Source organism: Pseudomonas sp. lyk4-R2A-10 (assembly GCF_030209075.1).
Taxonomy (GTDB): domain Bacteria; phylum Pseudomonadota; class Gammaproteobacteria; order Pseudomonadales; family Pseudomonadaceae; genus Aquipseudomonas; species Aquipseudomonas glycinae.
In genome coordinates, this window is the sequence record NZ_JARVSR010000010.1 from 1 (window position 1) to 115,343 (window position 115,343).

The window sequence follows — 115,343 nt, forward strand, 5'->3', positions numbered from 1 at the left end:
GTTCGATCAGGCGATCTGAGCCTCCTTCGGCAACACGGCGTTCGATCAGGCGATCTGAGCCTCCTTCGGCAACACGGCGTTCGATCAGGCGATCGGAGCCACCTTCGGCGACGCGACGTTCGATCAGGCGATCGGAGCCACCTTCGGCGACGCGACGTTCGATCAGGCGATCGGAGCCACCTTCGGCGACGCGGCGTTCGATCAGTCGGTCGGATCCGCCCTCGGCAACACGACGCTCCATCAGCCGATCCGACCCCCCTTCGGCAATCTGGGTCGGCGCCTTTCTGGCCCGGTGCTGTTGCACTGATGAAGTTTCTGAATCCGGAGCACTGGTTTCCTGTCTGTTGGCAACCGGCATATCAGGCAGGCAGCTTGCCCCGAATGCATGAGTGGCAACTATCCAGGTGGCTGAAACAATGGCGACGGGTAATACCAATCCAATAGTTTTCATCGTGATCATCCTGAGTCGTAGTGGGACTTCGTTAATGAACTTCCGGTTGCAACCAGACAGGTTTGAATTCAATCGAATACTTCTAATGGGAAACTCCATGTTCCTGTGCTGCCAGGCGAATACGGTTGTACGCAATCAAGCGCATGACGTAGCCCAGCTTGATCGCGGTCGGCCCGAGGATCGTCATCCCGTGCGCGCCGACCAGCGTGGGCAGGTTCAAGTGATCATCAAACACATAAGCCAGGAAAATCCCCACCATCAACATGCCCAGGCCACCGACCAGCAACACGTGGGACAACTTCAGCACGCGGTACGAGTCTTCAAAAAAGTCATACATGTTGATCAGTCATCCCTGAGTCAATGAGTGGATCGATAAGTGTCGGCGCGCGAGGAAATCGCGAAGTCAATAACTTTGCCGGCCATCGCATTTGATGGAGGGATTTTACTGTTGGCGGTAGGGATCAACCATGTTGCATAAGTTTGGTTTTATCCTGCCAGCGTATGGAGAAGTCATACCAACGTATATAAACGACTAGTAATGTGCGCCGCATTTGGGCGTTAAATCTAATGGTTGATACCCAGACTTTCTGCCATTCGAACCAGATCGGCAAACGACTGCGCGCGCATCTTGCGCATGGCCTGGCCGCGGTGAATTTTCACGGTGATCTCGCTCAGGCCGATGGCACTGGCGATCTGCTTGTTTATCAGACCCGAGACGGCCAGCGCCATCACCGCTTGCTCTCTGACCGTGAGTGTCCCATGGCGTGTGCGCAATTCATGATGGCGGAGTTCGTACTCGCGGCGCGACCTGTCCCGCGTATGCGCGGCGACCACGGCGTCGATCATGGCCTGCTCGCGAAACGGTTTTTCCAGGAAATCGACGGCACCGGCTTTCATGGCGCGAACGGTCATGGCGATGTCGCCGTACCCGGTCATGAAAATGATCGGCAGATGGATGTTGGCGTCGGCGAGCGCCTGCTGAAAGACCAGCCCGCTGGTGCCTTGCAATCGCACATCCAGCACCAGGCAACTGGGCAGGTCAGGTCGCTGGTATTGCATGAAGTCGGCGACCGATCCGAACAGCTCGACCCGCAGGCCGATGGAGCGTAACAGGCTGCCAAGCGCCTCACGCAGAGGAGCGTCATCATCAATGATGAAAACGATGGATTCGGGGTTTCGCTCGGGTGCAGGTTCTACGTCCATACGCTGGATGGCTTCGCGGCGATCAGGTTGCGCAGGATGCGGAAAAACCCAATAGAAAACTTTGCCCGAGCCTCCGGTTTTCATTGGATTTTTCTTGGGTAAACGTCCAGAGGCCATCGACCGCTGTTCCGGTCATCGATGGCCTCGGCGAATCAGTTTCCTGCCCGGGCGACTATCGCAAAATTCCCCGGCGCCTTTTCCAACAGCCCCAGAAATCTCACGAGATCGACCTTGCTGCCATCCACCTTCAGATCATCGGAGGTGAATGCCTCCTTCAGCCCGGCGGTGCCGCCCAGCAGTTGGACGAACAGGTCCTTGGTGACACTCAGCGTTGCGTTGGCGTTCGCCGCCGTCGGGCCTTTTCGGTAGTGCAGCACGGCGTTCTCGATCCACAGCACGAACGATTCATTCGTATCGGTCAGCACCAGATTGAAGGTCCAGTTCTTGCCATCCGCCGCCGGCCCGTCGAGGCTCGCGGCCATGGCTTCGAGGAAGCGTTCGGTGGGCGTCTGCTTCATCAGTTCGATCAGGTCGGAGCGTTTGACGCCCTTGGCCGGGGGGCCGTTGCGCAGCTCCATGGCAGCGGTCAGGTAACTGTTGCGCCAGGTTGCCGATTCCGCCTGATAGCCCATCTGTTCGTACGCGCGGGCCAGCAGTTCCTTGGCGGCGGTGTCGTCGGGTTTGGCCAGCACGGCCTGATCCAGGAGCTCGGCAACCCAGCGATATTCGCCCTTGTCATAGGCCACGCGCGCGGCTTCGACCACCTTGGCGTTACCTCCCATCAATTCGACGTAGCGCTTTGCCGACTCCTTGGGCACCAGCGGATTCAAGTGCGCGGGGTTGCCGTCGTAGGCGCCCAGGTACAGCTGGTAGATCGCCTTGACGTTGTGGCGCAGGTCGCCGTAATAGCCGCGAGTGCCGAAGTACGAGGCCAGCGAATCCGGCAGCTGGATCTTGTCGGCGATCTCGTTGGGGGTGTAGCCGGCGTTCATCAGGCGCACGGTCTGGTCATGCAGGTATTTGTAGACGTCGCGGTGCTTGGTGATGAATTCGCGGATCCGCTCGTTGCCCCAGATCGGCCAGTTGTGCTGACCGAAATAGACCTCGGTGTCGCCCAGCTCATCCAGGGCGATTTGCGTGTATTCGGACCAGCGCAGCGCATCGCGCACCTTGGCGCCACGGATCGGCAGCAGGTTGTGCATGGTCTGCGCCAGCAGCTCCGCGCCGCCGTAAGCCTTGAGCGCGGGGATCGAAAAGGTCAGCTCGGCCGGGGCCTCCGCGCCGGGCATGTTGTGGAACACGAAGCTGACGCCGTCGAGCACCAGCGGCTGGATCGGCTGGTCGATGATCTGCGTTGGCGGCAGGATGCCCATGCTGCCGTACGCAACGTTCTTGCCCAGCCCGGTGTCGACGATGCCGGTGGCGCCCGGCGTCAGGTTCTTGCCGAACTGATACATCGACCGCCGTGCCATCGCCGGGCCCGCCAGGATGTTTTCGCTGGTGGCTTCCTCCATGAACCCGGCGGGCGCGACGATGGGAATGTTGCGCTGGGCCACTTCGCTGCTTGAGGTGATGCCCAGCACACCGCCGAAATGGTCGGCATGGTCGTGGGTGAAAATGATCGCGGTGACGGGCTTGTTGCCCAGATGCTCGCGGGCGAAGGCCAGCGCTGCGGCGGCGGATTCTCGGGAGGTCAGCGGGTCGACCACGATCCAGCCGGTCTGCCCGTCGATCAGCGTCATGTTGGCGATGTCGAAACCGCGCAACTGGTAAATGCTGTCGGTGACCTTGAACAGGCCGATCTGTGCGTTGAGCATCGCGTGTCGCCACAGGCTCGGGTTGACGGTGGTCGGCGCCTGGCCTTCGACGAAGCGGTACGCATCGAAATCGATCAGGACATTGCCGTCAGCGCCAAGGATCTTGCCGGTGGGCCGGGCGATGAAACCGCGCTGGGCATCTTCCATGTCACGGTTGTCGCTGAGGTCCAGGCCCTTGATCGACGCCTGGATCAGCGCGGCCGTGGCGGGCGTGGCGTCGCCGGCTGCGACGCTGGGCTTGTTGTCGCAGCCGGCGAGGGACACCAGCGTCAGGGCGAGGATCGTGTAGAGGGTCGATTTCATTCTTGTTGTTCTCCGAAGTTCGAATGCGCTCCAGCCTAGGGGCAGGGCAACGATGTATCCAATGCATTGTTTACATCCGGATAATGCGTCGCTAGCATCGGGCGAATGGACCTAAAACGACTGTCACACCTACTCGCGCTAGCTGATGAACGCCATTTCGGACGCGCCGCCGAGCGCGTGCACCTCAGCCAGCCGGCCCTGAGCCGCAGCATTCAGGCGCTGGAGAGTGAAACCGGGCAGCGCCTGTTCGATCGCGACACCGGAGACGTCCGCCCGACGCCGGCGGGGGTCTTTCTGATCGAGCGGGCGCGGCGGCTGCTGTTCGATGCCCGGTCGCTGGAGCGGGACATGGCGCTCTACAGCGATCGCCAACTGGGCAGCCTCGCGTTCGGTGTCGGCCCGTTCCCGGCCGCGATGTTGATGCATCAGGTGGTGCCGCGACTGCGTCTGGATCACCCGGCGGTCACCCTGCGCGTGGAAGTGAACAACTGGCAGATTCTCGAGGCGCGGCTGCGCGCTGAGGCGATCGAATTCTTCGTTGCCGATATCCGCAACTTCACGGCGGAATCCGATCTGCTGATCCGTTCGCTGGGCCAGGTCTCGGCAGGCTTCTTCGTGCGTCCGGAGCATCCGCTGGCCGGGCGCAAAGTGCAGATGGGCGAACTGGAAGGCTATGGCATCGCCACGACGCGCTTGCCCGAAGTCGTGAAACTCGAGACCGCCCGAACCCTCGGCATCTCCACCCGTCAGGCGCTGCCCATTGTGCTGGAGTGTGATGATGTGGCGTTGCTCAAGACCGTCGCAGGTTCAACCGACACCATCCTCGGCGTCATCCATGGCGCCGTGGCTGAAGACATTCGGGTGGGGCGTTTGATCGAGCTTCATGTTGTCGACAGGCCGGGATTTCACTCCGAAATCGGCGTGGTGAGCTTGCAGGGCAGAAGCCTGTCGCCGACGGCTTTGTGTGTGATCGAGGCGGTGGTTGCCGAGATGCAATCCGTTCACGTCGAACAATCCCCACGTCTTTAGAGATACGTCCTACAGCCACGATTTTCCTGCTTCGTTAACGTCGTGCGGCCTCTTGCGAGGGGTTGCCGATGCATGAACGAAAGGACAATCAGTGGCTGTTCAAAAGGACATTCCCCGGGTTCCCAACCCACCGGCGGGCGACGGGCATCACGTCACCTACCGCTACATGACGGCCACCGAACTGGCCGATCAGCAAGACCGACAAGACAAGTACGACGCCATGCTGGCGAGACAGGACGCCTTCGAACGCAGCCGTGAGGTCGCGGCGAACAAGCCTGAGCCGGTGCGCGCGGGCTGCGTGTTCGCCAAGTCGTGCAAGCTGCCGGACGCGATCATCGATTACTCGAATCCTTCGGGGATGGTGCCGACAGACAGTCTGAAGGATTACGGCGAGCTGATTTTGCTCGGTGGCCGTGAGGCCGATGACTGCGGTCGGGTTGAGCTCAAGAAAATCAGCCGCACGGCCATTCCTGCGGGGCTGGGCACTTTCGCCCTTGCCGGTGAGGGGTTCAAGGCATTGCCCGCGATGGCCTCTGCTGCCGTCATCAGCCCGTTGCTCGGGCTGGTGGCGATGTTCATGCCCTCGAACCTGGGCGATAGCGCGCTGTACACCGAAGACCAGTTACTCGCCCTCAAACAGGCCCGAACCCGCGTGCGCTTGCGCGTTGAACAGCAGGCCGATGGCAGCCTCAAGGGGTACGGCTTCTATACCGGCAAGAATCGCGATTGGGAGATGGTTGATGTCGTGCAGTTCACGGCACGCGATAGCCGGTTTGTTGCAGACCTCGGTGACGGTGTTGAGCTGATCTGGACGCCTGCCGTGGATGGTTCCGACATCCTCGGGATTCCTGCGCTGGAGGCTGCTCCGCAGGCGCCGCATATCTGGGTGTATCCGCCGACGAAAGCGGCGGACGGGATTCTGGTTAATCCGGTTTATCCGCCGGAGTATCGGGATTTCATTTTGGTGTTTCCGGCGGATTCCGGGGTTAAGCCGATTTATATTGTTTTAAATGTACGCGGCCATGGCACAGCCAAGGCTGGTCACACCTACCACCCGGCCCCTGAGACAGACGAAATCACAGCGTTTCCAGGATTGAGAAGAGCGAAAAAGAAAACCCCGTACTCGGGTGGTCTCCGGGATCGCTGGATAGACGCAAAAGGGAGGACGATATATGAATGGGACTTTCTTCACGGAGAGCTTGAGGCCTATCGCGCGAGCGACGGTACTCATTTGGGGTCGTACGACCATAGAACCGGTAAGCAACTAGATCCCCCTAAAGGGAAAAAGCGAAGCATCAAAAAGTATTTGTGAGGGATTTATGGGATTGAAAGCCAGACTTGAGTGGTATGACAAGGAAACCGAGCTCGGTATGGGAGAGGAATTATCGAAAGATTTCGGTGACGACGGTGCTGTAATCGAATCACTCGGCATACCAATTGAAAACAATATAAACAACGGCGGATTCGACGTGCTCTCAAACTGGGTGAGCATTCTTCAACCGAATTTCAACCATGTCATTGATCCATCTTCTTACGACTACCAAATTTCGTTCGTTTACCGTGATCAATGGTAAGCACCAAAACAATACCCCCGATCAGTCATCTGATCGGGGGCTAAAACTGCGAATGGGATTAGTCAGCCCCGCTGACCCCGCCCCGGATAATTGAGCACAAACTGCACATGCGCCTTCACCCCGGTGGCCAGTGTCGCGTCATCGGCGGTGAAGTAGGGGCTGTGGTTGTTCGGCGCCTTGCTCATGTCCTGGCCTTCCGGCGTTGCGCCGAGGAACACGAACAACCCCGGCACTTTGCGCGCGTAGTAGGAGAAGTCTTCGCTCGGCGACAGGGAGGCGGGCAGGCGCTCGACCTTGCCCGGTGCTGCCAGCTCGAGGGCCGGGATCATGGCTTCGGTCAGGGCGGGATCGTTGGTGGTCACGGGCGCATTGTTCACCAGCAGCAAATTGGCCTGGGTCTCGTAGGCGCTGGCGATGCTGTTCACCAGCGGCGGCATCTTTTTCAAGATCGTGTCGCGGATGTCGGCGTTGTTGGTGCGGATGGTCCCGGTCATTTCCACGGACTCGGGAATGATGTTGGCCGCCGAACCGCCATTGATCGTACCGACGCTGATCACGCCCATGCCTTGGGTCAGGTCGACGCGCCGACTGACCAGCGTCTGCAATCCGCTGATGATGCCCTGACTGGCGACAATCGGATCGACACCGCTCCAGGGCGCCGAACCGTGAGTCTGCTGACCCTTGACCGTGATGCGGAACGAGTCGCTGCTGTTGAGCACGGTCCCGGATTTGTAGAACAGATGCCCGGTCGGATAACCCGCCATCACATGCACCCCGAACACCGCCTCGACCTTGGGCGAATCGAGCGCGCCATCGCGAATCATCGCTTGTGCACCGATCAGGGTATCGGTCTGGAATTCATCGACATCGGCCGCACCTTCTTCAGCCGGCTGAAACAGAAACACCACCGTCCCGCGCACCTGATCGCGATGCTCGGCCAGCACCTTCGCGGCGCCCAGCAACATCGCGGTGTGGGTGTCGTGCCCGCAGGCGTGCATCACCGGCACGCTCTTGCCCAGCCGCGTGCTGGTGGCCTGACTGGCGAACGGCAGGTTCGTCATCTCCTTGACCGGCAATCCGTCCATGTCCGCGCGCAACGCCACCACCGGCCCCGGTAATCCGCCTTTCAGAACCCCCACAACACCCGTCTTGCCGACCCCGGTGCGCACTTCAATGTTCGACGCCTTCAGCCGCTCGGCCACCAGCGCGGCGGTCTTGAACTCAAGATTGCCCAACTCTGGATGCTGATGAATCGTGTGGCGCAGATCGACAACTTCCTGATTGACCGCACTCACGGCGCTATCGACCCAGGGCACATCGGCGGCATGGCTGGCAGTGGCAACGAACGAAGGCAGAACGGCGAGGCACAGCGAGGTTTTGCAGAAACGGATCAAGGCGGGACTCTCTCTTATGGTTTTTATTGGCGTCAGAGGGTATGCCGCGATGCAAGACGGAACAAACGAGTCTGGCCGGTAATCGCACGGCTTTTGGTGTTTCGCGTTTTTGCCAGAGCGCGGCTTTCAGCGGATTGTTTTCCTTCGCCTGATCCGCTTCACTGTGGCTCTTTTGCCTGAGCGGAAATCAATCATGGAGCGATGCGAAGCACTGGTCATCGGCCTCGGCGCCATGGGCGCGGCCACGGTGTATCAACTGGCGAAGGCCGGGGTCAACGTGGTCGGCATCGACCGCCACCATCCGCCGCACGCGTTCGGCTCCAGCCATGGCGATACCCGCATCACCCGGCTGTCCGTGGGCGAGGGCGCGCAATACGTGCCCATCGTGCGCAACTCCCACCGCATCTGGCGCGAGCTGGAGGCGTTGTCGGGCGAGTCCCTGTTCGAACAGACCGGCCTGCTGGTGCTGACCTCCAGCCCCGACTTTGATCCCGCCGACGAAACCGACTTCACCCTGCGCACCATCGCCCTGGCGCGGACCTACGGCATCGAACACGAAGTCCTCGACGCCGCCCAGATCCGCCAGCGCTTCCCGCAGTTTGCCCAGGTGCGCGACGACGCCATTGGCTACTTCGAGCCCGAAGGCGGTTTTGTACGGCCAGAACGCTGCATCGACGTGCAACTCAGACTGGCCGAACAACACGGCGCCACGCTGTACAAGGGCGAGACCGTGACCCACATCAGCTCGGACGAACAGGGCGTCACCGTCACCACCGACCAGCGCACCGTGCGAGCGGAAAAACTGGTGGTCACCGCCGGCAACTGGGCGGGCGGATTGCTCGGCGCGCCGTTCGACAGGCTGCTCAGCGTCTATCGACAGAAACTGTTCTGGTTCGAAACCGAGCCTGACGCGGAACTGGTCGGCCACTCACCCACGTTCATCTTCACTCACGGCCAGGACGACGATTTCTATGGGTTTCCCGCGTTGCCGGGGGAGGGCAGTTTGAAAGTGGCGACGGCGCAGTATCACAGCACGTCCACGCCTGAAACTCTGGATCGCACAGTCTCGGCCGAGGAAGAACGCGAGATGTACGAACAGCAGGTGAAGGGGCGCATTGCCGGGCTGACGGATCGGGTAGTGAAGTCAGCGGTTTGCGCCTACACCGTCACGCCGGATCGGCATTTCATCATTGATGAGCATCCACGGTTGCAGCACACGTTGGTGGTGTCGGCGTGCTCCGGGCATGGGTTCAAACACTCGGCGGCGTTGGGGGAGGCGTTTGCGCAGTGGTGTTTGCGAGGGGAGAGTGAGCTGGATCTTTCGTTGTTTTCGGTGGGGCGGTTTGAGGCATAGTGCCCACTATTCGAAAACAGATCCATTTAATGAAAATAGATTCGCCCCTTCATGGGGAGCGAACCGAAACCCCGCAAGGAACGCACATGAATTTCTTCAAGAAGCTTCTCGTTTCATTGAAACGTCCTAAAACCGAAGACGTCCAGCTCACATCACAACCCCTTGAAGTCCAGGAGCAGGATATCTACGACAGCATGACCGAGGCTGAAGCGGCAAATCTGGCTGCCCGAGAGGCCAGCGCAGCGTGCCGGGATCGTCATTGGGCATCAGTCGGCATAATCGAGCGCGATGTCCTTGCCTACATGATCAGTCCGAGCTTTTCCGGTGGCCCTTACTGGCCCTCGACTCGTCAGGCCTACCGGGTAGTTCGCCGTAACGACACAATCATCATCGCCACGGAAGGTCTGTCAGACCCATTCGATGACGCGGAAGAAATGGGCAATGGTTTCGAGATGGAGTTGTTCGTAGAAACTGCCGATATACCCGAACACGCCCGTGGCCCGGTGGGTGACGTCGATCCTTTCCAGCGCAGCTGGGCATTCGAACTGGTGGAACACGTTGCCAAAACGGTTGCGGACGCTGGAGGCTACACTCGCGGACTCGACAAGTACGGTGCGATGTCCATTGAAATTCCCGGGTTCAGCCTCTCGAATCACATGTGCGATCAATTCCCCAAACACTTTGTGACCGAAGACGACTCGACCGGTGTCTTGCTGGGCGCCCCGGAACCGGATTTCCCTACCCGGCTGGATGACATGCCGTTATCCCCTGTGAGAATGGTTCCGGTGGTACTGATCACCGCGTCGGAGCTTGAGTACATTCGTGCTGGCGGGCGGGCAGCACGCGATGACCTGGTGGTCCGATTGAAGGCTGCGGGTGTCGGGCATGTGAGCAGTTTGCAGCGTGAGAGTGTTGTTTGACGCTGCAGTGTTCTCAGGTTCCCTTGCTGGTCACGCCTGCCCAAATCGAGATTTTCGCCAAAGACTTGTCCGCCTTTTAATGACGAGGGCAACCTCAAAGGTTTGAGCCGCAAATGAGCAAATTGGGTTGCAGATGTGGGCACGTGATTGTCGATCAGACTGACAGCTTGCCCTACAAGGCGAGTTTACTTCGCGACGAAGTAGAGGATGCATTCTGGGAAGAGGTAAACCAAGAACTCAAGCCCCTGATGACTGCTGCCGAGTCGGGAGACAAGGCTGTGATCGATGGGGCGTTCGGTGAGTTTGCACCTTGGGTCAACGCGACCGACGAATTGATAAGCCGATTATCGAGCCTCCACATCCACCGGACGTTAGATGTTTATGAATGCACGAACTGTGGGCGTCTTTGGGTGCAGAAGGGCGCGGGTAATCAGTTCGTTTCATATGTTCCGGAAGAGGGTGGATATCAGGCGATTTTGTCGGCGACGTCAGGCGATTCCGAGAGCCTGGATTGCGAATAAATAGGGAACTGCTCAGTGTCTAACCGCTATGCCGCCTCCCGAGACAGGATGGCGAATGACTTGAGAAATGCGCAGCTGCTGCAGGGGCAGCGACTTGCTGAGTTATTGCATGACCAATATTACTTTAACGAGGAAAAGTGCCTGTCTGACGTAGGGCCGTTGCTCTGGCGGTGTGGCGAACATCAGAAAGTTGCGATGTACCTGCTGAGCGATGGGGAATGTGTTGGAGCTGATGAGTCCGATCTGGAACCTCCCACTCCCTTCACACTTGATGCCGCGAGCTTCTGCTCGTGGCGTAGGGAAAATCTGCTTCGCAACAGGTCTGCTCTCTTCCTCGAAGGCAAAATCATTACAGCGGTTCAAGGTGTTGTCGATAAAGTGGCAGGCGGAGAGGTTTGGCTTGTCGGCTTTCAAGTTGCCTTCGAGACAGGCGACTGCCTGATCTACCTGAATCAAGGTGACGGTGCAGTCGTTCTGATTAACGAATGGCCCAAGAGGTTGGAGGGTGTCGAAACCTGCTTGGTGACTGCGCTGGAATGAGCGTTTTGTTTAATAGCAGCTTGGGCGAAAATATATGCGTCCCCATTTTTTCGGTAGGAGCGGTCGCGGATGATATGGACGATCAGGAAGACGGTCGGCCAAATAAACAAGCATCCGCCAATCCTTGTTATATCGCGTGTAAAACGCTGATTAGTCGTTCATAAAATTTCGCAAAACTAGGCATTTCCTCTGCAAGTTTTCTGCAGTCCATTCCATTGGCTTCTAACCAAGTTAACAGACGCTCGTTAGTAGCTTCCCCTTCAAGTATGGTGCTAAGCATCTTCTTGGCAGAATTCGGGGATTTATCATTACCGGAAAGCTCCTCTAAGTCAGCGCAATGCTGATATGGATTCTCCTTCGCGGCGCATATGAACCATGATTCTGATTTTGGCCTCGGTACCATCGGAACTCCTCTAGTGAATTCGGCACGCCTAAAGCCCTCTTCAATTGAGGTTTTTTTTTGCTCCCAGATATCGCTCGGATCGCTGTTAGTACCATCGGAATCTCTGAATAGTATTGCTACTGCGACGTCGCCTTCTGCCGCTTCTAACTCTTTCGATATCTCGCCAAGCATTAAGGCGTTGAAAAAGAAAAGCCCAGTCTCCACTCCGTGTTTACGTCCTGCAAAGACGAAGCCGCGCCGCTCATTTTTCTTCGCTGCAAGCCGCTGTGTTAAGTATGCTTCGCTGTAATACCTGTAGGTGCCGAGGTGCGTCTGTAATGGGCTATACTGCATCACCTCTTCGATAATGTAGTCAATGATATATGTCAAGGGGCCTAGTTTATACATCTCATCCTGGCAAAACCCTGCGTGATTAATGCATGCCCCGAGATCGCTTACCCCTTCACCACTACATACTACGATCACATAGCACCCTTTTCCAAATTAGAGCTTTCATCCGCATCGAGCTTTGCACATTCACTAGTGAGATTAGTTAGGCTTGTGTCTACAAAAGCCTCGCCAGGGCCCATTATTGCTAGTTTTTTTTGCATTCTCGGAATGCTGAACAGCGGCCGACTCCGGGTGCCACCATCAAATGTACGATACACAAAATGTACAGATTTCTCAGCTACTTCATCGGATAAGTAATTTAAGATCATTGGACTATGTGTGGTGACGATAACTTGCTGACCTGTATTCTGTAGTAAATGAACAAGGCGCTCTACGATTTCAGGGTTAACTCCATTTTCAACTTCATCAAACAGAAGTGTTGCATTGCCCGATCCCGCTTGAGCAAGAATCGCCAATATCCTGAGTAGCCCATCGTTAACGTGCTTGGCTTCAGTTTCAATAATCTCTCCATTGAATTCTTCAATGATTGATAGTTTTTTCCAGCCGGCTCTTTCCTGCTTAACTTTAAAGTCTAGTACGGCAGGGTAGAACTCTCGCAATAGCGCTGTGAGTTTTTCTCGTTCTTTGCCTTTTATATTGTAGAGATACGGAGAAAGCTTTTCTCCACCGGTGCCAATGTCTATCGCGGCTTCTCGCGATGAGTTTCTCATTAGGTGAGGGGATAGGAGTTCTAGTGATCTAATGTTTAATATTGCATTTCTTACTTCAATTATTTCCGGGCTTAATACGTCATCCTTTAGCGCAGAAAGGATGGAGCCGACATAGTTAAACTCGATCTTAGATGGTTGTGTGTTAAGTATGGAATATCGGCCTCTCGTAAGATTGAATATATATTCGCCCTCGGCTTCAAATATTCTCTCTAGTGTGCAGGAAAGGCTGCTCCTGTTGAAGCTTCCGACCCACGAAAAAAGTTTTCCGCTTTTGACCCTTACCGTTATTCCGATGATGATGTTGGAACTATTGGACAGTTTTGAATGCAAGTCCGAAACGCTCCAGCCGCGTTTTGATAGCCAATTGGTAACGTCGCCGCGCATTAGGTGGGAGGCAAAGTCTAGAAGTTGAAGTACGCTGCTTTTTCCAGCCCCGTTTAATCCAACGAGGCAAGTAAAGTTACCCAGTCCCGTCTTTTCGTCAAGACTAAAGTTGGCTAGTGATTTGAAGCCGTTAACGCTAAAACCTACGATCATAAGATTCCCAGTCTGGCATCCCTTTGATACCTTCTCTTTTTTACAGCAATTCATCGGTTCTACGCAATTATCGCACTCAAGACGAATTGGAGGCTGAGCTCCCTCATCTCATCCGATGAGCTAGCTAAGCCCCGCTCAGCTTAGTCGATTCATGGGGGCGTTTTTGGCCTACTGCTACAATCTCCTTCAGGTCCTAGCGTCAGCTCCAACGTTACAATCACGTCGGGTCGGCTAATGGCCGATAGCTGCCATTAATTTTGGCAGCTTCGGCTGACATCGTTTTCTCCGACCCTCTACTAATCAGTCATGACAGAGGGGTCGGCTTTCAGGTCTTCACCTCAACATGATCCAGCGCCTGATTCACCGCCAACTCACTTAACATCACCAACTGCGCAATCCCGATCGCCGTCTTGCGATGGGCAGGCTCAAGAGTCGCCGCAAAGTTGTTGAGCATTTCGCTGGCCGACCCCAGTGATTCGCTGGCGTTGGCCAGGAGGGATTCGGTGTTGTAGGCCGGGTTGGCCAGGTACATGGGGTCGTGTTTGTGGTGGCTGCCCATGATGCGTTGTTGTGGGGTGAGGTAATGGTCGAGCGCGCGTTCGGCCGCTTCGTTCAAGGTCCGTGAATCCGGAAATTTGTAGGGAGAAACCGGATCGGTTTCCGGTGGGTTCGGTGTTGGTTTGAACATAGATGTAACTCCAGGGTGAGAAAGTGGAGCCATCAGCCTCGCTACCAAACGAGGGTGGTGGCCATACGGAGGTTGGTAGACCGGTCACCTGGATACCCGGCGCGTCCGAAGACGCCCTACGCATGGCCACCATAAAACAGCGGACGAAAGAGTCCCTGCAATCCGGCGTTGCGATGCGACAGGTAATCCGGGCTACCAAACCCGATCACTGTTTTTCAGTGACCCGGAAACGATAAAACCCGCACCCCAGACGCACAAGCCGGCGGATTCTGGCGTAGTCGTAGGCAATGACGCAAGACGCTGTAGCCGTGGGGAAGTAATGCCGGGCGTTTCTAAACACCATTCAAAAAACGCTTAAACACGTCGCCCTCGCCATGTCGAAATCAGACGTCCATGCCGCTCCTGAATACAAGCGGGCTCCCGTTTGCGGGATAACGCGATCACATCTATTTCAATTTTCCTGTCCGTCCCCATTCTTTCTTGGCACCTACCAACGCGTGTCGCTTTTTAAGCTTGATGAAACGTTTCAGCAGGTTTATAAAAACGACACAACTCCAAGAAAAGGCTGCTCCCATGACCCCGCTCAAACTCGTTGTTGCCCTCAGCGCACTGTCCGCTGCCTCCCACGCCATGGCCTGGGATTACGTTCTGCTCGACACCGACAAAGCCGCGCAGAACTGGCAGATCACCAGCCAGCAACTCGGCGTGAAAACCGACAAACCCTTCAGCGTCAGCCTGCGCACCTTGCATGGTGGTCGGCAGGAGGGCGTCAGCATTGTCGACATCGATAACGGCACGATGAAACTTTCGGTGGTGCCGACGCGGGGAATGAACGTCTTGCAGGCCTCGGTCGGCAATGTGCGCATGGGCTGGGATTCGCCGGTCAAGGAAGTGGTCAATCCGTCCTTCATCGAACTCAATGGCCGCGGTGGTCTGGGCTGGCTGGAGGGTTTCAATGAGCTGGTGACCCGCTGCGGATACGAATGGGTCGGCCACCCCGGCGTCGACAACGGCGAACTGCTGACCCTGCACGGTCGGGCCGCCAACATTCCAGCGAACAAAGTCACCCTGCACATCGATGAAAAGCCACCGTACGCCATCACCCTGCGCGGTGAACTGAAGGAGCAGGCGTTCAAGAAAGTCGACTTCTCCGTCGCCACCGAACTGGTCACCGAACCCGGCAGCGTAGTGTTCGCCCTCAACGACACCCTGACCAACAACGGTGACTATCCGAAGGAATACCAGGCGCTGTACCACAGTAATTTCAGCACCCCGTTCCTGGAGCAGGGCGCTCGTTTCGCCGCGCCGGTGAAACAAGTGTCGCCGTTCAACGACAAGGCCAAGGGCGATTTGGCTGAATGGCAAACCTACCGCGCACCGACCAAGGACTACGACGAAACGGTTTACAACGTGGTGCCGTATGCCGATGCCAAGGGCGATACGTTAACCGTGTTGCATAACAAGGCCGGCAGCCTGGGCGTTTCGGTTGGCTTCAATACGCAGACGTTGCCGGTGTTTTCTCTGTGGAAGAACACCGATACCCAAGGTCAGGGTTATGTCACCGGGCTGGAGCCGGGGACGAGTTTTTCCTACAACCGCCGTTATCAGCGCCCACTGAACCTGGTGCCCACCATCGGGCCGAAGGAACACAAAAACTTCCGCATCAGCTACAGCTTGTTGGCGGATAAGGCGGCGGTGGACAAGGCCTTGAAGCAGGTGAGCGACATTCAGGGCGGGCGGGAGACGGAGGTGCGGGAGGCACCGTTGGTTGATCTGACCAAGGGGTGACACCGGCTAGAGCGTTCTCGGCCGAGATTGCAGCACCTCGGTCGAATGTGCGGGCCTGATTCCGTTTACCGAAATTAATCGGTTCCCTTTTGTTATTTTCGTATAGGGCCGCCAATGGTCAGAAGCGGAAAGTCAGCAACATCAGCATTGTGATCAGGCCCGACTTCTACGAGAGGTGTCAGCACGTGAACAGTCAGCTCGCTCGTCAGGTCCGATTGCAATCTGGATATCTTCCCCACGTGCACACATACTCCCAGAGCAGCTTTCGCTCTAAGTGTTTAATGTAGGCAGTGGTGTAAGGCTGGCCCATGTCGACTGGACAGGCTGAAACCCAAAGATGCTCAAGTGGCGTGGTTTCCAGAAGTGTCAATCTAAAAGTATTGCCTCCAGAGTGTCCGGGGCGTTCGCTGAACGCTGACGTGTTGAATTGACGCAACCGGTCTGCCAGTGTCTGGCCTGTTGTCTCGCCAATGTAGATGATGAAATCGTTGTTTACCCGGTAGTTATCAGGTTTCTTTTTACTGCGCGCGATGAAGTACACACCCGGCAGATTCTTTCCTTCGAGTTCTGTCCGTTCAGACCAAGGACACCAATCACAAAACCCTACCTCGCCCACCATAGTTTGGCCCTACCCTAAAAAGTGTCTTTTTTAACATCATCAGCACAGCTAAGGACGATTTTTTTCCGCGCAAATGTGTACTTGTGACCGTTCTCTGCCGTTCATGGCCACGCAGTGTGATGGTCAAATCCGATGTAAATGATTGGTCAGGTCGAATGCAAATGGATGGGCACGTCTGTGCAATCACCCAGCAAGTTCGAACGTGTTGTTTGCTTTGGGCGAAAAAGACCTGGTCTTCTTGCTTAACTGATCTGCCCAGGCAAAAAGGGCCATCTCGATGTCAGCCACTCGCCAGCCTGTAGGGGACTTACCTCTGGGTAGGTCACAGTCGGGTCGTTGGACACTAGTTTCCTCTAGCTCCCTTAAGAGGGTTGTAAGAAGCTCTAGGAACTCAACGTAACCATCTATCATAGACGGATCGTGACCATCTGTGATTTTGCTCAACAGGCTTTCATTCAGTAGCGCCCGTCGAATCCGGCTATCTAAGCTTGCATGGATCTCTGGTCGGAGAAATCTCAAAAATTTGGATGCGTACGTGAGACCGCAACCAGGTATCTGCAGGGCGTTTTTAATCGCAACTGTGGGATTATCGATGTTGCCGACGACCAACTGCACTTGCGCGAGCAGACAAACATTCCCCAAACCCGCCTCGAACTTCATTCGAGGCCCGGCGCCATCGCCCCAATCCAGTATTTCACGAATTAAATTCGTCGGAGCCGTCTTCACCTGTGTCACCGAGGTAAGCCAAGCCCCGCGCTCCTCAAGCGTCTTTATCCAGCCGAACGATGGGAAAGTGTCGGCTGGGTAGCCGTAGACACCATGGTGCTTACCCCAGTGGTACTTCTTGAAGTATCCGGGAAGAAGTTTCACATCAATTGCGGTCAAATCGCGCTCCTTGGTACCAGGCTAATTTTGAGAAGATCCTTTCAATTTCCGGATCGAGGTGGAACCCGGGTCTATCTCGAAAATGCAAAAAAGGGGGATGATTTATTTTTTTGAAATAAGTCATTCCCCTTTTTCTAAAGCTGCCCTTGGGAAGAATTGAATACAAGTCGGCCTCAATTGTATCAGGCAAGCAAGCGAGGCCCCAATTCACTCAGCCGGCGCTGGTGTAGAACGCCTGTCTTACAGATAGAGCGCTACGAAAACATTACTCCAATCCACCTTATCAAACGGAATGTCCGAATCGTTAAGGCGATCGCGGCACCATTCTTGAAATTTCTCCTGATCCACTTCACCAGGTGAGCGATCCCAAAAGGCAACACCTCTTAGCCCCTCCATGTAGAGGGCCTCGGAACTTTGAATCCAGTCGACCACCCTATCCGTAGGTGTTCGGGTTGATTGTGCTGCTTGAGCCAAGTATGTGTACGTCGCCGCATCGATCACATTGTGGTCAGTGGAACCGAGTGCATCGACAACCTGCTGGACCGTTGCGAAGACAATATCCTCACCTTTGGTATACCGCTGGAACTCCGCTACCAAATCGGGATTCGGCAGTCGTAGATCTCCCGCCGCTTCGCTAGACCACGCAATCTCTTTGCCGTTGTCCAGGACAATCCGGGCTGGTTTGTAGCACCAATCCTCTTTCACATCATTGCTGATGAAGAGTGCCTGACCAGCTCCGATCTCTGCACAATGTTGAAGGAGTTCCTTCCAGATGATGAAATCTCCGCAGCTGTTCTGCGGCTTGCGTGCATCTTCTCCACCGGGCGACAACCGCGCGGCCGAGCGAGCATCAAACTCCACTCGTGCCTGCCGGTATAACTCATGCACGTCTGAAGACAGAGCGTGCTCTAAAAGCAAATTCTCGTAAAACTTCAAGAGCTCCATGCGATGGCCGCTGTCGTTTCGAGAAACGCTCTTGGCCACATTCACGATGAAGTTCGTGGCCTCTGCCAACCTGCGTTCCAAATCAATTTTGCTGGTACAACCAACGCTGACGGCGGCCGCGCCATCCAACGCCCGAGCACTGCTGGCCTTCAGCTCATCTAGCACAACCTGCAGCTTTCGGCTCAAGGTCTTGTAAGGCGAAAGAATCTCGGCTTTATCGGACAGTTGGTTGTACTCATGGACGACCCAAGCAGGGATGACCAATCTCCTTCGGAGCTGCCACAGCCACCTCTGCCAAACTTCTGAGGCTTGCTCGTTAAGGCCGAATCCCCATAACAAGACGTTGGTATCGAGAAAGATCGGACAGTCTCCGTGCAAAAGGGCGCCCAGGAAGCGATTTCGTTCGGCGGCCAGCCTAACCACCACCTGCTTTGGACGCAGGCGCGATACAACCGGCTCATCGACAGCAAACGGTTCGTCTGGCTGGTATGGCATGAATGTACTTCCTGAAGTTTAGGTAGATGTTAGGCAATCCAAGGATTATCTCGAAATCGATGGCTTGCTGCGATTGCCGAATGAAGATAAGCATCTGCCTGCCCCATCATCGCTCCCTCTGGTGGCTGCCCATAACCCGTTGTTGTGGTGTGAGGTAGTAATCGAGCGCGCTTCGTTAAGGGTTCGGTAATCGGGGATTTGTAGGGGGAAACCGGACCAGTTTCGGAAGGGTTCGCCGTTCGACAAAATCCGCAATCTCCCGCGCCCCACGCAAATGCACCACCGGAATCTCCGGCCCAATGGCCTGGCGCACTCCGTCGATCCCCGGCCGGTAGCCCCGGTCGAAACTCCACACAAATTTCAGAAAGGTCAAAAACGCCCGATCGATTTTTTCTCGACAACCCGCAGCAAGATCCGGGCGAGGGCGGTTCATCACGCTGCGTTTGATCACGCGGACGAGGCAGGTCAGGCGTGGAGTATCGAGCCATATGATCAGGTCGGTGCGAGGCAGGCGCAGGTCGAAGGTTCGTCGGGCGTAGTTGCCTTCACAGACCCAGGTGTCCGCCGCGACGGCCTGGCGTACGCGGGCGCGAAACTGCTCGGCGTCGGGCTCGACCCAGCCGGGTTCCCAGAACAGCTTGTCGAGATGGATCACCGGCAGTCCGAAGCGTTCGCCGAGGGCGCGGGCGAGGGTGGATTTGCCGCTGCCGGCATTGCCCAGAATGACGATCCGTTGCATGGGGACTTCCTGTCGCGAAAAAAGCCGGCGATTGTGCAGGAATCGGCTCTCTGACAGAAGTCCGAACGCCATTCACCATGTCGAAATCAGACGCCCCCATGCCGCTCCCAGGCTATTTGCGATCAACGCCGGGCACGTAAGGTGACGCATCATTTCATCGCCCTGCGTCGTTGTCCGACCGCGTTGTAACGCTGCAGCGCTTGAGGTGCGCCGCTCTGGAGCAGGGCAACAGGAAGAAATGATGATCGCCTGACACGTCGTCAGTACGCCCAAACGTCGATCACCAGAGAACAACAAAAACAATGAATAGCTTGAACTCGAAGGACTCGAACGGTCAGTTGGCGCAGGGCTTCAAACCGCGTCATGTCACCATGCTTTCCATTGCCGGCATCATCGGTGCGGGGCTGTTTGTCGGCTCCGGCCACGCCATTGCCGCCGCCGGCCCGGCAGTCTTGCTTGCTTATCTCTTCTCCGGTCTGCTGGTCGTGCTGGTCATGCGCATGCTCGGTGAAATGGCCGTGGCCCACCCGGACACGGGATCGTTTTCCACCTATGCCGATCAGGCCATCGGTCGCTGGGCGGGGTTCACCATCGGTTGGTTGTATTGGTGGTTCTGGGTGCTGGTGATTCCGATTGAAGCCCTGGCCGCCGGGCATGTGTTGAATCAGTGGTTTCCTCAGGTCGATGCGTGGTTGTTCGCGTTGCTGTCGATCATTTTGCTGGTGGTGACCAACCTGTTCAGCGTGTCCAAATACGGCGAGTTCGAGTTCTGGTTTGCGATGGCCAAGGTGGTGGCGATCATCGGGTTCATCGGGCTGGGTTTTGCGGTGTTGATGGGCTGGATTCCGGAGCGTGAGGCCAGCGGATTGAGCCGCTTGATGGAAGAGCACGGCGGGTTCGCCCCGAATGGTTTGTCGGCGGTGGTCGGGGCCTTTATCACCATCATGTTCAGTTTTATCGGGACCGAAGCGGTGACCATCGCGGCCGCCGAATCGAGCAACCCGGCGCAGAACATCGCCAAGGCCACGCGCTCGGTGATCTGGCGCATCGGCGTGTTTTATCTGCTGTCGATTTTCGTGGTGATTTCCGTGGTGCCCTGGAACGATCCACTGCTGGCGTCCGTCGGCTCATATCAGCGGGCTCTGGAGCTGATGAACATTCCCAACGCCAAATTTCTGGTCGATGTGGTCGTGCTGATCGCGGTGGCCAGTTGCATGAATTCCTCGATCTACATTTCCTCGCGGATGCTGTTCTCGCTGGGCCGACGCGGCGATGCTCCGCAACCGCTGAAAGTGACCTCCGCGGCGGGCGTGCCGAGGGCGGCGGTGATTGCCAGCACCGTGATCGGTGCCGGGGTGACGTTGTTCAGCTATTTCATGCCGGGCGGGCTGTTCCAGTTTTTGCTCGCCAGTTCCGGCGCGATTGCGTTGCTGGTGTATCTGGTGATCGCGATTTCGCAATTGCGCATGCGCCGGATGCTGCGTCGGCAGAACGTCGAGCTGACGTTTCGCATGTGGCTGTTTCCGTGGCTGACGTGGCTGGTGATCGCGTTCATCTGCGCCGCGCTGGCGGTGATGATGGTGACGCCCGAGCATCGTCTGGAAGTGACGTCGACCATCGGCCTTGCGCTGACGATTTCCTTTATCGGACTGGTGACCACGCGGCAGCATGGGCAGATGAGGGCGGTGGTTTCGGCGGGCAAGGCCTAGGGTTTTTCTGGTGCTTGAACGGTGGGGCTATCCCCGGCATGGACGCAGGGGAGGTCCGATCACCGGGCTTCGGCTCGCAGCCAACGTCTGACTTCGCCCTGTATCGCGTAGGCCGGAGCCTCGACCGCATTGAAATCCTGCGTATACCGCTGCGCAAACCCGTCGACGCCCCATTCCTGAAACTGCTGCACGTGCTTCAGTTCGTGCGCCCAGAGCGCGACGTTGTGTTCCGCGGTCTCAGCGTCGCGGAACAGAATGATGTCGATCAGCGTCACTGCACCGACATCCGGGTTTTGCAGGATGGCCGTGGCGGCGTTGTATTGGCCGTCGTTGGTGATTTTGTAGTGCACAGCATCGAGGAAACTGGGTTCATACCAGCGCAGCAGTTGCTCCCGGATGTGCGGGGGAATCGGTTTGATGTCGGTGCTGGCGGCTTCGGCGCGGGCCTGAGTCAAGCCCTGCGCCAGGACCGGTGCTGCCATCCGGAAAAGGTCTTCAGACAGGCGCACCGGATCCGGCAGGCAAATGCAGCTGTCGAGGCATACTTGTTTTTCGCCGGCAGGGCATGGGTCAGCCTGGGCTGGTGCTGCAAGCGTCAAGCAAAGGACCAAGGACAAAAAGGAGGGCGCGCCAAAGGCCTCTCGGTGTACGACCCTTTCATTTTGCGTTGCCCCATACATAGTCATTCCATCTACGGGTTGTCAGCGCGAGAGGCTCGGGGGAGGGGCATGGTGGTTTTCTCCCGCGTGGTTTCACTTAAGGCTAGATCAAGCCCGGCAGTTTCACCGACCTGTTTCGCCCCAAGGCCTTGGCACTGTACAGCGCCTGATCGGCGGCTTCGATCAAACCTTGCACAGGGGTTAGTCGGGAACCGGCGGCAGTGGCAATCCCGATGCTGACACTCACTCGTCCCAACGGGCTGGATTCGTGGGAAATGTTCGCTTGCTGCAACCGGTCGAGGATCAGTTGCGCCACGATCTGCGCACCTTCGCTGTCGGTATTGGGCATGATGACGCCCATCTCTTCACCGCCATACCGCGCCACAAGATCCGAGGGACGGCGCACGCACGTCTCCACGACGTTGCCAACGCGTTGCAGGCAATCGTCGCCGGCAACATGCCCGTAGGAATCGTTGAACAGTTTGAAGTAGTCGATATCAATCATCAGCAGTGCCAAGGACGTGCCGTCGCGCTGCGCTCGTCGCGCCTCCAGGTCCAGCGTCACATCGAAACAGCGTCGATTGGCCAGACCGGTCAAGGCGTCCTTCATCGCCAACAACTCGAGTTGCCTGTTTGACGAAAGCAACTGCTGCTGAGTGCCCATCAACTCCGCTTCTACTTGGGTTCTGCGTCGGATATCCAGTATCAAAAACCAGCCGATGAGACCGGTAAGCGCCAGCAGGCCCGTCACCACCACGGCCGATAGCAGCGCTTCCGTTCGCCACGCGGCGAGGGCTTCGCGTTTCCCGAGTGCGACGGTCGTGATCAGCGGCAGCCGGTCACTTTTGCGAAAGGCGTAGAGCCTTTCCACACCGTCCAGGCTGGAGGTGAACGAGGCGGTGCCGACAGAGTGATCCACCAGGTACTTGGCGTAGATCGGTGACTTTGAAAAGTTGCGCCCCATGTCCTGCTCGCGGAAGGGGTAGCGAACCAGCAACGTACCATCGGTATAGGACAACCCGATGGCACCCTCCTGGCCGACATCGATCTTTCCAAACAGCCGTAGAAAGTTTTCGATGCCCAAGGTCACCGCGACCACACCGGCAAACTCACCGCGAGCATCATTGAAGCGTCGACTGACGGTGATGACCCATTCCTGATTGGTGCGGCTCTGAATGGGCGGACCGATAAAGGTCTCGGGGGAGGGATCATCGCGGTGATGAATGAAATAGGCCCGATCACTGCTATTTGCCCCGGCCGGAATCGGCCGGTTGGAGGACATCAGCCAGCGTCCCTGACTGTCGTAGATGGTGATGCCGCTGAGCTGTGGCATCAGCGGCTCCTGCCGGTCGATCAGAGAACTGATCCGCTGGATCTGAACGGGGCCACTCCCTTCGGTTTCCAGGCGTTCGACGAGCCCGAGCAAAAGCGCCGAACTTTGGCGGACAATGCCTTCGGAATAGGTGACAAGCGCCTGGGTCAGGTTCAACCCGTGAACGTCCACTTCCTCCAGCGCTCGCTCTCGAGAGGCCAGCACCTTCCAGACAGTCAGTGAGGCCAGGGAACAGCCGATAACCAACAGCAAAAGCACAACCAGGTGTGTATCTCGCTTCACGTCACTACCTTATGGAAAGTCCGTTTTTCCGTTCCAGAGGCTATTGGATCAAGGCAATAACGGCAGCCGTTCGTCCTCATCGTGCGCAAGGATACAAGCAGTCAGGTGTCGCTGCAGCAATAGATGAACGGCTTACAGCACCGAGCCCCGCTGGACCTTCAACCGCGTTTCGGCAGCTTCCAGTTCGGGCGAATGAAGTGGCAGGTGTAGCCATTCGGAATGCGCTCGAGGTAATCCTGATGCTCCGGCTCCGCTTCCCAGAACGGCCCTGCCGGTTCGATTTCGGTAACCACCCGGCCTGGCCACAGGCCCGATGCATCGACATCAGCCGCAGTGTCTTCAGCGATATCGCGTTGCTGCTCGTTCAGGTAATAGATCGCCGAACGATAGCTCGGACCGAGGTCGTTGCCCTGACGGTTGGGTGTGCTCGGGTCGTGGATCTGAAAGAAAAACTCAAGGATCTGCCGATAGCTGATCACAGCAGGGTCGAAGACGATTTCGATGGCCTCGGCGTGATTGCCATGGTTACGGTAAGTGGCGTTCGGCACGTCACCGCCGGAATAACCGACCCGCGTCTGCAGCACGCCGGGGTAGCGGCGCAACAGATCCTGCATGCCCCAGAAGCAGCCGCCGGCGAGAATCGCAGTTTCGGTTTGAGTGGTCATGGCATGTCCTTCCTCTCGAATGGGTCGCAGATGTTCCTTGATATGAGGGAGTGTGGGCTGATTCCAAGGTTGAGCCGGTAAATAAATCGTGAAGCGCGGGCTCGCTCAGCGATCCGTGCGCGGCATCGCCGCAATCGGCTGGATTTGCCGGGATGCCTGCGCCGAGCACCAGCGATTCCGCCCTTGCTGCTTGGCCTGATACAGACAGGTATCGGCTGACTTGAGCAAAGTAGCCGGGGTCACCGCATCGTCCACCGGATAGCGCGTGGTAATCCCCGCACTCGCAGTGACATACCCCAGCGGATGCCCGGCATGTTCAAGCTCCAGCGAGCGAATGGTCTGCAGAATGTCTTCGGCCACCTGAATCGCCCCGGCGCTGTCGGTGTTGGGCAGGAGCACGGTGAATTCCTCGCCGCCGTAGCGCACGGCCAGGTCCGAAGGCCGCTTGACCGCTTTGCGGATGCCGTCGCCGACCGCGATCAGGCAGTCGTCGCCAGCGGCATGGCCGTACTGGTCGTTGTAGCGCTTGAAGTAGTCGACATCGAGCATGATCAATGACAGCGGAGAACCCTGACGCCGGGCCAGGCGAATCTCGTCCGTCAGCGCTGCGTCCAGGCGTCGACGGTTGCCCAGACCGGTGAGGCTGTCGGTCAGCGCCATGTCGCGCATCCTTTTGTGCGCGGAACGGATCTCCCGTTCCATCGCGATTCGCTGGCGCAACTGGCTCAGCACGATGAGCCCGAAACAGGCCAGCACCAGAATCATGAACACCAGCACGAAGCCGTTTTTCAGCAGGTCCTGGCGCCACGGCGCGATGATGGAGTCATGGGACAAACCGGCCTCGACCACCAGCGGGTAAGTGGTCAGTGCGCGATACCCGTAAAGGCGCTCAGTGTCGTCGACCACCGCCCTGATCTGGGCGATGCCCTGGTTGGAGCTGGGCAGGTAGGTCTTGAAAATCTCGCTGTTCGCCAGGCTTTTTCCGACCACCGAGGCAATGAACGGCCGGCGCACGAGGATCGTGCCGTCGCGCATCGCCAGCACCAGCGCGCCTTTGTCGTCGATACGGAAATCACCGTAGTAATCGACGAAATAACTGACCTTGACCGTCCCCAGCAGAACGCCGGCGAACGAGCCGTCGGGGTTATTCAAACGGCGCGAGATCGGAATGATCAGGTCATGGGTGGAACGGCTCTCCACCACCTGACCGATGCGCACGCGCCGGTCTTCATGGGTGCGGTGGTACTGGAAATAATCGCGGTCAGCGTTATTGGCGGTTTCGGGCGTGACCTCCTTGTCGGTCACGATCCAATGGCCGTCCGGGCCGTAGATGAACAGGCCGTGCAGCTGCGGCATGATTTTCGACTGCTGAACGAGCAGCTTGTGAATGCGTGCCACATCCAGGTTCTGCAGCCCATCGCCTTCGACACGCTCGGCCAGCCCGGCGGTCAGCACATCGACCTGGCGAATGGTGTCCTCGGCATGCTGCGCCGTGGCGCGAGCAAGGTTGGTCACCGAATCACGCGCGGAGGCAAAGACCGAACGATAGTCGCGCCACGTCCGCCAGCTCTCGACCGCCAGAAAAGCCACGACCACCATCAGCATGAAACTGACGGTCAGGCGAAAGGTCGAGCCGGCCTTCACGCCCTTGCGGGGCGCGCGCGGTGCTTGATCTGGCGTGGGCGCTTGCGTGTTGCGTCCGGGCATTAACATTTCCCTGGAGGTCGGTCTGAGCGGGTGAGCATTATGACAAGGATAGGCGCGAGGGTCGGGCCGGCTGTGTGAACTGGCTGGCAGTTTGAGTTGATTGTCCGTTTTGGGTTGACGGTGAAACGCTTTTCAGACGATTTATCGCTTTCAGGCGAGTCAGTAATCTGTGCCCATCTTGAACGCAAACGCACTTCCACAACTAAAAAGGGATTCACACATGAGCACTCCAACCTACAACCGCCTGAACAAAGACGACGCCGTGGTTCTGCTGGTCGACCACCAGACCGGTCTGATTTCTCTGGTTCAGGACTTCTCGCCAAACGAGTTCAAGAATAACGTGCTGGCGCTGGCCGATCTGGCCAAATTCTTCGAATTGCCGACCATCCTCACCACTAGCTTCGAACAAGGCCCGAACGGCCCGCTGGTGCCGGAACTCAAGGAAATGTTCCCGGACGCGCCTTACATCGCTCGCCCAGGCCAGATCAACGCCTGGGACAACGAGGACTTCGTCAAGGCGATCAAGGCCACCGGCCGCAAGCAGATCATCATTGCCGGCGTCGTGACCGATGTGTGTGTAGCGTTTCCGACCCTGTCGGCGCTGGCGGAAGGGTTTGACGTGTTCGTGGTGACCGACGCTTCCGGCACCTTCAACACCACCGTGCAGCAAGCCGCGTGGAATCGCATGACCCAGGCCGGCGCACAGATGATGAACTGGTTCTCGGTAGCCTGCGAACTGCACCGCGACTGGCGCAACGACATCGAAGGCCTGGGCAACCTGCTGTCCCAGCGCATTCCGAACTACCGCAACTTGATGAACGGCTATGCCGCACTGACGGCGCATCAGAAATAACCGGATGCCGGATGGACGAAAGCCTGCTTTGAAAAAAGCAGGCTTTCGTCGTTTCTACCGCAAACAGCAGAGCAGGGGACTCATCACCTCAAACCATGACGACAATCTTCCCGACCTGTTGATTGGCCTCAAGAAAACGGTGCGCTTCCTGAATGTCATCCAGGGCAAATGTCCTGGCAATGATCGGTTTCAGCGCACCCGAAGCCAGTCCGTCTCCGATGAAAGCCTTGGCGCGCGCCAGGATGGCCGGGTCGGAGACGATCTCCGTATAGAGGTAACCCTTGAGGGTCAGGCATTTGCCCAGCACGGTGAACAGCGGGAACGGCGTCGGTTCCGGGCTCAGGGCACCGTACTCCAGCAGGATGCCGCCGCGCGCCATGCTTTGGGTCAGCGGTTCGAACGACGGGCCGCCCACCGGATCGAACACCACCCGCGCGCCTTTGCCGTCGGTCAGCGCCATGACGGCTGCAACCATGTCTTCTTCGTCGCTGACGATCACGTGTGCGGCGCCGGCGTTGAGCAAGGCCTGTTTCTTGGCACGGGTGCGGGTGACGGCAATCGAGGTGGCGCCGACCATTTTCGCGATCTGGAAGGCTGCCAGGCCGACGCTGCTGGAGGCAGCGGTGACGATCACGAAATCGTCTTTGTGCAATTTGGCCTGTTCGACCAGCGCACCCCACGCGGTGACGTATTGCATCCAGGATGCTGCCGCTTGTTCAAACGACAGGTTCTGCGGGTGTTTGACGGTGAGGTGGGCGGGCACGTTGGCCAGCTCGCCGTAAGTGCCCCAGCGCGCGATGTCCAGCGGCGGAATCAGGCTGACGGCATCACCGATGTTGAATTCACTGACGTTGGCGCCAACCGCCACCACCACTCCGGCAGCCTCGTAGCCGAGTCGACTGGGAAACTCCGCTTCCTGCAGATAAGCGTGGTTGCGGAACATCACTTCGGCGCGATTCAGGCCAAAGGCTTTGACCTCGATCTGCACTTCGTCCGCCGCAGGTGCCGGGACGTCGACGTTTTCCAGTTTCAGGACGCTCGCGTCACCGTATTCATGAATCCTGACAATGCGTGCCATCTTTACTTCCTCGGTTATCGATGAAATTACACTGGCGTGATCCAGTGCCATGGACGCCAATTTAGGCTTTGGACTGCTTCGGATAAAGGCCTGGGATGACAGCAGCCTGTCAACGCCGCCCAGTCCGCGTACTCACATCAACCCAAACCGCCAACACCAGAATGCTGCCCTTGACGATCATCTGCCAGTAACTGTCGACGTCGAGCATGGACATGCCGTTGTCCAGGCTGGTGATGACCAGGGCGCCGAGGAGGGCGCCATAGACTGTGCCGGAACCGCCACGCATCGAGGTGCCACCGATGAAGCAGGCGGCGATGGCGTCGAGTTCGCCCATGCTGCCGGCCGAGGGGGAGCCGGCGGCCAGGCGCGCGGTGTTGACCACGCCGGCGAGGGCGCACATCACGCCCATGATCCCGAAGATCCAGAGCTTCACGGCCTGCACATTGATACCGGACAGGCGCGTCGCTTCCATGTTGCTGCCCACGGAATAGACGCGTCGGCCGAACACGGTCTGGCTGGTCACATAGCTGAATCCGCCCAGCAGGATCAGCAGGAGCAGGACCGGCACGGGAATGCCGTCATAGCTGTTGAGGGTCTGGACAAAACCGGCCAGTACCGCGCCGATCAACAACACCCGTGCCACGTCACGCGCCAGTGAATGTGCCGCGAGGCCATGAAGGGCGCGATTGCGTCGCTGTTTCCAGGTCAGGAACAACGTCAGTGCGAACAGCAGGACACCCATACCGGCACCGATCGCATGTGGCAGATAACCCTGGCCAATGTAGACGAGTTCCGGCGACACCGGAGCGATGGTGGTGCCGCCGGTGATCCCCAGCAAAATCCCCCGGAAAGCCAGCATGCCCCCCAGCCCCACGATAAATGACGGAATGCGCAGGTAGGCCGCCATGTAGCCGTTGGCGAGGCCGATGAGCAGTCCGCACACCACCACAAGGCTGAGGTTCGCCAGCAGCGGTATGTGATAGACAACATCGAGAATGGCTGCCACGCCACCGAGCAGGCCCAGCAATGAGCCGACCGACAGATCGATCTCGCCGCTGATGATCACCAGCACCATGCCGCAGGCGAGAATCCCGGTAATCGACATCTGGCGCAGCAGGTTGGAGAGGTTGCGCGGTGTCAGGAATCCGCCCTCGGTCTGCCAGCTGAAAAACAGCCAGATCAACGCCACGGCAAACACCAGTGCGAGCATCTTGTAGCGGGTGAAGAGTTGTTTGACCTGATTCATTTACGCGGATTTCCGATCTTTATTGTTATGGCTGTCAGGCTGGCTGAGTGCGGCGGCGAGTACCTGTTCCTGAGTGAGTTCATGGTTGACGAAATCGCCCTGCAACCGGCCTTCGCCGATCACCAGTACGCGGTCGGAAACGCCGAGCACTTCGGCCAGTTCCGAAGACACCATGATGATCGACACACCCTCAGCGGCCAGCATCCCCATCAACTTGTAAATCTCGTACTTGGCGCCGACATCCACCCCTCGGGTCGGCTCGTCAAGGATCAGTACTCTGGGTCTGGTCAGCAGCATCTTCGCCAACACGGCTTTTTGTTGATTGCCCCCGGACAGGCTGGTGATCGGCAGGAACGGGCTCGCAGTCTTGAGGTGCAGGCGCGAAATTTCCCGATCGATGCTGCCCAGTTCGGCTTCGGCGTCGATGCGGGTCAGTTTCGAGAAACTGTCCAGCACGGCCAGGGTGATGTTCTGGCCGACACCCAGGTCGGGAATGATCCCCTGACGCTTGCGGTCCTCGGGCACCAGGCACACGCCGGCGCGGATTGATTTGAGCGGCGTGCGGGTGTCGATGGGGTGGCCGTCCAGCCAGACTTCGCCTTCGTGGCGACCGGGGTAGGCGCCGAACAGCGCGGTCACCAGTTCGGTGCGGCCTGCACCGACCAGCCCGGCGATGCCGAGGATTTCCCCGCGTCTGAGGCTGAACGAAACGTCGTCGACCCGTTTGCGTTTGGGGTTGTCGACGTCGTAGCAGGTGATGTGGCGCGCCTCGAAAATCACCTCGCCGATGTCGTGGGGTTCGGTGGGGTAGAGGCTGCTCATTTCCCGGCCGACCATCTGGGTGATGATCTGTGGAATATCCATGTTTTCCATGGCGGTCGTGGCGATGTGTTGACCGTCGCGGATCACCGAAATGGTGTCACACACGGCGGCCACTTCATCGAGCTTGTGCGAGATGTAAACGCAGGCGACGCCCTTGGCCTTGAGGTCGCGGATGATGTCCAGCAGCACCTCGATTTCCGAACGGGTCAGGGCCGACGAAGGTTCATCGAGGATCAGCAGGCGCGCCTGTTTGTTCAGCGCCTTGGCGATTTCCACCAGTTGCTGATAACCGCCACCGTACTGCGAAACCGGCAGCGAAACGTTCATGTCCGGCACTTTCAGTTCACGCATCAGAGCTTCGGCGCGGTGGATCATCGCCGGGTAATTCATCCGCCCACCCGGCAGCGTCAGCTCATGGCCCATGAAAATGTTTTCGGCCACCGAGAGGTCGGGAACCAGCGTCAGTTCCTGGTGAATGATGACGATACCAGCGGCTTCCGTTTCGCTGATCGATTGCGCTTTGAGCGGCTGACCGTCCCAGAGGATTTCACCGTCCCAGGTGCCATGGGGATAGACCGCAGACAGGATTTTCATCAGCGTGGACTTGCCGGCGCCATTCTCGCCGCACAGCCCGACGCACTCACCCGGCCGGACCTTGAGGTCGATGCCGTTGAGCGCTTTGACACCGCCGAAGGTTTTGACGATGCCGTTCATTTGCAGCAGATAGTCGGACATGGCAAAGACTCACAAGCGGCAGATACGGGACTGAACCCGCAGGAGCAAAACGCCTGCGGGGGCATCACTCAACGAGTGTTTACTGTCCGGCGATCTGCGCCTTGGTATAGAAGCCGTCCTGTTCCAGCAGGTCGATGTTGTCCTTGGTCAACGGAGTCGGGGTGAGCAGGATGGTGTCGACTTTTTTGCTGCCGTTGTCGTATTGCGAGCTGTAGGCGGGTTTCTCGTTGCGCGCCAGTTGCACCGAGAGTTTGGCGGCTTCGGAGGCAATCAGTTTCAGCGGTTTGTACACCGTCATGGTTTGAGTGCCGGCGATGACCCGCTTGACCGCTGCCAGGTCCGCGTCCTGTCCGGAGATCGGTACTTTGCCGGCCAGTTGCTGAGCGGCCAGGGCCTGAATGGCGCCACCGGCCGTGGCGTCGTTGGAGGCGACGATGCCGTCGATTTTGTTGTCGTTGCGGGTCAAGGCGTTTTCCACAATGCTCAGCGCTTCTGTCGGGTTCCATTCCTTCACCCACTGCTGGCCGACGATCTTGATATCGCCCTTGTCGATGGCCGGCTGCAGCACCTTCATCTGACCTTCGCGCAACACTTTCGCGTTGTTGTCGGTGGGCGCGCCACCCAGCAGGAAGTAATTGCCCTTGGGCGCTGCATGCAGCACGCCGCTGGCCTGCATCTCGCCGACCTTTTCGTTATCGAAGGAAATGTAGGCGTCGATATCGGCGTTGAGGATCAGACGGTCATAGGACACGACCTTGATGCCGGCTTTCTTCGCCTCGGCCACGGCATTGGTCAGCACGGTGGCGTTGAACGGCACGATGACGATGACATCGACGCCTCGGGAAATGAGGTTTTCGATTTGCGAAATCTGCTTTTGCTCGTTGGCATCGGCCGACTGTACGAAGACCTTGGCGTCCATTTTTTCCGCTGCGGCAACGAAGTAATCCCGGTCTCGGGACCAGCGTTCCAGTCGCAGGTCATCGATGGAGAAGCCGATTTTCGGGTGGGCAGCATCGGCCATAACCGGTAACGACAATAGCGCCAGGGCGCTGGCCAGCAGCGTGCGTTTTACATTCTTCATGGTGGTGCGTCCTTTTATTTTTGTTTGAAAGACACGGCCTGACGATGAATATCGGGCTGGTGGAACTGTAGAGAATCAGTAGGCGAAACGGACTACAGATTTGTCGCGCAAATGTCACAGCGCCCGCGGTCCCCATTGGCGATCAGCGATAGATAAACCGGTTGACGACGTTTTCGAGCATTTCCTGCCGACCGCTGACGGCCTGTGGGTTCAATTCGTTGGCAAAGGCGTGCTCGGCCAGGGACTGGAGATTGAAGTCGCCTGCCAGCACCGACTGGCCGAAGGGCTGCTGCCAGCCGGCATAGCGTTGGTCCTTGAGCCGTTGCAGCTGATCGTTCTGGACCATGGCGGCGGCCCGCTCGAGCGACAGGGCGAGGACGTCCATGGCACCGACGTGACCGTGGAACAGATCGGTCTCATCGAGGCTCTGGCGGCGCACCTTGGAATCGAAGTTGAACCCGCCATTGCCGAACCCGCCGGCCTTGAGGATTTCATAAGTGACGAGGGTCATTTCCTCGACGCTGTTGGGGAATTGATCGGTGTCCCAGCCGTTTTGCGGGTCGCCCCGGTTGGCGTCGATGCTGCCGAAAATCCCCAGCGAGACGGCCGTCGCCACTTCGTGATGAAAACTATGACCGGCCAGAGTGGCGTGGTTGGCCTCGATGTTGACCTTGATTTCCTTTTCCAGACCGAACTGCTGGAGAAAACCGAACACGGTGGCGCTGTCGTAATCGTACTGGTGCTTGGTCGGTTCCTGCGGTTTGGGCTCGATCAGCAGGTCACCTTTGAAGCCGATCTTGTATTTGTGCTCGACCACCATGCGCATGAAGCGGCCCAGTTGTTCGCGCTCGCGTTTCAAGTCGGTGTTGAGCAGGGTTTCGTAGCCCTCGCGACCGCCCCACAACACATAGTTGGCGCCCTTGAGGCGTTGAGTGGCGTTCATGGCGCTGAAGACCTGGGCGGCAGCGCAGGCGAACACTTCAGGATCCGGGTTGCTGGCGGCACCGGCGGCAAAGCGCGGATTGCTGAAGCAGTTGGCGGTGCCCCACAGCAGCTTGATCCCGCTTTCTTCCTGATGGCGTTCCAGGTGATCGATCATCTGTGCGAAGTGGTTGCGGTACTCCTTCAGCGAATTGCCTTCGGGGGCGACATCCGTGTCATGAAAGCAGTAGTAATCGATACCCAGCTTGGAGAAAAACTCGAACGCGGCCTGCGCCTTGCCGATGGCCAGCTCCATCGGGTCACCGGCGTGTTGCCACGGGCGCTTGAACGTCCCGGAGCCGAACACGTCGGAGCCAGGCCAGACAAAGGTGTGCCAATAACAGGCGGCCATGCGCAGATGTTCGCGCATGGGCTTGCCGAGGATGATTTTGTCGGCGTCGTAATGACGGAAGGCGAGGGGCGAATCGCTGGCAGGACCTTCGTAGCGGATCCGGTCGACATCGGGGAAGTACGGCATTGGCAATGTCCTTGTTGTTCTTGGTTGTTGTTCTTGGGCGTGTCCCGATACTAGCAACGGCCCTGTGCCTGCCGATTGCGAAAATCACCAACACGCAGTGCGATTTTGCGTATTGAGATTCGCCCTCTGCGCGCCTAGTCTGTGCAAACCGCCTCTACGGCAAGGGGCCCGGAACAAGCCTGAAAACAATGAAAACCGTACCGCCTGTTCACCGCATCGCCCTGTTGTTCAACGGGAGCAAGATCTATGACCGCGGCATCATCAGCGGCATCGGCAACTACCTGAGCAGCACGCGCGCGTCCTGGGACCTGTTTCTGGAAGAGGATTTTCTCTGCCGCTTGAAAGGTATCGAGCGTTGGCAAGGTGACGGGATCATCGCCGACTTCGACGATCCGCTGATTGGCGAGGCGCTGGCCGATATCAAGTTGCCCGTGGTAGCGGTGGGTGGTTCTTATCAGGATGAGCGGGCCTATCCCAAAGGCATCCCGTACGTCGCGACCGACAATAACGCGCTGATCACCATGGCTTACGAGCACTTGATCGAGGCCGGGTTGCAACGGTTTGCCTGTTTCAGCCTGCCTGAGGCGCAGGCCAATCGTTGGGCTCAGGAGCGCGAAAAGGCCTTTCTACGATTGATGCAACGGGACGGCTTGCACGGCGAGGTCTATCGCGGCATGGGCACCAGCGCGCCGCTGTGGGACAGCGCCGTCGAACAGTTGATCGCCTGGCTGCAAAGCCTGCCCAAACCCATTGGCATCATTGCGGTCAGTGACGCCCGCGCCCGGCAGTTGCTGCAAGCCTGCCTGACCGCCGGCATCGCCGTTCCGGAGCAGGTGGCGTTGATCGGCATCGACAACGACCCGCTGACCCGCAGCCTGACCCGGGTCCCCCTGAGCTCAGTCATCCAGGGCACTGAAACCATGGGCCGCACCGCCGCGCAACTGCTGCACCAGATGCTGCACGGCAAACCGTCAACGGGCGCGCATGTCCTGATCCCGCCTGAAGCGATCAACGTGCAGGTGTCGAGCCTGCATCAACCCTTGGGCAACCCCTACGTGATGCAGGCGCTGCTGTTCATCCGCCAATATGCCTGTCAGGGCATCAAGACCGCGCAAGTGGCGGCCTATGTCGGTGTGTCGCGCTCCTCCCTGGAATCGCACTTTCGCGCGGTGCGTGGTTGCAGCGTGCATGACGAGATTCTGCGTTTCAAACTGGCGGCGGCCACTCGCGGGCTGGAAAAAACCGACACGCCGATTGCGGACGTTGCCCGCACGTGCGGTTTCAAATCCGCGCAGTACCTGCACACGGTGTTCCGTCGAGAGTTCGGGTGTACCCCCCGGGAATATCAGCAGGGCGCCAGATAGACGGCCATTCAAAAGCGATCCAGTCGATAGGGCTCGCTCGACGGGAGAATACGCGCCGTGTCCTGCGCCGACGGCAATACCATCCCCCCAACCATCTCCGCCGTCACCGCCGCCTGCGTCAGCCCCAGATGTTGATGCCCGAACGCAAGCAATACTTTGCCGTCACACACCCGATCGATCACCGGCAACGAATCCGGCAGCGATGGCCGAAACCCCATCCACGGTGTGGCTGCTTCGACACTCAACTCATCACGAAACAACCCCTGGCTCAACCGATGCAACTGCCAGGCGCGGGCCATGGTCGGTGGGGCTTCTAGGCCGGCGAATTCCACGGTGCCGGCCAGGCGCAGGCCTTCGGACATTGGGGTCATGATGAATTTGCGTTCCAGCGAGGTGACGGGGAAGGGCAGTCGGTTGTGTTCGTGAGGCAGCATCAGGTGATAGCCGCGCTCGGTGTCCAGCGGGACTTTTTTGCCAGTCAGTGCAGCGGTGAGTTTTGCCGAGTGGGCGCCACAGGCGATCAGTACCTGGCGAGCGGACAGGGCGCCGGTTCCGGTCATCAGATTGACGCCATGCTCGTGCAGTTGCCCGCCCTGAACGGCCTGTTTCACAAACTGCACGCCGCTGGCTTTCGCCGCCTCGACCAACTCACAAACGACGCGGTAGGGATCGATGAAATGCCCGGTGTTCGGGAAAAACAGTCCGCCCTGAATCTGTTCGCTGAGTTGCGGCGCGGTCTCGCGTACCTCCCCGGCTTGCCACCAATCTACCGGCACTTGTTGCTGTTGCATGCGTCGCTGCAATGCTTCAAGGGCCGGGCGTGAGTCGGGTCGTTCGAACACCAGCAGCGAACCTTCCATCTTCAACAGCTCGGGGCGCTGAATGTCATTCAGCAAGCGGTGCCAGGCATCCAGCGAGCTTTCATTCAGCGCGCGCAACCCGGCAACGGTGCGCTGGAACGGTGCCGAGCGCAGGTTCAGCAACAGCCGTGCGAACCAGGGCAGGGCGCGGGGCAGGTATTTCCAGTCCAGACGCAGCGGGCCCATCGGGTCCATGAGCATGGCCGGCAGGCGTTTGAGGATCGAGCTGTCGGCAATCGGAAACACCTGCTCGGTCGCCAGGTGTCCGGCGTTGCCGAACGAGGCGCCGTGGCCCGGTTCCTGCGGGTCGATCACCACCACCCGCAAACCCTGACGGGCCAGGCGCAGGGCACTCGCGACACCGATGATGCCGGCGCCGACCACGGCGATGTCGTACGGGTTATTCGGCATTTTTCGCGGTTTCCCTTTGGCCATCGAGCAAGCGACGCAGCGACAGTGGATTGGCGTGTTTGAGCGCGGACGGCAGCAGGCGGTCGGGGAAATCCTGATAGCAGACCGGGCGCAGGAAACGCAGGATCGCCGCGGTGCCCACCGAGGTGGTGCGCGAATCGGAGGTCGCCGGGAACGGCCCGCCATGCACCATCGCATCGCAGACTTCAACGCCGGTCGGCCAGCCGTTGACCAGCAGGCGTCCTGCCTTGCGCTCCAGGGTCGGCAGCAAGGCGCGGGCCTGTTCCAGGTCCTCGTCATCCAGGTGCAGCGTGGCGGTCAGTTGGCCTTCCAGCTGTTCGAGCACCTGACGGATTTCAGCGTCGCTGGCGCATTGCACGATCAAGGAGGCGGCGCCGAAGGCTTCGGCCTGCAACGAATGATCGGCGAGGAAGTCGGCGGCGTCGGTGACGAACACATGAGCCTGGCCCTGATTCGGATCCGACGCGCGCTGGCCGACGGCGGCAATACGCGCCCGGGTATTTTCCGCGAGGGCATTCACGCTGGATTCGTAGGCGTTGAAAATTCCCGGCGTGAGCATGGTCTGCGCGGGACTGCGCTGGATCAGTTCGCTGGCTGCGCCAATGAAAGCGTCCAGCGCCGGCCCCTTGCGAGCGATGACCAGACCGGGATTGGTGCAGAACTGACCGGCGCCCAATGTCAGCGAAGCCACAAAACCCTGGGCCAATGCCTCGGCGCGATTTTGCAGAGCTGCCGGAAACAGCAACACCGGATTGATCGAACTCATTTCCGCATACACCGGAATCGGCTCGGGCCGGGCTTGAGCCGCTTTGATCAGCGCGAGACCACCACTGCGCGAACCGGTGAAGCCGACAGCCTTGATCCGGGGATCGCTGGCCAGCGCAATCCCGACTTCACGGCCCAAGCCATAGAGCAACGAGAACACACCTTCCGGCAAACCACAGGCCTTGACCGCTCGCGCAATAGCGCGGCCGACCAGTTCGCTGGTGCCGGGATGGGCGCCGTGGGCCTTGACGATCACCGGGCAGCCGGCGGCCAGCGCCGACGCGGTATCGCCACCGGCCACCGAGAACGCCAGTGGAAAGTTGCTCGCGCCAAACACCGCCACCGGGCCCAGTGGAATCTGGCGCTGACGCAGATCCGAACGCGGCATTGGCTGGCGTTGCGGCTGCGCGGTGTCGACTCGCACATCCAGCCATTCACCGGCCCGCACGGTGTGGGCAAACAAGCGCAGTTGCTGACAGGTGCGGCCCCGTTCTCCCAGCAGGCGCGGGCGCGGCAGGCCGGTTTCGGCCAAGGCGCGGTCGATCAGTTCGTCGCCGAGGGCTTCGATTTCGCCCGCGATGGTTTCAATGAATTCGGCTCGTGCCTCGAGCGATGTCTCGCGATAACGGTCGAGCGCCGTCCAGGCCAGTGCGCAGGCCTGCTCGACATGCTCGGCAGAACCACCGGCGTAGGCCGGCTCCAAACGCAGGTTGGTGGCGGGATTGATCCCTTGGATGACGTCGCGGTCGCCGGTGAGGGTTTGCTGACCGATCAGCAGTTGGCCCGTCAGGGTCATGGCGCATTCCTTATCAATAAAACAGGTCACGAATAAGGCCCGCCGCCGTGGGTGGCGGCGGGCTGGAGCGCAGCGGCAGGTCAGGCGAAGTTCTGTTCCGCCGACCAGTTTTCGTACCAGTGACGGAACAGCGTGTACTGGGCTTCCGCGTAACGGCGTTGCGAGTCGCTCAAGGCATCGGTTTCGTTGAAATGCAGGGTGTATTCCTTGTCGCCGTTGAGCACCATCAGGTGTTTGTAATACAGCACCAGATCCGTGCCTTCGTCGAAGGACGACAGCACCGCCAGCGCCGATTCCAGTTCGCGGGCCTGGCGCCGGGCCTTGGCGTCACCCTTGGCGGCCTGCTTGCTCAGGGCCACCAGTTGCAGCACTTCGCGGGGCAGGGCGTTGCCGATTCCGGTGATGGCGCCGGTGGCGTTGCAGTTGACGAAGCCGTGCACCACTTGGGTGTCGACACCGACCATCAAGGTCACGTCATCATCCTTGGAGGTGATGTTTTCAGCGGCGTAGCGCAGGTCGGCGCCACCGCCGAATTCCTTGAAGCCGATCAGGTTCGGGTATTCACGGCGCAGTTCGAAGAACAGGTCGGCGCGGGTGGCGAAGCCGTAGTAGGGGCTGTTGTAGATCACCGCCGGCAGGTTCGGCGCGGCTTGCAGAATCGCCGCGAAGTGGGCTTTTTGCGCCGCCGCCGACGCGCCACGGGACAGCACTCGAGGAATCACCATCAACCCCTGCGCGCCGACCTTCGCCGCATGGGCCGCGTGGGACACCGCTTCACGGGTGTTGACCGCGCCAGTGCCGACGATGGTCGGAATCCCGGCGGCCACCAGCCGCGCCACGCCTTCCTGACGCTCGGCTTCGGTGAGAAGCGGCCAGTCGCCCATGGAGCCGCAGTACACGACGGCGCTCATGCCGATGTCGATCAGCTCGCGACCCTTGGCCACCAGCGCATCGAAGTCCGGTTTGCGCGCGGCGGTGCACGGGGTCATCAGGGCGGGCATGCAGCCGGTGAAGATGTTGTCGCTCATTATTGTTCTCCTTGGAACGGTCTTTCAGAGGGGGTTGAAAAAACAGCGCAGCGGCTCAGATGCCCCACGCGAACGGATCGGTTTCGTCGATCAGCAGCGTGCTGTCGGCGGTCATGTGGGCGCGGCCGGTGATGTACGGGCGGATGCGTTCGCCTTCCCATTCAAAGCGGCCTTCAAACTGGCTGCCGGTGATGCTCGCCTGCACCCAGCGCTCGCCGGGCGCGAGTTTTTCGTCGGCGGCCAGGCACGCCAGTTTGGCGCTGGTGCCGGTGCCGCAAGGGGAGCGGTCGTAGGCTTTGCCGGGGCACATGACGAAGTTGCGGCTGTCGGCTTCGGCGTCATCGGCGAACAGTTCGATATGGTCGATGAGCGCGCCGTCCTCGCCATGGATGCCTTGCTCTTCGAGGGCCTTGAGCATTTTCCAGGTGAGGTCGGTCAGGGTTTCGACGTTGTCCATCGTCAGGGTCTGGCCGTGTTCGGAGACCAGGAAAAACCAGTTGCCGCCGTAGGCCACGTCGCCGAGGAAACGACCGTATCCCGGCACTTCCACCGCCACCTGCTTACGAAATCGATAAGCCGGCACGTTGCCCAGAGTCACGGCACCGTCTTCATGCAACGTTGCGCTGACCGGGCCGACCGGGGTGTCGATCTTGTGCACCCCCGGCGCGATCAGCCCCAGGTGCTGCAGCGATGCGACCAGACCGATGGTGCCGTGGCCGCACATGCCGAGGTAACCGGCGTTGTTGAAGAAGATCACCCCGCAGGTGGCGTCCGGCGACACCGGCTCGCAATACAGCGCGCCCACCAGCACATCGTTGCCACGCGGTTCCAGCAGGCAGGCGCGGCGCCATTGGTCATGCTGGTTGCGCAGGGCATCGCGCTTCTCGGCCATGGTGTGGCCGGGCAGATCGGGAAAACCTTTCATCACCAGACGCGTGGGCTCGCCGCCGGTGTGGGAATCAATGACGTGTACTCGTTTCATGGACAGGTCCCGTTAAGTGATTTCAGTAAGCGCCGGCGGCGCGAGGATTGGCGGTGGAGGCGGGGGACGGCGAAGCGACTTCGCTTTCATCCTCTTCGGATTCCAGGCGCAGCAGGTGTGCCGGTACGCCGGTAGCGGCGCCCCAGTAATAAATGCCCATTGCACAGGCTGCGACGACCAGGGTGTCGAATGGATGGATGAGGATGCCCAGGCCGCCGAAGGTGCCGAGTTTCGACAGGACGATGGTCACCGCGTAGAAGGCGATCAGCCACGCTGACGAGCGCACTTGCCGGGACAGGCTGAGGTGAGAGGTCGGCACGAAGCGGCCGCAAAGCAGGTAGACGACGAACATCAGGATTTGCAGGCCGAGCAGCCAGGACACGGTGTTCCAGCCCGACCAGTAAACGATCAGCGCTGCGATGATGAACGACACCGGCCCCAGCACGCCCATGCACTTGACCCGGAACGGGCGCGGCATGTCGGGGGCATTGCGACGCAGCGCGGCGACGGTCACTGGAGCGACGGCGTAGCTCAGTACCAGCGCGGCGGACACCACGTTGATCAACGCTTCCCACGATGGGAACGGCAGGGTCCAGAACACCGACAGGGCGAAGGTCAGCCACAGTGCCGGACGCGGGATGCCGGACTTCGCGTCGATGTGGGTGAAGACCTTGAAGAAGGTGCCGGTCTGCGCCCAGCCGTAGATCACTCGAGGCGTAGCGTTCATGTAGATGTTGCCGCAGCCGCTGGGGGAGATTACCGCGTCGGCGACCACCAGATACGCCAGCCAGCCCACGCCCAGCGTCAGGGCGATGTCGCGGTACGGCAGGGCGAATTCCTTGGAAACCCCGGCCCAGCCATTGGCGAGCAGTTCGGTCGGGATGCCGCCGAGGAAGGCGGTTTGCAGCAACACGTAGATCGCAGTGGAAAGCAGCACCGACAGGATCAGCGCAATCGGGATGGTGCGTTGCGGGTTCTTCACTTCGCTGGCCACCGAGATGATCGGGGTCAGGCCGAGGTAGGCGAAGATCACGCCGCCGGCAGAGACGGCCATCTCGATGCCCGAGAGTCCGAAAGGGGCGAAGCCTTGGATCTGAAAGTTTTCCGGTTTGAAGAAGGTGAACAGCACGCCGATCACCAGCAGCGGCACGATGAATTTGAAAACGCTGACCAGATTGTTGGCCTTGGCGAAGGTCTTCACGCTGCGGTAGTTGAGCAGGAAGAACACGCACAGCAGGCCGAACTGCACCAGCCAGCCGAGCAGGGTCGGATCACCGCTGCCGGCCTTGGTCAGGCTCGGAAACCAGGCCGCCGCGTATTGGCGAGAGGCAACCACCTCAATCGCCACCAGACTGGAAAACGCGATCAGCGTGATGAAACCCATCAAGTAACCGAGCAGCGGCCCGTGGCTGTAAACCGGGTAACGCACCACGCCGCCGGCCCTTGGCAATGCCGCGCCCAGCTCGCAGTAGACGATGCCCAGCAGCAACACGGCGAACCCGCCCAGCAACCAGGAAAAAATCCCCGCCGGCCCGGCTATCGCCGACACGTGACTGGCCGCGAACAACCAGCCGGAACCGAAGATCGCCCCCAGTCCGATAAAGGTGAGGTCGATCAATGAAAGTTGTTTTTTGAACTTGCCTTGGCCTGACATGGCATCGCCTTCTTGTGAGTTATTGGATAGGCAGGTGTGAGTCACTGGAACGGCTAAACAGTGAACTCATCGGGCGTCGGGCGATTGATGTTTTGCGCAGCTGCGGATGACGAAATCGGCACAGTTGCGAAGAAAGACGGCGGCGCTCGACACGCCGCAAACGTTGCTGCAATCTGCACGCGAACGCCTCAGGGCGGGCACGTTTTCAGGCCGATCCACTCACCGGGGAAGACCTTCACATGCAGAACGCGTTTGCGATCCTGTGCCAGGGCGATGAGCGCCATCGGCCGCATACCCTCGACGCACTGCTGGCCGGCGTGGCACCGCTGTTGCCGATGCTGGACGTGATTCCGAACGCGGCGATCTTCATCAAGGATGTGCAGGCGCGGTACGTCCTGGCCAATCGCACGCTGGTGCAACGCTGCGGCCTGAAAGACTTGAAACCGCTGCTCGGGAAAACCAGTGCGCAGGTATTTCCGGCGCAACTGGGACCGGGTTATACCGAGCAGGATCGGCGGGTGCTGGAAGAGGGATTGGTGCTGGAGGATCAGCTGGAACTGCACCTGTACGGCAGTCGCGAACCGGGTTGGTGCCTGACGCACAAGCGTCCGCTGTACAACCGTGACGGCGAGATCATCGGCCTCGCGGGGATTTCGGTGGATCTGCAATCAGCCGCCGAAACACATCCAGCATTCCAGAGACTGGCGGCGGTCGATGAACACATCCGCGCGCATTTCAATCGGCGGGTGACATTGAGCGAATTGACCCGAATCGCCGGTATCTCGGTGGCGCAACTGGAACGCTATTGCAAACGGGTGTTCCACCTGACGCCGAGGCAGATGATCCAGAAGGTGCGGCTGGATCATGCCCACCGCTTGTTGCTCACCGAGCTGCCGATCACCGAGGTGGCGCTGCAATGCGGCTACACCGATCACAGCGCATTCACTCGGCAGTTCAAGGCATCGACCGGGTTCACCCCGCGCCAGTACCGGCAGGCGACGGAACGTTGAGTCGGTATCGGTCCGTCACGACTAGACTCATAGGGGCATTCCCCCCATCACATGACAGGCCTTGCGGCAGAGGAAACGCGATGAGCGCAAAGCGGCTGTGCCAATGCTCGTCATGGATCCTGCCGAGCCTGATTGCCGTCAGTCTGGTGCTGACCGCCGGCTGCTCCAGTCGGGCGGCCAAGAACCGGTATCCCGCGTCCGGGGTCGGCGACAGTTGTTATGCCAAGGCGCTGCCAACGGTAGGCGAAGGCGGGCTGGCCTGGGGTTCATCCTTGAACATCGCCCGACAGAAATCCCTGAACAACTGCATTCGTTATGCCGGCCGCTCCGGTGGCACACCCGACACTTGCCAGGTGGTGCTGGCCAAGTGCAAGAACTGAGCGGCCGGCCTACTCGTCACGTCAGCAGGTACACCGGAAAGCATTCGCACAGGTGCATCACTCGACGGCGGATGTTTTCCACCCGCGCGGTGTTGTCCGGTTGCTCCAGCAGGTCGGCGATCAGGTTGGCCACTTCGGCGCATTCGGCCTCACCGAAACCGCGAGTGGTCAGTGCCGGCGTGCCGATGCGGATGCCGCTGGTGATCGCCGGTTTCTGCGGGTCATCGGGGATCGCGTTCTTGTTCAGCGTGATGTGAGCGCTTTCCAGCAGGGCTTCGGCGTCCTTGCCGGTGATGTTCATCGCGCGCAGGTCGAGCAGGAACATGTGGCAGTCGGTGCCGCCGGACACCACGCGCAATCCGCGTCGGGTCAGCACGTCGGCCATGGTCCGGGCGTTGTTGATCACCCGTTGCTGGTAATGCTTGAACTCGTCGCCCAGAGCTTCGTTGAACGCCACAGCCTTGGCGGCGATCACGTGCATCAGCGGGCCGCCCTGATAAACCGGGAAGATCGTCTTGTCGAGCACGGCAGCGTATTCGGCCTTGGCCAGAATCAGGCCGCCGCGCGGGCCGCGCAGGGTCTTGTGCGTGGTCGAGGTGATGAAGTCGGCGATGCCCACCGGCGAAGGGTACACGCCCGCCGCGATGAGACCGGCGTAGTGGGCCATGTCGACCATCAGGTAAGCGCCGATTTCATCGCAGATTTTGCGAAAGCGCGGGAAGTCGATGACGCGCGAATAGGCTGAAGCGCCGGCGATGATCATCTTCGGCCGGTGTTCGCGGGCCAGGTCTTCCATCTGATCGTAGTCGAGGGTTTCGCTGTCCTTCTCCAGCCCATAGGTGAAGGCCTGGAAAAACTTCCCGGAGAAATTCACCGAGGCACCGTGGGTCAGGTGCCCGCCGTGGGCCAAGGACATGCCCAGTATCCTGTCGCCGGGCTCAAGCACCGCCAGGAACACCGCCTGATTGGCCTGTGAACCAGAGTGCGGCTGGACGTTGACGTACTCGCAACCGAACAGTTTGCGGGCGCGTTCGATGGCCAGGTTCTCGATCTCGTCGACGACCTTGCAGCCGCCGTAATAGCGCCGGCCCGGATAGCCTTCGGCGTACTTGTTGGTGAGCAGCGAGCCCTGGGCCTGGAGCACTTCTTCACTGACGTAGTTTTCCGAGGCGATCAGTTCCAGGTGAGTTTCCTGGCGATTGCGTTCGCGGTCGATCAGGCGGGCAATGGCGGGGTCGAAATTTTGCAGGCTCATGCGGTGATTCCTTGTGCAAGCGTTTCGGTCAGCGTGGTCGGCACGTGATGAGGGAACACACGTGACGGGCTCGCGGCCTTGTCGGAGAGAAAAATGGAGGTGTCTTTCAAGCCGCTGCCGGTGATCAGGATCACGGCGGTTTGCGCGGTGTCGGGGTGTTGTTCGGCGTACTTCAGCAGGCCGGCGAAGGCACTGGCGGCGCCGGCTTCGGGAAACACGCCGGTGCTGGCGGCAAGCTTCGATGCGGCGGCGACGATGCTCGCGTCGCTGACACACATGAATTCGCCCTCGCTGGCGGTCACCGCGCGCATGGCTTTGAGCCGGTCGCGGGGCAGCGCCACGTTGATGCTGCTGGCCAGGCTGGTGGGGGCGATGCGTTCAGTCTGCTGCATCGGTCGGTCACTGCGCCAGGCCCGGTACATGAAGTTGCTGTGCTCGGCCTGCACGCCGATCAGGCGCGGGATGCGCTCGATCCAGCCCAGTTGCAGCAGGTCGAAGAAACCCTTGTAGACCGAGCCCAGAATGCAGCCATTGCCGACGGGCACGAACACCAGATCCGGCACCTGCCAGTGCAGTTGTTCGCAGATCTCGAAGGCGACGGTTTTCTTGCCTTCGCTCATGTACGAATTGATGCCGGTGGTGCGGTTGTACCAGCCGTATCGTTCACAGGCGTTGAGGCATTGCTCGAAGGCTTCGTCGTACTGACCGTCGACCAGCACGATCTCGGCGCCGTAGCCCTGCATCTGCGCGCGCTTTTCACGGGGTGCGCTTCGGGGCAGGTAGATCACGTTGTGCAGGCCCAGACTGGCACTCATTCCGGCCAGTGCCGAAGCCGCGTTGCCGGTGCTGGCCACCGCCACGGTGCGCGCACCGGACTGCATGGCGTGAGCCACGGCCAACGCGCTGGCGCGATCCTTCAGCGACCCGGTGGGCTGGCGCGATTCATCCTTGATCAAGACCTTGATCCGCGAGCCTTTGCCGAGCAGATCGGTCGGTGCGTACAGCGGCGTATTGCCCACCAGTAGCGGCGGAATGAACTGCGTCGAGCTCAACGGCATCAGTCGGTCATAGCGCCACATGCCACGGGCCTGGTGGTGGGCCAGGCTTTCTTTGGGCCATTCACGTCTGAGCGTCGGGTAATCGTAAAGCGCGTCAAGGGCACCATCGACTTTGCAATGAGGGCAGAAATAACTGACCTCGTGCGGCTGGTAGCTGCGGTCGCACACCAGACACTGCAACACATACTCTCTGTACGAATTCTTCATGGCCATCCCCTGGAAGTACGCTGTGCGGGTGCATTCCCTGCCAACGCCGGTCCGAAAAAACGGACCGGCGGGCACTGCTGACAGACGGTGTTTCAGACCACCATGATGGCGTCGATGGCGACCAGGGTATTGCGCGCCAGGGCGCTGGCGCCGGCAGTGGTGCGGGCCGGATACGGCGGGGTGAAGTACTCCTCCATGACCCGGTTCAGGGTCGGGAACTCGCTCAGGTCAGTGATGAACGCCGTCACCTTGACCACGTTCGCCAGGCTGCCACCGGCGGCCTCGGCCATTTGCGCCAGATTGTCGAGGGTCTGGCGCAACTGGCCTTCGAAATCCTTGGCCAACACTTCGTTGTTCAGCGCCGACACGGGTGTCTGGGCCGACAGGTAGATGGTCTGCCCGTGACTGACCTTGATCCCCTGGGAATAGGTGCCCAGCGGCAGAGGCGCCTTGTCGGTGAAAATCACGTTTTCTTCGCCCAGGAATGGCTTGGCGGCGGACTGGATTTGAGCGTTGGTTTGCATGGTGACGATCCTTGTTGGGTGGGTGGTGGGTTAGTGCAAATCGGCAACCTGTTTCACGGCCAGACGGGCAAATGCCTCGTCGCGGCAGCGAGCCGGGGAAAAGTGCTGGTAATTGAGTTGCAGCGCCGCCAGATCCTTCGGCATGGCAACACCCAGCGCGGCGTGGGCGCACAGCCGGGCGATGGCCGGCGCGGCCTGAATGCCGTAGCCACCGAGAGCGGCCAGCCAGATGAAGCTTTCCTCTTCGGGATCCTGGCCAAGCACCGGCGAGCGGTCGGCGACAAACGTGCGCAGGCCGGCCCATTTATTGATGATCGAGCGTGGGCGCAGGCGTGTGGTGTTCTGCAGGCGATCCATGGTGATCGCCAGATCCAGTTCTTCCGGCAACGCATCGCAGGGCAGCGAAGGGCTTTCGTCGCAGGGAGAAACGATCAGCCGACCGGCCTCGGGCTTGATGAAAATGTCTTCGTCGACCGTGCCCAGATACGGCGTGTGGTGCACGTCGCACTGCGGATCGACTGCCAGCACGGTGCGCCGCAACGGTCGCACGCCGACCTTGGGCACGCCGCAGCGCTCGGCCAGTTCATCGGCCCAGGCGCCGGCCGCGTTGACCACGATGGCGGCTTGCAGTTGCTGGCCGTCAGCAGTATGCAAGGTCCAGTGCCCGGCGCGCCGTTCGCCGCGCAGCACTTCGCTCTCGCGTTTGACCACGCCGCCCCGGGCACGCAGGCCGCCGAGGTAGGCGCCGTGGATTCCGTGCACATCCAGATCGAAAGCGCTGGGTTCATAGATCCCGGCGCTCCAGGCGCCTTCGGCAAGGTAGGGCACCAGTTCCAGCACCTGCTTGGCATCGAGGAACTTCGCGCTTGGCACTTGCGCCAATACCGCATTGAACCGCGCCGCCAGTTTGTCCACCCGCGCGGCCTGCGCCACGATCAAGGCACCCCGAGGTGCCCACAGCGGATGCTCGGCCAGACCTTCCGGCGGGTTCTCGAAGAAGCGTCGGGACGCGCAGGTCAGCGAGCGGATCTGCTGGTTGCCGTAGCTTTCCATCGAGATCGCCGCCGAACGGCCAGTGGTGTGATAGGCCAGTTGCTGTTCCTGTTCGAGCAGGCAGACGCTGCCGTGAGCGGCCAGCTCATAAGCGGCCGAGACACCGGCGATGCCGCCGCCCACCACAATGAAATCGTAACGGGCGGTCATGGACGGCTGCCCTCGGCAATGGCGGCGGCTTTGCTTTCCCGGGTCCAGGTCAGCACGAAGTGAGCGACAAGGCCGAAGATCAAGCCCCAGAACGCGGCGGCCAGGCCGAGGAAGCTCATGCCGGAAGCCGTTACCAGGAAGGTGATCAGGGCGGCTTCGCGCTGTTTCTCGTCAGCCATGGCACCGGTCAGGCCGGCACTGATTGCGCCGAACAGGGCGAGGCCGGCGAGGGAGGCGATCAGTTCTTTGGGCAGGGCGGAAAACACCGACGCCAGGGTCGCGCCGAAGGTGCCCATCAGGATGTAGAAGACTCCGCAGGCAATCCCGGCAATGTAGCGTTTGTCGCGGTCTTCGTGGGCTTCGCGGCCGGTGCAGATCGCGGCGGTGATGGCCGCCAGGTTGAAGCCGTGGGAGGCGAACGGCGCCATCAGGACCGAACCGATTGCAGTGACCGAAATGATCGAGCGGGCCGGGGTGTTGTAGCCCGAGGTGCGCAACACCGCCATGCCCGGCACGTATTGGCCGGTCAGGGTCACCAGCGCCAGCGGCAGGCCGATGTTGATGATCGCGTGCCAGCTCCATTCAGGGGCGATGAATACCGGTTGGGCCACGGCGATGGTGATCGAGCCGCTGTTGAGAGTGCCGAACGAGGCGGCGACGGCGCAGCCGACAATCAGCACCGACAGAATGGCGTAGCGCGGCGAGACGCGTTTGAAGATCAGGTACGCCGCAATCATCGACAGCACCAGCTCTGGCTGCAGCTTGATCGAGGTGAACAGCTCGGCGCCGAAGCGAAACAGAATGCCCGCGAGCATGGCGGCGGCGATGGCTTTGGGCAGCCGGCTCATCAATTTGTCGAAGGCGCCGGACAGGCCCACGATGGCGATGATCAGCGAGGCCACTATATAAGCGCCGATGGCCTGGGGCAGGGTGACGGTCGGCAGCATCGACACCAGCAACGCCGCACCTGGGGTCGACCACGCCGTGATCACCGGGATCCGCAGGCGCCAGCTCAACAACAGACCGGTAATTCCGCTGCCAATGGAAATGGCCCAGATCCACGATGACACCACGTCATTCGGAAGGTGTGCTTCCTTGGCGGCCTGGAACACGATGATGAGCGGGCCGGCATAGGAAATGATCACGGCAATGAAGCCCGCAATGACGGCTGAGAGGGATAGGTCCTTTCTGATTGTGTCCATGATGTCTCGGCTTGGCGCGGCGGAGTCGCGCAGTGGTCAGGAGAATTGAGTCGATTGATTCGATTCGAGATGAGTGTATTTGAATGGATTGAGTTGATTCAATAGTCCGCCGGGTTGTTACGAGATGTTTTTTTGCTATCAGTTCCTGTTTTTCCGCTATTGCCAGATTAAGTATTTGATTAATAAGCCGATAAATTATTTCGCAAATATTTCAAGGCCACGACGCGTATCGATTCAATCGTGGCATCAATCGACTCAATTGATCGATTGGGTTGATTTATTAGTTGCCTAACCTCCGTGTGATATGCTCGGATATTCATCATTTCTACGATGGGCAGTGATCATTCATGTGGGTTCCCCAGCTAAGCGAGTTCAACCAGCCGATGTATTTGTCGATTGCCGATGCGTTGGCGCGCGATATCAGCAATGGCGTGTTGAACGAAGGCGATCGCCTGCCGACCCTGCGGGAGCTGGCCACCACTCTGAATGTCACGCCGGGCACGATCAGCCGGGCCTACAGCGAAGCCCATCGGCGGCGTCTGGTGCAGGGCGAGGTGGGGCGCGGGACGTATGTGCTGAGCCAGAGCCAACTGGAGCTGCCGGCGAGCAACAGCGCCGCGCCGCTGAATCTGGGGCAGTCGGAGCTGCTTGATCTGTCGATCATCAAGCCCTACAGCGAGACGCTGGAGTACTGGCTGCGCGGCGCGCTGGTGGGCATGGCCAAAAGCACGGATTTCGCCCGGGCCCTTGATTACGCCCCGGACGGCGGTCACCCGGCCCATCGCGAGGCGGGTGCGCAGTGGCTGCGTCATTCCTTGCCCGACGCGCAATGGCAGCAAGTGGTAATCACCGCCGGCGCCCAGCATGGCCTGATGGTCGCGATGAGCGCCCTGACCAATGCCGGCGACCTGGTGCTCTGCGAAGAGCTTTGTTACCCCGGCATCATTTCCCTGGCCCATGGCCTCGAGCGCCGTCTGCGTGGCGTGGCCATGGACGACGAAGGGATCATTCCCGAAGCGTTGCGCGAGCTGTGTCTGCGGGAGAAACCGGCGATGCTGGTGTGCGTGGCAACCTGTCAGAACCCGACGGCGTCGATCATGTCGCAAAAGCGCCGGGCGCAGATTGCGGCGCTGGCCGAAGAGTTCGACTTCATCATTCTCGACGATGACATCTACGGTTTTCTGGCCACCGATCCGTCGATCAAACCGCTGTCGGCGTTTGCGCCGGACCGTTCGGTGTACCTCACCAGCTTGTCCAAATCGGTCATGCCGGCGTTGCGCGTCGGCTATCTCTACAGTCCGCCGAAACTGCTGTCGCGCCTGACCTCGATGGTGCGCAGCAGCGTGTGGATGCCGTCGCCGCTGACCGCGCAACTGGCCAGCAATGTGATCACCGAAGGCCTGGACAAGAAACTGATCCGCATCCAGCGCAACGAGGCCGCCGGCCGTCAGGCGATCGCCCAGGAAATCTTCGCCGGCTTCGAACTCAAGACCCAACCGTACTCGTACCACGTCTGGCTGACGCTGCCCGAACCCTGGACCGCCGACGAATTCACCATGCTCGCCCGGGCCAACGGTGTGCTGGTGCTCAGCGGCACGCAGTTCCAGGCGGAGCGCTCAGGGATCACCCGGTGCGTGCGGCTGGTGCTGATGTCGCCGACCAGCCAGGAAGAACTGCGCTTCGCCCTGACCAAACTGGCGAGCCTCATCGACTCGGATCCACGGCGGTATTACTGAGTCCTCGCGGGCAAAACCCAAATCCCCATGTGCTCCGTTCGTCCCTTCATACGTCGCAGTTCTCACTGCCCGTTTCCGTATGTCTGGAGTGCTCTCGATGCCCGCGTTCAAAACCCTGCCCACTGCCTTGCTGGGGCTGGCCCTGGCCTGTCCGGCCCTGGCTGAAAGCCAGCGCCTGGAGTTGGGGCAGGTGCTGATCGGCGTCGAGGACCGGAGCGGGGAGGATGCGTCGGTTGAAGAGGCCGAGGCGCGGCTTGCGCAGGTGCCCGGCGGCACCAACGTGGTCGATATGCGCCGTCCGTTGCAGGGCCGGGTCGCGAGCAATCAGGACGTATTGGCGTATCAGCCCGGTGTTTATGCCCAGTCAGCGGGCAACGAAGGGACGAAAATCTCGATCCGTGGCTCGGGCATCAACCGTGCCCCCGGCGCCCACGCTTCGGGGCTGTACACGATGCTCGACGGCCTGCCGCTGACCGGCCCCGGCGGTACGCCTTACGAATTACTGGAGCCGCTGTGGCTCGACCATGTAGAAGTGCTGCGCGGTGCCAACGGATTTGAACGCGGTTCGCTGGCTCTCGGCGGGGCGGTCGATTACGTCAGCCACACCGGCTACAACGCGCCACTGCTGAATGTGCGCTATGTCATGGGCAGCCACGGTTATGCCCAGCGACAAGTCAGCTCCGGTCAGGTGCTGGGCGATTTCGATTACTACCTGTCGATGACCGATGCGCATTCCGACGGTTATCAGGATCACACCGCGAGCAAGAGCCAGGGCGTGATCGCCAACTTCGGTTATCGCTTCAATCCGAATCTGGAAACCCGCTTCTACATTCGTCACCGCGAGACCGACAATGACCTCGCCGGTCGGGTGACCAAACACTCCATCGAGCATGATCCGCGCGCGGCCAACCCGGCCTACGTGACGCGCAACGACAGCCGCGATCAGCCCGGCAGCACCTTCATCGGCAACAAGACCACGTACTACATCGATGACGATTCGAGCATTCAGACCGGTCTGGTTTATCACGACTACCCGATGGACCTGCGCGAAGGCCCCAACCGCCTGAAGGTGGCGTACACCGATGTCAGCGGCACGTTCGACTACAAGCGTCGCGACACGCTCTGGGGGATGGAGAGCAACAGCACCGTGGGCCTGCGAGTCACCAAGCACCTGCCTAACGACGGTGCCAGCGAACGGGTGCGGATTCCCACCGGCAACACCGCTGGCTATGCGCCGGGCACCCACATGCGCAACTTCACTTATCAGGGTTCGGATTCTGTCCTGCACGTGGGCAACGACCTGGAAATCGCTGACGACCTGTGGCTGACCACCGGCCTCGCCGCGATCTACACTCGCCGTGAAAGCGCGGTGACCTACCCGGAAGGCGGTGGCAAGACCAGCCTCGGCGACTGGGACTACGCGCCCCGTCTGGGCCTGCGCTATCAGGTGACGCCGGATCTGCAACTGTTCGGCAACCTCAGCCGTTCGGTCGAAGCGCCGCATCCGTGGTCGCTGATCTACAGCTCCAACGTACGCTTCCCGGCCGGTAGCGGCGCAGCGACCGGCACCCAGCGCGACCCGGTCAAACTGCAGAACCAGACCGCGACCACCCTGGAACTCGGCGGCCGCGGCGACAGCGCGTTGGGCGAGTGGAGCCTGGCCTGGTACTACGCTCAAGTGCGCCACGAATTGCTTTCGGTATTGCCGGACGCCAACACCACAACGCCATACGAACTCAATGCCAGCCCGACCGTGCACCAAGGTATTGAAGCCAGCCTGCTCAGCAACCTGTGGTCAGCAAACGATGGCGGCAAGTTGAGCCTGCGCCAGGCCTATACCTTCAGCGACTTCCACTACCGCGACGACGACCGCTTCGGCGACAACCGCTTGCCGGGCCTGCCGATGCATTACTACCAGGGCGAACTGCGCTACGACTTCCCGCAGGGGTTCTTCGCGGCGGTCAACACGCAACTGGTCTCGAAAACCGCAGTGGATTACGCCAACAGCTATTACGCCGATCCTTACGCCACCTTCGGCGCGACCCTCGGTTACAACGCACCGAAAGGCGACTGGCAGACCTGGCTGGACATGCGCAACCTGACCGACAAACACTACGCCGCTACAGTTACGCCGGGCTATGACGATAAAGGACTGGACGCCGCACGCTCCACACCGGGTGAGGGCATGGCGATGTATGTCGGGGTGTCGTGGAGTCTGCTTTGAGGGGCTGGGTTCACCTTGCAGAGCCGCATTGTCCTGCCACCTGAAAAACATTTTGGCGCTGCAAATGTATGCTCATCCCCTTATCAGCCAAAGGTTCCCATGTTCGACAGAAACGACTTTGACCAACTCACGCGACAACAGCTGCTTTTTTGGCCCTGCCACAACGATTGTCCCGGTCTTTACTACCTGACGTATCCATCGAGCGCCTTCCTCGTCCCCTGCGGTCAGGAGTACATTCGAATCACCCGCGTGAGCAAATCGCATCATACGAACGGCTTGAATGTGTGGCTGAATGCCGAGTGGCACGAACGTCAACCAGGTGGGGATCACAGCTTCCCGGAATACGTTGGCGGCGCGCAGTTTGAACCGATTTCCGAAGAGGTTTTCAACCAGTTGGTGGCAGAACGGGCGGTCGAACTGATCGTGCCGCTCAAGCAACCACTGCACGAGCCTTCCGGTTTCATCGGTGCGTTATTGATGTACTCGATGAAAACAGATTTCATCGTCTCGCTTTTCGCCGAATATGAAGACGAATTCATTCATTTCTACTGGCATACATTGGCCTGAACATATCTGCTCGATGAAACCGTTCGGTCACCGGACACCCGAACCTTCGTCCAATTGCCCGATCTTGTTCGCCGGCGTACTGTGACCGGTGATGGCGCAAACCGTGACCATCACCATAACGACAAGATCGAGTGCCTTGCCCATGGACAGCCGCCTGCTGAGCGACCGCAGCAGCGTGTTTCGCCACGCTGACCCGTATGCCGTCTCCGACTATGTGAACCAGCACGTCGGCCAGCATTTCATCGGCCTGTCCAAAACCACCCACCCGCAAGCCAGCCTCAACCACCGCAAACTCGCCGATCTCGATCTGTGCCGCATCAGCTATGGCGGCAGCGTTCGCGTGACGTCGCTGGCGCTGGAAACCGTGTATCACCTGCAAGTCCTGCTGCAAGGCAACTGCCTGTGGCGCGGGCACAAGCGCGAGCATCACCTGGTGCCGGGCGAATTGCTGTTGATCAACCCGGATGATCCGGTCGACCTGACCTATTCCGACGATTGCGAGAAATTCATCCTCAAGGTGCCGGTCAGCGTGCTGGAATCGGTGTGCGACGAACAGCGCTGGCTGCATCCTGCCGGGGGCATCCGGTTCCTGCGCAATCATTACCGGCTCGACGAACTGGAAGGTTTTACCAGCCTGCTGGGCATGATCTGCCAGGAAGCCGAAGCCAGTGACCCGTTGCTGCGGGTGCAGGAGCATTATGCGCAGATCGTCGGCAGCAAACTGATCTCGCTGATGAACACCAACGTCAGCCGTGAATGCCTGAGTTCGCCGAGCGTCAGTTTCGAGCGGATCCTCGACTATATAGAGCGCAACCTGAAGCTGGATCTGCCTGCCGAACACCTGGCGGCCCAGGCGAACATGAGCCCGCGTTCACTGTACGCGCTGTTCGAACGCCAGCTCGGCGTGACCCCGATGCAATACATCCGCCAGCGCAAGCTGGAGCGCATTCATGCCTGTCTCAGCGACCCGAGCTGCCCGGTGCGCAACCTCACCGAACTGGCGCTCGACTACGGCTTCCTGCACCTCGGGCGTTTCTCCGAAAGCTATCGCCAGCAGTTCGGCGAATTGCCGTCCGTGACCTTCAAGCGCCGCCACTGAATTCCCGCCTCGAAACAATCTGAAGCACCTGCTGCGCCGTCCTGCACAAAACGGATAGCGCTCTGCAGGATTCGGATATTGCCGCCCGCGTTGCCTCCCTAATCTGACCTGGCCTGAACAATAACAATGGAGGCCCCGGCCATGTCCCTGGGAATCGACTACCTCAATGCCATGCTTGAAGAGGACCCCGAGAAGGGGGCCTACCGCTGCAAGCGGGAGATGTTCACCGATCCGCGGCTGTTCGAACTGGAGATGGCGCACATCTTCGAAGGCAACTGGATCTACCTCGCCCATGAAAGCCAGATCCCCAACGTCAATGACTTTCTGACCACCACCATGGGCCGCCACCCCGTGTTCATTGCCCGCAACAAGGCCGGTGAACTCAATGCCTTTCTCAATGCGTGCAGCCATCGCGGCGCCATGCTTTGCCGGCACAAGTCCGGCAACCGCTCCAGCTATACCTGCCCGTTCCACGGCTGGACGTTCAACAACAGCGGCAAACTGCTCAAGGTCAAGGACCCGAGCGAGGCCGGCTACCCCGAAGGCTTCAACTGCGAAGGCTCCCATGACCTGACCAAAGTCGCGCGTTTCGAGTCCTATCGCGGCTTTCTGTTCGGCAGCCTGAACGCCGATGTGAAATCCCTCGCCGAGCACCTGGGCGAGTCGGCCAAGATCATCGACATGATCGTCGATCAGTCCCCTGAAGGCCTGGAAGTGCTGCGCGGTTCCAGCTCCTACATCTATGAAGGCAACTGGAAACTCACCGCCGAAAATGGCGCCGATGGCTATCACGTCAGCTCCGTGCACTGGAACTACGCCGCCACTCAGAACCAGCGTCAGCAGCGCGACGCTGGCGAAGAAATCAAGACCATGAGCGCCGGCAGTTGGGCGAAGAAGGGCGGCGGTTTCTACTCGTTCGACCACGGCCACTTGCTGCTCTGGACCCGCTGGGCCAACCCCGAGGACCGTCCGGCCTACGAGCGTCGCGATGAACTGGTCCGGGACTTTGGCCAGGCTCGCGCTGACTGGATGATCGAGAACTCGCGCAACCTGTGCCTGTACCCCAACGTGTATCTGATGGATCAGTTCAGCTCGCAGATCCGCATCGCCCGGCCGATCTCCGTCGACAAGACCGAGATCACCATCTATTGCATTGCCCCCAAAGGCGAGAGCGCCGAGGCCCGGGCCAAGCGCATTCGCCAATACGAAGACTTCTTCAACGTCAGCGGTATGGCCACCCCGGATGACCTCGAAGAGTTCCGCTCATGCCAGACCGGTTACGGCGCCGGGCGCGGCTGGAACGACATGTCCCGTGGTGCGACCCATTGGGTCGAAGGCGCGGACGCGGCGGCCGAGGAAATCGACCTCAAGCCCTTGCTGTCCGGCATGCGCACCGAGGACGAAGGCCTGTTCGTGCTGCAACACAAGTACTGGCAGGAAACCATGCTCAAGGCCACCGCCAGCGATAAAAACCTGATCCCCGTGGAGGCCGTGCAATGAGCAACCTCTACGACACCGTGCGCGATTTTCTCTACCGCGAAGCACGTTATCTGGACGACGGACAGTGGGATCAGTGGCTGGAGCTCTACGCTGCCGACGCCAGTTTCTGGATGCCGGCCTGGGACGACCACGACACCCTGACCGAAGACCCGCAAAGCGAAATCTCGCTGATCTGGTACGGCAACCGTGGCGGTCTCGAAGACCGGGTGTTCCGGATCAAGACCGAGCGCTCCAGTGCGACCATCCCCGACACCCGCACCTCGCACAACCTCAGCAACATCGAGATCGTCGAGCAGGGCGAAGGGCAATGTCAGGTGCGCTTCAACTGGCACACCCTGAGCTTTCGCTATCAGGTCACCGACAGTTATTTCGGCACCAGCTTCTACACCCTCGACCTGCGCGGCGAACAGCCGCTGATCAAGGCCAAGAAAGTCGTGCTGAAGAACGATTACGTCCGTCAGGTCATCGACATCTATCACATCTGATCGAGACGGCGCCGAGCCGGGCTCGACGCTGTGAGCGAGGTGCACCATGAGTTTCCAGATCGCACTGAATTTCGAAGACGGGGTCACCCGTTTCATCGAGGCCTCGGGCCACGAAACCGTTGCCGACGCGGCGTATCGCCAAGGTATCAACATCCCGCTGGACTGCCGCGACGGCGCCTGCGGCACCTGCAAGTGTTTCGCCGAAGCCGGGCGTTACGCCATGGGCGACAATTTCATCGAAGACGCCCTGAGTGACGACGAACTGGCCCAGGGTTATGTGCTGACCTGCCAGATGCGCGCTGAAAGCGACTGCGTGGTGCGGGTGCCGGTCGGCTCGCAGGTGTGCAAGACCGAACAGGCGAGTTATCAAGCGGCGATCAGCGATGTCCGGCAGCTCTCCGAAAGCACCATCGCGCTGTCGCTCAAGGGTGAATCCCTGAGCAAACTGGCGTTCCTGCCAGGGCAATACGTCAACCTGCAAGTACCGGGCAGCGAGCAATCGCGCGCCTATTCCTTCAGCTCGTTGCAGAAGAACGGCGAGGTCAGTTTCCTGATCCGCAATGTCCCCGGCGGCCTGATGAGCAGCTTCCTCACCGGGCTGGCCAAGGCCGGCGACAGCCTGAATCTCGCCGGGCCGCTGGGGAGTTTTTACCTGCGCGAGATCAAGCGGCCGCTGCTGTTGTTGGCCGGCGGCACCGGGCTGGCGCCATTCACGGCGATGCTGGAGAAGATCGCCGAGCAGGGCAGCGAACATCCGGTGCACCTGATCTACGGCGTGACCAACGATTTCGATCTGGTGGAACTCGACCGCCTCGAAGCCTTCGCCGCGCGCATCCCGAATTTCAGCTTCGGCGCCTGCGTGGCCAATCCGCAGAGCCAGCACCCGCTCAAGGGCTACGTCACTCAGCACATTGAACCGCGCCACCTCAACGAAGGCGATGTCGACGTGTACCTGTGCGGCCCGCCGCCGATGGTCGAGGCCGTCAGCCAGTACATCCGCGAGCAGGGCATCACGCCGGCGAACTTCTACTACGAGAAATTCGCGGCGGCCTGAATCTTCTTTCTGAATTGCGAGGGTGTCATGAACAACAGATTCGCCAACAAGGTCGCGCTGGTCACCGGCGCGGCGCAGGGCATCGGTCGCCGGGTGTGCGAGCGCTTCCTGGAGGAGGGCGCGCAGGTCATTGCCGTCGACCGCTCCGGACTGGTTCACGAACTGCAAGGCGAGGGCGTGCTGTCGCTGACCGCCGACCTTGAGCAATACGCCGATTGCGCCCGGGTGATGAGCGCCGCCGTCGATACGTTCGGGCGTCTGGATGTGCTGGTCAACAACGTCGGCGGCACCATTTGGGCCAAGCCGTTCGAGCACTACGAAGTCGAGCAGATCGAGGCCGAAGTGCGCCGTTCGCTGTTCCCGACGCTTTGGTGCTGCCACGCCGCATTGCCGTACATGCTCAAGCAGGATCGCGGGGCGATCGTCAATGTGTCGTCGATTGCGACCCGCAGCCTGAACCGTGTTCCCTACGGCGCGGCCAAGGGCGGGATCAATGCACTGACCGCCTGTCTGGCCTTCGAGAATGCCGAGCGCGGGATCCGGGTTAACGCCACCGCGCCCGGCGGCACCGAAGCGCCGCCTCGGCGCATCCCGCGCAACGCCGCCGAACAATCCGCGCAGGAGCAGGCCTGGTATCAGGAAATCGTCGCGCAAACCCTCGATAGCAGCCTGATGAAACGCTACGGAACCATTGACGAACAGGTCGGCGCGATCCTGTTTCTCGCCTCGGACGACGCCTCCTACATCACCGGTGTAACCCTGCCGGTCGGTGGCGGAGACCTCGGTTGATCACGCTTGAATGGACACTGAAATGAACCGGATCCTGATTGAAAACCTGTCGGCGATCATCGTCGACCTTCCGACTATCCGCCCGCACAAACTGGCGATGCACACGATGCAGAACCAGACGCTGGTGATCCTGCGCCTGCGTTGCAGCGACGGTGTCGAAGGCATCGGCGAAGCCACCACCATCGGCGGCCTGGCCTACGGCTATGAAAGCCCGGAAAGCATCAAGGCCAACATCGATGCGCACCTGGCGCCGGCGCTGATCGGCATGGACGCGGACAACATCAACGTCGCCATGCAGAAGCTCGACAAGATTGCCAAGGGCAACACCTTCGCCAAGTCCGCCATCGAGAGCGCCTTGCTCGACGCCCAAGGCAAACGCCTCGGCCTGCCGGTGAGCGAACTGCTCGGCGGTCGGGTCCGCGAAAGCCTCGAAGTGGCCTGGACCCTGGCCAGCGGCGACACCGCCCGCGACATCGCCGAGGCCGAACAAATGCTGGAAGCGCGGCGGCACCGGATCTTCAAACTGAAGATCGGCGCCAACCCGCTGGAGCAGGATCTGAAACACGTGGTGGCGATCAAGAAAGCCCTGGGCGAGCGTGCCAGTGTGCGGGTCGACGTCAACCAGTATTGGGACGAGTCCCAGGCAATTCGCGGCTGCCGGGTGCTCGGCGACAACGGTATCGACCTGATCGAGCAGCCGATCTCGCGAGTCAATCGTTCCGGTCAGATTCGTCTGAACCAGCGCAGCCTGGCACCGATCATGGCCGATGAATCCATCGAAAGCGTCGAGGACGCGTTCAGCCTCGCCGCCGACGGCGCCGCCAGCGTCTTCGCCCTGAAGATCGCCAAGAACGGCGGCCCGCGCGCCGTGTTGCGCACCGCGCAAATCGCTGAAGCCGCCGGCATCGCCCTGTACGGCGGCACCATGCTCGAAGGCTCCGTCGGCACGTCGGCCTCGGCCCATGCGTTCCTTACGCTCAGGCAATTGACCTGGGACACCGAGCTGTTTGGTCCGCTGTTGCTCACCGAAGACATTGTCACCGAGCGCCCGCAATACCGCGACTTTCACCTGCACATTCCACGCACCCCGGGCCTGGGCCTGACACTGGATGAAGAGCGTCTGGCGCGTTTTCGCCGGCACTGACCCCTAAGGAGAACGCCATGCTGTTCCACGTAAAAATGACCGTGAAATTGCCCGCCGACATGGATCAGGCCGTTGCCACAAAACTCAAGGCCGACGAAAAGGAACTCGCCCAGCGCCTGCAACGCGAAGGCCAGTGGCGCCACCTATGGCGCATCGCCGGGCACTACGCCAATTACAGCGTGTTCGACGTGCCCAGCGTCGAAGCGCTGCACGACACCCTCATGCTGCTGCCGCTGTTTCCCTACATGGAAATCGAGATCGACGGCCTCTGCCGCCATCCCTCGTCGATCCACACCGACGACCGCTGAGCCCAAAAATGAATCCACCGCTGAAACCTGTGGGAGCTGGCAAGCCAGCTCCCACAGGGAATGTGGTTGATCCGAGAGAGCCGAGTAAACACAACAACAAGATGAGGTGAACACCATGACCGTGAAGATTGCCCACACTGCCGAACTGCAAAAATTCTTCGAAGAAGCCGCCGGTTTTGCCAACGATGGCGGCAGCTCGCGCTTGAAAACCATCGTCCTGCGAGTGTTGCAGGACACCGCCCGGATCATCGAAGACCTTGAGATCAGCGAAGACGAATTCTGGAAAGCCGTCGATTACCTCAACCGTCTGGGCGGCCGCTCGGAAGCCGGGCTGCTGGTGGCCGGCCTCGGCCTCGAGCATTTCCTCGACCTGCTGCAGGACGCCAAGGACGCGCAGATCGGCTTGACCGGCGGCACGCCGCGCACCATCGAAGGCCCGTTGTACGTGGCCGGCGCGCCGCTGTACGAAGGGGAATGCCGGATGGACGACGGCAGCGAGGAGGGCATCGCCACGCTGATGTTGCTCGAAGGTCAGGTGTTCGATCCGCAAGGCCAGCCGCTCGCCGGCGCCACGGTCGACCTGTGGCACGCCAACACCAAAGGTACTTACTCGTTCTTCGACCAGAGCCAGTCCGAATACAACCTGCGCCGGCGGATCATCACCGACGCCGAAGGCCGCTATCGCGCCCGCAGCATCGTGCCGTCCGGTTACGGCTGCGACCCGCAAGGCCCGACCCAGGAATGCCTGAACCTGCTCGGCCGCCACGGCCAGCGCCCGGCTCATATTCACTTCTTCATTTCCGCACCGGGACACCGGCATCTGACGACGCAGATCAATCTGTCCGGGGACAAATATCTGTGGGATGACTTCGCGTATGCGACCCGTGAAGGGTTGGTCGGGGAGGTCGAGTTTCTGGAGGATGCAGCGGGACGCCGAGCCGAGTTGAAGTTCGACTTCCAGTTGCAGCAGGCGCCGGATGCGGCGGCGCAACAGCGCAGTCAGCGGCCACGGGCGTTGCAGGAAGCCTGATTTCGGAGTTCTGATGGGATTGGCTGAACTGCGCAAAAAGTTGCGCAGTTGCCCGTAATAAAATCACGGTGAAAGCCACGGCAAGCTCTCTATATCGGGGCTTACAGCCAAGTGCGCAAGAAGTTGCACAGCACTGCGCAACTTCTTGCGCACTTTTTCGCTGTTTCCTACAGCCAAAAACGAACTTATCCCACGCAAGCATCGTAAGTCTTTGATGGGTAAAAGCCCTGATGTGGCTGGCACGACTTTTGATATCTCCTTGGCCACCTGGGCAGGCAATCACGCCGTCCGGTCCTGTCTTTTGAGCAAGGAGCACACCCCATGGCAACACCAGCGTACATGTCGGTTACCGGCGAAAAACAAGGCCTGATCACTGCCGGCGCGTTCACCGCCGACTCCGTTGGCAACACCTACCAGGAAGGTCATGAAGACCAAGTCATGGTTCAGGCGTTCACCCACGACGTGATCATCCCGCGTGACCCGCAATCCGGTCAGCCAACCGGTCAGCGCGTGCACAAGCCAGTTGTGATCACCAAGGTCTACGACAAGGCTTCGCCGCTGCTGCAAGCGGCTCTGACTTCCGGCGAGCGCATGAGCGAAATCGTCATCCAGTGGTACCGCACCTCGGCGCAAGGCACCCAGGAGCACTACTACACCACCAAACTGGAAGACGCGATCATCGTCGCCATCAACAACAAAATGCACAACTGCCAGGACCCGGCGAACGCCCACTTCACTCATCTGGAAGAAGTGCAGTTCACCTACCGCAAAATCACCTGGACCCACGAAGTCTCCGGTACTTCGGGTTCCGATGACTGGCGTGCTCCGGTCGTTTAATCGCGACTGATGGTTGTATCGCCTCGGCCGGTTTCGCCGGTCGAGGCACCTTCACTACTCAAAGAATTTTCAGCGTCAGATCCTTATTGATCTGGCGTGCGCTGCAGCACAGCACGAGGGACAAGGGAATGTTCTCACCGGCCAACCAGGCTCATTTCAACCTGACCATCGATGGCGCGGACAGCGATTTTCAGGTGCTGTCGTTCACCGGTCGGGAAGCCCTCAACACGCCCTTCGAATTCGAGCTGGAACTGGTCAGTGAAAAGGCCTCGATCAACCTCGAAAGCCTGCTGCACAAACTGGCGTTTCTTCAGCTCTCGCCGAGCGGTACCGGTATTCACGGGCTGATCTACAGCATCGCCCAGGGCGAGGCGGGCAAGCGCCTGACCCGCTACAGGATTTCCCTGCGCCCGCAGCTTTCATACCTCGCGCACCGCTTCAACCAGCGCATCTTCCAGCAGATGACCGTGCAGCAAATCATCAGCCAGGTGCTGGAAGAACACGGCATTCTCGCCAGCGATTACCACTTCCAGCTGAGCGCGGTTTACCCCGAGCGCATCTATTGCACGCAGTACGATGAAAGTGACCTGCATTTCGTCCAGCGCCTGTGCGAAGAGGAGGGGATTCACTACCACTTTCAGCACACGTCCAGCGGCCACAAACTGACCTTCGGCGATGACCAGACGGTGTTCCCGAAACTGGCGCCGGTGGCCTATCAGCAGGACTCCGGGCTGGTGGCGGACAAACCGGTGGTCAAGCGTTTCGGCCTGCGCCTGGCCACCCGCACCAGCCGCACCACGCGGCGCGATTACGACTTCGTCAAACCGAAGATCGAGCTGGAAAGCGACGCCAAGAGCAGCGCCCAGCCGGATCTGGAAGATTACGACTACCCGGGCCGTTTCGTGGACCGCGAGCGCGGCAAGCACCTGGCCAATCGCAATCTCGAACGCCACCGCAGTGACTATCGCCTGGCCGAGGGCAACAGCGACCAGCCGGTTCTGGTTACCGGGCATTTTTTGGCCCTGACCGACCACGCCAATCCGACGTGGAACGATCTGTGGCTGCTCACCGAAATCTTCCACGAAGGCAAGCAGCCGCAAGTGCTGGAAGAGTCGGTGACCAGCGACACCACCGATCACAAGGACGATTTCCACCAGGGCTATCGCAACCGCTTCAACGCGATCCCGTGGGACGTGCCGTACCGTCCGCCGCTGGACCACCCGAAACCCAAAGTCCTCGGTTCGCAAAGCGCCGTGGTCACCGGCCCCGAAGGCGAAGAAATCTTCTGCGACCAATACGGTCGGGTGAAGGTGCAGTTCTTCTGGGACCGCGAAGGCCAGCACGACGACAAGACCACCTGCTGGATGCGCGTGGCCTCCAGTTGGGCCGCCGAGACCTTTGGTTCGATCAACATTCCGCGGGTCGGCATGGAAGTGCTGATCACCTTCCTCGAAGGCGATCCCGACCAGCCGCTGATCACCGGGTGCCTGTACCACGGCGCCAACCTGCCGCCGTACAAACTGCCGGACTTCAAGACCCTGGCCACGGTCAAGAGCAAGGAATACAAGGGCAGCCGCGCCAATGAACTGCGCATCGACGACACCACCAGCGAGATCAGCATCGCGCTGCGCAGCGATCACGGCGCGAGCGCGATCAACCTCGGTTACCTGACCCACCCGCGCCCAAGCGGCGGTCAGCCTCGGGGTGAAGGTTTTGAGTTAAGAACCGACCGCCACGGCGCCGTGCGTGCCGGAGCCGGTCTGCTGATTACCACCGAACCGCGTCCGAACGAATCGAAACACCACAAGGACCTGCCGGAAACCGCCGAACGCCTGGCCACCGCCAGCGATCAACAGGACGGTTTCGCCACGCAGGCCAAAGAGCTTCAGGCCCAGGAAGCCGGCGATCAGGACGACGTGGCCAAGGCCTTGCACGCGCAGCATCAAGGCGTGCTCGGCTCGGGACCTGCGAACCTCACCGCCAACGAATTCCCCGAATTCACCGAGCCGCATCTGGTACTCGCCAGCCCCGCCGGCATCGCCCTGACCACACCGCGCTCCAGCCACATCGCCACCGGCGAACACCTGGCGCTGAGCAGCACCGGCCACACCAGTTTTTCCATCGGCAAACGCCTGCTGGCCAGCGCCAGTCGCGGCATGCGCCTGTTCGTGCAGAGCATGGGCTGGCGGCTGGTGGCGGCGTCCGGCGACATCGACGTCAAGGCACTCAAGGACAGCATCAACCTGCTGGCCAAGCTCAACATCACCGCGAACGCCGACCGCATCACCATCACCGCCAAGACCGAACTGGTGATCCAGGGTGGCGGCAGCGCCACGACCTACAACGCCGGCGGCATCACCCACGCCACCAGCGGCCCGTACACCGCCCACGCGGCGAACTTCGCTTATACCGGGGCGAAATCCCTGGCGGGCGTTTTCCCGGAACCGCCGAAACCGGGCAAGGGCAACCTTGAATTGTTCAACCAGTACGCCGGGCGTCAGGGCATCAAGGACGGCGATTACGAAGTCATCGATGCCTTGGGCAAAAGCATCAAGGGCAAGCTCGACGCGAAGGGCTTCGCCAGCGTCGCCGGCGCCGCACCGGGGCCGGCGCGGGTGCTGTTCGGCAAGGATCCGGCGGATACCTGGAGTGAAGGCAGTTACATCGGTAAACCGGAATGGCCGTTGAATCCGCCGGGGGCCGAAGACATTCCGAGTCAGGTGCAGGCGATGGTGGCGCAGGCGCTGCCGAGCAAGAACTGGGACATGTTGGAGAAGGGCAAGGAATTGGCACAGACAGGGATGGGTGCAATGCAGACCGCACAAGGCGCGATGCAAACGGCGCAGCAGGTGAAAGGTGTGGTGCAGGGCGGGGTGGCCGGGCTGCCGAAACTGGCGAGTGCGGCGATGCCGAGTGCGTCGGGAATCCTCGGGGCGGCGAGCAAGGCGGGCAAGTTGCCGAGTCTGCCGGTGCCGACGCTTCCAAAACCTGCTTTGAATACTCCGGAATTGCTGGCGGGTGAGGTGCTGTCATGACAACTGGGGGCGGTGGTGCGAAACAGCGTGAGCCGCAAGTCGCGGTGGTACCCCTCAACACGATCGATATTCAGGATGTCGGACGCGGCGCTGCCAAATTCGATGCCTGGTTGCAGTCCATCAGCGGCGGTGTCGTCACACTCGATCGGGTCAAGAACGTCGCGGGTGCTCTTCCTGTCGTGGGCAACATCATGGCGTTGGTTGATGCCCTCGGAGACATCGTCACCCTGGCCAAAAGCAAACAGCGTCAAGTGCTGGATTGGGTCAGCCTGGGTATCAACCTGATTGGTGTATTGCCTGCGCCACCGACCATGGCTTCTGCGCGCATGACACTACGCCCGACCCTGGGGCTGGTGCGTCAGGAACTGCGTAACAGCGCCAAGATGCTGCTGGGGGACTCTCTGATTGAAGTGTTGATCGGGCATCTGAACGCGACCATCGTCGGCACCATCGATGACTTCGTCAAACAGGCACAACCCAAACTGGCGGGCATTCTCGACGACGCTGGAAAACTGGGTCAAAGCGCGGTGAACGAGATCGCCAAGGGCCTGGAAAAGGTGGTCAACGGCAAGCTCGATGCGAAGGGAGACCTCAATGCGGCCGGTTCGAAAATCACGGCGGCGCGCGGTCAGTTGTTGCATGACCCCAAGGCGGCTATCAGCAACATTTTCGGTGCCGCTTTCAGTGCCTACAAGGCTGCAGGCAAAGGCGTTGCCAACAGTGCCGCCAAGAACTTGCTGCCGGAGAAAGCCAAGGCTCTGGTACTGAGCAACACATCGATGCTTCGCACGCTGGGGGTGGAGCTGCAATCCCAGATGAAAAAGCTTGGTGACCCGGGCGTTCAGCATTCCATCGGCTGGCTGTTGCAGATGTTGGCGGGCTCTGTAGTAACTTGGCGCAAACGTCGCTCTCATGGTCAGGCCGCCAGTGTCAAACCGGGGGCCACGAGCAAGGCAGAACAACGCGCCGGCAAAGGCCAACTGGAGTTGCAGCAAAGCCAGGCTCGAGCCCGTTCTGATGCCAGTGATTGCAAGAATCGCGTCCCGACAGGCACGAAAAGAAACATCAGCTTTGCACGCGGCACGGAAACCATCACCCACACGGATTTCCGTTTGCCGGGCCCGTTTCCCGTCGTCTGGAACCGTACTTATTACTCGAATCTGGAGGCCTACGACAAAGGCAGCCTGGGTGCTCGCTGGATCAACGAGTTCACCACTTGTTTCGATTATGTGGATGACGGGTTGGTCTTTCATGCGGCCGATGGCCGAAGTCATGAGTTTGCGTTGCCCAAAGTCGGCGAAGCCCATCATGACCCGATTGAAAACCTGACTCTGATTCGCTCAGGTGAAAATCAATTGCTGCTGTGCCGCGGCGTCGAGCGAAAGGAGACCTACGTGCGTCGTGGGGCACGCTTTCTGCTCGCCGGCATCGAGCTGCGCAGCGGTGCTGGAATCATGCTGCACTATGAGCACATGCATGGTGATGAGCCGGTGCTCTCTGACCTGCTCACCTATCAGGGGGACGTTACAAAGGTTCATCTACAACTCGGAACACTGATCGATGACCACGGACGTCTGACAGGTTTGTGGGAGATCGCCGATGGCATTCCTCAGCGCCAACTGTGTGCCTATCACTATGATGCGTTGGGCGATCTGGTTCAGGCACGGGATGAAAACGGTTATGCCTGGAATTATGAATTTCGCAGCCATCTGATCACGCGATACACCGACCGGACCGGGCGGGGCATGAATTTGCAATGGCAGGGGGACGGCTCCGATGCCAAAGCGATTCGTGAATGGGCGGATGATGGAAGCTTCGATACTCGACTTGAGTGGGACGAAAACATTCGTCTGACCTACGTCACTGACGCTCACGGCAATGAGACCTGGCACTACTACGACATTCTTGGCTACACGTACCGTATCCGTCATCCGGATGAGCGTTCGGAGTGGTTGTTCCGCGATGAGGCCAAAAATGTCGTGCGACATGTCCACACCGATGGAAGCGTTGATCGGTTCAGCTACGACGAGCGTGGCAATCTTCTCGAACACATCCGTGCCGATAACACCGTAATGCATTACGCATACGATGATCTGGACCAACTGATCAAGGTTAGTGATGCAGAGGGCGGACAGTGGACCAGAGCTTATGACGACAGCGGCAATCTTGTGGAAGCTGTCGATCCTCTGGGTAACAAGACGGAGTACACCTACACATCTGCCGGTTATCCGGAGACCGTCAAGGATGCTAACGGAGCAGAGAAGAAATTCGAATACAACGATGCCGGTCAGTTGACCGGGTACACCGATTGTTCCGGCAAAACCAGTACCTGGGAGTACAACGGCCTGGGTCAGTTGATTTGCTTTACCGATGCGGCAGGGCAAAGCACCGAGTATGAGTATGTGGCAGGTCAACTGGTGTTGATCAGGCATCCGGACAAGTCTGAGGAGCGTTTCAGTCGCGATGCCGAAGGGCGACTGTTGGCCCATGTCGACGGCCTGAACCGCTGCACCACCTGGAACTACAGCGCCGCCGGCCTTATCGCCGAGCGAGTGGATGCGGCTGAGCAAACGTTGCGCTATCGCTGGGACCGTCTCGGTCGTTTGACCGCTTTGGAGAACGAAAATGAGCGTAGCGCCCATTTTCACTACGATCCGATGGGGCGGTTATTGGAGGAAACAGGTTTCGACGGCCATATTACGCGCTACCAGTACGACACTGAATCAGGTCGTTTGAGCAGCAAGCTTGATGGCGAGCGGCGAGTGGCTTTCCAATTCGACCTGATGGGCCGTCTGATAGAGCGCCGTGCGAGTCTGGGCGAACAGGTACAAAGTGAAACATTTGCCTACGATGGCAACGGCAATATGACACTGGCTGAAAATGATCACAGTCGCTTGCAGTGGTTCCACGATCCGGCGGGCAACCTGCTGCGTGAACATCAGCATTATCTGAGTCTGGAGCAGCCTCGGATCGCAGTCTGGCAACATGAATACGATGCCCTGAATCAGCGAGTAGCGACTGTGCGTCCGGATGGCCAAAGAGTCAGTTGGATGACCTACGGCAGCGGGCACTTGCTGGGATTGAAAGTGGATGACCACGAGTTGCTGGCCTGGGAGCGTGATGATCTGCATCGCGAAATCGCCCGTCATCAGGGCAACCATTTATTGCAGACGCAGAAGTGGGACCCGGCTGGGCAGTTGCAGGAGCAATTGTTGGGTCGTAGCGATGACAAGCGCACGTTGCTCAAGCGTGAATATCAATATGATCCTGCGGGCCAACTGATCCTTCTCAACGACACGCGACGCGGGCCGCTGACGTATCAGTACGATCCGGTGGGGCGCCTGATCAAGGCGGCGAGTCGACAGGGTGTGGAAACTTTCGCCTTTGATCCTGCCGGTAACTTGCTTGATGAGCCGGTTGAACAGATGCGCCGACCTCTGGATCAGGACCCGATGCGTAGCAAGCGGGTGGACAACCTGCTGCGCGAGTACTCGGGTACCCACTATGAATACGATGATCGAGGCAATCTGATACAGCGTTGGCACAACGGCAGTATCGCCAGAATGCGCTGGGATTTGTTCGACCGTTTGGTTCACTTTGATGATGCCCGACTGGAAGTCGAGTATGCCTACGATGTATTGGGACGCCGTCTTTACAAGAACTCGACTGCGCATTTCAAGCGACGGCCTGAAGCCGGATCACAGTGGAACGACAATGAGTTTGTCCGCAAGCAGCGAGAGTCGGGTTGTGGTTTCACATTGTATGGCTGGGACGGCGATACGCTGGCCTGGGAGAGCAGTCCGGCTCTGCTGGATGGTGATCCCGGACGCACGGTGCATTACATCTATGAGCCGGGTACTTACATTCCGGTTGCGCAAGCTTTGCGACACCAGCCAATCATTCTGATGGGGCAGCCTGACTTCAGCGGCGAGTATCAATTGGAGGACGACCCGCTGTGGAACCACGTACCTGTGGCACTGCCAATCGACGTGTTGAGTTGGTATCAATGCGACCGAATGGGGACGCCTCTGGAGTTGACCGACCAGAATGGCGAAATAGCCTGGAGCGCTCAGTACAAGGCATGGGGGAGCGTGTCTGAGCAGCGTTCGCCAATGGCGCAGCAACAGGGTATTGGCAACCCGATTCGCCTCCAGGGGCAATATCACGATCATGAAACGGGGCTGCATTACAATCGTTATCGTTATTACGATCCGTTGATTGGACGCTTCATCAGCAAAGATCCCATCGGTTATGACGGTGGGCTGAACCTCTTTGTATATGCGCCGAGTCCACTGGGCTGGATTGACCCGCTAGGCTTGGCAAGATGTCCGTGTGCCGATCTGAAGAAAGGCAACCCTGAAGGAACCGGGCCATTCAGAGGTGGATCTTACGGAGGCACCACGGCCTCGGGGATCGAGTCGCATCACATGCCGGCAGACAGCACCAGTCCGATTAAGAGAAGCCAGGGGCCAGCAATACAAATGGAGCCCTATGACCATAGCCAAACAATGAGTCACGGCCACCAGGGTAATCCCGGAAAAGCCTATCGAGCTCAGGTTCAGTCAAAAATCGAAGTGGGAGACATGAGAGGTGCAATGGCGATGGAGATCAGAGATGTGCGCCGTGTAGCCACTCAGGTCGGACAACCCAGAAAGTACAATGAAGCAATGCAAGAAATGCTGGCGTATGCCAAGTGCCGTAAATTTCTGGATAAGTGAGAGAAACCATGAATGATCAAGCGTTCAAAATGTGGCGAGATAAACTGGTTTCATTGGATCGCTACGAGAACCCGGAAGATGCTCGTGAGTTCTCGGCGCTCGTGAGCAGTGTCCGCGACGAACTCGATGCAAAAACCATTGATGTACTACTGTCGACCTTTTGCGATGAAGACGACTACGGTGTGCAAGAGCGCGTGGTGGGTGTTCTTGATCATGCTGAAGCGGGCGTTTTTGCTGAAAGGCTTGCGGTGAACTTCTCAACGTTGCAAAGACAGGCAAGTGGCAAGGAATGGCCTCTTATTCTGATCGGTCGTGTCGTGAACTCGGACAACGCAGAGAAGATCAAGGCGATTGTCGCGGCTGCGAAGAAGTCCCCGGATCTTGACGCCTTTATTCGAAGTGATGAGTTCCTGGATGAGTATCCCGAGATCGATAGCTACTTCCCCTGATACGACTCAAGGCCCGCCGTTTTCACGTTTGATGGATTCCACGGCGCCATTTGGCATGCCAGAAGTCAGGTCAAAGGAGAGACAACATGAAAGACGCAATCCGCCTCGGCGACTCCACCACCCACGGTGGCAAAGTCCTCGAAGCCTTCTCCCGGACCGATCTCAACGGCAAGCCGATTGCCGGGGTCGGTCACAAGGTCAGTTGCCCGTTGTGCAAAGGGATTTTTCCGATTGCCGAGGGCAGCAGCACCTACACCGTCGATGGCACACCCATTGCGCTGGACGGTATGAAAACAGCCTGTGGGGCGGCGCTGATTGCCAGCGGGCCCAAAGGGGCCGTTGTCAGCTAAATCGATATTTGTAATTGCCGTCTCCATGACGCGGCCTTTTCGGCGCGTTATTTGAACAAGACATGCTTCACCCAAAACATGCTTCACCTCAAAAAGAGCTCAAAACGCTCCAACATTTAAAGGAATAAATATGAAGACCGCTTCTTTGATTCTCGCCATGGCAGCCGCGTTTGGCACCAGCACGCTTGCCTACGCCGAAGGGCAAGACGCCGCCACTTTGAAAGGGATATACGACAACGGTCGCAACATGTCAGGCCTGATCAAAAGCTGCGTCGACAAGGGGTTTCTGAAAGCGGACAGCACCGAGAACGCCAACAAGATGGCCGCATTCGTGGGCAACATGCCTGGCGATTTCGACAAGCGTGACGGCGACAAGAACGAACAGTCTGGCCGTAAAGGCGAAGTGTTCACGGATGGGGAATACAAGAGTCTGGAAAGCAACCTGCCGCCGAACCTCACCCTCAAACAATGGTGCGAACAGGCGGATCAGGGAATGCGCGAAGGGTTGAAGCGCGTCGGTCTGTAGCCGTCAGCTGATTCAGGGCCGACGGTAACGGCAAGCCGATTGCCGTGGTCGGTCCTGAGGTCAGTCGAGCCGCTCGATAGACCGAACTAAGCTAATGCAAAAAAGATATTTGTTCGGTGTTTTTAATATCGTTTAGTTTTGTTTCATAGACGAATCAAAAGCATCAAACCGATAGACCTCCCGATTGCCATGACGGCACACGCTGAATCGATCACGGACTCTTCAGGTTTGATTCACACGGGAGTGAATCATGCCGCACACCTCAGACATCACCGCGTTACCCATCCTCGACCTCTCCCTGCTCGACGGTACACCGTCGCAACGCCAGGCCTTTCTCGATGACTTGCGCCACGCCGCCCGCGATGTGGGTTTTTTCTACCTGACCGGCCATGGCATCGACGCCGGCCTGCTCGAGCAAGTGCAGGACTACGCACGCCAGTTCTTCGCCTTGCCTGACAGCGAGAAAACCGCCGTCGGCATGATCAATTCACCGCACTTTCGCGGCTACAACCGCGCCGCTTCCGAGATCACCCGTGGCCAGCCCGATCAGCGTGAGCAATTCGATCTGGGCGCCGAGCGCGACGTCTTGCCGTTGAACGCTGACAGTCCGTTATGGGCGCGGCTGCAAGGGCCGAATCAATGGCCCGGAGCGTTGCCGCAACTCAAGCCGCTGTTGCTCGACTGGCAGCAGGCGATGACCCAAATGTCGCTGCGCCTGCTGCGCGCATTCGCTCAGGCGCTGTCCTTGCCGGAAGACGCTTTCGACCGGTTGTACGGCGACAAACCCAACGAACACATCAAGCTGATGCGCTATCCGGGGCAAGCCTCGACCGCGAGCAATCAGGGCGTCGGCGCGCACAAGGATTCGGGTTTTCTCAGCTTCCTGCTGCAAGACCAGCAGGCCGGTCTGCAAGTGGAGATCGAAGAGGGGCGCTGGATCGATGCGCTGCCTCGGGACAATACGCTGGTGGTGAACATCGGCGAGCTGCTGGAGCTGGCCACCAACGGTTACCTGCGTGCCACGGTACATCGGGTGGTGTCGCCGCCGGTGGGCAGCGAGCGATTGTCCATCGCGTTTTTCCTCGGCGCGCAACTGGATGCGGTAGTGCCGCTGTACCCCTTGCCGACGGCGCTGTTGCGTGAGGCGCGTGGCCCGGCGAGTGATCCGCTCAATCCGCTGTTTCGCGATGTCGGCTGGAATTACCTGAAGGGCCGACTGCGCTCCCATCCCGATGTCGCGCAGCGTTTTTATGCCGATGCGTCGAATACCAGCACACCGCTGCGCAAGACCGCCAACGCCTGATCCATCACTCGCAGAAGGACTCTTTCCATGTTGAAAAAAGCAGGCTTGACCCTGGCCGTCCTCGGCGCGCTGGTGACTTCGTTCAGTGCCCAGGCGCTCGAACCATTGCGCGTTGCAGCGGACCCGGTGCCACACGCGCAGATCCTGGCGTACATCCAGAAACTCGATCCGCAGCTCAACCTCAAGGTGATCGAAATCCCGCAGGGCGTGAACTCCAACGAACTTTTAGTGCACGGCGATGTGGACGCCAACTACTTCCAGCATCTGCCGTACCTGCAATCCCAGGAAAAGGCCCTTGGCGAAAAACTCGCGGTGGCCGCCACGGTGCACATCGAACCGCTGGGCATCTATTCCCATCGCCACAAAACCTTCGCCCAGGTGCCAGACAAAGGTACGGTCGCCGTGCCGAACAACGTCACCAACCTGAGCCGTGCGCTGTACCTGTTGCAGGACAACGGCCTGATCAAACTCAAGCCTGGCTTCAATGACCCGGCGGCCGATCAGGCGACGCCCAAGGACATCGCCGAAAACCCGAAACAGCTGAAGATCCTCGAAATCGAATCGCCGCAACTGCCCCGTGCGCTGGATGACGTGGACCTGGCGGTGATCAACGGCAACTACGCGCTGGAAGCCGGGCTGGTGCCGGCCAAGGATGCGCTGGGGCTGGAGAAGGCCGAGCACAACCCGTACGCCAACATTCTGGTGACCACGCCGAAACTGAAAAATGATCCGCGCATTCAGCAACTGGCCAAGGACCTGACCTCGCCGCAAGTCGCCAAATACATCGCCGAGAACTTCAAGGGTTCGGTGATCCCGGTGGCGGATGCCAAGCCATGATCGTCGTCGAGCAGTTGAGCAAGACCTATCCGTCAGCGTCGATCCCGGCGCTGGATCAGGTGTCGTTGAGCATTCCCGATGGCGCGATCTACGGGATTCTCGGGCGCAGCGGCGCGGGTAAATCAACGTTGCTGCGTTGCCTCAATCTGCTCGAACGCCCGGATGCCGGGCGGATTCTGCTGGACGGCGAAGACCTCACGGCGCTGTCCGACCGTGAGTTGCGCCGCCAGCGTCAGCGCATCGGCATGATCTTTCAGGGCTTCAACCTGCTGCATTCGCGCAACGTGTTCGACAACGTCGCGGTGCCGCTGGAAATCGCCAAGGTTGCCAAGCTACAGCGCCATGAACGGGTTCGGGAACTGCTGGATCTGGTGGGGCTGGGCGACAAGGCTGAAGCCTTTCCATCGCAACTGTCCGGCGGGCAGAAGCAGCGGGTCGGGATCGCCCGGGCCTTGGCGGCGCGGCCGGCGTATCTGCTGTCGGACGAAGCCACCAGCGCCCTCGACCCGGAAACCACCGCGTCGATTCTGGAACTGTTGCGCGACATCAACCGCCAGCTCGGTTTGACCATCGTGCTGATCACCCACGAACTGGACGTGGTCAAGTCGATCTGCGATCACGCCGCGTCCATGGCCAATGGAAAACTGGTGGAGGCGGGACCGGTGGCCCGATTGCTCGCCGATCCGCAGTCCGCCCTCGGTGCTTCACTGCGCCCCAGTTGCGGCTTGCCGCTGGGGCATGACGCGCCCGGCCTGAGTTTTCTGCGGCAATACGGCGTACGGGCGGCCCACTCATGAACCGCGTGATCGACTGGAATGAAATCCTGCAACTGGTGCTCAACGCCACCGGCGAAACCCTGTACATGGTGCTGCTCGCCGGGCTGTTCACCTTGCTGATCGGTTTGCCGCTGGGGGTGTTGCTGTTCATCAGTCGGCGTCAGGGCCTGTACCCGTTGCCGAGGCTCAATCAAGCCTTGGGCGCGATCATCAATCTGGGGCGTTCGCTGCCGTTCGTGGTGATGCTGATTGCCCTGATCCCGCTGACCCGGCTGGTGGTCGGCACCACCTTGGGCAGCACCGCCGCCGTGGTGCCGATCACCATCGGCGCCTTTCCGTTTTTTGCGCGGATCGTCGAGAACGCTTTGGACGAAGTCGAAAAGGGCCGGATCGAAGCGATCCTCGCCATGGGCGGTGACATCCGCCATGTGATTTTCAAAGTGTTGTTGCCCGAAGCGCTGCCGGCCTTGCTGGCGGGCATCACCCTGACGCTGGTGATGCTGATCGGCTTTTCTTCCATGGCCGGGGTCATCGGTGGCGGCGGACTCGGCGATCTGGCGATCCGCTACGGCTATCAACGGTTCAACAATGAAGTGATGGTCGCCACCGTCGTGGTGTTGGTCATCCTCGTCCAGGGTGTGCAAAGCCTGGGCGATCGACTGGTGCGTTCGCTGGCTCATCGACGTTAAGGAATTTTATGGGTGCGCCTGTCGCTGTGGTCTCCGAGCCACTGATTCGTGTACGTGAACTGAGCAAGACCTTTGGCTCGAACCGGGCGCTGGACCGGGTCAGCCTGGATATTTTTCCCGCCGAAGTGGTGGCGCTGCTCGGCGCCAACGGTGCGGGCAAATCGACGCTGGTGAAGATCCTCGCCGGCAGCCAGACCCACGATGGCGGCGAGATCCGGATCGATGGCCAGCACCGGCATTTCAGTTCGCCGCTGTCGGCCCGCCGTTTCGGTATTGTCGCGGTTCATCAGCAGATTAACGAAGGCATCGCGCCCGGATTGAGCGTGGCGGAAAACCTGCTGCTCGATGAACTGTGCCGCCCCGACGCCGACTTCTGGCTCAATCGCAAACGCCTGCTGGAACGCGCCGCGAGCATCGCCGCCGGGCTCGGTCTGGTGCTGCCGCTGGAGCAACCGATCGAGCACCTCGGCCAGGCCGAGCGGCAACTGGTGGTGCTGGCTCGCGCCTTCGCCCTGCAACCGCGCCTGCTGATTCTCGACGAGCCGACAGCGGCCCTGTCGGACGCCGAAGCGCAGCGCCTGTTCGGGCTGATCGACACCTTGCGCAGCCGTGGTGTGGCGATTCTGTACATCTCCCATCGCCTGTCCGATCTGCAACGAGTGGCCGACCGCGCCGTGGTGTTGCGAGACGGGCAACTGGCCGGTGAGTTCAGTGCCCGGCAATTGCCCGAGGCACTGGAAGCGATGCTTGGTCAGGCGCTGGAAGCCCACGTCTACACACCGCGAGCGGCGGGGCGCGAAGTACTGAAACTGCGGGACGTGAAAATCCTGCCGCGCACTCAGGCTTTTGATCTGTCCCTGCACGAAAACGAAGTGGTGGTGCTGACCGGCTTGCTCGGCGCTGGCAAAAGCGAGATCGCCGAAGTGCTGTTCGGGCTGTGCAAACCGGTGTCCGGCTCTCTGCAGCTGGACGGCATCGACTGGCAACCGGGCTCGCCCCGCCAGGCAATCCAGAATGGCGTGTTCTTCGCCGCCGAAGATCGCGCGAGCCAATCGCTGGTGGCGGACTTTTCATTGCGCCGAACTCTGACCTTGCCGTTCCTCGAACGCTTCACCCGTGGCGGTTTCATCCGCAACCGCGCCGAAGCGGCGGCGGTGGAGGCGCAAGTCGCAGCGCTGGGAATCAAGACCGCCGGCATCGATGTGCCGATGAGTGCATTGTCCGGCGGCAATCAGCAGAAAGTCGTGCTCGGTCGCTGGCTGCTCGGCGAGGGCCGGGTGCTGATCCTCGACGAGCCGTTTCAGGGCGTCGATGTGCGTGCCCGGCGCGAGATCGGCCAGTTGCTGCGCGACAGCGCCGCTGGCCGCGCCACGCTGGTGATCTGCTCGGACGTCGATGAAGCGCTGGAGATCGCCGACCGCATTCTGCTGGTGCGCGATCACGCGGTGGTGGCCGAGTACCCGCGTGCCGGGCTGGATCGCGCCACCCTGGTCGCCGCGCTGGCCGGCAGCGATCCGCAAAATTCTATTGTTCACGCCGCGCCAAGGAGTAGAGCGAGTGCCTGATTCGAGTTCCCTGTTGTCATCCGCCCCGGCGCCGACCGAGCGCTTCGTGCAAGCGCTGATCCGCTACGGCCTGCTGTGGGTGCTGGCGTTGATCGTGGTGTTTTTCAGTGTGGCAGAACCGGCGTTTCTGCGCGTTGGCAACCTGTTCAGCATCCTGCAGTCGGTGTCGATTGTTGCACTGCTGGCGTTGGGCGTGACGCTGACCATGGCTGTCGGCGGACTGGATCTGTCGATCGGCGCGGTGGCGGCGATGAGCCTGATGATAGCCAGTTACGTGATGGTGGTGCTCGGCTGGGGCGCGGTGCCGGCGGTGCTGATCAGCCTGGCCGGTGGCGCGCTGGTGGGGCTGCTCAACGGCTGGCTGATCGTGAAGATGCGCGTGCCGGACATTCTCGCCACGCTCGGCAGCATGTTTCTGGTGATCGGCGTGCAACTGATCCCCACGGGCGGCCGCTCGATTGCGGTGGGCATGACCCTGCCCAATGGCGACGAAGCCGAAGGATCGTTCAGTGCGCTGTTTCTGGCACTGGGTCGTGGACGGCTGTGGGACATCGTGCCGGTTCCGGTGTTGATCACGGCGGTGGTCGCGGTGGCGGTGTGGTTGTTTCTCGAACGCACGCGCATCGGCCGGTTGTTCTATGCGATTGGCGGCAACGAGCAGGCGGCGCGTCTGGCCGGTGCGCCGGTGCAGCGCTTCAAGTTGCTGGCTTACGTGCTGTCGGCGCTGCTCGCATCGCTCGGTGGTTTGCTGCTGGCGGCGCGGTTGGGGCGCGGCGATGTCAGCTCCGGCAACGGGCTGGTGCTTGATGCGCTGGGCGCTGCGCTGATCGGTTTTGCCGTACTCGGGGCGAAGAAGCCCAACGCGTTCGGCACGCTGGTCGGCGCGTTGCTGGTGGCTTCGTTGCTCAACGGCCTGACCATGCTCAACGCGCCGTATTACGCGCAGGATTTCGTCAAGGGACTGGTGCTGGTGCTGGCCCTGATGTTCACCTTCGGCCTCGCGCATCGGGCGCGCTGAGCCGTTTTATTGATGCTTCAAGGAAAGATCCATGCACGGTTCAATCAAGCAGTTCGCACGTCATTGCCTCGCCGGGGCGTTGCTCTCGGCGCTGGCCCTCAATGCGCAAGCCAAGGCCTTGCCCGGTGCACCGGCGCCGTTCGATAAAGGTCAGGTACAGATCGCGCTGGTCGGCTATCTGTTTTCCGGGGATTTCCCTGAAGCCTATCTGCGCGGCGTGGAAAAACAGACCGAAGCGCTGGGCGCCAACCTGCGGGTGTTCGACGCGCGGCAACAGGCCGCCAGTCAGGGCGAGATGATCGATCAGGCTGCCGACCTCGGTGTCGACGGGATCATCGTGCAATTGGGTCTCGCGGAAACCCTCAAAGGGCCGATTGAGCGGGCGCTGGCCAAAGGCATCAAGGTCGTCGCGTTCGACGTCGACCTGAACACGCCGCAAGTGACTCAGGTCGAGCAGGATCACCATGCGCTGGCGCGGCTGGCACTCGATCAAGCGGTCAAGGACAACGGCACCCGTTTCGATGCCGGTTACGTCTACATCAGTGGTTTCACGCCGATGGAGCGCCGCGACGAGATCTGGAGCCAGGTCAAGGCGAGCAATCCGGGGATCATCGAGAAGGCGCGCTTCGGCACGCTCAATCCGCCGATTGCCAACTCGGTGGCGGATCAGGCCAGCGCCGTGCTGCGGGCCAATCCGGGGATCAGCGTGATTTTCGCGCCGTTCGACGAGTTCGCCAAAGGTGCGAAGATCGCCGTCGATGAGGCCGGTCTCAGCCGCAAGGTGAAGATCTACAGCGCCGACATTTCCACCGCCGACATCCAGATCATGAAAGAGCCGGACAGCGCCTGGGCCGCCACCGCTGCGGTCAATCCGCAAGTGGCCGGCGCGATCAGCGTGCGCAGCCTGGCGATGCTGATCGCCGGGGAAAATCCGGGGCACAAGGTGCTGGTGCCGCCGACCCTGATCACCCGTCAGCAACTGCTGGATCTGGACGTGAAAAACGTACGGGATCTGGGGCAAAAACTGCCGGCCTTCGGTGACACCGCCAATGTCGCGCGGGCACCGTGGATTCCCGTGGCGAACTGAGGAACCGACATGCACGACAAGGCTGCGCGCCTGCGCAAGAGCCGTTCGCCGACAGCCGATGTGGCGCTGGGCGAACGGCTGCCACCGGGGCAGGTGCTCACGGAGCGCTTCCCGATCCTGCACGAGGGCGAGGTGCCGGCGTATGACCTGGCGACGTGGTCGCTGCGCCTGTTCGGCACTTTGGCCAACCCGGTCGAGCTGACCTACGCCGATCTGCAAGCGCTGCCGCAACGCCGGTTGCAATGCGACATTCATTGCGTGACACGCTGGTCGAAGTTCGACACCCGCTGGAGCGGCGTGCACCTGCAAGACCTGTTGCAGGCCCTGGACATCCGGCCGACATCGTCCTTCGTCATGGCCCACGCCGATCACGATTACCAGACCAACCTGCGCCTGGATGACCTGTTGCATCCGGACAGCCTGCTGGCCACCCATTACGACGGTCAGCCGCTGACCGCGCAACACGGCTGGCCGCTGCGGCTGGTGGTGGCGGGGCGGTACTTCTGGAAGAGCGCGAAATGGCTGCGCGGGCTCGAATTCACCGATCAGGAACAACCGGGCTTCTGGGAGCGCAACGGCTTTCATTTGCACGCCGATCCGTTCATTGAGCAGCGCTTCAGCGGCGACGCGCTGGACATTGCCGAAGATGCCTGGCGGGAAAAGGACTTCGACTGACGGCATCTAACTTCGCACCGAAAAAAACCACAGATTAATAACGCTCTCTACAACAACGTGGAGTGCGTTTTTGTGCGTGATTAGTTGTTGGTTAGTTGGGTGTTCATGTTGTTGCGCAAACACAAGTGTTGCTCAGGCAACACTCCGTTCGTCGGGCATAACCTAAGCGTTATTGGTTCTTTTGCGGCAGGCGACCGCTCGTCTAGCATCGGTAAACAGGGGGTTCTACTAACTTTGGGGTTCTTGCGCTCTAACAGCCGATAGTTGCTCAACACAGTTGGCTGCCTTTCTGAATATCAAAACTACAGCAGAAATTGCCGTGCACTGATTGCCGAGACTTCATGATTCGGCAGCGGCCGGTTATTAACTGCGATTCAAGGAGCTGTCGCATGATTCACCGTTCGCGTTCATTACTCGCCATCGCTGTTGTCAGTGCAATCTGGCAACTTCCTGCGCAAGCCGAAGAGACTTCCGCGCGCGTCGACGATGACACACGGCTGGGCACCGTGCTGGTCACCGGCACCCGGGGCACCGCACGCACGGTGCTGGATTCGCCGGTGCCGGTGGATGTGCTGACCGCCGAGGACCTGAAGACCGCCGGCGCCAGTGGCGGCGAGCTGGGCCAGGCGTTGCAGACGCTGTTGCCGTCGTTCAGTTTTCCGCGTCAGTCCAACTCCGGCGGCGCCGACCACGTGCGCGCCGCGCAGCTGCGCGGCATGAGCCCGGATCAGGTGCTGGTGCTGGTCAACGGCAAGCGCCGGCACACCTCGGCGGTGGTCAACGACTCGTCGAAAATCGGTCGCGGCACGGCGCCGGTGGACTTCAACTCGATCCCGATCAGCGCGATCAAACGCATCGAAGTGCTGCGTGACGGCGCGGGTGCGCAGTATGGCTCGGACGCGATTGCCGGGGTGATCAACATCATCCTCGACGATGCCCCCGAAGGCGGCGAAGTGTCCACCAGCTACGGCGCCTACCACACCCATCAGGACGCGATCGGCAAAACCACCACCGACGGCCAGAACAGCGTGACCACCGCCAAGATCGGCATGCGGCTGGGCGAGGAGGGCGGCTTCATTCGCGGCGGCACCGAGTTCAAGGATCGCAACCCGACCAACCGCGCCGGCTACGACGGTTTCGCCGACACCCCGGGCCAGCGCAACTACGTGATGGGCGACGGCGTGGCGCGGGACGTCAACGCCTGGTTCAACGGCGAATTGCCGCTGGCCGGCGGCAAGGCCTACAGCTTCGGCACCTACAACGAACGCCACACCACCGGCGCCGAGTTCTACCGCTACCCGTCCGAGCAGCCGCAGTTCTACCCCAACGGCTATCTGCCGCAATCGCTGGGCGACAACACCGACATCTCCGCCACCGCCGGCTACAAAGGCCTGATCGGCGACGACTGGGATTTCGACAGCAGCGTCACCCACGGTCGCAACCGCTTCGAATCGGCAACCCGTCGCACCCTCAACGTCAGCCTCGGCGCGGACTCGCCGACCCGCTTCGACACTGGCGACTATGAGTTGCGCCAGACCACCACCAACCTCGATTTCAGCCGCGAATTGCGCCTCGGTGGCCGCTCGTTCGTGCTGGCGGTGGGCGGTGAATATCGCTACGAAAACTACCTGACCTTTGCCGGGGACGAGGCTTCCTATATTGGTTCCGGGGCCGATGGCGCCAACGGCCTGCGCCCGAGTGAGGAGTCGGATCTGGATCGCAACGTGTTCGGCACCTACGCCGAATTGTCCGGTGATCTCACCGACCGTTTCTTCGTCGATGCCGCCACGCGCTGGGAACATTACGACGATGCGGGCAGCAAACTCACCGGCAAGCTCAGCGGTCGCTACAAGTTGACCGATCAATGGGCGTTGCGCGGTGCGGTGTCGAACAACTTCCGCGCGCCGTCGCTGGCCCAGAGCGGCTTCCAGAACACCACCAGCAACTTCGGCGACGGCGGCACGCTCACCGATATCCGCGTGCTGTCGGTCAACGATCCGATTGCCCGTGCCCTGGGCGCGGAAAAACTCGATCCGGAAACCTCGAAGAACTTCAGCCTCGGCCTGACGTTCCAGTTGAACGAACGCTTCGATGCGTCGCTCGACGTGTTCCGTATCGACGTCAAAGACCGCATCACCCTGTCGCAGCGAATCGGCAGCGACGCGCTGGAAAGCTACATCAATGACAACTTCGGCGTGCCGGGCGTGCACGACGTCAACTTCTTCACCAACGCTGCCGACACCAGCACCGACGGTGCCGAACTGGTGCTCAACTACCATCAGCCGTTCTACGACGGGCAACTGGGCCTGACCACCGCGTACACCTACAACCACACCAAGGTCACCAGCACCAAGGGCACGCCGTCGCAACTGACCGCCTTGGGGATCGGCAATGACGCGCTGGTCGGCGTCGAGGAACGCAACACCCTGACCGACGCCGCGCCCAAGGATCGCTTCGTGTTTTCCGCCAACTGGACCAGCGAACACTGGGGCCTGCTCGGGCGTCTGACCCGCCAGGGCGAAACTACTCGGGTGTTCGATTTCGGCGACTCGCAGCCTGAGCAAACCTACGGCGCGGTGTGGCAACTGGACGCCGAGGTGACCTACAAATTCACCCCGAAATTCAGCATCGCCCTGGGTGGCAACAACCTGACCGACAACTACCCGGAACGCTCCGGCTCGGCCATCAACTACGGCGGCAACCTGCCGTACGACGTGCTGTCGCCGATCGGCACCAACGGCGCGTATTACTACGCCACCGCGACTTACGGCTTCTGAGTCTTTTCCGCCATGGATGGCGGATCATCAGCGGGAACCTTCATGACTCAAACCAATGGCCCCAAGCGGCACCTGCCGGTGTTCCAGGCATTGCTGATCACGCTGGGCATGGTCATCACCACCGATATTCTCAAAACCGCGCCGACCGTTGCCTTGAACGTCGGGCCGGAACATTTCTATTGGGTCTGGGTGCTCGGCGCACTGGCGTCGATGGCCGGGGCCTTGTGCTTTGCCGAGATGGCCACCGCCTTCCCGCATCCGGGCGGTGACTATCATTTCCTGCGCACCGCTTACGGCGAGCGCATGGGTTTCCTGTTTGCCTGGTCGCGATTCTCGGTGATGCACACCGGGTGGATCGCGTTGTCGGCGTTCATGTTTGCCGACTACTTCAATGCTGTCGTGCCGTTGGGGCATTACGGGTCGGGGCTGTTTGCCGGCGCGATCATTGTCGCGTTGGTGCTGCTGAATCTGACGGGCAAGCACATTGGTTTCATGACGCAGACGGTATTGGTCGGGCTGCTTGCTCTCGGGTTCCTGAGTATTGCCAGCGCCGGGGTCTGGCTGGCGTGGCAAGGGATCGAACCGACGCTGCCCAGTGATCCGGTGGTGCCCGAACACACGGGCGCGGCGGAATTTTCAGCGGCGATGATCTTCGTATTTCTGGCCTTCGGCGGCTGGAGCGATGCAGCGACATTGTCCGCCGAAGTGCGCGATGGTCGACGCGGGATCTTCATCGCCATGCTCGGTGCGCTGACGGTGCTGATGGCGATCTATCTGGCGCTGAACTGGGCGTTCGTCCAAGGGCTGGGATTCGAAGGCCTGGCGGCGAGCAACGCGCCGGCGGTGGAATTGTTGAACCGCGCCTTCGGTGCTCCCGGCGTGTTGTTGATTCTGTTGATGGTTGGCATCGCGGCCATCGCCACTATCAACTCAACCTTGCTGGTCGGCGCCCGCACCACCTACGCCGCCGCCCGCGATGTGCCGCAACTGCGCCGCTTCGGTGAGTGGGATGAGCGCGATGGCGTCCCGCGCAAGGCGTTGTTGGCGGAGGGGGCGGTGGCGTTGTTGCTGGTGTTGTTTGGCAGTTTTACCCAGAGCGGTTTCAACACCATGGTTGAGTATCTGACGCCGGTGTACTGGCTGTTTCTGAGTTTGAGCAGTCTCGCGTTGATCATTCTGCGCAGGCGCTTTCCTGAGGTGCCCCGGCCGGTGAGGGTGCCGCTTTATCCGGTTTTGCCGCTGCTGTTTTTTGGGTTGTGCGTTTACATGCTGTATTCCAGCGTGACGGTGGTTGGTTTCGGCGCTTTTCTGGGGATTGGGGTATTGCTGGTGGGGGCGTTATTGCTGGCCGGGTTGAGCCGCCTGGTGTCGACACCTCGGCAGGCTCTGCAACGGAGCGTAGATTAGAAGGACACCACCGCCGGTTGGGACAAACGAAGCACCGACAAATCCCCCGTAATCCGCTTGTACGCCAAACGAATCGCCTCGATGTCACTCTCACGCTTCGGCCCGCTTTCGTGCAGGATCACAATCACCTTCGTCGCCAGCCGCTCGGGCACTTTCGCGTCATGGTCCTTCCACTGCCCATACGCATCCAACACGCTGAACCCGTCCGGGAACCGCGTCGTCACTTCCTGATCAAGAAACTCGCGCCAGCGCGCCGGGCTCACCACACCTTCCTTGCCCTCCAGCGGCCCCACCGAGAAATACAACTCGGTGCGCACCCACTGCGCCTGCGCTGGCCGCGTGGCATCGCCTTGCAGGGTCGAACTGACGGGATCCTTGGTATGCACGGAAACCGGAGGAGGGCTGGCACACCCGGCGACCGCCAGGAACAGTGCTGCCAGTAGTAAACGTTGCGGCATGGAACTTCCTTATTGTTAAGAACTGTCCCGAATTATAGAGGGGGCGGTTAATAGCAATAAAAGATTAAAAAGTGGATCGTCGCTGAACTAATGGAATAAGCAAACACAATGAAAATAATGCCCGCTGGTTAGAACGATTATTTCTTTAAGTTATTTGCTTGGTGTTTGATCGCATATCCATGGCATTTAAAAACCTGTTCCCGCATTTGCCGGATCTGTCATTGCGCCTACTCTGCTGCTGCAACGGTTCAAGTCGCACGGAACGCTGCACTTGAAGCGTTTGAACAGCAGTTTTTGATGCTCGATGGACAGCTTGTTGCGGATTTTCCAATCCTTAGAATCCGCTCCATCAACTTCTCATCCAGTTCTTAATCCTCAGGGAGCTACACCATGATGAACGCCATGCAGATGCAAATGCCGATGAACGCCAACATGCCGATGATGCCGATGACGGGCATGCCGATGATGATGGCGACCATGAGCTGCGACATGATGGACGACGGCATGATGTGCAAGATGATGCCGGCCGCTGGCATGGACATGGCCATGTTCAAGAACAGCGCTGAAATGATGCAGATGATGATGGACTGCGGCATGCCGATGATGATGCATTGCGGCAACATGAGCATGATGTGCATGTCCCCGGCGGCCATGGCCATGCCGATGATGAACATGATGATGCCGATGATGGGCATGCCGATGCCATCGATGAAGTGCGTGATGGAATGCACCATGATGGCCGACTGCATGATGTGCAAAATCATGCCGATGCCGGGCATGAACATGGACATGATGAAAAACTGCTGCGCCCTGATGATGAAGATGATGAACGACTGCAGCATGCCGATGATGATGAGCTGCAACGGCATGCCGATGATGTGCTGCACCTGCTGATTTTCGCCAGCGCATGAAAAAGCCCGACCGGGAAATTCCCGGTCGGGCTTTTTGTTGTCTGTTTGTCAGTCCAGGCGTTCGGGGTAAGTCACCACCAGATACGCCACCGCTTCACTGTCGGCGGGGTTGCGGTAACGATGGGGCTGGTCGGCGTAAAACAGAATCGAGTCGCCCGTCGACAGCAGATAGCGCTCGTCGTTGACGCTGATCTCCAGCACGCCCTGAGCCACCACCAGATTTTCCTGCACGCCGGGGCCGTGGCCTTCGGATTGATCTTCGCCCAAGGGGCTCAGACGCAGTTCGTAGAATTCCGATTGGCGCGCCACGTCAAATGGAAACAAGGCGCGACTGACAAACGCGCCGCTGGCACTCACCAGTCGCTTGCTCTGGCTCGCCGACAACACGGCCACGCCTTCAAGCGCGCGATGTTCCAGAAACGCTGCCACCGACACCTTCAAACCCTTGGCGATTTTGCACAGCACCTTGATCGACGGCACGCTGCGCCCGGATTCGATCTGCGCCAGCATCGCCCGGCTCACGCCGCACTGGCGGGCGAGGGCATCGAGCGACAGATGCCGCTTGCCGCGCAGACGTTGCAGGTTCTGCGCGACGCGTTCACAGATCGGGTCTTCTTCCAGGGATTCGAGGTTGTTCAGGTCCAGCACAGGTTCATCGGCGCTCGCCAGAAAGCGCGAGGGTTCACGCGCGTTCACGCTTGACGCGTCTCGCTGGAACGCGCGGCCTGCACCCACTGCCAAGCCTGATAACCGGCATTGCGCGCATACATTTCCCACATCAGCCGGGCCTGTTGCTGGGCGTGGCGGCGTTTGCGGTAGACGGCGATGTCGATCAGGTTGTCAGTCGGTTTCATGGCGCACTTCACTGTGTTCAATGACGGGATGAGCTGAGAGTACGCCGAGACTTTTATAACGATAAATACTGTTTTTTTATTTATTAATGCCATCAGCTTCTATGTGAGGCAAGTGACGCGCCGATGGCAGTCGGCGCGCCAAATCCTTCATTTGCTGGCGTTCAACACAATCCGGTACCGCGCCTTGCCGCTGCGCAAATGGTCGACGGCTTCATTGACCTTGCTCATCGGAAACTCCTCGACCTGCGGCAGGATCTGATGCCGCGCGCAGAATTCCAGCATGGTCGCTGCCGTGGCGGGCGAGCCGACCGGGGAGGCTGACAGGGATTTCTGTTGCGGGATCAGGTTGAACACGTGCACCGGAATCGCGTCGGGCACGATGCCGACGAAGTGCAGCCGGCCCTTGCCGCGCAGGGTGGCGAGCATGGCCGTCCAGTCGAGGTTGGCGTTGGCGGTGATCAGCAGAAAGTCGAGGGTGCCGGCAATCGCTTTCAGCGCTTCGCTGTCGGTGGAGGCGACGACCTTGTGGGCGCCGAGGCGTTTGGCTTCGTCCTGTTTGCTCAGGGAAGAGGTGAAGGCCGTGACGTCGCAACCCCAGGCATTGAGAAACCGCAGCGCCAGGTGACCGAGGCCGCCGATACCCACCACGCCGACCCGGTCGGTCGGCTTGATGTCGAATTCCACCAACGGATTGAAGACCGTGGAACCGGCGCAGAACAGCGGGCCAGCGAGGGCCGGGTCGAGATTGTCCGGGAGTTTCAGCGCCCACGCCCAGTGGGTGCGCAGCCGATCGGCGAATCCGCCATGGCTGCCGATGATCGTCGGTCTGGCGGTGGCGCAAAGGTGATGCGAACCGCCGATACAGGACGAGCAGTGCATGCAGCTGCCCTTGTACCAGCCAATACCCACGCGCTGGCCGACTTCCAGACCACGTACCTGCGGGCCTGTACGCACGATGCGGCCGACCACTTCATGGCCGGGAATGAACGGGTATTGGCTGATGCCCCAGTCGTTGTCGATCAGCGACTGGTCGGAGTGGCAGACGCCGCAGTACTCCACGGCGACTTCGACTTCTTCATCTCCCAGCGGGCCGGGGTCGTAACTGAAGCGCTCCAGCGGCGCGCCGGCCGAGGTGGCGGCCCAGCCGGTGAATGTCGTGGGTTCGGTGCTATTGCTCATGGGACACCTCCAGGTCTGGCGCTGCGGGCGCAGCCTGAAGAGTCTAGCGTGTCATCAAGCGGGCGCTAGCCAGGTGTTCAGCACGCGCCGGTCGAGCTCTTCCCAATCCGCCATGCCCAGCACTCGGGTGGTATTGAGGCCGCGCAGATAACCGCGCAACTGATTGGCCACGGCCCGCACCGACTCTGAATCGTTCGCTGACTGGCCCAGCACGGTTTCGTATTCGACCAGGTATTCGGCCACCCGGTCGCGGAATTCGGGCAGGACGGCATCGCGGATCAGATCAAAGGTTCGCACGGGTAATCCTCATCTGTTTTCGTTGTGATTGAGTGTGCAGCAGTCTGCACGCCGCGCAACTATCGGTTCAAGTAATAGTGACCATCAAGAAACGCAAGTTCTGCTTTGGCGCCGATGGGCGGAAAATCGCCTCCATCGAACACGCTGCTGAAGGAATTGCGCGATGAAGACTTTGACCCGACTGGCTGTAGTCGCCCTGCTGATGGGCGGGGTGGCCACCACCGTGGCTCCGGCTTATGCAGACGATGCCAACTCGTGCCATTTTCTGCCCGTCGCCGCCAGCAGCGCCGCGCTGCAGCACTCGCAAACCGTCGGTGTGCTGTACAGCGAAAACACTCTGGACAACCTGCAATACCTCGAGCGTTACCACGATGTGGCGGTGAACGGCGCCAGGAATGCACTCGATGCGCGGATCCGTGATGCCTTCGTCGACAGCTCCGACCCGGAGCTGGCCATCGACTGGCTGATGAGTTCGCTGCAACAGCAGTTTCTCTCGGTGACCGTCTACGACAGCCTCGATGCACTGGTGCAGGCTCATCCGGACGTGGTGGTGATGCTCGACACCCACAACCGTCTGCTGACCCAACGCAACAGCCAGGTCGAAGCGCGTTTCGCCGCACGCTTCTACGACGCCAACCTGCAATACATCGGCAAGGCCGAAGGCGCGGTGGAGAAGCAACTGCCGTCGGTGTGGGTACACAACAAGGCAGCGCCCGAAATCGCTGCCGGAATTGAACAGCAGCGCGACCTGCAACTCAGTGCCTTGAAGCAGTTCGATGACTCGCTCAAAGCCCTGGTGAGTGCAGGCTGAACACCTGAAGCAAAAACGGCAACGGCAGTGCCCGTGACACTGAACGTTGCCGAAGAACCGAACCTTTTATTTTCAGGATTTTACCCATGCGTGCCTTTTTTATCCCTGCCATGGCGTCTGCCACTTTGCTGCTGACCGCTTGCGCCTCTGCGCCGAACGATCCGACGCTGACCCTGCAGACGCACAAGACGCCTGCCCAGTACGCCGAATGCGTGGTGCCCAAGCTGCAGGGCAGCGCGCTGAACCCGACCGTGTCACAGACCCAGCGCAGCTACCGGATCGTGGTACCGAGCAAGGTGGCGGCGGACAACGTGCTGGAAGCCTACAAGGCACAGGACGGCGGCAAGGTGTTTTTGTATGAGCGCCACTTGCTGGCTTCGAGTTTCATGCCGTCGAGTTTTGAACGGGCTGCCCAGGAGTGCCTGTAACGCCTGACGGTTAACGCTTTTTGACGATGCTCCTTTGGTTGGCCGCAACCAACCAATTCCTTTGCCCCGCACCTTGCGGGGCTTTTTTTTGCCCGGCGTTTGGCGCAGTCGGCGCTACGCTGGATAGCGGAAAAGGTTTCGGGATTACAAGGATATGAAGAAGGACAGCAGCGGCGCGGCGACTGAGAATCCCTCTGTGCTGATCGACGCAAGAGTCAAGGAGCTGAACGACTGGCGCGGCCAGAAGCTGGCCGAAATCCGCGCGATCATTCATGAGGCGGACCCGGAGGTCGTCGAGGAGTGGAAGTGGCGCGGCGTTCCGGTCTGGTCACACAACGGCATCATCTGCACCGGGGAAACCTACAAGGCCGTGGTGAAAATGACCTTCGCCAAAGGCGCGGCGTTGGAGGATCCGTCAGGACTGTTCAACGCCAGTCTGGAGGGCAATACCCGGCGGGCGATTGATATTCACGAAGACGACAAGATCGATACCAAGGCTCTGAAAGCGCTGGTGCGTTCGGCTATTACGTTGAATTTGAAAAAATGATATGCCGTTGAGGCAGAGGTGAAACGGAGGAGGGTGAAACGAGGAAAAAAATGGCAGGGGCGGCTGGATTCGAACCAACGCATGGCAGGATCAAAACCTGCTGCCTTACCGCTTGGCGACGCCCCTGTAGCTATTGGTTTCAGTCCCGGGAGGACCTCTGCAACAGTGGGCGGCACTTTACCAGCGCTCTTCCATTCTGTGAACCCCTGAAACAAATAAATTTCAGGGAAAACAGCTACTTATTTCCCGGACGGCAGCGCCGGTCAGACTTTCCGGGCTTTTTCAGCGATGGCCCCGAGAATCAGAGCGACCGAAGAAGCCCGAAAGACGGGCGAACGGCACCCGCCGCCGTCTCAACTCAATGAACTCGGCACTCCCGCCAGTAAACCGGTCAGCGTCTTCATGATTGCCTGCTGCCGGGCCCGGTCGTTCAGGTGCCGGGCCTCGGCGGCGGCGACATCGGCGCGGCAGTGCGGGCAGATCGATTCGTGGGGGTGGATGTATTGCAGGCAGTCGCGGCACAGGGCCAGTTGTGTCGGCAGGCGTCCTTCCTCGGGGGACGACTGGCCCTGATTGATCCAGGCCAGTTTGATCACTTGCCCGCTGTCGCTGACGCTGCTGACTTTTTCGCCGGTGTCGATGCGTTCAGTGATCAGGTCAAAACGTCCGACCGCAAACGAGCGCTGGGCGGCGTCCTCGACTTTGACGATGCGCTCGCGCAAACCCTGTTTCTGCAATTCCAGGGTTCGGTAGTGGCAGTAAGGATTGTTGCCGGGTTTTCCCAGCAGCGAGTGCGACGTCCAGGTGCAGCCGCCCCGGCAGACGTCGTTGTAATAGCAGCTTCGGCAGTAGCCCCACAGATCATCGACCGAGCGCAGGCGGCCGAAGTGCATGCCTTCGCTGTAGTGCCAGATATCGTGCAGGCTCATGTTGCGCACGTTGCCGCCGGAAAAACCGACGGTCGCCAGTGACGGGCAACCTTTCACCGTGCCGTCCGCTTCCAGCGCCAGCACGGTCTGGCCGGCGGCGCAGCCGCTCCAGTGCACGCGCTCATCACCGAAGCCGCGCCACAGATGTTCGTAAGGGCCGTAATAACCGATGTTATTGCCGACGTTCATCAGCAATCCGCGATCCAGTCCTTCGCGATACAACCGGGCCAGCAGCGGCATCACTTCCAGCAGCTTATACGGCTGGAGCAACAGTTCCGGATGGTCGACGGCGTTGCCCATGGCCACCGTGATCTGGATCTGCCAATGGGTGGCGCCGAGCTCGATGATGGTGTCCATCAGCTCCGGCAGGTCCGGCAACGTGGCCGCGCCGATCTGTGTGTTGACGCTCACCGCCAGCCCCGACGCCTTGGCCCGGCGCAGGGTGTCCACAGCCTTGTCGAACGAACCGGACACGTTGCGCACCTTGTCGTGCAGCGGCGCGAGGCCGTCCAGGGAAATGCCGACCCCGTTGAGCCCGGCATCGACCGCTGCCTGCATCTTCGCCGGTGTGAGATTGCGCCCACCGGTCTGGATCGCGCAGTACATGCCATGGTCGTGGATGGCGCGGATCAGTTGCGTCCAGTCCTTGCGCAAATAGGCTTCGCCGCCGATCAGGGTGATCTCGCGGGTGCCGAGGGCGGCGAGGGAATCGATCACCTCGAGGCATTCGCGGGTGTTGAGTTCATTGGGACGCCGATGCCCCGCGCGGGAGCCGCAATGCAGACACTTGAGGTCGCAGGCGAGGGTGATTTCCCAGACCACGTGCACCGGCACGTAGCGTTTGAGATCGGTGTCGCTGAGGTAGCGGGCAGGGCGGTTGTCTGTCATGGGAGATCCTTGCGCACGGGCCTGTGCGCGGCACGATTGGACTGACCTCGATGGGCAGGAAGACCGGGCGCGGTCACCCAGGACCGCGCCCGGGCCGTACGACTTAGCGTGCTTCCAGTCGCGCGATTTCCGCATTCAACTGCTCAAGGGCACTGCGCAAGGCGCCCTCGTGGGCCAGCTGTTGCTCGCCTTGCTGCACGGCGACTTTCAACTGCGCCAGATCACCGCTGGCCTGTGCCGTTTGCACGGCCACGGCATACAGCGGCTGGACGTGATGCTCGGGCGGCAGTGGCTCGACACTTGGTGCCTGATGCACGGCGACGTGCCGCACGTCCTGCCACTGGCCGCTTTCGTTGTAGCGGTAATCGACAAAGCCGCTGGTCCAGTCGCCCAGAATGCCTTTGAGGTGGAAGGTCTGGGCGATCTGACTCAGCGGACCGCTCGGGCTGCCGTCGAGGGTGAGAATGATGTAATTCTCGGCCGACGGCGTCAGCCTGGCCTCGGAATAATCGCCCCAGACCCGGGCATGGAAGTTGACCGGAGGCCAGGTGCTTTGAAACACGCTCGCGGTGCCGCTGACTTTTTTGCGGACAGTATCGACCACGATATCGAGGGTCAGAACCGGTGCGCCCAGCAGTGAATTGCTGGCGATGAGGCGGGTGTGAAAAAGTCCGATCGACATGATGCTGCTCCCTTGTGAAAGAAATGGTTCCTGTAGCCGATCAGCGACTTTGCGAGCGGCTGATTTCTGTCTTGGCGGCGTCCACCGCTATGCGCAATTGCGGCAATTGCTCCAGCTGCTGTCTGGCCTGTGCGGACAGACTCTTCATCTGCGCCAGGTCACCGCTGGCGATGGCGCCCTGAATCGGCGCGGCATACAGCGGCAGGACCGGTTTGTGCGGCTCGATCACCGGGCCGGGATTGAAAGCCTGAAGAACGTTCGAAGGCACCTCCACCAGATGCGCCGGCACGTTGTTCAGTTCGTGCCAGCGCTGGCCGTCGAAGTACTCATAGTTGGCCACGCCTTCGCGCCAGTCGGTGCCGATCACCAGATGGATCTTGAAGTTGATGATGGAGTTGGAACCGGGGCCGCCATGGTTGCCCTGGGCGGTGATCAGGATCTTGCTGACACCGGGCTTCATCACCGTCATGTAGGTGTATTCGCCCCAGACGTCCGAGTCGATGTCGAGCGGCGGATTGGTCGCCTGAGTCACCGCGGCGTTGCCGGTGACCTGCTGCTGTGGCGTGGACACCAGCAGGTTCAGCGCAAGACTCTGCGCCCCCGGCTGGCCCGTACCGATCCGGTAGCTCACCGGGAACAAGCCGACATTTTGCTGAGTTGCTGACATGTTGATTGCCTCCATTGCAATGTGGGAAATGGCCTTAGGGTTTTTCCAGTCGAGAAACTTCTTTGGCCAGTTTTTCGTACGCGGTTTGTAGCTCCTTCGCTTCCGGCTTCGTTGAATCGCGCTGCTTCAACAAAGTCTTCATCTGTTGCAGATCGCCGCCGGTGATCGCGCTCTGGATGGCGACGCCGTAGGGCGGGATGTTGTGGTTTGAACCGGTCATATCGAGGCCTTCCTCGTGGGTGTGTGCCGCTCGACCCCTTGCGCAGAAGGGGCGCCTTTCCTGACAGGCAGGCGAACGACATCCGCCAGAACCACCGGCAACCGGGATTCTCGGCGACGTGACAACCTGATCCGTCGGGATCTGATCAATTCGCAAACAGGGTTCGCGCAGGGGCGACGCCGCAGCGCCGGCTCACGCGCAAGCGTCGTCAGCCAAAACCGTCGGGCCTGACCTCGGGCGTCAATGAAGGGGTTTGCCGAAAGGGCAAATGGGGAAATCTCGCCTGTACGTTGGTCATCTTTCTGTCCTTGATAGAAAGCAACGAAACACAGGGATAGGTCGTTCACTCTTCAAGAGTGCAATACCCGCGCAAGCACAAAAACCATCCCTGATTTTTCTTCCAGTGCCGCTGATGGCGCTCGTCGAGGACGTTTGCCAAGTGGCCAGCATTTTGCCAGCCACGCAACCCTAGACCCGTTTGTGCAGGGCTGCCAGAAAAAGCGCCGAACGGTCATTCTGGCCGTTGCGGTGTGCGCCACCGCAACCGCTATCACTTGGCATTCATCCAGTGTTCAGGCGAAGAAACCGAGCAACAGCGTCGCCAGAATCACCGTCGAGGCGCCGCCGATCCGGGTGGAAATCTGCGCAAAGGGCATCAGTGACATCCGGTTCGACGCCGACAGGATCGCGACGTCGCCGGTGCCGCCCAGACCGCTGTGGCAGCAGGTCACGATGGCCGATTCGATGGGGTACATCTTCATCAGGTTGCCAATGAAAAAACCGGCGACGGTCATCGACACCACCACGCTGAGGCACACCAGCACATAGCCGATCGAAAACACCTTCACCACGCTGTCGAGCGGCACATACAACATTCCAAGACCGATCATCACCGGCCAGATGAAGGCGGCGGAAACCAGTTTGTAGAAAGACTGCGCGCCTTTTTCCAGCTTCTCCGGCAGCACGCGCACGTATTTGAACAGCACCGCCGCGAGAATCATCATCACCGGCCCCGGAATCCCGACGACCTTTTCCAGCAGGCCACCGAGCAAGAAGAACGCACAGATGACCAGCACGCCAGCGCCCATGAGTCGCAGGTCGATGGCGGTGGCGGACTCATCCTTGACCTTGAATTTATCGTTTTCGGCTTTCGCCCGAATCAGCGCCCCTTCACCGTTGATGGCCGGGCGTTTCAGCGCCAGCCGTGCCAGGTAACCGGCGCAGATGATCGCTGCAATGTTGCCGACCACGGCCGCCGGGACCAGTTGCGCGACATAGATGTCCGGCGTGCCGCCGAGGATCGTCGAATAGGCCAGGGACAGCGGCAGGATGCCTTCGCCGATGCCGCCGCCGATGATCGGCACGATGATGAAAAAGAACGTGTGGTAAGCGCTGTAGCCGGCAAGCTTGCCGACGATCAGCCCGCTCGCGACGGCGGCCAGGGTGCCGGCCAGCAAGGGGATGAACATGCGGATCATGCCCTGGACCAGAATGAACCGGCTCATGCCCAGGATGCTGCCGACCACCAGGCTGGCGATCACGAAGTACAGGAAGTTGGCTTCCTTCATCAGCATTTTGGTCGCGTCGATCGTCGGCGCGCCGAAGAAGCCGTAGAACACCAGCACCGACGGCAGCATCAGGCACAGGATGGCGCCGCCACCGATTTCCCTGAGGATCGGCAGACGCGAGCCCATCTGGCCGAAGAACACGCCCATGGTCATGATCACGGCCAGTCCACCGATCATGTTCTTCGGCAGAAAGCCGAGGTGGGCCGACAGAAACACGATCACGGCGATGCCGAGGAAGATCGGCAGCGGGATGACGCCGATCTCGTAGGTGCGCAGGCGCTGGATGATGCCGTCGGCGCGCGGGCCGTCGACGTTCAGGGATTGCTCAAGGGAGTCGCTCATGACGCATGTCCTCATGTTTGTTTTTATCGAGGATTGACGGGAAACCACGGTGCACCGGGCTCGGGTGGCGAGGCGGTGATTCGATGGTATCCTTCGCAAAATGCGTGATAAACAGCGGAAGCATGCGGCCTATGAACACGAATCGTGACCAATTTCCCTTGCCCGAAGACCTCAAGGTGTTCCTTACCGTCATCCGCAAGAACAGCTTTGCCAGCGCCGCCGACGAGTTGGGCTTTTCACCGGCCTACGTCAGCAAGCGCATCTCGGTGCTGGAAACCACGCTGGCGAGCAAGCTGCTGCACCGCACCACCCGACGCATCGCGCTGACTGATGACGGCGAGCGCGTACGAATTTGGGCAGAGAAATTGCTGGGAGATTTCGATCAGTTTCTCGGCGAGATTTCCCAGGCCCGACACCAGCCGGCGGGGTCGCTGCACATTTGCAGCAGTTTCGGTTTCGGCCGCAATCATGTAGCGCCGGCGATCAGCCAGTTGTCCCGGGCGTGCCCGAAACTCGACATTCGGCTCGACGTGTTCGACCGGGTGGTCGATCTGGTGGGCGAGGGCTTCGACCTGGAAATCCTCGTCGGCGATGACCTGCCGGGCCAGCATCTGGCGCGCAAACTGGTGAGCAATCGGCGCGTGCTGTGCGCCACGCCGGAATACCTCGAACGCCGGGGTACGCCGCAATCTCTCGAAGACCTGAAAGACCACGATTGTCTGGTGCTCAAGGAGCGCAACAACGCGTTCGGCATCTGGACCCTGAGCAAGGACGGGCAAGAAGAGACGGTGCGGGTGAATGGCCCGCTGTCCTCCAACAGCGGCGAGATTGTGCTGGAGTGGGCGCTGAGCGGCGGCGGGATCCTGTTGCGCTCGATGTGGGACGTCAAACCGATGCTCGAGCAGGGCAGGCTGGTGCAGGTGCTGGACGGCTACACCCAGAGCGCCAACGTCTGGGCGGTCTATCCGACCCGGCTCAGCGAGTCGGCAAAGCTGCGGGTATGCGTGGAGTTTCTGGAAGAGTACTTCCGCGATTTGTCCGTGGAATGAAAACGGGCGGTTCAATGAACCGCCCGTTTTTTTGCCATCAACCCAACCAGGGATTGTCCGCCAGATGCCGTGCCTCAAAGGCGCGGATCTGCTCGGTGCGTTGCAGCGTGGTGCCGATGGCGTCCAGCCCGAGCAGCAACGACTGTTTGCGCAACTGATCGATCTCGAATTCGATCAGCGTACCGTCCGCCAGCTCGAGGGTCTGCTGCGCCAGGTTAACGCTGATCCGCGCGGTCGCCGGAACGCTGATCGCCTCGGCTACACGCTTGAACTGCGCGTCGTCCAGCTGAATCGCCAACACACCATTGCGCTGGCAGTTGTCGTAAAAAATCCCGGCGAAGGTGGTGCCGATCAAGGCCCGGATTCCCACTTGCTTCAAGCCCCATACCGCGTGTTCGCGGCTGGAGCCGCAACCGAAGTTGGGGCCGGTCACCAGAAACGCCGCGTCCTGCCAGGCCGGCTGGTTGAGCACGAATTCAGGGTTGGGTTCGCCGGAGGCGAGAAAGCGCAGATCGAAGAACAGCCCGCGATCCAGCCCCTGACGATCGATGCCCTTGAGAAACTGCTTGGGCATGATCACGTCGGTGTCGATGTTGGATGCAAGAAACGGCGCGGCGCTGCCGCTGACGGTGTCGAAAGGTTGCATGGTTCAAGCCTCCAGCGCGACGGTGCGCACGTCAGTCAAATGGCCGCTGATGGCGGCGGCGGCGACCATCGCCGGGCTCATCAGGTGGGTGCGCGCACCGGCGCCCTGACGGCCTTCGAAGTTGCGATTGGTGCTCGACGCACAGCGATCACCTGGCGCGAGCACGTCGTCGTTCATCGCCAGGCACATCGAGCAACCCGATTGCCGCCATTCGAAACCGGCGTCGAGAAAGATCTGCGCCAGGCCTTCGTCCTCGGCCTGATTGCGCACCAACGTCGAGCCGGGAACGATCATCGCCCGCACGTGGGCCGCCACACGCTTGCCGCGCACCACGCGGGCGACATCACGCAAGTCTTCGATCCGCGCATTGGTGCAGGAACCGATGAAGGCATGGCTGATCGTCACTTCGTCCAGCGGCATGCCGGGTGTCAGGCCCATGTAGTCGAGGGCGCGCTGCAGGCCCTGACGCAGGATCGGATCGGGCTGGGCGGCCGGGTCCGGCACGCGCCCTTTGATCGGCGCGGCCTGATCGGGGCTGGTGCCCCAGGTCACCATTGGTTCCAGCTCGGCGACATCGAGGATGACTTCGCGATCGAACACCGCGCACTCGTCGCTGTGCAGGGTTTTCCAGCGCTCGATTGCCTGCTCCCAGACCTTGCCCTTGGGCGCACGCGGCTTGTGTTGCAGGTAGGCGAACACCTTGTCATCCGGTGCCATGAACGCACCCCGGGCGCCGGCCTCGACGGCCATGTTGCAGATGGTCATGCGCGCTTCGACGCTGAGGGCGCTGATGGCCGGGCCGGTGAACTCGATGGCGTAACCGGTGGCGCCGGACGCGCCGATCTTTTCGATCAGCGCCATGATGATGTCCTTGGAGGTGACGCCTGCGCCCAGCTCACCGTTGACCGTCACCCGCAGGGTTTTCAGACGTTTGTAGACCAGCGTCTGGGTTGCCAGCAGGTGCTCGATTTCCGAGGTGCCGATGCCGAAACCGAACGCTCCCAGTGCGCCGTAAGTGGTGGTGTGGCTGTCACCGGCCGCGACCACCATGCCCGGCAAAATGAAACCCTGTTCCGGCGCTACGACGTGTTCGATGCCCTGGCGTTTATCCAGCACATCGAACAGCTCGATGCCGAAGTCACGGCAGTTCTCTTCGAAGTACGACACCTGACGCGCACCCCCGGCGTCAGGCATGGTCGCGATGCGTTTCGGTGCGGTGGGGTTCACATGATCGACCACCGCCAGCGTCGCCGCAGGCCGCCACACCGTACGCCCGGCATCGCGCAGGCCGCTGAAGGCTTGCGGGCTGGTGTATTCGTTGGCGACCTGGCGGTCGATGTAAAGCAGCACGTGGCCCTGATCATCGAGGGTGCAGACGGTGTGACTGTCGATGTGCTTCTGGTACAGCGTTCTCGGGCTGGGCATGGCTTGCGCTCTTTTCTGTCCGGGGCAAAAACAACATGAGGACAGAATATTGATCGCAGAAATGCCATCAAGAGCGCATTGGTGAAGCGGTTAAACACGAACTGTGAGTAATGGCCTCAGGCTTTTGTACGCATTCCGCGCAGCGGATCGTCCAGCAACTCGAACTGCTCGGCCATGAAGTCGATCAGCATCCGCAGCGACGGCAGCATGCCCTGACGGCTGGCAAACACCGCGTAGATCATCTCCGTACGCGGCGCCCAGTCGGGCAGCACCACCGCCAATTGGCCGCGTTCGATGAAGTCATGCACCAGCGACATTGGCATCTGCGCAACGCCGACGCTGTCGATGGCCGCGCAGCGCAGCATCGGCAGGCCTTTGGTGATCAATTGCGGGCGATGTTGTAGGGTGAACTCGGAACCGTCCTGATGGAACAGCGTCCAGCTGTAAACCTGCTGCGGGCTGCCGTGGTGAGCGCTGGGGAAGCGCGACAGGTCTTCCGGCTCGCTCGGTTCACCCAGCCGGCTCAAGAGCGCAGGGCTGGCGACCAGGCACTGCGGCCGCTGCGACAGCACCCGGCTGACCAGCTCGGAATCCTGCAAGGGCGGCGGCCGCACCCGCAACGCCAGATCGACGCCTTCGGCCACCACGTCGACCTGCCGGTCGCTGGCCTCCAGATGCATTTCGACGCGCGGGTGCATGGCCATGAAGCGCGTGATGATCCCGCCGACGCATTCTTCCAGCAGCGTCGTCGGACAGGTCACGCGCAACACGCCGCCCGGTTCGGCGCGGGTCATGGCAATCGCGGCTTCGGCGGCCTCGGCCTGTTTCAGCATCGCCCGGCAATGGTCGTAGTAGGTCTGGCCCAGCTCCGTCACCGAGAAGTGCCGGGTGTTGCGGATGATCAGGCGCACGCCCAGACGCTCCTCAAGCAAGGCAATGCGCCGGCTCAGGTTCGACTTGGGAATCCCCAGCGCCCGCGCCGTCGGCGCAAAGCCGCCGTGGTCCACCACCATCACGAAATACTGCAGGTCATTGAGGTCTAGCACGGGGCGAGATTCGCTGGAAAAGGGACGCCAACTATACAAGCCCGATTGTCCATTGTGTGGGAAGCAGCGGCCCGTTTTCGGCTCTGGTGGGCGATGCCGGGCGAGCCGTAGATTGCGCCGTCCGAACCTTGCACACACTGGATGTAGAACTTGAACAAGCTTTGCGAGATGCAATCGTTCGTCATGGTGGTCGACACCGGCAGTATCACCGAGGCAGCCCGGCAACTGGGCACCGCCAAATCCATGGTCAGCCAGCGGATTGCGCAACTGGAAAAACGACTCGGCAGCATCGTCCTCGAACGCGGGCGGCAGGCCCGGCTGACGGAGGCCGGGGAGGTGTTTTATCGGTATTGCGTGCGGATTCTGTCGGAGGTCGAAGAGGCGGAAGACGCGGTGCTGGCCTTTCAATCGAGCCTGCGCGGCAGCCTGCGGCTGGCGGCGCCGATGGCGTTCAGCATTCGTTACCTGACGCCGATCCTGTCGTCCTTCGCGGTACGCTATCCCGAGTTGCGCCTGGACATCGAATTCGACGATCGCCACGTCAACCTACACGAAGAACGCTACGACGCGGCGATCCGCATCGGTGAGTTGCCGGACTCCTCGCTGGTGGCGAAAACCATCACCGCCAATCGTCATATCATTTGCGCCAGTCCCGACTATCTGGCCACTCATGGCACGCCGCAAACCCCGCAAGAACTGTCTGAACATTTCGCCATGCTCTACGTGAACCGCGAACCCCACGGCATGTGGACGCTGCCGGTGAACAATGCGCTGGAATCGTTTCGTGTGCGCTGCCGGATGCGCACCAACAACGGCCATCAGTTGATGGAGGCGGCGAAGGCCGGTATGGGGCTGGCGATTCTGCCGACGTTTCTGGCGGCGCAAGCTATCGTGGATGGTGAACTTCAGGAGGTGTTGGCGCCTTACGCGCCCCGAGGCGGGAATATTTCGGCGGTGTACCGACGCTCCCAGCGGGCTTCACCCAAGTTGCAGGCGTTGACCGATTTTCTCTGCGAACAGATCGGCAATCCGCCGGTGTGGGAGCAATTGCTCGGGGCTCATTCGGCCGGTTAAGGCGTTCGGGAAAAGCGAAACCGCGATTCGTTTTTCCCCGGCTTATGAGCCCTCGAACCCTTCAATAAGCTCTTCCTCAACAGGCGCGCTTTGACGCCTGACAGGGAAGAAACCGATGAACGATACCCTTGTTAATTCTGCCCAGCGTGCCCCGGTCGATGCGATCGTGGTGGGCGGCGGTTCCGCCGGCGCGGTACTGGCCCGTCGCTTGAGTGAAAACGTCCGGCGCCAGGTGCTGTTGCTGGAGGCGGGTCAGAGTTTTGCCCCGGGCAAGTACCCCGAAATCGTCGCCAGTAGCGATGTGGTCGGTGCCAATGGCAATCGCCAGTTCGAGTGGGGTTACACCTCCCGGCCGGGCTATGTCGAACACCCGATCGGCGCGTTGCGCGGCAAAGTGCTGGGCGGCAGTTCGGCCATCAACGGCGCGGTGGCGATTCGCGCCCGAGCCACGGACTTCCAGCGCTGGAATCTGCCGGGCTGGAGCTTTGAGGACTTGCTGCCCTCGTTCAAAAAACTGGAAAACCACAGCGGCGGAGCCAGCGCATTGCATGGCCACGACGGGCCGCTGCCGGTGCGTCAGCTCGGCAGCGCCGACGTCACACCAATGCAGAAAGCCTTCATCTACGCCACGGTCGCCAACGGTTACCGGATGATCGACGACTTCGACGGCGCGAATGCCAACGGCGTCGGCCCGTACCCGATGAACATCGTCGACGGCGTGCGGGTCAACACCGGCATGGCTTACCTCACGGACGAGGTGCGCGCCCGCGACAATTTGCAGATTCGCGCCGACAGCCTGGTGGACAAGGTGCTGTTCGACGGCAAACGTGCGGTGGGTGTGCAACTGGCGAATGGCGAGCAATTACGCGCCAACGAAGTGATTCTTTCGGCGGGCAGTTACGGCAGCGCGGCGATCCTGTTGCGCTCCGGTATCGGCCCTGGCGACGATCTGCGCGCACTGGACATTGAGCCGGTCGCCGAATTGCCGGTCGGGCAGAACCTGGCGGATCACCCGTTCTATTACAATGCCTACGCCGCCAAACCCGACCTGATCGGTCGCCAGTCGCCGGCCATCGGCGCCAAGCTCTGGACCCACAGCCGCAGCGCCGAGCACGGCGATCTGGATATTCACATCACCGCGACCCACCTGTTCCCCCATGACCAGAGCCCGACCCAGGTGGGCTTCGTGCTCGCGGTGGCGCTGACCCGGCCGCTGTCCCGAGGCAAGGTTACGCTGGCCAGCCGCGATCCGTCGGTGGCGCCGAATATCGATCTGAATTTTCTCGCCGAGCCCATGGACCGCCAGCGCCTGCTGGACGGTATTCGTCTGGCACGGCGGATCGGTGCGACCGCGCCGCTCAAGGGTTTGATTCACTCGGAGCTGAATCCGGGGCAGGGCAACGACTCCGACGACGCCTTGCTGGCCAGCGTCAAAGCCACGCTCGACACCTATCACCACCCGACCTCGACCGCGCCGATGGGCCGGCCGGGCGATGCCATGGCCGTGGTCGACCTCGAAGCCCGAGTAATCGGCGTGCAGGGCCTGCGGGTGGTCGACGCTTCCATCTTCCCGGACGTGCCGTCCGTTGCCACCAACCTCACCGTGATCGCCACCGCCGAAAAAATCGCCGGTCTCTACGCCTGAATCCAAGGAAGCTTTCGCCATGAACAACACCAAGGTTTTGAACTGGATCGACGGCCTGTGGCTGGATTCCGGTGACTACAAAGACTCCATCGACCCAGCGACTTATGAGCTGATCGGTCGCTACGCCGAAGGCGGACTGGCCGAAGCGCAGCAAGGCATCGAAGCTGCACAACGAGCCTTCACGCAGACCCCATGGAAAGACGACAGTCAACTGCGTGCCCAAGTGCTGCTGGAACTGGCGGACGTCTTTGAACTCAACGCCGCCGAGCTGATCGACACCCTGGCGCTGGAGAACGGCAAGATCCGTCCCGAGGCCGCCTTTGAAGTCGGCATGGTGCCGTCCAAATTGCGCTATTACGCCGCGCTGGCCCGCACCGAATATGGCCGCGCCGCGCAACCCCGGCCCGGCAAGATCTCCCTGGTGATCCGCCAGGCCGTCGGTGTCGCGGGCATCATCGTGCCGTGGAATTCGCCGGTGGTGCTTATGATCCGCTCGCTGGCGCCGGCCTTGGCCGCCGGTTGCACCACGGTGATCAAGATGCCGGGGCAGACCGCGCAGACCAACGCGCTGGTGGCGCGGATCATGAGTGAAGCACCGTCGCTGCCGCGCGGCGTGATCAACCTGTTCAGCGAGCAGGGCGCGACCGGTTCGATTCATCTGGTGGAGTCGCCAAAGGTGCCGGTCATCAGCTTCACCGGCAGCACCGGCACAGGGCGGGCGATCTCGGCAGCGGGGGCGCAACACCTCAAGCGTTTCGGCCTGGAACTGGGTGGCAAAACGCCGATGCTGGTGTTCAACGACGCCGACCTCGACGCCGTGGCGCCGACGCTGGTCAAGGCGCTCACGGTGTTTTCGGGACAGTTCTGCATGACTGGTTCGCGCCTGCTGGTACAGCGCGACATCGCCCACGTATTGACTGAGCGCCTTGCCGCTCGACTTGAAGCGGTGCGGGTCGGGCCGGCGGCGGATCCGGACAGCGACATGGGACCGCTAATCGACAAACCGAACGTGCAGCGTGTCAATCAGGTGGTGGAAGAGGCGATTGCTGCCGGTGCGCAAGTCATCGTGCGCGGTGGGCCGGTGACTGAAGGGCCGCTGGCCAAGGGCGCGTTCTATCGGCCGACGCTGCTACGGGTCAGCGATCCGGAGATGGCCATCGTCCAGCGCGAAACCTTCGGCCCGGTGCTGACCCTACAGGTGTTCGATAGCGAAGCCGAGGCCATTGAACTGGCCAACAACAGCGAATTCGGTCTGGCCGCCAGCGTCTGGACCCGCGACATCGACCGCTCGCTGCGGGTCGCCCGTGAGCTGGAGGCCGGCACGGTGTGGGTCAACGACTGGGCGGTGGTCTACGACGAGTTCGAGGAGGGCGGTTTCAAACAGTCGGGGCAGGGGCGTCTGAACGGTGTGGCAGCGATGGATGATTTTGTCGAGTACAAACACATCGCGCTCAATCCCGGTCGGCGTCAGGAGTGACCGCGATGCGATTATCCCGACCGTGGATCGTCGCGCTGTTGTCGGGGGCGCTGAGTGCGTCCCCGGCCTATGCCGCTGGCGAACAACCGCTGACTTTCACAAGGACTGATCCGGTGTCTCAGGACAAACTCTACGACGCGCTGCTCGATGCGCTTTACGCTACGTTCGGCAAGCATCCGGGCTTTCGCGCGACCCATGCCAAAGGTCTGTTGGTGAACGGGACTTTCACGGCTTCACTTGCGGCGGCGAGTCTCAGCCGTGCGGCCCATTTGCAGGGGAAACCGGTGCCGGTGGTCCTGCGGTTCTCCAACTTCAGTGGCGTGCCGGCCACGGTTGACGGCGACCCGATGGCCAGCCCGCGCGGGGTCGCGGTGCGTTTCAAGCTGCCTAACGGCGAGTTCACCGACATTGTCGGCCATTCGTTCGACGGTTTTCCGGTGGCCACGCCTCTGGAATTTCTCGGCTTCCTGAAAGGCATCGCTGCAACGGTCGCCACACCGCCGGATCCGCAGCCGTTGCAGGCTTTTCTGGCAGAGCATCCGAGGGCCAGACACTTTCTGGAAACGCCGAAACCGGCGCCGTCGAGCTACACCAGCATCGAATACTTCGGCGTGAATTCGCTGGTTTTCAGCAACCATGAAAACCAGGAGCAGATCGTTCGCTATCGCATCGAACCGTTGACCGGCCAATCGCTTATCGGCGACCAGCAAGCCGCCCGCATGCCAGCCGATTATTTGCAGGATGAAATGACGGCACGACTGGCGAGGGGCCCCGCGCAGATGCGTCTGATCGCGCAACTGGCGGCGTCGGGCGACGTGGTCGAAGACGGCTCGATCCCATGGCCAAGAAACCGCCGCGAAGTCGAACTGGGCCTCTTCACCCTCGATTCGCTGGTGCCCGCCGAAGACCAGCAAGCCGCCCAGCAACGCCTCGACTTCAGCCCCGGCCGTTTGCTCGACGGCATCGCCCTGAGCCGCGACCCGATGACCCTGGCCCGCGACCGCATCTACCAGCGCGCCGTGCTGCGGCGCCAGCAACCATGACCACCGAGGCCGGCGCCCGCTGGAAGCAATGGCTGGTGTCATGGCTGATCGTGTGGCCGCTGTCGGTGTCCATGCCATGGGCACTGGCGGCGCTGCTGGAACTGGCGGATCTGCGATTGCCGGGGTGGTTGTTCAAGATGCTGGTCGCCGGGTTGATCTCGTTCAACATGGTGTATTGGCTGATGCCGCAGAGTTCGCGGTTGATGGCGCGGTGGTGGGTGCGCTAAGTGTTTCGGGCCTTACTCGGTGGTGTCAAAAGCCTCGTGGTAGCTGACGACTCCGACCGGCAATTCTCCGTCAAACGCCAACGCCTGAAAGTATTCCGCCGGAATCCCCGGCAACTCCAGGCCTGCATGAGCCTTGAGTCGCGCGAGGGCCTGATCGGCGGCGCTTTCGAGTCGTGCTGCGAGCAGCCGTTCGAGCTGAAGATGGGCGTCCGGATCCATCGCCTGCACGCCGCTTTCCCAGCGGGAAATCGTCGACTGGGTGACCTTGAACAACTCGGCGGCATGGCTCTGCTTGACGCGGTGCAGCACTCGCCAGCGACGCAGGGCGATGCCGGGCAGACTGGGCTTCAACAAGGTGTCGGACATGGCGATGGATCGCAAAAGGAATGCGGGCCGACAGTCTGAAGACTGTCGGCCCGTGCTGCAAATCGACGCGATATCAGGTCATTCCGGCAGCTTGGCAATCACCTTGATCTCGAACTGAAAGCCATACAGCCAGGTCACGCCGACCGCCGTGATGGTCGGATGCGGCGCCTCGCCCCAGAACTCGGGCACCACTTCCCAGATGGTTTCGAAGGTCGACTGCGGGTCGACCATGAACACGGTCACGTCCACCACGTCATCGAAACTGGCGCCGGCCGCGCCGAGAATGGCGTTGAGATTGGTGAAGGCCAGTCGCACCTGTTGTTTCAGGTCCGGCTCCGGTGAGCCGTCCTCAAGGCTGCCAACCTGGCCGGAGACGAATAGAAAACCGTTGGAACGAACCGCCGGGGAATAGCGGTTGCGCTCGTAAAGGGCATGGCGTCCGGGCGGGAAAACCACGTCGCGTTTTGGCTGGGCAAGGGTCATGGGGTTTCTCCTTCAATGGGTTGAAAACCGGTGATGGAGCAACTGTAGGGACTTGCCTCGGCGCGATAAACGCGCAACCTTGGCGATCACTGTTTGCAAATACCAAACAATCGAGCCCCTGTCAGAGGTGGGATATGGACCGTTTTGACGCGATGCAAGCTTTCGCCCGGGTGGTGGAGGCGGGCAGTTTCACCAAGGCCGCCGAGACCCTGCACATGAGCAAGACCACCGTGACCCAGCTTATTCAGCAACTGGAGGCGCGGCTGCGAGTGAAGTTGCTCAACCGCACCACGCGCAAGGTCAACGCCACGGCGGACGGCGCGGTTTATTACGAGCGGGTGATCAAGTTGCTGGCGGACATGGACGACGCCGAGACCAGTCTTCCCGGTGCGGCGGCGCAGCCCAAGGGACGCTTGCGGGTCGATGTGCCCAGCCCCCTGGCCAATCTGATTCTGGTGCCGGCTCTGCCCGAGTTTTGCGCGCGGTATCCGGAGATCCAGATCGACATGGGCGTCAGCGACCGAATCGTCGACATCATCGATGAGAACGTAGATTGCGTGGTGCGCGGGGGCGAGCTGCGGGATCAGTCACTGATGGCCCGGAAAGTGGCGGATCTTCAACTTGGCGTGTATGCCGCGCCGAGCTATCTGGCCCGTGCCGGCACCCCGGCGCATCCCCGAGAGCTGGAAGACAGCCATCACCGAGTAGTCGGTTTCCTCTGGGCGCGCACCGGCAAACCCGTGCCTTACGCCCTGCACAACGAACACGAAGATCTGCAGATCAAGGGCCGCCATGTGCTGGCCGTCGATGACGGTAATGCCTATCTGTCGGCGGGCCTCGCGGGGCTGGGCGTGTTGTGGCTGCCCAAGTACATGTCCAAGGCTCACGAGGCGAGCGGTAATCTGGTGCCGCTGTTCGAAGACTGGCGCCTCGATCCGATGCCGCTCTATTTCGCCTACCCGCCGAACCGCCACATCAGCCGCAAGCTGCGGGTGTTCATCGACTGGATCGCCGAGGTAATGGCCCGCCACGCACCGGTCATGGATCGCTCAGGTTCGCCAGCAGCCATTCGGTAAAACTGCGGGCCATCGGATCGTTTTCGCTGTCGCGGTGGGTCAGCAGCGCCCAGTTCGGGCCGCGAATGGTCTCGTCCACCAAGGGCTGCAACAGCCCGTCAGCCCGAGCCTTGCGGCTGAGCAACTGGCTGACCAGCGCGATGCCGAGCCCGCCGCATGCAGCGTCCAGCAGCAGGCCCGGATCAGAGAAATTCAAACCCTGATCCTGCTGGCCGACATCGATCCCTGATTCAACCGCCCAATGGCTCCAGTCCATTTCCCGCTCGCCGTGCAGCGTCGTCCGTTGCGCGCTCGGCACGCTCAGCAGGCTCGGGTGACACGCTGGATAGAGGCGGTCTGCGTGCAACACCTTGAAGCTGCATTCAGCCTGGGAGCTGATGTCGTCGCGCACCGCCAGATCGATGGTCTGGGTCGCCATGTCTGGCACCTCATCGGTGCTGAAAATCCACAGATCGACCTGCGGATGCTGTCGCCGAAAATCCCCCAGGCGCGGCAGCAGCCAGTGCCGGGCAAACGCCGGCGTGGTGTTGAGCACCAGTTGATTGGGTTTCTGGTATTGCCCCAGCCGCCGGATGCCCACCGACAGTTGCTGCAGCATGGCCTGGGTGGTGCTGAGCAGATCGTGGCCGGCGTCGGTCAGGCTGACGCTGCGTCCGCTGCGGAAAAACAGCGGTTGCTCGAGGTACGCCTCAAGGCTGCGAATCTGCTGGCTGATGGCCGACTGCGTGAGGCTCAGTTCCTCGGCGGCCTTGTGAAAACTGCCCAGCCTTGCGGCGGCTTCGAAGCCGCGCAACGAGCTGAGGGGTGGCCAGTGTTTCAGCATGATCGATAAGTTCCTCTAATCAGTTTTCCGCTAAATCCATCGTTTGTTTGCCCTTCAGGCCGCCATTAGCATGCACGTCAACGCCGCCGAGGCTGTTTTCATTGAACACAATGGCTTAACTCAAAGGGCTTTTTACCATGCAGCAGAACAAAAACAACAACAGCGGTTGGATGATGCCGGCAGAGTGGGTGACGCACGCGGCGACCTGGATGGTCTGGCCCCACAATCAATCCCTGTGGGAGTCGGGCTGGGGCGTCACGTTGCCGTTGGTGCAGGAAGATTTCGCCCGCGTCGCCAATGCCATCGCCCGGTTCGAACCGGTGAAAATGGTTGTCGATCCGTCGGCCATCGCCAGTGCCAAAGCTTTGTGCGGGCCGAACATCGAACTGATTCCGCTGGCCGTCAACGACAGCTGGTGCCGCGATTCTGGCCCGAGTTTCGTCGTTCACCCTGAGCAAGGTCTGGCGGGCGTGAGCTGGCGGTTCAACGCCTGGGGCGGCAAGTCGGCCCATGATCTGGACGAAAGCCTGGCGCGCCGCGTGCTCAATCACTTGGGCGGCGAGTGCTTCGGCACTGCGCTGAGCAACGAGGGCGGCGCGATCCACGTGGACGGCGAGGGCACGTTGATCACCACCGAATCGGTGCTGCTCAACCCCAACCGCAACCCCGGCGTGAGCAAGGCCGAGATGGAAGAGATCTTCGGTCGTCTGCTCGGCGTGAAGAAAACCATCTGGCTGCCGGGCGATCCGGATTACGTCACCGGCGACATGACCGACGGCCACGTCGATGGCGTCTGCGCCTTCGCCCGTCCCGGCGTGTTGCTGGTGGATGCGACTCATGATCGCAGCTCGGTGTACGCCGAAGTGGTGCGGGAAAACCGCCGCGCACTGGAACTGGCCACCGACGCCCAAGGCCGTACATTCGAGTTGATCGAGTTGTACGAAGCCACCGATGCGGTGGACACCGAAGCCGAAGTGTTCTGCGCCTCGTACACCAACTTCTACATTGCCAACGGCGCGATCATCATGCCGGCGTACGGCATCGAGGCCGACCATGTCGCGGCAGAAACCTTGGCCAAGGCCTTCCCGGGGCGCGAAGTGGTGCCGGTGCGGATCAATCACCTGGCCCATGGCGGAGGCGGTGTGCACTGCATCACCCAGCAACAGCCCGCCTGGCCGGTGGAGGGTTGATTGATGACACTGCTCAAAGTCGCCACCACCCAGATGCCGTGCACCTGGGACCTGAAAAGCAACCTCGACCGCGCCGAGCAGTTGGTGCGTGAAGCGGCCGCACAGGGCGCACAAGTGATCCTGTTGCAGGAGCTGTTCGCCACGCCGTATTTCTGCATCGAGCAGAGCCACCATCACATGGCGCTCGCCGAGGAGTACCGCGACAGTCAGGTGCTGTCGCGCTTCGCCGCACTGGCCCGTGAACTGGGCGTGGTGTTGCCGCTGAGCTGGTATGAGAAGGCCGGCAACGCCTACTTCAACTCGCTGAGCGTGGCGGATGCCGACGGGCGCCTGTTGGGCGTGTACCGCAAGACCCACATCCCCAACGCCATCGGCTATCAGGAGAAGGAATATTTCAGCCCCGGCGACACTGGTTTCAAAGTCTGGGACACCGCGTTCGGCCGCCTCGGCGTCGGCATCTGCTGGGATCAGTGGTTCCCGGAAACCGCCCGCTGCCTGGCCTTGATGGGCGCTGAAGTGCTGCTGTTTCCGACCGCCATCGGCTCGGAACCGGGCTGCGCGGATCTGGATTCGCGCGACCACTGGCAGATGACCATGCGTGGCCACGCGGCTGCCAATCTGCTGCCGGTGATCGCCTCCAACCGCGTTGGCCGCGAAGTGGCCGGCACCGATGCGACGCTGCAAATGAATTTCTACGGCTCGTCGTTCATCTGCAACCACAAGGGAAAAATGCTCGCCGAAGCCGACCGCGCCAGCACCGGTGTCTTGGTGCAAAGCCTGGATCTGGCAGCCATGCGTGAAGATCGCCTGAGCTGGGGCATCTACCGCGACCGTCGTCCGGAAATGTACGGCGCATTGCTGAGCCAGGACGGCCGTCACCTTAACGCCCGCTGGAATCCTCAAGGAGTCTGATATGCCTACTTCACACAAGTGGTTGCTGGGCGCTCTGGGCCTGGCGCTGGCCGGCCTGATGCCGGCCGTGCACGCCGAAGACAAGACCTTACGGCTTTACAACTGGGCTGACTATTTCGCTGAAGACACACTGAGCAAATTCACCGCCGAAACCGGGATCAAGGTGATCTACGACGTGATGGACGGCAGCGAAACCCTGGAAGCCAAGATGCTTTCCGGTGGCAGCGGCTACGACCTGATCTTCCCCGGCGACACCGTGGCCGAACGGCTAATGCGCGCCGGCAGCCTGTTGCCGTTGGATCCTTCGAAAGTCACGGCGGTGAACGACATCGAGCCCGGCCTGCAGAAACTGCGCAGCCATTACGAGCATTCGAACAAGGCCACCGTGCCCTACACCTGGGGCACCATCGGCCTGACCTACAACGCCGAGCAGATCAAGCAACGCATGGCCGACGCGCCGGTCAACAGCCTCGACATGCTGTTCAAACCGGAGCTGGCGGCCAAATTCGCCGACTGCGGGATTTCGATGATCGACTCGCCGGACGAAGTGCTGGCTGTGGTGCTCAACTATCTGGGCCGCGACCCGCGCAGCGCCAAGCCTGCGGATCTGGCGGCGGCCAGTGACTTGCTGATGAAGCTGCGGCCGTACATCCGCAAGTTCCAGTCGCAACCTGTGACCGATCTGGTCAACGGCAACCTGTGCCTGTCCCTCGGCTACAGCGGCGACATGACCCAGGCCCAACGCACTTCGGACAGCGCCGGCAAGCAGACCCGCTTCCAGTACCGCGTGCCGCGCGAAGGCAGCACGGTGTGGATGGACACCATGGCCATTCCGGTCGATGCCAAGCACCCGGAATACGCCTACGAATTCATCAACTTCGTGATGCGCCCGGAGAACATGGCCGCGATCAGCAATTTCACCGGTTACCCGACCTCCAACGCCAAGGCCCGGCCGAACGTGGATGAGGCCATGCGCAACAACCCGGACATCTACCTCGACGAAGCGACCTATGCTCGTCTGATACCGGGCAAGGATATTCCCCAGGCCGACATGCGCGCCCGCATGCGCACCTGGACCAAATTCAAGACCGCCACTGCACAGTGATTTTTCCGGGCTGCCTTGGTGGCCCCTTACCCATCAGGAACGTACACATGCCGACTCGTCGCGAGTTCATCAAACAGGTTTCAGTCGCCGCCGGCGTAGGCGCTGCCGTCATGGGCCTTGGCCTGTCCCCGGCGCGCGTGCTGGCGGCCAGTGAGGGGCGTTGGTTCATGCCCGACGAGGGCGACAAACACGAACGCGCCTACATGGCCTTCGGCGCGCAGGATGCGATCTGGGAAGACTTCACCGAAGACGTTCAGGAAGCGCTGGGCCGGATCGCCCGCGCCATCGCCCGCTACGAACCGCTCACCATCTACTGCCGCAGCAGCGAACGCAGCCTGGCCGAAGAGATTTGCGGCACGTCCAACATCACCTACCAGATCGCCAACCTCGACGACATCTGGATGCGTGACATCAGCGCCAACTTCGTCATCGATGAAAAAAACGGCCTGGGCGCGGTGGACTTCAACTTCAGCGGCTGGGGCAACAAGCAACAGCATTCGAAAGACGCGAAGATCGCCAAGCGCGTGGCGGCCGATGCGCAGGCGACCTACCAGCGCAGCGAACTGGTGGGCGAGGGCGGCGGCATCGAAGTCGACGGCCACGGCACCGCGATCATGACCGAAAGCTGCTGGATCAACGAAAACCGCAACCCCGGCTGGGGCAAGGCCGACGTCGAGGCGGAACTGAAAGCACGCCTCGGTCTGCGCAAGATCATCTGGCTGCCGGGCATCAAGGGCAAGGACATCACCGACGCGCACGTCGATTTCTATGCGCGCTTCGTCACGCCCGGCGTGGTGATCGCCAACCTCGACACCGACCCGCGCTCCTACGACAACAAGGTCACCCTGGCGCACCTGGAAATCCTGAAAAAGGCCACCGACGCCGACGGTCGCCCGCTGCAGATCCACACCGTGTCGCCACCGCTGAAACCGCGCAAGACCAAATTCAACAAGGACAACGACGATTTTGCGGCCGGTTACATCAACTATTTCGTGATCAACGGCGCCGTGATCGCCCCGGAGTTCGGCGACAAGGACGCCGACAAGAAGGCCTTCGACCTGCTGAAAAAGCTCTACCCGAACCGCGACGTGGTGCAGATCAATATCGACGCCATCGCCGCCGGCGGTGGCGGGATTCACTGCGTGACCAGTCACCAGCCGGCGTAAGGCTCAGCGTCTGCGCACCGCCACGCATTTGATTTCTACCAGCAGCCCCGGATGGGCCAGTTCGCTGACGCCGATGCAGGTCCAGGCGCAGAAGCCTTTGGGGAATACGCGGTTTTTCACTTCACGAAATACCGGCATGTGCCGGCTCATCTCGACGTGATAAGTGGTCATCTCCACCACATCGTTGAACGTGCAGCCACCGGCCTGTAGCACCTCTTCGAGGTTTTCCCAGGCGCGGATGAATTGCTGCTCGGGGTCTTCGATGACTTGCAGATCCGCGGTGCGGCCCACCTGGCCGGCGCAATAAAGTGTGTCGCCGACCAGAACCGCCGGGGCGTAGCCGGCGCGTTCGACGATGGTTTTCATGGAGTCGGGGATGATGATTTTGCGATCGGGCATCGTGTTTTCCTTCAGTGACGGATTTCAGCGACCGTGCGCGGCCGCCGCCAACTGCTCGGTATCCACCCTAACGAACACCGAATCACCCACCGCCGTCAGCACATCCCCGGCGTAGACCTCGCAGATCACTCGGGTCTTGCGTCCGACTTCTCCCTCGACTTTCGCTTTCAGCGTAAGTGGCACGCCCATTGGCGTTGGCTTGATGAACTTGATGCCGAGGTTGCCGGTGACGCAGTTGATGCGTGGCTGGCTTTCGGGTTCGCGTTGCTCGGCCCGGTAGTGATAAGCCATCGCGGTCCAGTTGGAATGGCAGTCCACCAGCATCGCGATCAGGCCGCCGTAGACCAGCTCCGGCCAGCCGCAATATTTGGCTTCGGGCACATGCTCGGCCATGACGTGCACGCCGTCTTCGTGCCAGAAACTCTTGATGTGCAAGCCGTGCGGGTTGCTGCTGCCGCAGCCGAAACAAACGCCCTCGGGGGCGGCGGTGTCTTGCAGGGAGGTGTCTTGGGTGGACATGCTGGGGTCATCCTTAAACTGTTAGCCGAACCGGGCGGATTCTAACCCCGAATAAAGGACGCAGCTCGATCAATGCGATTGTTCGCTCAAAAGGCGCGGGACTGGCCGAGCCAGGGGGGGCAGCTTTACGTCAGATCAACAATCCCGGCGTATCGGGGCGCATCAGCCACGTTGCGCCAGATTGCGTTGAAACTCTTCGAAACTGCAGGGCAGCGTCGTGGCCTTGCGTTTTTTTGACTTGTCGCGCTCGTCCGGCAGTTGATCGCTCAATTCCCAGACCTCGAGCATCTTTGCGTATTCGAAAGCATGGCGCGGGTCGATCTGAATCCACTGCTGGAACGCCTGGCGTTCGTCGGGCGTGCAGGTTTCGTCTTGCAGGCGCATGCACCAGTGCGCCGCTTGCGTCAGGATTTCATCATCTGCGTCGTTCATTGACGGGTTCCAGAAGGGGCGAAGACTGCAGTTTACGTGGGTGCTTGCAAAAAAAACGTCAAAGCACGTCGAGTATTTAAACGGTTAGTGAACGTTTGACGGACAAAAAACGCCGCCAATGGACAGATCGCGCCATGATTTCCGGGCTTCGCCGATTTGTCATATTCCGTCACATTTCAATGCAGATAGTGGGCAGCCCAACCTGTTTCCAGTGAGGCTGCCCCGTGTATCAACGTCTTGTGTGTTCGCTGTCCGTGCTGAGTCTGTCCATTGCTGCCGCCCAGGCCGCCGATCTCGATACCCCGCGCCTGGCAGGCATCGACAATTTTCGGGATATCGCAGGCACCACAACCCCCTATTCCACGGCCCATGACGGCACAATGCGCGCCGGTGTGTTCTACCGCTCCAATGCCCTGACGCCGACGGCGGCGGACCTGGCGACCCTCAACGGTCTGGGGATCAAGTCGGTGTACGACCTGCGCACGCCCAGCGAAATTGCCAGCACGCCGGACACGATGCCAAGCGGTGCGACCTACCAGAACATCGACATCATCGGCAGCACCACCTCCGGCGCGAACATCACCACCGTGTCGTTCAAAAGCGCAGCCGATGCGATTGCGATGATGCAGGAGACCAACCGCGCGTTCGTCAGCGATGCCGGTATGCGTGGTCAGTTCGGTGCGCTGTTCAATGAACTGGCCGGTGTCGACGGCGCCGCGCTGTTCCATTGCACCGCCGGCAAGGACCGCACCGGCTGGACCGCTGCCGTTCTGTTGAGCATCGCCGGCGTGGATAACGCCACGATCATGAGCAACTACCTGGCGACCAACGACTACACCGCCGCGCGGGTCGCCAAAACCCTGGCGATGATGCCGCCGAGCATGGCCGCGATCTACGCGCCGCTGCTGGGCGTCGAGGCCAGTTACCTGCAAGCGGGTCTGGATCAGGTCACCGCGCAGTACGGCAGCATGGACAACTACCTCAAGCAGGGGCTGGGTCTGTCCCAGGAAACCATTTATGTACTGCGCGGCAAAATGGTCGAGTACAACAGCCTGCCGGGTCAGGCGGGGCTGATCGGCAACGCCGCCGCCGGTGCGCAGCTGTTGCAGGAATTGCAGAACAGCAAGCTCTCGGGCACTTACAGCGCCTACAACTACTACCTGCAATCGGCCATCGACGCCGGCACCCTTAGTGGCGTCGAGTCCACGGTCGGCGGTCAGGTACATGCGGATGCGGCCAGTTATCTGCTGCGTCAGAACGCAATGATCGAACAGGCCGCCGCGCCATTCGCCAGCGGCACTGACCTCAAGGTCGGTCAATACCGCTTGTGGAGCACCGCGCTCGCCGGTTACCTGGGCACCGACGGTTCGGCCCATGCGCAAAGCAGCAACGAACACAGTCAGGGCCTGATGGTTGGCGTCACGCAGCGCTTCTCCGAACAACTCAGCGCTCGCGGCGGCATCGGTTACAGCAAAGGCTCGGTGGGCGGCGCAGGCGGCGAGGCTGACACCAATTTCACCTTCCTCGACCTTGGCGCCCGTTATGGTTTCACCAGCCTGGAACGTGGCCTGTTTGTCGATGCCAATATCAGCGCCGGTTACGTCGACTACGACAGCAAACGCGACCTCGGTGGCGGCCTCGGCTCGGCGAAGGGCGACACCCACGGCAATCTCAGCGGCGCCACGTTGGCACTCGGTTATCGGATGCCGATGAACGATGTGGTTCTGGAGCCGAGCCTTGGCGTGCGGGTCAGCCGTCTGGACCTGTCAGGCTTCCAGGAGAAGGGCAGCGAATTGGCCCTTAATGTCGATGACATTCAGGAAACCCGCCGCAGTGCGGTGGCCAATCTCGACGTCTCGTTCGCCCCGATGTCGATGGGCGCGTGGCAACTGGTGCCGGGCGTGCGGGTCGGTTACGAGCATGTGCTGGGCGATCATCAGGTCGACAGCGAAGGGCACCTGCTGGGGCTGGATATCGAGCAGCGCGCGGCGTTCGATAACCGCGATCAGTTCAGCGGGGGTGTCAACCTGATGGCCAACCTCGGTGCTCTGAGCCTTGGTGCGGAAGTCGGTGCCAGCGGTGGCGGCGACAGCCATGGTTTCAGCGGCGGGCTCAAGGCCAGTTACCAGTTCTGATCAACTGAAGGTGAAGGAAAAGGATTGCCTCAGCGCAATCCTTTTCGAACCTCGGCCGGGCTCACGCCGTAGGCATTCTGGAAATACTGGCTGAACCGGCCGACATTGCTGAAGCCCAATCGCAGCGCCACCTCAGTCACCGACGGCGAAACGCCCTGACGCAACGTTTCGTAAGCGCGCTCCAGCCGCACCTGCCGCTGATACCCGACAATCGACATCCCGGCAAACCGTCGAAACCCTTCCTGCAATGCGCGCAGGCTGACGTTGGCCAGCCGCGCCAGATCCGTGCCACTGATCTGAATCTCGGGATGCGCCTGAATGTAATCGATCGCCTGCCGCACATGCCTGGGCGCAATCAATGCCTCTGGACGGCGCAAGGCCTGGCTGAAATTGTGCGGCCAGGCTTCCAATACCGCGTCCACCAGCATCTCCCGCAGCCGTGACGGCATCAGCGAGCCAGCGTTCAACAGCAGATCGAATTCCGCACCGGTGGCCAGATCGATCAGCGCGCGAATGCCCTGAAACGCCGGGCTGTTCAGATCCACCCTCGGCTCGAAATGCAGCTTGTGCACGATCGGTTTGCCCAGCAGGGTCGACAGCCGTTCGGTGAGCGCCGCACGGCTGATCGACATGCCGTGCTGGGCATGATTGTCGATAAAACGCATCGAACGCAGGTCAGCCTTGTCGATGGCCAGCCCTACATCGCTCAGCCCCACGGAATCATGGTTGAATACGATCTTGCCGGCGGTGGGAATGACGAAGGTGATTTCATCGAACGGCTCGGGGAAGGCGACGGTGAAATCGCCCCGGTAATGCATGCGCCGGAAACTCACGCCTTCGTACCGCCCGTTAACGCCGCCAATGATGATGTCTTTGGGCGGCGGTGGTGTGTCGCCATAACGGTTGCCGAACATTCGCGAGAACAGGGCGCCGAAGTCGTCACTGGCCATGTTGTCGGATCGCAGGATGAGGGTCTGGCGCGTCGGGCTTGAGTACACCGGGAGGGTCACCTTGGTGGTCGGGGCATCGGGGCGCGACGACGTTACCAAGGGAGAATGACGCCGATGTGACAACGTTCGATGCTGTGCGTGAACGCCACGCACAGCATCGAACGGAGTTGGGTCAGGTGTGATGAATGTCCCGATCCTTGGTCTCCGGCATGAAGAAGATCCCCAGAATCGCCGTCATCACCGCAATCACGATCGGGTACCACAAGCCGTAGTAGATATCCCCGGTGGCCGCGACCATCGCAAACGCCACCGTCGGCAGGAACCCGCCGAACCAGCCGTTGCCGATGTGATACGGCAGCGACATCGAGGTGTAGCGGATGCGCGCCGGGAACAGCTCGACCAGCCACGCGGCAATCGGACCGTAGACCATGGTCACGTAGATCACCAGAACGGTCAGCAGGAGCAGCACCATCGGGTAATTGGTCTTGGCCGGGTCGGCTTTTTCCGGGTAACCGGCTTCTTTCAGCGCGGCGCCGAGGCTGGCGGTGAAAGCGTCGTTACGGGTCTTGAAGTCAGCGGCCGGCAGGGTCGTGCCTTCGAAGCTTTCGATGACTTTGTCGCCGATACGCACCTGGGCCACGGTGCCCGGTTCCGCCACCACGTTTTCGTACGGGATCGCCCGTTTCGCCAGGATGGTTTTCGCCAGATCGCACGAGCTGGTGAATTTGGCCTTGCCCACCGGATCGAACTGGAACGAGCACTGGTCGGGGTTGGCGATCACTTTGACCGGGTTCTTCTCTTGGGCGACGAATACGTCGGGATTACCGTACTGGGTCAGCGCGTGGAAGATCGGGAAGTAGGTCACCGCCGCCAGAATGCACCCGGCCATGATGATGCCCTTGCGCCCGATGCGGTCGGACAGGCTGCCGAAAATCACGAAGAACGGCGTGCCGATCAGCAGCGAACCGGCGATCAGCAGGTTGGCGGTCTGCGGGTCGATCTTCAGTGTTTGCAGCAGGAAAAACAGCGCGTAGAACTGCCCGGTGTACCAGACCACCGCTTGGCCTGCGGTGCCGCCGAGCAGGGCCATGATCACGATTTTCAGGTTGTCCCAACGGGCGAAGGACTCGGTCAGCGGGGCTTTCGACGACTTGCCTTCTTCCTTCATTTTCTTGAACACCGGCGACTCGTTCAGCTGCAACCGGATGTACACCGAGACCGCCAGCAGCAGGATCGACAGCAGGAACGGAATCCGCCAGCCCCAGGCCTCGAACGCTTCGGTGCCCAGCGCGGTACGGCAGGCGAGGATCACCAGCAACGACATAAACAGACCCAGGGTCGCGGTGGTCTGAATCCAGGAAGTGAAATAACCGCGCTTGCCCTTGGGCGCATGCTCGGCCACATACGTTGCCGCGCCGCCGTACTCGCCGCCCAGCGCCAGGCCTTGCAGCAGGCGCAGGGTAATCAGAATGATCGGCGCCGCGACTCCGATGGTCGCGTAACCGGGCAGGAAACCCACAATCGCCGTCGACACACCCATGATCACAATCGTGATCAGAAACGTGTGCTTGCGCCCGATCATGTCACCCAAGCGTCCGAAAACAATCGCCCCGAACGGCCGCACCGCAAAACCGGCGGCAAAGGCGAGCAGGGCGAAGATAAACGCCGTGGTCTCGTTCACCCCGGCAAAGAAGTGCTTGGCGATGATCGCCGCCAGGGAGCCGTAGAGATAAAA

The 115,343-nt window shown here is 60.5% G+C and carries 106 protein-coding genes, 1 tRNA gene and 1 pseudogene (1 of these 108 running past the window's edge); 56 read left to right on the forward strand and 52 right to left on the reverse strand.

All coding sequences use genetic code 11. The features are described 5' to 3' along the window. The 4 genes from QRN46_RS13355 to QRN46_RS13370 all read right to left on the reverse strand — a co-directional run. The coding region (locus tag QRN46_RS13355) for a phage infection protein (RefSeq protein WP_285355139.1) at window positions 1-451 on the reverse strand (451 nt) is incomplete at its 3' end. Between the two features lie 82 nt (window positions 452-533). Beyond that, window positions 534-788: a transmembrane sensor/regulator PpyR gene (locus QRN46_RS13360; RefSeq protein WP_285355141.1), complete on the reverse strand. Its 255-nt coding sequence runs from the start codon at window positions 786-788 to the stop codon at window positions 534-536. A gap of 227 nt (window positions 789-1,015) precedes the next feature. After that, window positions 1,016-1,654, reverse strand: coding sequence for a response regulator transcription factor (locus tag QRN46_RS13365; protein WP_221614993.1), 639 nt, complete (start codon window positions 1,652-1,654; stop codon window positions 1,016-1,018). A 152-nt stretch (window positions 1,655-1,806) separates the two neighbouring features. After that, a complete protein-coding gene (locus tag QRN46_RS13370) occupies window positions 1,807-3,774 on the reverse strand; it encodes an alkyl/aryl-sulfatase (RefSeq protein ID WP_285355143.1) in 1,968 nt (655 codons plus the stop codon). 105 nt (window positions 3,775-3,879) lie between these two features. Here QRN46_RS13370 and QRN46_RS13375 point away from each other — a divergent pair, with 105 nt between their 5' ends. The 3 genes from QRN46_RS13375 to QRN46_RS13385 all read left to right on the forward strand — a co-directional run bounded on the left by QRN46_RS13375 (window position 3,880) and on the right by QRN46_RS13385 (window position 6,377). Then, window positions 3,880-4,803, forward strand: coding sequence for a LysR family transcriptional regulator (locus QRN46_RS13375; protein WP_285355144.1), 924 nt, complete (start codon window positions 3,880-3,882; stop codon window positions 4,801-4,803). Window positions 4,804-4,894: 91 nt separating this feature from the next. After that, window positions 4,895-6,115, forward strand: coding sequence for an S-type pyocin domain-containing protein (locus tag QRN46_RS13380; RefSeq protein WP_285355146.1), 1,221 nt, complete (start codon window positions 4,895-4,897; stop codon window positions 6,113-6,115). 7 nt (window positions 6,116-6,122) lie between these two features. Next, window positions 6,123-6,377: a colicin E3-like toxin immunity protein gene (locus QRN46_RS13385; protein WP_163974841.1), complete on the forward strand. Its 255-nt coding sequence runs from the start codon at window positions 6,123-6,125 to the stop codon at window positions 6,375-6,377. A 62-nt stretch (window positions 6,378-6,439) separates the two neighbouring features. Here the strand turns inward: QRN46_RS13385 and QRN46_RS13390 are convergent, their stop codons facing one another. Next, entirely contained in the window at window positions 6,440-7,771 is a 1,332-nt protein-coding gene (locus QRN46_RS13390; RefSeq protein WP_221614939.1) for an amidohydrolase, read from the reverse strand. Window positions 7,772-7,964: 193 nt separating this feature from the next. Between QRN46_RS13390 and solA the strand changes: the two genes are divergently transcribed. The 4 genes from solA to QRN46_RS13410 all read left to right on the forward strand — a co-directional run bounded on the left by solA (window position 7,965) and on the right by QRN46_RS13410 (window position 11,106). After that, window positions 7,965-9,125: an N-methyl-L-tryptophan oxidase gene (solA, locus tag QRN46_RS13395; protein WP_285355153.1), complete on the forward strand. Its 1,161-nt coding sequence runs from the start codon at window positions 7,965-7,967 to the stop codon at window positions 9,123-9,125. Window positions 9,126-9,211: 86 nt separating this feature from the next. After that, window positions 9,212-10,045 carry a suppressor of fused domain protein gene (locus QRN46_RS13400; RefSeq protein WP_011333713.1) on the forward strand — a complete coding sequence of 278 codons (834 nt, stop codon included), beginning with the start codon at window positions 9,212-9,214 and terminating at the stop codon, window positions 10,043-10,045. Window positions 10,046-10,158: 113 nt separating this feature from the next. Next, entirely contained in the window at window positions 10,159-10,566 is a 408-nt protein-coding gene (locus QRN46_RS13405; protein WP_011333714.1) for a DUF8617 domain-containing protein, read from the forward strand. A gap of 15 nt (window positions 10,567-10,581) precedes the next feature. Continuing rightward, entirely contained in the window at window positions 10,582-11,106 is a 525-nt protein-coding gene (locus QRN46_RS13410; RefSeq protein ID WP_011333715.1) for a hypothetical protein, read from the forward strand. Between the two features lie 127 nt (window positions 11,107-11,233). On the opposite strand, the gene QRN46_RS13415 is transcribed toward QRN46_RS13410, so the two are convergent. From QRN46_RS13415 to QRN46_RS13425, 3 genes are all read right to left on the reverse strand, one after another. After that, on the reverse strand, window positions 11,234-11,974 hold the full coding sequence (locus QRN46_RS13415) for a hypothetical protein (protein ID WP_011333716.1): 741 nt from the start codon (window positions 11,972-11,974) through the stop codon (window positions 11,234-11,236). Then, a complete protein-coding gene (locus QRN46_RS13420) occupies window positions 11,971-13,146 on the reverse strand; it encodes an AAA family ATPase (protein ID WP_041475221.1) in 1,176 nt (391 codons plus the stop codon). The genes QRN46_RS13415 and QRN46_RS13420 overlap by 4 nt, the downstream gene beginning before the upstream one ends. A gap of 325 nt (window positions 13,147-13,471) precedes the next feature. Then, the gene (locus QRN46_RS13425; RefSeq protein WP_011333718.1) at window positions 13,472-13,834 is read right to left on the reverse strand and encodes a DUF6124 family protein; all 363 of its coding nucleotides are present in this window, start codon (window positions 13,832-13,834) and stop codon (window positions 13,472-13,474) included. 573 nt (window positions 13,835-14,407) lie between these two features. Between QRN46_RS13425 and QRN46_RS13430 the strand changes: the two genes are divergently transcribed. Then, window positions 14,408-15,622, forward strand: coding sequence for an aldose 1-epimerase family protein (locus QRN46_RS13430; protein WP_285355163.1), 1,215 nt, complete (start codon window positions 14,408-14,410; stop codon window positions 15,620-15,622). Between the two features lie 802 nt (window positions 15,623-16,424). On the opposite strand, the gene QRN46_RS13435 is transcribed toward QRN46_RS13430, so the two are convergent. The 3 genes from QRN46_RS13435 to QRN46_RS13445 form a co-directional block, all read right to left on the reverse strand. Continuing rightward, window positions 16,425-17,126 (reverse strand): hypothetical protein, encoded by a 702-nt coding sequence (locus QRN46_RS13435; protein WP_285355165.1) that lies wholly within the window; start codon window positions 17,124-17,126, stop codon window positions 16,425-16,427. 240 nt (window positions 17,127-17,366) lie between these two features. After that, the gene (locus QRN46_RS13440; RefSeq protein WP_221614930.1) at window positions 17,367-18,566 is read right to left on the reverse strand and encodes a PIN-like domain-containing protein; all 1,200 of its coding nucleotides are present in this window, start codon (window positions 18,564-18,566) and stop codon (window positions 17,367-17,369) included. Between the two features lie 175 nt (window positions 18,567-18,741). Further along, a complete protein-coding gene (locus QRN46_RS13445; protein ID WP_221614929.1) occupies window positions 18,742-19,305 on the reverse strand; it encodes a P-loop NTPase family protein in 564 nt (187 codons plus the stop codon). Window positions 19,306-19,607: 302 nt separating this feature from the next. Here QRN46_RS13445 and gabP point away from each other — a divergent pair, with 302 nt between their 5' ends. Beyond that, the gene (gene gabP / locus QRN46_RS13450) at window positions 19,608-21,014 is read left to right on the forward strand and encodes a GABA permease (protein ID WP_285355169.1); all 1,407 of its coding nucleotides are present in this window, start codon (window positions 19,608-19,610) and stop codon (window positions 21,012-21,014) included. A gap of 59 nt (window positions 21,015-21,073) precedes the next feature. Here the strand turns inward: gabP and QRN46_RS13455 are convergent, their stop codons facing one another. The 4 genes from QRN46_RS13455 to QRN46_RS13470 form a co-directional block, all read right to left on the reverse strand. After that, window positions 21,074-21,700, reverse strand: a complete 627-nt coding sequence (locus QRN46_RS13455; protein WP_011333721.1) for an eCIS core domain-containing protein — start codon at window positions 21,698-21,700, stop codon at window positions 21,074-21,076. Between the two features lie 76 nt (window positions 21,701-21,776). Next, window positions 21,777-23,288 (reverse strand): sensor domain-containing diguanylate cyclase, encoded by a 1,512-nt coding sequence (locus tag QRN46_RS13460; protein WP_011333722.1) that lies wholly within the window; start codon window positions 23,286-23,288, stop codon window positions 21,777-21,779. Window positions 23,289-23,446: 158 nt separating this feature from the next. Beyond that, window positions 23,447-23,953, reverse strand: a complete 507-nt coding sequence (gene msrA, locus QRN46_RS13465; protein WP_221399463.1) for a peptide-methionine (S)-S-oxide reductase MsrA — start codon at window positions 23,951-23,953, stop codon at window positions 23,447-23,449. 105 nt (window positions 23,954-24,058) lie between these two features. Continuing rightward, window positions 24,059-25,660, reverse strand: coding sequence for a sensor domain-containing diguanylate cyclase (locus QRN46_RS13470; RefSeq protein WP_221614926.1), 1,602 nt, complete (start codon window positions 25,658-25,660; stop codon window positions 24,059-24,061). A gap of 220 nt (window positions 25,661-25,880) precedes the next feature. Between QRN46_RS13470 and ycaC the strand changes: the two genes are divergently transcribed. Beyond that, window positions 25,881-26,513, forward strand: coding sequence for an isochorismate family cysteine hydrolase YcaC (gene ycaC, locus QRN46_RS13475; RefSeq protein WP_007958138.1), 633 nt, complete (start codon window positions 25,881-25,883; stop codon window positions 26,511-26,513). Between the two features lie 88 nt (window positions 26,514-26,601). On the opposite strand, the gene QRN46_RS13480 is transcribed toward ycaC, so the two are convergent. The 5 genes from QRN46_RS13480 to xylA form a co-directional block, all read right to left on the reverse strand. Then, window positions 26,602-27,591: a zinc-dependent alcohol dehydrogenase family protein gene (locus QRN46_RS13480; RefSeq protein ID WP_221614925.1), complete on the reverse strand. Its 990-nt coding sequence runs from the start codon at window positions 27,589-27,591 to the stop codon at window positions 26,602-26,604. A 109-nt stretch (window positions 27,592-27,700) separates the two neighbouring features. Next, the gene (locus QRN46_RS13485; protein ID WP_201820156.1) at window positions 27,701-28,837 is read right to left on the reverse strand and encodes a sugar ABC transporter permease; all 1,137 of its coding nucleotides are present in this window, start codon (window positions 28,835-28,837) and stop codon (window positions 27,701-27,703) included. Next, window positions 28,838-30,394 (reverse strand): D-xylose ABC transporter ATP-binding protein, encoded by a 1,557-nt coding sequence (gene xylG, locus QRN46_RS13490; protein WP_011333727.1) that lies wholly within the window; start codon window positions 30,392-30,394, stop codon window positions 28,838-28,840. Window positions 30,395-30,473: 79 nt separating this feature from the next. Further along, the gene (gene xylF, locus QRN46_RS13495) at window positions 30,474-31,475 is read right to left on the reverse strand and encodes a D-xylose ABC transporter substrate-binding protein (protein WP_169429994.1); all 1,002 of its coding nucleotides are present in this window, start codon (window positions 31,473-31,475) and stop codon (window positions 30,474-30,476) included. A gap of 142 nt (window positions 31,476-31,617) precedes the next feature. Next, on the reverse strand, window positions 31,618-32,934 hold the full coding sequence (xylA, locus tag QRN46_RS13500; RefSeq protein ID WP_285355187.1) for a xylose isomerase: 1,317 nt from the start codon (window positions 32,932-32,934) through the stop codon (window positions 31,618-31,620). Window positions 32,935-33,122: 188 nt separating this feature from the next. Between xylA and QRN46_RS13505 the strand changes: the two genes are divergently transcribed. Next, the gene (locus tag QRN46_RS13505) at window positions 33,123-34,298 is read left to right on the forward strand and encodes a XylR family transcriptional regulator (RefSeq protein WP_285355189.1); all 1,176 of its coding nucleotides are present in this window, start codon (window positions 33,123-33,125) and stop codon (window positions 34,296-34,298) included. A gap of 8 nt (window positions 34,299-34,306) precedes the next feature. On the opposite strand, the gene QRN46_RS13510 is transcribed toward QRN46_RS13505, so the two are convergent. The 5 genes from QRN46_RS13510 to QRN46_RS13530 all read right to left on the reverse strand — a co-directional run bounded on the left by QRN46_RS13510 (window position 34,307) and on the right by QRN46_RS13530 (window position 40,815). Continuing rightward, the gene (locus QRN46_RS13510; protein ID WP_201820147.1) at window positions 34,307-35,569 is read right to left on the reverse strand and encodes an NAD(P)/FAD-dependent oxidoreductase; all 1,263 of its coding nucleotides are present in this window, start codon (window positions 35,567-35,569) and stop codon (window positions 34,307-34,309) included. Continuing rightward, the gene (locus tag QRN46_RS13515) at window positions 35,559-37,151 is read right to left on the reverse strand and encodes an aldehyde dehydrogenase (NADP(+)) (RefSeq protein WP_201820144.1); all 1,593 of its coding nucleotides are present in this window, start codon (window positions 37,149-37,151) and stop codon (window positions 35,559-35,561) included. Before QRN46_RS13515 ends, QRN46_RS13510 begins: the two co-directional genes overlap by 11 nt. Before the next feature lie 80 nt (window positions 37,152-37,231). Further along, complete coding sequence (locus QRN46_RS13520) at window positions 37,232-38,179, reverse strand: dihydrodipicolinate synthase family protein (RefSeq protein ID WP_064595748.1); 948 nt, start codon at window positions 38,177-38,179, stop codon at window positions 37,232-37,234. 55 nt (window positions 38,180-38,234) lie between these two features. Next, on the reverse strand, window positions 38,235-39,161 hold the full coding sequence (locus QRN46_RS13525; RefSeq protein ID WP_011333734.1) for a 4-hydroxyproline epimerase: 927 nt from the start codon (window positions 39,159-39,161) through the stop codon (window positions 38,235-38,237). Window positions 39,162-39,183: 22 nt separating this feature from the next. Beyond that, the gene (locus QRN46_RS13530) at window positions 39,184-40,815 is read right to left on the reverse strand and encodes an APC family permease (protein ID WP_201820141.1); all 1,632 of its coding nucleotides are present in this window, start codon (window positions 40,813-40,815) and stop codon (window positions 39,184-39,186) included. 239 nt (window positions 40,816-41,054) lie between these two features. Here QRN46_RS13530 and QRN46_RS13535 point away from each other — a divergent pair, with 239 nt between their 5' ends. Further along, window positions 41,055-41,825, forward strand: coding sequence for an AraC family transcriptional regulator (locus QRN46_RS13535; RefSeq protein ID WP_011333736.1), 771 nt, complete (start codon window positions 41,055-41,057; stop codon window positions 41,823-41,825). 80 nt (window positions 41,826-41,905) lie between these two features. Then, window positions 41,906-42,205: a hypothetical protein gene (locus QRN46_RS13540; RefSeq protein ID WP_221614920.1), complete on the forward strand. Its 300-nt coding sequence runs from the start codon at window positions 41,906-41,908 to the stop codon at window positions 42,203-42,205. Between the two features lie 16 nt (window positions 42,206-42,221). On the opposite strand, the gene glyA is transcribed toward QRN46_RS13540, so the two are convergent. The 5 genes from glyA to QRN46_RS13565 all read right to left on the reverse strand — a co-directional run bounded on the left by glyA (window position 42,222) and on the right by QRN46_RS13565 (window position 47,654). Further along, window positions 42,222-43,460 carry a serine hydroxymethyltransferase gene (gene glyA, locus QRN46_RS13545; protein ID WP_011333738.1) on the reverse strand — a complete coding sequence of 413 codons (1,239 nt, stop codon included), beginning with the start codon at window positions 43,458-43,460 and terminating at the stop codon, window positions 42,222-42,224. Continuing rightward, window positions 43,457-44,725 carry a threonine synthase gene (locus tag QRN46_RS13550; protein WP_285355198.1) on the reverse strand — a complete coding sequence of 423 codons (1,269 nt, stop codon included), beginning with the start codon at window positions 44,723-44,725 and terminating at the stop codon, window positions 43,457-43,459. The genes glyA and QRN46_RS13550 overlap by 4 nt, the downstream gene beginning before the upstream one ends. A 92-nt stretch (window positions 44,726-44,817) precedes the next feature. After that, window positions 44,818-45,249 (reverse strand): Rid family detoxifying hydrolase, encoded by a 432-nt coding sequence (locus tag QRN46_RS13555; protein ID WP_007958112.1) that lies wholly within the window; start codon window positions 45,247-45,249, stop codon window positions 44,818-44,820. A 30-nt stretch (window positions 45,250-45,279) separates the two neighbouring features. After that, a complete protein-coding gene (locus QRN46_RS13560; RefSeq protein WP_011333740.1) occupies window positions 45,280-46,452 on the reverse strand; it encodes an NAD(P)/FAD-dependent oxidoreductase in 1,173 nt (390 codons plus the stop codon). Further along, on the reverse strand, window positions 46,449-47,654 hold the full coding sequence (locus QRN46_RS13565; protein ID WP_011333741.1) for a benzoate/H(+) symporter BenE family transporter: 1,206 nt from the start codon (window positions 47,652-47,654) through the stop codon (window positions 46,449-46,451). Before QRN46_RS13565 ends, QRN46_RS13560 begins: the two co-directional genes overlap by 4 nt. A 347-nt stretch (window positions 47,655-48,001) precedes the next feature. Between QRN46_RS13565 and QRN46_RS13570 the strand changes: the two genes are divergently transcribed. The 27 genes from QRN46_RS13570 to QRN46_RS13700 all read left to right on the forward strand — a co-directional run bounded on the left by QRN46_RS13570 (window position 48,002) and on the right by QRN46_RS13700 (window position 81,639). Then, on the forward strand, window positions 48,002-49,390 hold the full coding sequence (locus QRN46_RS13570; protein ID WP_201820138.1) for an aminotransferase-like domain-containing protein: 1,389 nt from the start codon (window positions 48,002-48,004) through the stop codon (window positions 49,388-49,390). A gap of 97 nt (window positions 49,391-49,487) precedes the next feature. After that, entirely contained in the window at window positions 49,488-51,614 is a 2,127-nt protein-coding gene (locus QRN46_RS13575) for a TonB-dependent receptor family protein (RefSeq protein ID WP_221614919.1), read from the forward strand. 15 nt (window positions 51,615-51,629) lie between these two features. Beyond that, window positions 51,630-52,181: a hypothetical protein gene (locus QRN46_RS13580; protein WP_236676669.1), complete on the forward strand. Its 552-nt coding sequence runs from the start codon at window positions 51,630-51,632 to the stop codon at window positions 52,179-52,181. A 142-nt stretch (window positions 52,182-52,323) separates the two neighbouring features. Next, window positions 52,324-53,280 (forward strand): AraC family transcriptional regulator, encoded by a 957-nt coding sequence (locus QRN46_RS13585; protein ID WP_285355204.1) that lies wholly within the window; start codon window positions 52,324-52,326, stop codon window positions 53,278-53,280. Between the two features lie 141 nt (window positions 53,281-53,421). Next, complete coding sequence (gene benA / locus QRN46_RS13590; RefSeq protein WP_201820133.1) at window positions 53,422-54,780, forward strand: benzoate 1,2-dioxygenase large subunit; 1,359 nt, start codon at window positions 53,422-53,424, stop codon at window positions 54,778-54,780. Then, window positions 54,777-55,265, forward strand: coding sequence for a benzoate 1,2-dioxygenase small subunit (gene benB / locus QRN46_RS13595; RefSeq protein WP_011333747.1), 489 nt, complete (start codon window positions 54,777-54,779; stop codon window positions 55,263-55,265). Before benA ends, benB begins: the two co-directional genes overlap by 4 nt. A 46-nt stretch (window positions 55,266-55,311) precedes the next feature. Further along, window positions 55,312-56,319 (forward strand): benzoate 1,2-dioxygenase electron transfer component BenC, encoded by a 1,008-nt coding sequence (benC, locus tag QRN46_RS13600; protein WP_201820129.1) that lies wholly within the window; start codon window positions 55,312-55,314, stop codon window positions 56,317-56,319. 27 nt (window positions 56,320-56,346) lie between these two features. Next, window positions 56,347-57,108 carry a 1,6-dihydroxycyclohexa-2,4-diene-1-carboxylate dehydrogenase gene (locus QRN46_RS13605; RefSeq protein ID WP_011333749.1) on the forward strand — a complete coding sequence of 254 codons (762 nt, stop codon included), beginning with the start codon at window positions 56,347-56,349 and terminating at the stop codon, window positions 57,106-57,108. 22 nt (window positions 57,109-57,130) lie between these two features. Beyond that, entirely contained in the window at window positions 57,131-58,252 is a 1,122-nt protein-coding gene (locus QRN46_RS13610) for a muconate cycloisomerase family protein (RefSeq protein WP_201820127.1), read from the forward strand. Window positions 58,253-58,269: 17 nt separating this feature from the next. Further along, window positions 58,270-58,560, forward strand: coding sequence for a muconolactone Delta-isomerase (gene catC, locus QRN46_RS13615; RefSeq protein ID WP_201820125.1), 291 nt, complete (start codon window positions 58,270-58,272; stop codon window positions 58,558-58,560). A 115-nt stretch (window positions 58,561-58,675) separates the two neighbouring features. Beyond that, entirely contained in the window at window positions 58,676-59,590 is a 915-nt protein-coding gene (gene catA / locus QRN46_RS13620) for a catechol 1,2-dioxygenase (protein ID WP_201820123.1), read from the forward strand. A gap of 321 nt (window positions 59,591-59,911) precedes the next feature. Continuing rightward, a complete protein-coding gene (locus QRN46_RS13625) occupies window positions 59,912-60,427 on the forward strand; it encodes an Hcp family type VI secretion system effector (RefSeq protein WP_169430015.1) in 516 nt (171 codons plus the stop codon). Window positions 60,428-60,555: 128 nt separating this feature from the next. After that, window positions 60,556-63,462, forward strand: a complete 2,907-nt coding sequence (locus QRN46_RS13630; RefSeq protein WP_221614915.1) for a type VI secretion system Vgr family protein — start codon at window positions 60,556-60,558, stop codon at window positions 63,460-63,462. Further along, on the forward strand, window positions 63,459-68,180 hold the full coding sequence (locus tag QRN46_RS13635; RefSeq protein ID WP_201818077.1) for an RHS repeat-associated core domain-containing protein: 4,722 nt from the start codon (window positions 63,459-63,461) through the stop codon (window positions 68,178-68,180). Before QRN46_RS13630 ends, QRN46_RS13635 begins: the two co-directional genes overlap by 4 nt. An 8-nt stretch (window positions 68,181-68,188) precedes the next feature. Beyond that, window positions 68,189-68,629: a hypothetical protein gene (locus QRN46_RS13640; protein WP_011333756.1), complete on the forward strand. Its 441-nt coding sequence runs from the start codon at window positions 68,189-68,191 to the stop codon at window positions 68,627-68,629. Between the two features lie 86 nt (window positions 68,630-68,715). Next, a complete protein-coding gene (locus QRN46_RS13645; protein ID WP_011333757.1) occupies window positions 68,716-68,979 on the forward strand; it encodes a PAAR domain-containing protein in 264 nt (87 codons plus the stop codon). A 130-nt stretch (window positions 68,980-69,109) separates the two neighbouring features. Beyond that, window positions 69,110-69,505 carry a hypothetical protein gene (locus QRN46_RS13650; protein ID WP_201818079.1) on the forward strand — a complete coding sequence of 132 codons (396 nt, stop codon included), beginning with the start codon at window positions 69,110-69,112 and terminating at the stop codon, window positions 69,503-69,505. A gap of 250 nt (window positions 69,506-69,755) precedes the next feature. Beyond that, window positions 69,756-70,808, forward strand: coding sequence for an isopenicillin N synthase family dioxygenase (locus tag QRN46_RS13655; protein ID WP_201818081.1), 1,053 nt, complete (start codon window positions 69,756-69,758; stop codon window positions 70,806-70,808). 27 nt (window positions 70,809-70,835) lie between these two features. Further along, the gene (locus tag QRN46_RS13660) at window positions 70,836-71,645 is read left to right on the forward strand and encodes a MetQ/NlpA family ABC transporter substrate-binding protein (RefSeq protein WP_201818083.1); all 810 of its coding nucleotides are present in this window, start codon (window positions 70,836-70,838) and stop codon (window positions 71,643-71,645) included. Beyond that, the gene (locus tag QRN46_RS13665) at window positions 71,642-72,442 is read left to right on the forward strand and encodes a methionine ABC transporter ATP-binding protein (RefSeq protein ID WP_201818085.1); all 801 of its coding nucleotides are present in this window, start codon (window positions 71,642-71,644) and stop codon (window positions 72,440-72,442) included. Before QRN46_RS13660 ends, QRN46_RS13665 begins: the two co-directional genes overlap by 4 nt. Beyond that, entirely contained in the window at window positions 72,439-73,110 is a 672-nt protein-coding gene (locus tag QRN46_RS13670; RefSeq protein WP_007955507.1) for a methionine ABC transporter permease, read from the forward strand. The genes QRN46_RS13665 and QRN46_RS13670 overlap by 4 nt, the downstream gene beginning before the upstream one ends. Before the next feature lie 8 nt (window positions 73,111-73,118). Then, complete coding sequence (locus tag QRN46_RS13675; RefSeq protein ID WP_285355222.1) at window positions 73,119-74,675, forward strand: sugar ABC transporter ATP-binding protein; 1,557 nt, start codon at window positions 73,119-73,121, stop codon at window positions 74,673-74,675. Continuing rightward, the gene (locus tag QRN46_RS13680) at window positions 74,668-75,693 is read left to right on the forward strand and encodes an ABC transporter permease (protein ID WP_201818092.1); all 1,026 of its coding nucleotides are present in this window, start codon (window positions 74,668-74,670) and stop codon (window positions 75,691-75,693) included. Before QRN46_RS13675 ends, QRN46_RS13680 begins: the two co-directional genes overlap by 8 nt. Window positions 75,694-75,724: 31 nt before the next feature. Further along, entirely contained in the window at window positions 75,725-76,780 is a 1,056-nt protein-coding gene (locus tag QRN46_RS13685) for a substrate-binding domain-containing protein (RefSeq protein ID WP_197871566.1), read from the forward strand. A 9-nt stretch (window positions 76,781-76,789) separates the two neighbouring features. Then, on the forward strand, window positions 76,790-77,455 hold the full coding sequence (locus tag QRN46_RS13690) for a sulfite oxidase-like oxidoreductase (protein ID WP_221614909.1): 666 nt from the start codon (window positions 76,790-76,792) through the stop codon (window positions 77,453-77,455). A 389-nt stretch (window positions 77,456-77,844) separates the two neighbouring features. Then, window positions 77,845-80,232 (forward strand): TonB-dependent receptor plug domain-containing protein, encoded by a 2,388-nt coding sequence (locus tag QRN46_RS13695; RefSeq protein ID WP_221614908.1) that lies wholly within the window; start codon window positions 77,845-77,847, stop codon window positions 80,230-80,232. 42 nt (window positions 80,233-80,274) lie between these two features. Then, complete coding sequence (locus QRN46_RS13700) at window positions 80,275-81,639, forward strand: APC family permease (RefSeq protein ID WP_285355229.1); 1,365 nt, start codon at window positions 80,275-80,277, stop codon at window positions 81,637-81,639. On the opposite strand, the gene QRN46_RS13705 is transcribed toward QRN46_RS13700, so the two are convergent. Continuing rightward, window positions 81,636-82,097 carry a DUF3574 domain-containing protein gene (locus tag QRN46_RS13705; protein WP_011333768.1) on the reverse strand — a complete coding sequence of 154 codons (462 nt, stop codon included), beginning with the start codon at window positions 82,095-82,097 and terminating at the stop codon, window positions 81,636-81,638. The two genes, QRN46_RS13700 and QRN46_RS13705, sit on opposite strands and share 4 nt — an antisense overlap. A 390-nt stretch (window positions 82,098-82,487) precedes the next feature. On the opposite strand from QRN46_RS13705, the gene QRN46_RS13710 reads away from it, so the two are divergent. Beyond that, window positions 82,488-82,991 carry a hypothetical protein gene (locus tag QRN46_RS13710; protein WP_080511011.1) on the forward strand — a complete coding sequence of 168 codons (504 nt, stop codon included), beginning with the start codon at window positions 82,488-82,490 and terminating at the stop codon, window positions 82,989-82,991. A gap of 65 nt (window positions 82,992-83,056) precedes the next feature. Here the strand turns inward: QRN46_RS13710 and QRN46_RS13715 are convergent, their stop codons facing one another. From QRN46_RS13715 to QRN46_RS13730, 4 genes are all read right to left on the reverse strand, one after another. Then, window positions 83,057-83,647 carry a helix-turn-helix domain-containing protein gene (locus QRN46_RS13715; RefSeq protein WP_181457861.1) on the reverse strand — a complete coding sequence of 197 codons (591 nt, stop codon included), beginning with the start codon at window positions 83,645-83,647 and terminating at the stop codon, window positions 83,057-83,059. A 53-nt stretch (window positions 83,648-83,700) separates the two neighbouring features. Next, window positions 83,701-83,862, reverse strand: coding sequence for a hypothetical protein (locus QRN46_RS13720; RefSeq protein WP_221614906.1), 162 nt, complete (start codon window positions 83,860-83,862; stop codon window positions 83,701-83,703). A 147-nt stretch (window positions 83,863-84,009) separates the two neighbouring features. Beyond that, entirely contained in the window at window positions 84,010-85,041 is a 1,032-nt protein-coding gene (ahr, locus tag QRN46_RS13725) for an NADPH-dependent aldehyde reductase Ahr (protein WP_221614905.1), read from the reverse strand. 54 nt (window positions 85,042-85,095) lie between these two features. Beyond that, a complete protein-coding gene (locus QRN46_RS13730) occupies window positions 85,096-85,338 on the reverse strand; it encodes a hypothetical protein (protein ID WP_011333772.1) in 243 nt (80 codons plus the stop codon). Between the two features lie 163 nt (window positions 85,339-85,501). Here QRN46_RS13730 and QRN46_RS13735 point away from each other — a divergent pair, with 163 nt between their 5' ends. The 3 genes from QRN46_RS13735 (at window position 85,502) to QRN46_RS13745 (ending at window position 87,124) form a co-directional block, all read left to right on the forward strand. Beyond that, window positions 85,502-86,149 carry a hypothetical protein gene (locus tag QRN46_RS13735; RefSeq protein WP_011333773.1) on the forward strand — a complete coding sequence of 216 codons (648 nt, stop codon included), beginning with the start codon at window positions 85,502-85,504 and terminating at the stop codon, window positions 86,147-86,149. Between the two features lie 86 nt (window positions 86,150-86,235). After that, entirely contained in the window at window positions 86,236-86,577 is a 342-nt protein-coding gene (locus QRN46_RS13740) for a YajG family lipoprotein (RefSeq protein WP_115077529.1), read from the forward strand. A gap of 154 nt (window positions 86,578-86,731) precedes the next feature. After that, window positions 86,732-87,124, forward strand: a complete 393-nt coding sequence (locus tag QRN46_RS13745) for a DUF1801 domain-containing protein (RefSeq protein ID WP_285355236.1) — start codon at window positions 86,732-86,734, stop codon at window positions 87,122-87,124. A 51-nt stretch (window positions 87,125-87,175) separates the two neighbouring features. Here the strand turns inward: QRN46_RS13745 and QRN46_RS13750 are convergent. From QRN46_RS13750 to QRN46_RS13775, 6 genes are all read right to left on the reverse strand, one after another. Further along, window positions 87,176-87,250: transfer RNA gene (locus QRN46_RS13750), tRNA-Gln, on the reverse strand. Between the two features lie 227 nt (window positions 87,251-87,477). Then, window positions 87,478-88,941 (reverse strand): GDL motif peptide-associated radical SAM/SPASM maturase, encoded by a 1,464-nt coding sequence (locus QRN46_RS13755; RefSeq protein ID WP_011333776.1) that lies wholly within the window; start codon window positions 88,939-88,941, stop codon window positions 87,478-87,480. A 103-nt stretch (window positions 88,942-89,044) separates the two neighbouring features. Beyond that, window positions 89,045-89,623 (reverse strand): DUF1842 domain-containing protein, encoded by a 579-nt coding sequence (locus QRN46_RS13760; protein ID WP_011333777.1) that lies wholly within the window; start codon window positions 89,621-89,623, stop codon window positions 89,045-89,047. 40 nt (window positions 89,624-89,663) lie between these two features. Next, window positions 89,664-90,290 carry a DUF1842 domain-containing protein gene (locus tag QRN46_RS13765; protein WP_011333778.1) on the reverse strand — a complete coding sequence of 209 codons (627 nt, stop codon included), beginning with the start codon at window positions 90,288-90,290 and terminating at the stop codon, window positions 89,664-89,666. A 34-nt stretch (window positions 90,291-90,324) separates the two neighbouring features. Beyond that, the gene (locus QRN46_RS13770) at window positions 90,325-90,510 is read right to left on the reverse strand and encodes a DUF1843 domain-containing protein (RefSeq protein WP_041475227.1); all 186 of its coding nucleotides are present in this window, start codon (window positions 90,508-90,510) and stop codon (window positions 90,325-90,327) included. Window positions 90,511-91,082: 572 nt separating this feature from the next. Next, window positions 91,083-92,420 (reverse strand): 2-hydroxycarboxylate transporter family protein, encoded by a 1,338-nt coding sequence (locus QRN46_RS13775; protein WP_221614899.1) that lies wholly within the window; start codon window positions 92,418-92,420, stop codon window positions 91,083-91,085. Between the two features lie 131 nt (window positions 92,421-92,551). On the opposite strand from QRN46_RS13775, the gene QRN46_RS13780 reads away from it, so the two are divergent. Then, window positions 92,552-93,469, forward strand: a complete 918-nt coding sequence (locus QRN46_RS13780; protein WP_041475228.1) for a LysR substrate-binding domain-containing protein — start codon at window positions 92,552-92,554, stop codon at window positions 93,467-93,469. Window positions 93,470-93,506: 37 nt separating this feature from the next. Here the strand turns inward: QRN46_RS13780 and leuD are convergent, their stop codons facing one another. The 3 genes from leuD to QRN46_RS13795 form a co-directional block, all read right to left on the reverse strand. Further along, window positions 93,507-94,115 carry a 3-isopropylmalate dehydratase small subunit gene (gene leuD, locus QRN46_RS13785; RefSeq protein WP_011333782.1) on the reverse strand — a complete coding sequence of 203 codons (609 nt, stop codon included), beginning with the start codon at window positions 94,113-94,115 and terminating at the stop codon, window positions 93,507-93,509. 3 nt (window positions 94,116-94,118) lie between these two features. Continuing rightward, window positions 94,119-95,540: a 3-isopropylmalate dehydratase large subunit gene (gene leuC, locus QRN46_RS13790; protein WP_221614898.1), complete on the reverse strand. Its 1,422-nt coding sequence runs from the start codon at window positions 95,538-95,540 to the stop codon at window positions 94,119-94,121. 116 nt (window positions 95,541-95,656) lie between these two features. Then, entirely contained in the window at window positions 95,657-96,586 is a 930-nt protein-coding gene (locus tag QRN46_RS13795; RefSeq protein ID WP_041475229.1) for a LysR substrate-binding domain-containing protein, read from the reverse strand. Window positions 96,587-96,736: 150 nt separating this feature from the next. Between QRN46_RS13795 and QRN46_RS13800 the strand changes: the two genes are divergently transcribed. The 5 genes from QRN46_RS13800 to QRN46_RS13820 all read left to right on the forward strand — a co-directional run bounded on the left by QRN46_RS13800 (window position 96,737) and on the right by QRN46_RS13820 (window position 102,052). Next, the gene (locus tag QRN46_RS13800; RefSeq protein ID WP_285355245.1) at window positions 96,737-97,660 is read left to right on the forward strand and encodes a LysR family transcriptional regulator; all 924 of its coding nucleotides are present in this window, start codon (window positions 96,737-96,739) and stop codon (window positions 97,658-97,660) included. A gap of 115 nt (window positions 97,661-97,775) precedes the next feature. Beyond that, on the forward strand, window positions 97,776-99,305 hold the full coding sequence (locus QRN46_RS13805; protein ID WP_285355246.1) for a GMC family oxidoreductase: 1,530 nt from the start codon (window positions 97,776-97,778) through the stop codon (window positions 99,303-99,305). 19 nt (window positions 99,306-99,324) lie between these two features. Next, complete coding sequence (locus tag QRN46_RS13810; protein ID WP_011333787.1) at window positions 99,325-100,782, forward strand: aldehyde dehydrogenase family protein; 1,458 nt, start codon at window positions 99,325-99,327, stop codon at window positions 100,780-100,782. A gap of 5 nt (window positions 100,783-100,787) precedes the next feature. Further along, a complete protein-coding gene (locus QRN46_RS13815) occupies window positions 100,788-101,825 on the forward strand; it encodes a catalase family peroxidase (protein WP_011333788.1) in 1,038 nt (345 codons plus the stop codon). Continuing rightward, the gene (locus QRN46_RS13820) at window positions 101,822-102,052 is read left to right on the forward strand and encodes a putative antibiotic biosynthesis monooxygenase (RefSeq protein WP_041475231.1); all 231 of its coding nucleotides are present in this window, start codon (window positions 101,822-101,824) and stop codon (window positions 102,050-102,052) included. The genes QRN46_RS13815 and QRN46_RS13820 overlap by 4 nt, the downstream gene beginning before the upstream one ends. Window positions 102,053-102,187: 135 nt before the next feature. On the opposite strand, the pseudogene QRN46_RS13825 reads toward QRN46_RS13820, so the two are convergent. Together QRN46_RS13825 and QRN46_RS13830 are read right to left on the reverse strand one after the other, a co-directional pair. Next, window positions 102,188-102,418: pseudogene (locus QRN46_RS13825) on the reverse strand (helix-turn-helix domain-containing protein); the annotation flags it as partial. A gap of 78 nt (window positions 102,419-102,496) precedes the next feature. Beyond that, a complete protein-coding gene (locus QRN46_RS13830; RefSeq protein ID WP_011333790.1) occupies window positions 102,497-102,901 on the reverse strand; it encodes a RidA family protein in 405 nt (134 codons plus the stop codon). Between the two features lie 134 nt (window positions 102,902-103,035). On the opposite strand from QRN46_RS13830, the gene QRN46_RS13835 reads away from it, so the two are divergent. Next, entirely contained in the window at window positions 103,036-103,977 is a 942-nt protein-coding gene (locus QRN46_RS13835) for a LysR family transcriptional regulator (RefSeq protein WP_285355249.1), read from the forward strand. Here QRN46_RS13835 and QRN46_RS13840 read toward each other — a convergent pair. Then, window positions 103,940-104,800, reverse strand: a complete 861-nt coding sequence (locus QRN46_RS13840; RefSeq protein WP_011333792.1) for a LysR substrate-binding domain-containing protein — start codon at window positions 104,798-104,800, stop codon at window positions 103,940-103,942. The two genes, QRN46_RS13835 and QRN46_RS13840, sit on opposite strands and share 38 nt — an antisense overlap. Before the next feature lie 137 nt (window positions 104,801-104,937). Between QRN46_RS13840 and QRN46_RS13845 the strand changes: the two genes are divergently transcribed. The 4 genes from QRN46_RS13845 to QRN46_RS13860 are packed head-to-tail and all read left to right on the forward strand — an operon-like array spanning window position 104,938 to window position 109,173. After that, window positions 104,938-105,990, forward strand: a complete 1,053-nt coding sequence (locus QRN46_RS13845) for an agmatine deiminase family protein (protein WP_285355252.1) — start codon at window positions 104,938-104,940, stop codon at window positions 105,988-105,990. A 3-nt stretch (window positions 105,991-105,993) separates the two neighbouring features. Next, window positions 105,994-106,902, forward strand: coding sequence for an N-carbamoylputrescine amidase (gene aguB / locus QRN46_RS13850; protein WP_285355254.1), 909 nt, complete (start codon window positions 105,994-105,996; stop codon window positions 106,900-106,902). 1 nt (window position 106,903) lies between these two features. Beyond that, window positions 106,904-108,007 carry an extracellular solute-binding protein gene (locus tag QRN46_RS13855; RefSeq protein ID WP_285355256.1) on the forward strand — a complete coding sequence of 368 codons (1,104 nt, stop codon included), beginning with the start codon at window positions 106,904-106,906 and terminating at the stop codon, window positions 108,005-108,007. Window positions 108,008-108,054: 47 nt separating this feature from the next. Beyond that, a complete protein-coding gene (locus QRN46_RS13860; protein ID WP_285355259.1) occupies window positions 108,055-109,173 on the forward strand; it encodes an agmatine deiminase family protein in 1,119 nt (372 codons plus the stop codon). Window positions 109,174-109,176: 3 nt separating this feature from the next. On the opposite strand, the gene QRN46_RS13865 is transcribed toward QRN46_RS13860, so the two are convergent. The 3 genes from QRN46_RS13865 to QRN46_RS13875 form a co-directional block, all read right to left on the reverse strand. Continuing rightward, window positions 109,177-109,572, reverse strand: coding sequence for a RidA family protein (locus tag QRN46_RS13865; RefSeq protein ID WP_285355261.1), 396 nt, complete (start codon window positions 109,570-109,572; stop codon window positions 109,177-109,179). A gap of 24 nt (window positions 109,573-109,596) precedes the next feature. Beyond that, the gene (locus tag QRN46_RS13870) at window positions 109,597-110,091 is read right to left on the reverse strand and encodes a PaaI family thioesterase (protein ID WP_285355263.1); all 495 of its coding nucleotides are present in this window, start codon (window positions 110,089-110,091) and stop codon (window positions 109,597-109,599) included. A 162-nt stretch (window positions 110,092-110,253) separates the two neighbouring features. Continuing rightward, entirely contained in the window at window positions 110,254-110,523 is a 270-nt protein-coding gene (locus tag QRN46_RS13875) for a FecR/PupR family sigma factor regulator (RefSeq protein WP_285355265.1), read from the reverse strand. A 224-nt stretch (window positions 110,524-110,747) separates the two neighbouring features. Between QRN46_RS13875 and QRN46_RS13880 the strand changes: the two genes are divergently transcribed. Next, the gene (locus QRN46_RS13880; protein ID WP_285355267.1) at window positions 110,748-112,658 is read left to right on the forward strand and encodes a tyrosine-protein phosphatase; all 1,911 of its coding nucleotides are present in this window, start codon (window positions 110,748-110,750) and stop codon (window positions 112,656-112,658) included. A 29-nt stretch (window positions 112,659-112,687) separates the two neighbouring features. Here QRN46_RS13880 and QRN46_RS13885 read toward each other — a convergent pair whose 3' ends face one another. Together QRN46_RS13885 and QRN46_RS13890 are read right to left on the reverse strand one after the other, a co-directional pair. Beyond that, window positions 112,688-113,656 carry a helix-turn-helix transcriptional regulator gene (locus tag QRN46_RS13885; protein ID WP_285355269.1) on the reverse strand — a complete coding sequence of 323 codons (969 nt, stop codon included), beginning with the start codon at window positions 113,654-113,656 and terminating at the stop codon, window positions 112,688-112,690. 124 nt (window positions 113,657-113,780) lie between these two features. After that, window positions 113,781-115,343: the 3' portion of an MFS transporter gene (locus QRN46_RS13890; protein WP_041475232.1), read on the reverse strand. It continues 114 nt past the right edge of the window; the window shows 1,563 of its 1,677 coding nt (coding positions 115-1,677); its start codon lies off the right edge, out of view — the gene reads right to left on this strand; its stop codon occupies window positions 113,781-113,783.

Coding starts and splice junctions, on each gene's coding strand:
- QRN46_RS13645 (WP_011333757.1), top strand. CDS start 68,716: ATGAAAGACGCAATCCGCCTCGGCGACTCCACCACCCACGGTGGCAAA.
- QRN46_RS13700 (WP_285355229.1), top strand. CDS start 80,275: ATGACTCAAACCAATGGCCCCAAGCGGCACCTGCCGGTGTTCCAGGCA.
- xylF (WP_169429994.1), bottom strand. CDS start 31,475: ATGAAGAATGTAAAACGCACGCTGCTGGCCAGCGCCCTGGCGCTATTG.
- QRN46_RS13710 (WP_080511011.1), top strand. CDS start 82,488: ATGATGAACGCCATGCAGATGCAAATGCCGATGAACGCCAACATGCCG.
- QRN46_RS13365 (WP_221614993.1), bottom strand. CDS start 1,654: ATGGACGTAGAACCTGCACCCGAGCGAAACCCCGAATCCATCGTTTTC.
- QRN46_RS13445 (WP_221614929.1), bottom strand. CDS start 19,305: ATGCAACGGATCGTCATTCTGGGCAATGCCGGCAGCGGCAAATCCACC.
- QRN46_RS13860 (WP_285355259.1), top strand. CDS start 108,055: ATGCCGACTCGTCGCGAGTTCATCAAACAGGTTTCAGTCGCCGCCGGC.
- QRN46_RS13440 (WP_221614930.1), bottom strand. CDS start 18,566: ATGCCATACCAGCCAGACGAACCGTTTGCTGTCGATGAGCCGGTTGTA.
- QRN46_RS13835 (WP_285355249.1), top strand. CDS start 103,036: ATGGACCGTTTTGACGCGATGCAAGCTTTCGCCCGGGTGGTGGAGGCG.
- QRN46_RS13570 (WP_201820138.1), top strand. CDS start 48,002: ATGTGGGTTCCCCAGCTAAGCGAGTTCAACCAGCCGATGTATTTGTCG.
- QRN46_RS13400 (WP_011333713.1), top strand. CDS start 9,212: ATGAATTTCTTCAAGAAGCTTCTCGTTTCATTGAAACGTCCTAAAACC.
- QRN46_RS13870 (WP_285355263.1), bottom strand. CDS start 110,091: ATGTCCACCCAAGACACCTCCCTGCAAGACACCGCCGCCCCCGAGGGC.
- QRN46_RS13690 (WP_221614909.1), top strand. CDS start 76,790: ATGCACGACAAGGCTGCGCGCCTGCGCAAGAGCCGTTCGCCGACAGCC.
- QRN46_RS13370 (WP_285355143.1), bottom strand. CDS start 3,774: ATGAAATCGACCCTCTACACGATCCTCGCCCTGACGCTGGTGTCCCTC.
- QRN46_RS13845 (WP_285355252.1), top strand. CDS start 104,938: ATGCAGCAGAACAAAAACAACAACAGCGGTTGGATGATGCCGGCAGAG.
- QRN46_RS13550 (WP_285355198.1), bottom strand. CDS start 44,725: ATGAAGAATTCGTACAGAGAGTATGTGTTGCAGTGTCTGGTGTGCGAC.
- QRN46_RS13720 (WP_221614906.1), bottom strand. CDS start 83,862: ATGAAACCGACTGACAACCTGATCGACATCGCCGTCTACCGCAAACGC.
- QRN46_RS13430 (WP_285355163.1), top strand. CDS start 14,408: ATGACCCCGCTCAAACTCGTTGTTGCCCTCAGCGCACTGTCCGCTGCC.
- QRN46_RS13705 (WP_011333768.1), bottom strand. CDS start 82,097: ATGCCGCAACGTTTACTACTGGCAGCACTGTTCCTGGCGGTCGCCGGG.
- QRN46_RS13865 (WP_285355261.1), bottom strand. CDS start 109,572: ATGCCCGATCGCAAAATCATCATCCCCGACTCCATGAAAACCATCGTC.
- QRN46_RS13735 (WP_011333773.1), top strand. CDS start 85,502: ATGAAGACTTTGACCCGACTGGCTGTAGTCGCCCTGCTGATGGGCGGG.
- QRN46_RS13385 (WP_163974841.1), top strand. CDS start 6,123: ATGGGATTGAAAGCCAGACTTGAGTGGTATGACAAGGAAACCGAGCTC.
- aguB (WP_285355254.1), top strand. CDS start 105,994: ATGACACTGCTCAAAGTCGCCACCACCCAGATGCCGTGCACCTGGGAC.
- QRN46_RS13640 (WP_011333756.1), top strand. CDS start 68,189: ATGAATGATCAAGCGTTCAAAATGTGGCGAGATAAACTGGTTTCATTG.
- QRN46_RS13775 (WP_221614899.1), bottom strand. CDS start 92,420: ATGAGCGACTCCCTTGAGCAATCCCTGAACGTCGACGGCCCGCGCGCC.
- QRN46_RS13660 (WP_201818083.1), top strand. CDS start 70,836: ATGTTGAAAAAAGCAGGCTTGACCCTGGCCGTCCTCGGCGCGCTGGTG.
- QRN46_RS13485 (WP_201820156.1), bottom strand. CDS start 28,837: ATGAATCAGGTCAAACAACTCTTCACCCGCTACAAGATGCTCGCACTG.
- QRN46_RS13625 (WP_169430015.1), top strand. CDS start 59,912: ATGGCAACACCAGCGTACATGTCGGTTACCGGCGAAAAACAAGGCCTG.
- QRN46_RS13360 (WP_285355141.1), bottom strand. CDS start 788: ATGTATGACTTTTTTGAAGACTCGTACCGCGTGCTGAAGTTGTCCCAC.
- QRN46_RS13875 (WP_285355265.1), bottom strand. CDS start 110,523: ATGAACGACGCAGATGATGAAATCCTGACGCAAGCGGCGCACTGGTGC.
- QRN46_RS13665 (WP_201818085.1), top strand. CDS start 71,642: ATGATCGTCGTCGAGCAGTTGAGCAAGACCTATCCGTCAGCGTCGATC.
- QRN46_RS13375 (WP_285355144.1), top strand. CDS start 3,880: ATGGACCTAAAACGACTGTCACACCTACTCGCGCTAGCTGATGAACGC.
- QRN46_RS13810 (WP_011333787.1), top strand. CDS start 99,325: ATGAACAACACCAAGGTTTTGAACTGGATCGACGGCCTGTGGCTGGAT.
- QRN46_RS13555 (WP_007958112.1), bottom strand. CDS start 45,249: ATGCAAACCAACGCTCAAATCCAGTCCGCCGCCAAGCCATTCCTGGGC.
- QRN46_RS13560 (WP_011333740.1), bottom strand. CDS start 46,452: ATGACCGCCCGTTACGATTTCATTGTGGTGGGCGGCGGCATCGCCGGT.
- QRN46_RS13770 (WP_041475227.1), bottom strand. CDS start 90,510: ATGACCGGTTCAAACCACAACATCCCGCCCTACGGCGTCGCCATCCAG.
- QRN46_RS13610 (WP_201820127.1), top strand. CDS start 57,131: ATGAACCGGATCCTGATTGAAAACCTGTCGGCGATCATCGTCGACCTT.
- QRN46_RS13760 (WP_011333777.1), bottom strand. CDS start 89,623: ATGTCGATCGGACTTTTTCACACCCGCCTCATCGCCAGCAATTCACTG.
- ahr (WP_221614905.1), bottom strand. CDS start 85,041: ATGAGCAATAGCACCGAACCCACGACATTCACCGGCTGGGCCGCCACC.
- QRN46_RS13815 (WP_011333788.1), top strand. CDS start 100,788: ATGCGATTATCCCGACCGTGGATCGTCGCGCTGTTGTCGGGGGCGCTG.
- QRN46_RS13585 (WP_285355204.1), top strand. CDS start 52,324: ATGGACAGCCGCCTGCTGAGCGACCGCAGCAGCGTGTTTCGCCACGCT.
- QRN46_RS13670 (WP_007955507.1), top strand. CDS start 72,439: ATGAACCGCGTGATCGACTGGAATGAAATCCTGCAACTGGTGCTCAAC.
- QRN46_RS13630 (WP_221614915.1), top strand. CDS start 60,556: ATGTTCTCACCGGCCAACCAGGCTCATTTCAACCTGACCATCGATGGC.
- QRN46_RS13480 (WP_221614925.1), bottom strand. CDS start 27,591: ATGGCACGCATTGTCAGGATTCATGAATACGGTGACGCGAGCGTCCTG.
- QRN46_RS13530 (WP_201820141.1), bottom strand. CDS start 40,815: ATGTCAGGCCAAGGCAAGTTCAAAAAACAACTTTCATTGATCGACCTC.
- QRN46_RS13820 (WP_041475231.1), top strand. CDS start 101,822: ATGACCACCGAGGCCGGCGCCCGCTGGAAGCAATGGCTGGTGTCATGG.
- QRN46_RS13740 (WP_115077529.1), top strand. CDS start 86,236: ATGCGTGCCTTTTTTATCCCTGCCATGGCGTCTGCCACTTTGCTGCTG.
- QRN46_RS13650 (WP_201818079.1), top strand. CDS start 69,110: ATGAAGACCGCTTCTTTGATTCTCGCCATGGCAGCCGCGTTTGGCACC.
- xylG (WP_011333727.1), bottom strand. CDS start 30,394: ATGTCCGACTATCTGCTGCAAATGAACGGCATCGTCAAAACCTTCGGC.
- QRN46_RS13655 (WP_201818081.1), top strand. CDS start 69,756: ATGCCGCACACCTCAGACATCACCGCGTTACCCATCCTCGACCTCTCC.
- benA (WP_201820133.1), top strand. CDS start 53,422: ATGTCCCTGGGAATCGACTACCTCAATGCCATGCTTGAAGAGGACCCC.
- catC (WP_201820125.1), top strand. CDS start 58,270: ATGCTGTTCCACGTAAAAATGACCGTGAAATTGCCCGCCGACATGGAT.
- QRN46_RS13535 (WP_011333736.1), top strand. CDS start 41,055: ATGCAGAACGCGTTTGCGATCCTGTGCCAGGGCGATGAGCGCCATCGG.
- QRN46_RS13695 (WP_221614908.1), top strand. CDS start 77,845: ATGATTCACCGTTCGCGTTCATTACTCGCCATCGCTGTTGTCAGTGCA.
- QRN46_RS13755 (WP_011333776.1), bottom strand. CDS start 88,941: ATGACAGACAACCGCCCTGCCCGCTACCTCAGCGACACCGATCTCAAA.
- QRN46_RS13540 (WP_221614920.1), top strand. CDS start 41,906: ATGAGCGCAAAGCGGCTGTGCCAATGCTCGTCATGGATCCTGCCGAGC.
- msrA (WP_221399463.1), bottom strand. CDS start 23,953: ATGACCACTCAAACCGAAACTGCGATTCTCGCCGGCGGCTGCTTCTGG.
- gabP (WP_285355169.1), top strand. CDS start 19,608: ATGAATAGCTTGAACTCGAAGGACTCGAACGGTCAGTTGGCGCAGGGC.
- leuD (WP_011333782.1), bottom strand. CDS start 94,115: ATGCAACCTTTCGACACCGTCAGCGGCAGCGCCGCGCCGTTTCTTGCA.
- QRN46_RS13675 (WP_285355222.1), top strand. CDS start 73,119: ATGGGTGCGCCTGTCGCTGTGGTCTCCGAGCCACTGATTCGTGTACGT.
- QRN46_RS13575 (WP_221614919.1), top strand. CDS start 49,488: ATGCCCGCGTTCAAAACCCTGCCCACTGCCTTGCTGGGGCTGGCCCTG.
- QRN46_RS13525 (WP_011333734.1), bottom strand. CDS start 39,161: ATGAAACGAGTACACGTCATTGATTCCCACACCGGCGGCGAGCCCACG.
- QRN46_RS13685 (WP_197871566.1), top strand. CDS start 75,725: ATGCACGGTTCAATCAAGCAGTTCGCACGTCATTGCCTCGCCGGGGCG.
- QRN46_RS13425 (WP_011333718.1), bottom strand. CDS start 13,834: ATGTTCAAACCAACACCGAACCCACCGGAAACCGATCCGGTTTCTCCC.
- xylA (WP_285355187.1), bottom strand. CDS start 32,934: ATGCCGTACTTCCCCGATGTCGACCGGATCCGCTACGAAGGTCCTGCC.
- QRN46_RS13420 (WP_041475221.1), bottom strand. CDS start 13,146: ATGATCGTAGGTTTTAGCGTTAACGGCTTCAAATCACTAGCCAACTTT.
- QRN46_RS13635 (WP_201818077.1), top strand. CDS start 63,459: ATGACAACTGGGGGCGGTGGTGCGAAACAGCGTGAGCCGCAAGTCGCG.
- glyA (WP_011333738.1), bottom strand. CDS start 43,460: ATGAGCCTGCAAAATTTCGACCCCGCCATTGCCCGCCTGATCGACCGC.
- leuC (WP_221614898.1), bottom strand. CDS start 95,540: ATGCCCAGCCCGAGAACGCTGTACCAGAAGCACATCGACAGTCACACC.
- QRN46_RS13455 (WP_011333721.1), bottom strand. CDS start 21,700: ATGACTATGTATGGGGCAACGCAAAATGAAAGGGTCGTACACCGAGAG.
- QRN46_RS13605 (WP_011333749.1), top strand. CDS start 56,347: ATGAACAACAGATTCGCCAACAAGGTCGCGCTGGTCACCGGCGCGGCG.
- ycaC (WP_007958138.1), top strand. CDS start 25,881: ATGAGCACTCCAACCTACAACCGCCTGAACAAAGACGACGCCGTGGTT.
- catA (WP_201820123.1), top strand. CDS start 58,676: ATGACCGTGAAGATTGCCCACACTGCCGAACTGCAAAAATTCTTCGAA.
- QRN46_RS13765 (WP_011333778.1), bottom strand. CDS start 90,290: ATGTCAGCAACTCAGCAAAATGTCGGCTTGTTCCCGGTGAGCTACCGG.
- solA (WP_285355153.1), top strand. CDS start 7,965: ATGGAGCGATGCGAAGCACTGGTCATCGGCCTCGGCGCCATGGGCGCG.
- QRN46_RS13805 (WP_285355246.1), top strand. CDS start 97,776: ATGAACGATACCCTTGTTAATTCTGCCCAGCGTGCCCCGGTCGATGCG.
- QRN46_RS13565 (WP_011333741.1), bottom strand. CDS start 47,654: ATGGACACAATCAGAAAGGACCTATCCCTCTCAGCCGTCATTGCGGGC.
- QRN46_RS13840 (WP_011333792.1), bottom strand. CDS start 104,800: ATGCTGAAACACTGGCCACCCCTCAGCTCGTTGCGCGGCTTCGAAGCC.
- QRN46_RS13405 (WP_011333714.1), top strand. CDS start 10,159: ATGAGCAAATTGGGTTGCAGATGTGGGCACGTGATTGTCGATCAGACT.
- QRN46_RS13855 (WP_285355256.1), top strand. CDS start 106,904: ATGCCTACTTCACACAAGTGGTTGCTGGGCGCTCTGGGCCTGGCGCTG.
- QRN46_RS13745 (WP_285355236.1), top strand. CDS start 86,732: ATGAAGAAGGACAGCAGCGGCGCGGCGACTGAGAATCCCTCTGTGCTG.
- QRN46_RS13505 (WP_285355189.1), top strand. CDS start 33,123: ATGAAAACCGTACCGCCTGTTCACCGCATCGCCCTGTTGTTCAACGGG.
- QRN46_RS13515 (WP_201820144.1), bottom strand. CDS start 37,151: ATGACCCTGACGGGCCAACTGCTGATCGGTCAGCAAACCCTCACCGGC.
- QRN46_RS13520 (WP_064595748.1), bottom strand. CDS start 38,179: ATGAGCGACAACATCTTCACCGGCTGCATGCCCGCCCTGATGACCCCG.
- QRN46_RS13510 (WP_201820147.1), bottom strand. CDS start 35,569: ATGCCGAATAACCCGTACGACATCGCCGTGGTCGGCGCCGGCATCATC.
- QRN46_RS13830 (WP_011333790.1), bottom strand. CDS start 102,901: ATGACCCTTGCCCAGCCAAAACGCGACGTGGTTTTCCCGCCCGGACGC.
- benB (WP_011333747.1), top strand. CDS start 54,777: ATGAGCAACCTCTACGACACCGTGCGCGATTTTCTCTACCGCGAAGCA.
- QRN46_RS13780 (WP_041475228.1), top strand. CDS start 92,552: ATGAACACGAATCGTGACCAATTTCCCTTGCCCGAAGACCTCAAGGTG.
- QRN46_RS13470 (WP_221614926.1), bottom strand. CDS start 25,660: ATGCCCGGACGCAACACGCAAGCGCCCACGCCAGATCAAGCACCGCGC.
- benC (WP_201820129.1), top strand. CDS start 55,312: ATGAGTTTCCAGATCGCACTGAATTTCGAAGACGGGGTCACCCGTTTC.